Origin of the sequence: Vibrio sp. EJY3, assembly GCF_000241385.1 — a bacterium.
Taxonomy (GTDB): domain Bacteria; phylum Pseudomonadota; class Gammaproteobacteria; order Enterobacterales; family Vibrionaceae; genus Vibrio; species Vibrio natriegens.
This window is the reverse complement of the sequence record NC_016613.1, coordinates 461,372-576,714: the sequence shown is the minus strand read 5'-3', so window position 1 is coordinate 576,714 and position 115,343 is coordinate 461,372. Positions and strand designations below refer to the sequence as shown.

The following is a 115,343-nucleotide window of genomic DNA, read 5'->3' as shown; positions in this document are numbered from 1 at the left end:
TAGCCGGTGCTTCTTCTGTCGCTAACGTCAAATCTATACGCTATTAACGCATAAACCTTCCTCACGACTGAAAGTGCTTTACAACCCGAAGGCCTTCTTCACACACGCGGCATGGCTGCATCAGGCTTGCGCCCATTGTGCAATATTCCCCACTGCTGCCTCCCGTAGGAGTCTGGACCGTGTCTCAGTTCCAGTGTGGCTGATCATCCTCTCAGACCAGCTAGGGATCGTCGCCTTGGTGAGCCCTTACCTCACCAACTAGCTAATCCCACCTAGGCATATCCTGACGCGAGAGGCCCGAAGGTCCCCCTCTTTGGCCCGTAGGCATCATGCGGTATTAGCCATCGTTTCCAATGGTTATCCCCCACATCAGGGCAATTTCCTAGGCATTACTCACCCGTCCGCCGCTCGACGCCGTTAACGTTCCCCGAAGGTTCAGTTAACTCGTTTCCGCTCGACTTGCATGTGTTAGGCCTGCCGCCAGCGTTCAATCTGAGCCATGATCAAACTCTTCAATTTAAGATTTTGTTCGGCTCAATGAATACTGAACATTACATAAAGTAATGTTTGAATTGACTGTGCTGAATCCGAAGATTCAATGGTCACTTCGTATCATTGAAACCTAATTTGATACCGAGGTATCTAATTGGATTATCATCAACGAGTGCCCACACAGATTGATAGGTTCTTATTTTTAAAGAGCGTTTCGACTGAGGCTTGCTCAAATCGGACGGCCATTTTAGCGAGATAACTTTTGGTGTCAAACACTTTTTTCAGTTATTTCTCTGTGAGTTATTTTTTAACTCAACCGTCTTGTTATCTCGCATTGCTTTGCTAGACAACGGAGGCGAATTATAGGGAGAAAATTTAACTTGGCAAGGGGAATTCAGCCTAAAAAAGACATTTTTAGACTGAACGTTTAAATAAGCATCAATTTGAGGATTGTATAGCCGATTAATGGGCTTATGACTCTAATTTCGCCACTCGTTGATTGAGTTCAGCGATCGAATTTCTTACTTCTTCGACTAAATAGCCGTACTGCGCATCTTGCTCTTGCTGATAGACAATGCGCCCATTGACAAAGCTCACTTTAACCGACGCAGGTTCACCACACATAATTGGAGCCATTAGTGAAGAGTGACAGCCTGACAAACGAGGCTGATTGAGATCATAAAGGACGAGGTCTGCCGCGTAACCTTCTTTTATTTCCCCCACATTGGTAAGACCTAAGATATCAGCTCCTCCTTTACTGCCCCATTCCAGGACTTGTTCCAATGTTGTCGCATCAGGCCCATTTTGTGCTCTGTGTATTAACCAAGTCAGGTTGAGCTCTTGCAGCATCGATCCTGATTCAGCAGACGCGGAGCCATCGACTCCCAGTGAAATAGGCATGCCCGCTTTGGCCATATCAATGACTGGTGCGATGCCACTCCCCAGACGGCAGTTAGATGTTGGGCAATGAGCGATTCCCGTTTTCGTCTCCGCTAACCGCTGAATATCAGCCTCACTCGCTTGGACCAAATGAGCAAACCATACATCATCACCCAGCCAGTCACAGCTCTGTGCAAACTCAACCGCACTCATTCCGTACTTAGCGAATGCTTGCTCATTATCAAAGTCCACTTCTAGAAGATGGGAGTGCATTCTCAATTTTTGACTTCTGGCATACTCAGCCATTAATTTGAGATCGCTAGGCGTTGCAGAATGAGCGATTGTGGTTGGTGCAACGACCAGCTTACGCATCGCAGATCCACCTTCTTGATGGTAACGACTACGAGTATGCTCTAAACGTGAAATCATTTGCTCTGCAGATTCTGGAACAACACCAGCTTTCGCTAACCCTTTGTGCGTGCCTTTAACTGTTGCCCCTCCCCGACATAAGACCAAGCGTATTCCCATTTCGTCAGCAGCCTGCCAAAGAACATCTTCTAACTCTTGGCTGGAGCTCGCATGATAAAGATAGTGGTGGTCAGCACAGGTCGTCGCACCAGAGCGAAGTAACTCATAGAAACCCAACTTAGCAGCGGAATACATGATCTCCGGTGTAATTTGAGGCCAATAGCGATATGGAACGCTCGCTAGCCAATCACCTAAGCCATGATTCATGCCTGCCGGGATCCCTTTTAATATGGATTGAGCGATATGGTGATGCGTATTAACCATTCCCGGGTAAACAACACAATTTGTCGCATCGACCAATTTTTCGCTTTCATTAGGAAGTAAGTTCTGTCCCAGCTCAGTAATGACACCATTCTGAATTCGAATGTCTTTTACACTTTGTTGAGGAGAAAACACACTATTGGCATTTTTAATTAAGTAGTTCATATAAAGATCCTTTTTAATGAACAATCGGTATCTAAGTTCAAACAACTAGAATGGATTAACCTTTGAGCAATGTCCCAGAGATTCAACTCTTAACCGCTTCTACTCAACTAATAATGAGGGTATGAGAACTCACTCCCCCCACTCTGTATACAATGCAATAACTGAACCATATTCAGAATATGTAATCCTCAATGTTTAGCACCGTTCAAATGCACCAAAATATTTTTTTTGAGGCCAAAATGCACATCTTTAGTGCAACATAGTCCATATCATCCCCTCAAATTAGCATTTATTGTATACAACACTGATTTTGTAATTTCTCCCTCAAACTCAAGGTTAATCATTCGTTACTTACAGGTTACATCATATGAGACTACAGGTTATCAATGAATGGCACAGTGTTTGCTAAATGTTAATTGAAAGCGTGAGTAGAAGCGGTTAGATACCTAAACATAAGGTGTCGGGACATTGCTCATAGTTAACCTAAAGCTGTGTAACCAACAATACGGTCGCATCTTTAGGGAAGTGAAAAGGAAGACACGGAGTAACTATGAAAACTATTTCAAAATTCAACAAACTTGCCCTTTCGTTATCTTTGCTATGCGCTTCAGGAAGTAGCCTTGCAGCAGATAAAGTAACTTTCCAGCTCGACTGGTTACCTGGGGGAGACAAAGCACCAGTATTCGTTGGGGTTGAACAAGGATTTTTTGCAGCAGAGGATCTGGATGTCACCATTCTTGGTGGTAAAGGTTCTACAGATGCAATCACCAAAGTAGCGACGGGTACCGCCGACATTGGCTCGGCTGATATTGTTGCTCTGATGGTTGCAAAAGCGAATGATAATGTGCCGGTAAAAGCCATTTACTCAATTTTCAATAAAGCACCTTATGCTTTCTACGCACTGGATGATTCTGGTGTTGAGTCGGTTAAAGATGTCGCAGGCAAAACCATCGTCACCTCTCCCTTCACTTCTGCGAACGTTTTCCTGCCAATCATGCTTAAGAAAAATGGCATCGATGAAAACAGTGTAAAAGTCCTCAAAGCAGATCCAGGCGCACTCAATCCAATGCTGATTACGGGGCAGTCTGATGTGATGATTTCCTGGATGACAGATCGAGTGAAAAATACGGAGCAGGCAGAACAAGCGGGTAAAAAGCTGAATGTACTGCCTTGGTATGACGCCGGTCTTGAGTTCTATTCATCATCTATTATCGCCAGCGATAAGTTCATGTCTCAAAGTCCTGACGTAGTGAAGCGATTCGTAAAAGCTTACGCGAAAGCCGTTGAATACACCTGGGCAAATCCAGAGCAAAGTGGCGCTGCCGTCAACAAAATCGTTCCAGATGTCGATGCTGCCCAAGCGACCGATACGATTAAATCCATTCGTGGTTTAGTGATGAACGAAGTTTCGGAAAAAGATGGCGTGGGTGTATTTACTCCAGCTCGCCTGAGTGAAACATGGGCGTGGACAGCGGAAGCTCAAGGCCTTGATATTGGTAAGTTAGACCCTGAAAGCACCGTTGCTCGTCAATTTTTCCAAGAGGTGAACTAATGCAGCCATTTGTTTCGTTCAAGAACATAGGGCATACCTATCACTCTGACAAACATTCGGTTACGGTTCTCAACGATGTCAACTTCAATGTTAATAAGCATGAATTTGTTGCCATCGTTGGTCCTTCAGGTTGCGGCAAGTCTACCTTGCTGCGCCTGCTGTCAGGCCTGATATTGCCAACCCAAGGTGAGATTTCCGTTTTTGGTCAGCCAGTGACTGAGCCAAGAGAAGATATCGGTATCGTATTTCAAAAACCAACGCTATTGCCTTGGAAAAACATTCTCGACAATGTGTTATTTCCGCTCAAGCACAAGTTCAACTTTGTCAGTCAAAAAGAAAAGCAGCATGCCGAAGTTCTTTTAGACACGGTTGGTCTGGCTGGCTTTGAAAACAGCATGCCAAACCAGCTTTCAGGGGGGATGCAACAACGAGTCGGGATTGCCAGAGCTTTGCTACTTAATCCGGATATTTTGATCATGGATGAGCCGTTCTCCGCCCTTGATGCATTGACTCGTGAAGAGATGGGCTTTGAGTTGCAAAAAATTTGGATGGAGAAACCGAAAACCGTCTTATTCATTACTCACTCGATCTCCGAAGCGGTGCTACTCGCCGATAAAGTATTAGTCATGGGCCCACGACCAAGTACGGTGTTAGAGGAAATCAACATTGACTTGCCTCGCCCACGTGACATTCACACACTGCAAGATCCAACGTTTGGCTCTTATACCAACAAAATTCGCGAATACTTTTATCGTTCAGAGAAAAAGAATGAGGCGGATAGCAAGGATACAGACAACGTTGAACCAATACGCAGAACGGTTGCGTAATCGAATTTATCTAAAGGAATAGATATGAAACAGTATTTGTCACAATGGTCACAAAACTGGCTTCCACTCGTCGCAATACTAGCACTCATTCCTATGTGGGAAGCGACGTGCCGGATCTTCTCGGTACCAACATTTATACTCCCCGCGCCATCAGATATTGCACTGGCTTTCAGCCAAGTTCCGATGGAAAGGTGGTTAGACAATTTATGGGCAACACTACGCATCGCCCTGCTTGGTTTTGGAATTTCATTTTTAGTGAGTATTCCTTTGGCCATCATGATGGTGAACTCTAAATTTCTCACTAAAGCGCTGTTTCCAATACTAGTTGTTATCCAGTCAACACCCGTAGTGGCGATTGCTCCACTGTTGATTGTTATTTTGGGGACCGGTGATGCGCCGCGTCTCACCATTACCTGCCTGATCACCTTCTTCCCGCTTGTGGTATCCGCGACAACCGGAATGCTGGCAACCCCACCAGAGCTGATTGAGCTATCTCGCTCGTTAAGCGTAAAAAACAGTAAAACAATTTGGCAAATTCGCCTTCCTTACGCCATTCCACATATCTTCAGTGGTGTAAAGGTCGCGATTACTTTAGCCGTGATTGGTTCTGTGATTGCTGAATTCGTCGCTGCGGAAAAAGGATTAGGCTATCTGGTTCAATTCTCTACGTCGTATTTCAAGATCCCTCAAGCTTTTGCTGCACTGGTGTTCTTGTCTTTGGTGAGTATGTTGCTGTTTAAAGCCGTTAGCTGGGTGCAACGAGCTTGCTTCTCATGGAGCCTGACCGAAGAAGAAAAGCAAAGATAGAAACCGTAAATAACAACGTAATGGCTTTCACAATCACCGGGCGAGGAAACAAGACGGCGTTTAATAAGAAATTTAACAAGGTGAACTCACTCCTGCTTAGGGGTTGAGTTCATCGAGATTAACATGACTAGGAGTAGAAGCGGTCTGTAATAGCGAGCCATTGAGAGTCTCAAGCTATTGCTGGACATTGCTCCAATAACAAGCACGTATTTAATTGTTAATTGGAGAAAAACAATGACTCAATCATACCTTTTAGATGAACTTAACTTTGAAACAACCATTGGTGGACAAGGTTTAGAATCAAACGATACCGCGATCCCTTTGATCAACTTACACGATTTTGAAAACCGTCGCGAAGAGATCACAGAACAACTCTGGGAGGCAGCCACTCAAGTCGGTTTTTTCCAGCTGGCTGATCACGGGATCAGCTTAGCGGACATTGAAAAGTCCTTTAAGCTCAGTGAGCAATTCTTTGCCCTGCCAATGGAAACAAAGCAAAACTTTTCGTTGAAAGAAGGCTTAAACGCTGGCTGGGAGTTTAAACAACAAGTTCGTCCATCCACCGGCACTGCGGATCAAAAAGAGTCGTATCAAATTACTCTTCCTCATATGGATGACTTATGGCCGAGCAATGCTCAAGTGGAAGAGTTTGAATCGCATCTGTTGTCATTCGAGCATCAGGCGTGGCAGCTCGGGATGAAAATTCTTTCCTGCTTTGCCGATAAGTTGGGGTTTGAACGTGACTTTTTTACTAAAGCACACCAAAGAGAGTCAGAAAACTATTTGAGCACCTTACGTATGTTGCATTACTTGCCGATGAAAGAAGTACCAGAAACAGGTACATTCTGGCGCGCTGGTGCACATACAGATTTCGATTGCTTGACGATGGTATTCCAGCAGGAGAATCAGGGAGGCTTGCAAGCTGCTGCCGGGAAAGACGCCAAAGACAATTTGGTGTGGAGCACGGTTGAACCAAAAGCAGGTGTCATCACTTGCAACATTGGCGACATGCTGATGCGTTGGAGTGATGACTTGTTGAAATCAACCCTGCACCGCGTGCGTATGCCAACAGCAGAAGAGAACCAAGACTCTCGTTATAGCATGGCGTTTTTCTGCCAAGCAAACCGAGACCAAATCATTCAGGGTCCAATGAAGGTTTAGGAGCCGATGACGGCTGAAGACTACTTGAAGATGCGCATTAACGCGAACTTCTCTTAAAGAGTTCGGCAATTGGAATGACAGTTCAAGCCCTGTTATTCCAATACTCCGAAGACGAAAAAGCCATGCAGGTGCATGGCTTTTATTTCGTTCTATTGGTGAAAAACTATTGGTTGGCGATGATATTGCCGTCTTTGACACCCAGCACAATCGGTTTTCCTGGCAAGAACTGCCCAGAGAGAATCGATTTCGCTAGTGGGTTTTCAACATTTTGTTGAATTGCACGTTTCAAAGGACGTGCGCCATACACCGGGTCAAAGCCGACTTGTGCGATCAACTCTAACGCCTCGTCACCGACTTCCAGATCGTAGTCTTTCTCAGCCAGACGTTTATGCAGACGTTCCAACTGAATGGAAGCAATCGACTTAATGTGCTCTTTACCAAGTGGATGGAATACCACGGTTTCATCAACACGGTTCAAGAACTCAGGGCGGAAGTGTTTGCTGACCACTTCCATAACTTCATTCTTAATGCCTTGATAATCCAGTATTGCGAAGTTTTCCTGAATTCTCGAAGAGCCTAAGTTTGAAGTCATGATCACCACAGTGTTACGGAAATCAACCGTACGACCTTGGCCATCAGTCAGACGCCCGTCATCCAGCACTTGAAGCAGAATGTTGAACACATCTGGGTGCGCTTTTTCTACCTCATCCAATAGAATGACCGAATAAGGTTTGCGACGAACCGCTTCTGTCAGATAACCGCCCTCTTCATAGCCAACGTAACCCGGAGGCGCACCAACCAGTCTCGCTACAGAGTGTTTCTCCATAAACTCAGACATATCAATACGCACCATTGCGTCTTCACTATCAAACATGAAGTTTGCCAGTGTTTTACACAACTCGGTTTTACCCACACCCGTTGGACCTAAGAACAAGAAAGAGCCAATTGGTCGGTTTGGATCCGACAACCCGGCACGGCTACGGCGAATCGCATTCGCAACCACTTCAACCGCTTCCACCTGGCCAATAACACGTTGATGCAATACATCTTCCATGCGAAGCAGTTTTTCTTTCTCTGCTTCGAGCATCTTCGAGACCGGAATGCCCGTTTGTTTGGACAGCACTTCCGCGATTTCGTTATCGGTAACTTTGTTACGCAACAACGTCATCTCTTGCATTTCGGCTTGTGCAGCCAAGTCCAACTGTTTTTCCAGCTCAGGAATACGACCGTATTGCAACTCAGACATACGGTTTAGATCACCAGCACGGCGAGCAAACTCCATATCCATCCGTGCTTGCTCAAGCTCGGATTTAATGTGTTGCGTACCCGATAGTGCTGCTTTTTCTGTATTCCATACCTCTTCTAACTCAGCATATTCGCGCTCTTTTTCAGTCAACTCTTCATTTAAAGTCGTCAGGCGCTTTTCACTCGCTTCATCATGCTCGTTACTTAACGCTTGCTGCTCAATTTTTAACTGAATGATTTTACGCTCAAGCTTATCCAAAGACTCTGGTTTCGAATCGATTTGCAGACGAATGCTTGATGCCGCCTCATCGATTAAGTCGATCGCCTTATCAGGTAATTGACGATCAGAAACGTATCGATGTGACAAACTTGCTGCCGCAACGATAGCCGGGTCGGTAATTTCTACATGGTGATGCAGCTCATAACGCTCTTTCAAACCACGTAAAATGGCGACCGTATCTTCAACGGTTGGCTCATCCACCAGCACTTTTTGGAAACGACGCTCTAATGCCGCGTCTTTCTCAATGTACTTACGGTATTCGTCCAATGTTGTCGCACCAACACAGTGAAGTTCACCGCGAGCCAATGCTGGTTTCAGCATGTTACCCGCATCCATAGACCCTTCACCTTTACCAGCGCCCACCATGGTATGCAGCTCATCAATAAACAGAATGATGTTGCCTTCTTCTTTGGCTAACTCATTCAATACTGATTTCAAGCGCTCTTCGAACTCACCTCGGTATTTTGCACCGGCAACCAGTGCGCCCATATCTAACGCGAGCACTCGACGACCACGTAAACCTTCTGGCACTTCATTGTTAATAATGCGCTGTGCCAGACCTTCAACGATCGCTGTTTTACCCACACCAGGTTCACCAATGATAACCGGGTTATTCTTGGTGCGACGTTGCAGAACTTGGATCGTACGACGGATTTCATCATCACGGCCAATCACCGGATCCAACTTACCCTGCTCTGCTCTTTCGGTAAGGTCTATGGTGAACTTTTCCAAAGCCTGACGAAGCTCTTCCGCATTCGGATCATCGACCTTTTGACCACCTCTGATCTTTTCGATCGCCTGGCTTACTTTCTGCTCGGTTAAACCGACTTCTTTCAATAATTGACCAAGCGGACCTTTATCTTCAATGGCGGCTAGGAGGAAGATTTCAGACGAAATATACGAGTCCTGGCGTTTTTGAGCGACTTTGTCACAAAGATTGAACAAAGTCCCCATTGCACCCGAAAGCTGCACATCACCACCAATGCCGCTGACTTTTGGTAATCGATCAAGGATTTCGCTCAACTTAGAGCGTAAATGTGTCACGTCCACATCCAACATTGTCAGCAATGGACGAATTGGACTGCCATTTTGATCAAGCAAAGCCACCATCAGGTGAACTGGCTCTATATATTGATGATCGCGCCCCAACGCTAATGATTGAGCATCAGAGATAGCGATTTGAAACTTACTTGTGAATCTATCAAGACGCATATCGACCTTCCTAACCTCATATAAGAGAATACTAATAACAGTAGAAAGATGGATACTCAGTAGGGGAATTTCAAGGGAGGATGTAAATAAATATAAACAGTGATGCAAACTCAGGGAATGCATCACCCATTTCAATTACTGGTTAAAACCTAATCTTCCAGCCAGATAAAGGTCGCTTGGCGCCCGGTCACTCCGTCACGACGATAAGAGTAAAAATCATCACCGTTTTGGTATGTACACAAACCCGAGTCAAACACTTGGGAGACTCCAGCTTTGTTTAGACGCTGCGTTGCGAGCTTGGACATATCAGCAAACCACTTGCCTTGAATGTCTCGCGGAATAAACGCTTGCTCAGCCTTAGGATCAAAATCAACAAACGCTTGCAGAACATCTTCACCGACTTCAAATGCTTCTGGACCGATAGCAGGTCCAAGCCATGCCATCACTTCTCCAGAAAACATCTCTAAAGCATTTTCGACAATGCCATTAGCTAAACCTCGCCAGCCAGCATGGACTGCCGCAACTTGTGTGCCTTGGCTATTGGTTAAAATCACCGGCAGACAATCTGCGGTCATCGCAGAACATACAACGTAGCCAGAATTGGTGAACACGCCATCGGCATCGAGCACTTTAGACGTTGGCTCTGAAACCTGAGTGACAACGGTAGAGTGAGTCTGATTCAACCAAACCGGCGCACTTGGCATTTCGGCCTGCTTCATCAACCAGTCACGGTTTTGTTCTACTAATGACAAATCGTCCCCAACGTGAGCGCCAAGATTAAGCCCTTGATAGGCTCCCGTCGAAACGCCTCCCACTCGCGTGGAAGCAAACGCTTTTACATTTTTAGGCGCTGGCCAGTTAGGAACAATTATCTTCATATTAGAATTCGTCCGGTAAACCGTGTTCTTCAGTATCTTTACGCAGTGCTTCGGTCATTGCCACCATGTCATCTGGCACTGGAGCATGAAACTCCAACTCTTCACCAGTGATAGGGTGCTCGAAACGCAACATCACAGCGTGAAGCGCTTGACGATCAAAGCTACGAATCATATCTGTCAGCTCTTGCGATGCTCCAGTAGGAATACGTGCGCGACCACCGTAAGCCGTATCGCCCAACAATGGGTGCTGCAGGTAAGACATATGAACACGAATCTGGTGAGTACGACCCGTCTCAAGACGCAGGCGAATGCGCGTGTGCTCACGGAAGTGTTCTGCAACACGGTAGTGAGTAACCGCTGGTTTACCCATTGGAGCCACAGCCATTAATGTACGCTTCGTTGAGTGACGGCCAATCGGCTGATCGACTTTACCACCCGCAGTCATACGGCCAATAGCAATCGCCTCGTATTCACGAGTGATATTACGCTTTTGCAGTGCACGAACTAAACGCGTTTGCGCTGGTACCGTTTTCGCTACCACCATCAAACCGGTCGTGTCTTTATCAAGACGGTGAACAATACCTGCACGCGGTACTTCAGCAATATCCGGGTAATGATGTAGTAATGCATTTAGCACCGTACCATCAGGCGTACCTGCACCTGGGTGTACAACAAAATCACGAGGCTTATTGATTACGATGATGTCATCATCTTCGTAGACGATATCTAGCGGGATATCTTGCGCTTCCCAGCGTTCTTCATCTTCCAGCTCGGCTTGCAATGTAATTTCCTCGCCGCCCATGACTTTGGTGCGAGGTTTGGTGACAACTTCACCATTCACTTGAACTTTCCCCTCAAGAAGCCATTCTTTCAGGCGAGAGCGAGAGAAGTCCGCGAATAATTCTGCGATAGCTTGGTCTAAACGCTGACCTAATTGACTATCTTTTACGGTATTTGTTAATACTATCTGCTGAGCCATATCGAACTTTTTTAAAAACTGTGAGACTAATGCTCACGACTGTGGAAAAATAGACTATTACGTCATTGTATCTGTTACTGGAAAGAAAGTAACGGCAGCTTAAGAAATATTTAGATTCAAGGAACAGACTCCTGATATGAAACGTCAGACTTTAACAGGCCTTTTAGCGGTATCCCTTCTGTTTGGATGTGCAAGCAAAGAAGAAATCGTTCCTGATGTGCCACCTTCGGAACTGTATGCAGACGCACAAACCTCGCTTCAAACCGGCAATTGGCTTACTGCGATTGAAAAACTGGAAGCATTAGACTCACGCTACCCATTTGGTGCGTACTCCGAGCAGGTACAACTTGATCTCATTTACGCGTACTACAAAAACGACGACCTAGCACTTGGTTTGGCAACCATCTCACGCTTTATGCGCCTAAACCCAACTCACGAAAAAATGGACTGGGTGTTGTATATGCGCGGCCTAACTCATATGGCGCAAGATCGTAACTTTATGCACGATCTATTTAATGTTGATCGTAGCGACCGAGATCCAGAGCCAGTTAAACAAGCCTTTGATGATTTCAAAAAGCTGCTGCAACGTTATCCAAACAGCCATTATGCGGAAGATTCGCAAAAACGCATGATCGCCTTGAAAAACCGTTTGGCCAATTATGATCTGGCAACGGCAGATTTCTACCTACGCCGTGAAGCGTGGATTGCCGCGATCAACCGCAGCCAAGAACTGCAAAAGACCTTCCCTGATACAGAAGCGGCGCGTAAGTCGCTTGATATACAGCTAGAAGCTTACAAGCAGCTTGGTCTGGAAGACTCTATCGCCAGAACGGAAGAGTTGATTAAGCTTAATCCAGTCGATTAAACCAAACTGCCGCAAAACTCCTCGCCACAGTCTCAACAACTGTGGCGTTTTTCTATCAAAGCATCTTCCCCGCGCCTAACTTGATGGTTTTTTGAGCACAATATATGCTTAAAGCTCTCCCACCATTAACCTGGACGTGAACGTGAGATTATCTAAGCTATGGGCAATATTACTGATCCTGCTGTCAGCATCTGTTTGCGCATTACAAATTTCACCGTTGAAACAGCCACCGTATACCGGTGATTTAGACGTCATAAAAGAGAAGAACTTGCTACGCGTGCTTGTCTCTGCTGACCTGGGTTTTTACTACATTGAAGGCGGAACTCCTAAAGGAATTGGTGCAGAGCTTCTGGCTCATTTCGAGAAAGATTTACGTAAAATCAAACCGAAACTAAACGTACAAATTATCCCTCTTGCTCGTGACCAGTTGATTCCCGCTTTAAACAAAGGCTCTGGCGACTTAATTGTCGCAAACCTGACGATTACTGATAGCCGTAAAGAAAAAGTCGATTTTAGCTCCCCAATAATTTCGGGAATTCAAGAGTGGATCGTTACCAACAAAAAAACACCCGCCATCACAAAGCTAGAGCAACTGAGTGGAAAAGAGATATGGGTCCGAGCTAGCTCCAGTTATTTTGAAAGCATTCAATCTCTTAATAAAACTTTAAACAAGAAAGGATTACCACCTGTCATTGTCCACTTCGTTGAAGAAACCCTCCAAGACTACGAACTGGTTGGCATGCTGAATAATGGCTACGTCAAAGCCATCGTGTTAGATAGCCACAAAGCAAGCCTTTGGCTCAAAGTAATGGATGACATTCGAGTACACAAAAAGGTTCCACTGCGTAAAAGTGGCAAAATCGGCTGGGCAATGCGTAAAGACAGTCCGCAGTTGAAAGCTGTGGTCAATAAGTTCATCAAGAAATCACGCTCCGGTACCCTGCTCGGAAACGTCATCTACGGCAAGTACATCGACAATACCAACTGGCTCAACAAAGCGCTCAATCCGAAAAAAATTGCTCAGTTAGAAAAACTGTCCGCGTTGTTTTCACGCTATGGCGAGAAGTATAACTTTGATTATCTGCTGATAGCGGCCGTCGCTTATAAAGAATCGGGCTTTAATAATAACCTGGTCGGCAGTCGAGGCGCGGTGGGCATTATGCAAATCCTACCCAGTACCGCACAAGATCCGAATATCAACATCAAAAATGTTCGACAATTGGAAAACAACGTTCATGCAGGCGTGAAGTACATGGCGTTTTTGCGTCGGCAATACTTCAACGACAAAGCCATATCCGCCGAAAACAAAATCTACTTCACTTTGGCCGCCTATAACGCTGGGCCGGGCAATGTTGAGAGAATGCGTAAGCTCGCCGCCAGACAGGGATATAACCCAAATGTGTGGTTCAATAATGTTGAAGTCGTGATGAGAAAGAATATCAGCGCAACCGTCGGTTATGTCACCACCATCAACCGTTACTACGTCATATACAAACAATTAGAGAGTTTGGACCACGCTAAATCGTTAAAGAATGTTTTGTTGGCTCCGGACGATCCGGTTTTCATGACCCCATTACTCAAGGTGAGTCAAACACCAGAAAGCAAAAAGCCGCTTGTTAACTAAGCGGCTTTTCAAAACTCTCTTTGATTACATACTCTAGCGTGATTTCAATCACGTATTTTGTTCAGTTAATTTTTGACCAAACTAAATTATGGGCTGTACAACGCCCCTAAAAACGAGGTGGTTTTCAGCTGAGTACTCTATCCAATCTAATGATTTGCTAACCGATAACAAGCTATTTAACGATAAATCTCGATACTTCTTGAGTGAGATCACATTCATTTTTCCTTTTAAAAACCTCGAACCAAATGGTGATATAGATCACATTTATTTATCCATAAAGCAGTAATCTGAACTTAACCCATGAGGGATGCAACAGAGGAAAAACACTTATGACAATGAATATCACTGGCAAAAACATCGAAATCACCTCTGCAATCCGAGCTCATATTGAGAGCAAATTTAAAAAACTGGAGAAATGGCAAGTCGACCTAATTGGATGCCAAGCAACTTTCAGTGAGGAACCAAATAAACAGAAAAAATTCGAAGCGGTTATCAAGGTTCCAAAAGGCCAACTTATCGCCTCAGCAACTCACGAAGATCTTTACGCAGCTATCAATGAAGTGGAGCAAAAACTAGAACGACAATTGAATAAGCTGACCCACAAGCCTGAAGCTCGCAGAGCTAACAAGCCAGAGCTTGAAGTAGAAGAAGAGTAAATAGACCAGATTGAGGAAATAGCGCCGTAAGGCGCTATTTTTTTGCTTGACGCTCTACGCCTGCTTGCTTATTGTGTTTAAACACTCATAAATTGCGCACTAATTATGCATTTAACCCCTCTGTTTATTTTTGACTTCTTTTTCCTCCCATAGATGGAGGGGCGAACTCGTTTGTGAAAGAAAAGTCAAAAACAAACAGAAAGCCTCCCAAACCGGGAGGCTTTTTTATAAGGAAAGAATTGATGACTGACCAACCCATTTCTCTGGAAGATATTCGTGTACGTTTAAACGAACTTGATGACGAGCTACTTAGCTTGTTGTCTGAACGCCGCAGACTCAGCATTGAAGTTGCCAAGAGCAAAGTACAAACCTCAAAGCCTGTTCGCGATGCTGTCCGTGAACAACAGTTGTTGGTGAAGCTCATTTCTAATGGCCGCGAAAAATATGATTTAGACGCTCAGTACATCACCAAACTTTTCCACACAATTATTGAAGACTCCGTTCTTCTGCAGCAAAGTTATCTCCAGAATCTAGTTAATCCACAACAAAGCCGTAAACCTCTCGCACGTGTTGCTTTCCTTGGTGCGAAAGGCTCATATTCACATCTGGCAAGCCGCGAATATTTTAGCCGTAAAAATACTGAACTGATTGAACTGAACTGTGAACACTTCAGGGAAGTAACTCAGACGGTAGAATCAGGTCACGCCGACTACGGTGTCCTACCGATTGAAAACACGAGCTCAGGCTCTATTAACGAAGTGTATGACTTGCTGCAACACACCACGTTGTACATCGTTGGTGAGCTGACACAACCGATTGAGCATTGTCTGGTAGCGACAAAAGACATTCGTCTTGAAAACATTAAAACGCTTTACTCTCACCCTCAGCCTCATCAGCAATGCAGTGAGTTCCTAAGCCGCATGAAAGGCGTAAAACTGGAATCTTGCGCCAGCACTGCCGACGCTATGCAAAAAGTCCAAGAACTGAATCGTGATGATGTAGCGGCTATCGGTAATGCATCAAGCGGTAAGTTGTACGGCCTACAAGCGATTCAAGGCAATATCGCTAATCAAACAGAAAACCATACTCGCTTTATCGTAGTAGCTCGTAAACCAGTTGAGGTTTCTACGCAAATACCAGCCAAGACGACGCTGATTATGTCCACGTCTCAACAAGCGGGTTCACTGGTTGAAACACTACTGGTACTGCAACGCTATGGCATCAATATGACCAAGCTTGAGTCGCGTCCTATTATGGGCAATCCATGGGAAGAAATGTTCTACGTTGACCTAGAATCTCATTTGGATTCGCAAGAGATGCAACAAGCGTTACAAGAGCTCACTAAGATCACTAAGCACCTGAAAGTACTGGGTTGTTACCCTAGCGAAAATGTAAAACCAACCCAAGTTAAATTGAGTTAATAGACACCTGTGAGCAAAAAGATCATGGCAACCCAAAAAGTCGTTATTGCCTCTTTAAATCCGGCAAAAATCAATGCGGTTAAGAGTGCGTTTCAAAGTGCATTTCCAAATCAGGCTTTTGAGTTTGAGGGAGTGAGTGTACCCAGCGAAGTTGCGGATCAGCCGATGAGCAACGAAGAAACGTATACAGGCGCATTGAATAGAGTAAAAAATGCCAAAGTCGAAGCTCTAGGCGGGGATTTTTATGTTGGACTAGAAGCTGGTATCGAAGGCAATGTTACCTTCGCCTGGATGGTGATCGAGTCGCAGACTCATCGTGGCGAATCCCGCTCTGCAAGTTTGATGTTACCGCCAGAAGTGTTGGCGCAACTTGAACATGCCAATGAACTTGGCGATGTCATGGACAGCGTGTTTGGCACAGAAAATATTAAACAGAAGGGTGGCGCAATCAGTCTATTGACCCAAAACCAATTGACGCGCAGCTCGGTATATCATCAAGCCTTAATTCTGGCTTTGATTCCTTTTACCAACACAGAGCACTTTCCAGCGAATCTTTAAAGCTCACGTTCCTATTCTAGTGGTATTAAAAAGGGCGGAATCTCCGCCCTTTTGTTTTACTCTGTTGGCTCTAATAATGCTTTGAGCTGTTCTTTCTCTTCATCCGATTTGGATTTCAACTCATTTGAGCCACGTGTGATGGTTGCAATGCCCACGCCTAGCATCTGGCTGATCTGACGTTGAGATAACTCGCCTTTGAGCAGTTCATTAAGAATGTTCACTCGGGCAATTAATGAATCTCGTTCATCAGGCGTCATCAGCATCGTTAAAAACATTTCATGCTGCTGACTATCGACACTTGTTCGAATTAGCTCAAGAATCTGCTGCCAGTCTGTGTACTCGGGTTCGTGTGACATCAAGTTACCTCACTCAATACTTGGTATTGATCTCATGTTGATTCAAGAACGCGCCATCGATACCCAAAAGATCACGGTAGTAAGTTTCAAACATTAAGATGTTCTGAACATAACCACGTGTTTCTTTAAATGGAATCGCCTCAATAAAGGCATAAGCATCCACTTTTCCCTGGGTTCGCTCTCGCCACGTTTTCACTCTGTTAGGGCCAGCATTATAAGCCGCTAGAGCAAAAATACGATTATTATCGTAATCCTCCAATAAACCTTGCAGGTAATGGCTGCCAATTTCGATATTTTTACCGACGTTATACAACTCTTCAGTACCTTGATACTTTAACTTGTACTTGCGTGCGGTGTATTTTGCAGTTTCAGGCATTATCTGCATGATACCGCGAGCACCAACGGGTGAACGAGCCTCTACATCCAACGCACTTTCTTGCCTTGCCAAAGACATCATGGTAACCGGGTCGATATCATGCTTCTTCGCATAGAAATTAAACCACCATTGATGCGCAACAGGGAACCGTAATTCAATATTGTCCCACATCTGAGCTTGAATACTTGCGGTAACAGTCAGATGATGCCAATGCTTCGAAGAGGCATAAGCCGCTAGCATGGCTTTGTCGTCTTTATTCACTCGACGGAGCAAATGCGCCCACTCGCTCTTTGCTGCAGAAATCTTGTCTGTCGCAATCATCTCCGAAATACGCGCCAAAGCATCGTGATAAGGCTGAACGGCCTTACTGTCTAATTTGATTCGGTGACTTGGATATTTGATCGACTGCCCTATCGCGTTTGCGGCTGCGACACTATAAAAGTTACGCTCTCCAACCAATGTTGCTAAACGCTTCTTACCCGCAATGTCATCTCCCAGTGCAATCTCACTTCGGCCCAACCAATATTGCCATCGCAGCGTCGCCTGCTCTTCTTTGTTAAGAACCGCTATCCACTCCTGAACCCCTTTCCAGTCTGCATTTTGCACCGCGAGGCGAATACGAGTCTCGATGAGTGGCAAGTCCTGACTGGTTTTTGTCTTGTCATCTCGCCATTTAGCCAGACTGGCCGACTCTGTACGCGTCAGCCTAAAGGCAATGTAATCTGCCAAAGACTGTGCTTTTTCAGGAGAAAATTTCTGCCCTTTTACCACCGAGTCATACGCTTGTTGTGCCTGCTCGATATTCATACGAGCTAACTTTTCTAACGCATATTGACTCTGAGCACGATTAAAATCGTTCGCGGGCTTTTTCTTGGCAAATTCAGCGACCGAGGCAGGCTTATCAAACAACGCCTTCATATCTTGGGCTTGTTGTTTCGCTTTGGCCGACTTTGGTAGCTTTTGCAGATAACTCATCAGACTGCCGTTACGTGCATCAAACGCCAGTAACATTCGCTGTAATATCAAATCGTCAGTTCTTCCGCCCGCTTTATCCCAGGCAGAAAATAGTGGGTCACACTCAGAAGCGATACTTGAACCGCTTAACCACATATCTTCCGCGCCTTTAAACGCCGCAACTTGTTTACCCTGCTTCAAATTCGCCTGGTAAAAAATGCACTGGTAGCGCTCGCCACTGGGTATCACTTTTTGAAACTCAGTAATGGCCTTCCAATCTTTCTCTTTGTAGAGATGATTCAGATAAGGAGCGCTAACACGGCGAGAAAAAGGAAAAGTCTCGTACTCGGCGATAAAGTCATTAACTTGTTTTGGGGACTTACTCGGTAACTGTCGAATGAAAGTACGGTAGTCCACATAAGGTGTTAGTGGATAGTCCGCAATTTTGGGACGGATCACTAAGTACCCGTTGATGTCATTTTTATCTAATAGATTTTGAGCCTGCTCATACACTTCGCGCTGTTTTTCTAAGCTAAGCGCGGCGTTCGCTGTCAGACTAACCGCACATAAAGCAGCAGCACAGCATACACTTTTAGCCAATTCCGTAACGTTGAATCTCATTTGTATATTTTTCCCCAGACATTTATTGCCTCAAAGCCTAGTTTTCTTAGAGTTTATGTTTCAAAGGCACTTTAAGTATATGCATACATTTACACAGAAATATGCAACCAATGTAAAGTGAATTGATGTATTAAAATTTATACTCGTTAACTTTTGCAGCAATGAGGACGAGAAGTTCATAATGTGCAAAGAAATCCATTCTTCACTTCAAGCGAATAACAAAAGTGTATACCGTAACCATGTAAGTTTCCGGTCAGCAGAGGATAAGAAATCGTATAACAGGTAAAATTCTTGCAGCGCGGTAACAAATAGCCCCAGGTAAACTATTTATGCCGGTCAGTGACAAGGCTCTGAATTGGGTATCCTGAAGTCATTTGGGTATATCAGGCAGTTGGTATAAAATAGTGGGTTTGAATAACAGTTAATTTAGGAACGATCGGCAATGGCTGAATACGTATATACCATGTCGCGGGTGAGCAAAATTGTGCCACCTAAGCGTCAAATTCTTAAAGACATCTCTCTGAGCTTCTTCCCTGGTGCGAAAATCGGTGTTTTAGGTCTGAACGGTGCAGGTAAATCGACTCTGCTACGTATCATGGCGGGGATCGACACGGATATCGACGGTGAAGCACGTCCACAACCTGGGCTAAACGTTGGCTACCTTCCACAGGAGCCGGTACTTGATGAATCAAAAACCGTTCGTGAGATCGTAGAAGAAGCGGTATCAGACGTTGCAGGCGCGCTTCAACGTTTGGACGCGGTATATGCAGCATACGCTGAACCAGATGCGGATTTCGATGCTCTGGCAAAAGAACAAGGCGAGCTGGAAGCTCTGATTCAAGCGAAAGATGGCCATAATCTTGATAATGCTCTGGAACGCGCAGCGGATGCTTTGCGTCTTCCTGAGTGGGATCAAAAGATTGCCCATCTGTCAGGTGGTGAGCGTCGTCGTGTCGCTATTTGTCGTCTTCTACTAGAAAAGCCAGACATGCTTCTTCTCGACGAACCAACCAACCACTTGGATGCCGAGTCTGTTGCTTGGCTAGAACGCTTCCTGGTTGATTACACAGGTACTGTTGTAGCGATTACCCACGACCGTTACTTCCTTGATAACGCTGCTGGCTGGATTCTTGAACTTGACCGTGGTGAAGGTATTCCATGGGAAGGTAACTACACCTCTTGGCTAGAGCAAAAAGATGCACGTCTACAACAAGAAGCATCACAAGAAAGCGCTCGTCAAAAGACCATCGAGAAAGAACTTGAGTGGGTACGCAAAAACCCTAAAGGTCGTCAGGCGAAATCGAAAGCGCGTATGGCTCGTTTTGAAGAGCTTCAAAACACTGACCATCAAAAACGTAACGAGACCAACGAACTATTTATCCCGCCAGGTGAGCGCCTAGGTGACAAGGTTATCGAAGTGAATAACCTGACGAAATCGTTCGACGGCCGTGTACTGATTGATGACTTGTCATTCAGCATCCCTAAAGGTGCGATCGTCGGTATTATCGGTGCCAACGGTGCAGGTAAGTCAACGCTATTCAAAATGCTAAGCGGCACAGAGCAACCAGATTCAGGCACTATCGAACTGGGTGATACTGTGAAACTGGCATCGGTTGAGCAGTTCCGTGACTCAATGAACGACAAGAACACTGTATTCCAAGAGATTTCTGAAGGCGCTGATATCATTAAGATCAACAACTTCGAAATCCCTGCACGTGCATACTGTTCACGTTTCAACTTCAAAGGCTCTGATCAACAGAAAATAATCGGTGAGCTATCTGGTGGTGAGCGTAACCGTGTACACCTAGCGAAACTACTGAAAGCGGGCGGCAACGTACTGTTACTCGATGAACCAACCAACGACCTTGACGTTGAAACGCTACGTGCACTAGAAGAAGCGCTACTTGAATTCCCAGGCTGTGCAATGGTTATCTCGCACGACCGTTGGTTCCTTGACCGTATCGCAACACACATCATCGACTACCGTGACGAAGGTCAGGTTAACTTCTACGAAGGAAACTACACCGAGTACATGGACTGGTTGAAGAAGACGCTTGGTCCTGAAGCTGCAGAACCTCATCGCATCAAATACAAACGTATCGCGAAGTAATCTCTACAGATTCATGGTCGCTACCTGACACAGTCAGGAAAGTCCGATTGTAATTTGAACAAAGGCCGCTATCATAGCGGCCTTTCGTTTTCTGAAGGCTGAACCAACATCACTTTTTAGCCATCCCGACACTTTCAGATAATATTCGCACACTTTTTGTGCTTTTTGATATATGATTCAGTCCGTTCGAGTCATTGGTAATAAAAATAATAAAGTGGAGAGACGACTTTTTTCATCAATTGTCGACCAAACTCCTCTGCCCATCGAACCAACTAATTAGGCTGATGCTCATTGAAAGTACAGCCAACAAAAGTAATTTTCAGAATTGAATGTAGGCAATAACGAACTTCCATACGAAAGTTAACGCTGCTTTCGCTTTAGGAAATAAATAATCAAATGCCTACTTAAGTAACTATCACTATGTCTAAAAAAATCATCATTCAGATCCCGACAAAAAACGGCGATCAGCAATTTTACTTTGGCCGCATTTCGGTCGTCACAGTGCTGGCTTCGGTCATCGCGTTACCTGCCGTTATTGGTGGTGCATGGTATATGAACCAGCAACAGCGCTATGATCAGGATGTACTGGTTCAAGCCGTCGCTAAACTGGAGAGTGAGAAAAACGAAATCACCGCACTTTACGAAGAACAGCTTGATACCAACCACTCGTTATCTCAATCTTTGACTGACAGAAATAACCAAATTCAGCTGCTGGGTAAACGTGTATTCGATGTCGAGTCGGTACTTGGATTAGCCGACGAAGAGCTGATGCTTGATGAAAACAATTTGGCACTGGAAGAGAGAATTGACGCAGCGGCAATAGATTCTGCTGTACGTGCAACCATGTTCCGCCTTATTCCTAACGACAGCCCAATCACTTATCAGCGCATCTCGTCCTCTTATGGCACTCGAATCAACCCGATTTCAGGGAAGAAACACGTTCATACTGGTATCGACCTAACCTGTAAGCGTGGTGAAGAGGTGCTGGCTCCTGCCGATGGGGTTGTAGAGACGGTTCGTCCGGGTAATCGAGGCTATGGCAACTACCTGACTTTACGCCATTCGTTTGGTTTTATGAGTTCTTATGCGCACCTGCAAAAATTCAAAGTGAAAAGCGGGGAATTTGTCAGTAAAGGGGATGTTATTGCTCAATGTGGTAACTCTGGTAATTCGACCGGACCTCACCTGCATTATGAAGTGCGCTTCCTCGGGCGAGCATTGAATCCTCAATACTTGATGGACTGGACACCAGAGAATTTCAACTACGTGTTTGAAAAAGAGAATAAAGTTAAATGGGGTCCATTAGTTCAGTTGATTGACAACGTTGTTCGTCTGCAAATCAACTTAACTAATTCGCCTTACCGAGACACCAGCATCAACACCGTGTCCAGTGAAGAAGGTAACGAGACAGCCGTTAACTGATTTTCTTCAAATAAAAAAAGAGCAGCCAAAGCTGCTCTTTTTTTATATCAGGCTGTTAGCCACGATGAATATTATCATTGGCTTGCTTGAGCAGATTCTGGCTCTCATTCATAAATTGTTGAGAGTAAGTACCAAACCAATCGCTCACCTGTTTGAAACTTTCGATGAATCGCGCTTTGTCTTTGCTATCCAGGATCGCCACCGCATCACCCAAACGCTGATGGAATCGCTTGATCATGTCGATATTCTCTTGAGAAGAGAAAATGATATCACCGTACAAATTCGGGTCCTGACCAAACAGTCGCCCAACCATCGCCAATTCAAGGCGGTAGATAGGCGAGCTTAGTTTGAGCAACTGATCGATATTCGGGTTCTCTTTACTTAAGTGCATGCCGTAAGCAAACGACGTAAAGTGGCGCAGTGCCTGAATCAGCGTCATGCCATGATCGTGCTCTTCTGCGTCAATCTGACACAAACTTGCGCCCCAAATACCAAATTGTTGGAGCAGCCATTGGTAATGCTCGTTCCCACGGCCATCACAGTACACAATAACCTGCTTCGCAAGGCTAGGAACATCAGGGCCAAACATCGGGTGAAGACCAACAACCGGGCCAGCGTGCACCTTGAGCATCGCTTGCAGTGGCTTCGACTTAATCGAGGTTAAATCACACAAAATGCAATCTTCTGGTAAGTTACCCAGCTTCTCGATAACCCCTTCCGTCAGATGAATCGGTACCGTGACCACGACTAAACCCGCGTTGTCCAGGATTTCATCCGCACGATCCCAATCTTTACTGCCCAGAACTTTGACCTGGTAGCCCGACAATTTGAACATGCGGCCAAACAGGCCGCCCAGTTGACCATTACCACCGATAATCACAACTGAGCGTAATTCTGGGTTCAAACACTTAAATCCGGAATCTTTCTCACTGGCATAAGACTCACGCATAGTACGACGAAGAATGTCTTCGATTAGCTGTGGGGGTACCCCAATTTTTTCAGCTTCAGCTCGACGAGACGCTAACATCGCGGCCTCTCGGTCGGGGGCATAAATTGGCAAACCGTGTTCGCTTTTTACTTCACCCACTTTTTCTACCAGCGATAAACGCTGGGCTAGAAGCTCAAGCATTTGCTTGTCGACTGCATCAATCTGATCGCGTAATGCGTTAAGTTCAACTGCCATTGATGTTCCTTTAAATAAGTTCCGTTTTTTAGCCTTTTAGGCGATTCTCTAAGAAAGGCACCAGCTCTTCGTGTGCATGACGTAATAGTGCCTCAGTTGACTCCCAATTGATACATGCATCGGTGATAGATACACCGTATTCCATCTCTTCAAGTTTCAGGTCAGAAGACTGGTTGCCTTCGTTGATGTGACTTTCAATCATCAGTCCGATAATAGACTTGTTGCCTTCACGAATTTGATGGATCACGTCTTCAGCGACCAGTGGCTGACGGCGGTAGTCTTTACGTGAGTTAGCGTGGCTACAGTCCACCATCAGTGATGCATCAAGACCTGACTTCGCCATTTCTTGTTCACACTCAGTCACGGATACTGAATCGTAGTTCGTCTGCTTACCGCCACGAAGAATCACGTGACCATTCGCGTTGCCCTGAGTCGTGAGCAGTGCAACTTGTCCTTCACGGTTAATACCCATGAAACGGTGGCTAGATGATGCTGCTTGCATCGCATTGATTGCTGTCGCCAAGCTACCATCAGTACCGTTTTTAAAACCAATTGGCATAGACAGGCCACTCGCCATTTCACGGTGAGTTTGCGATTCGGTAGTACGCGCACCAATTGCTGCCCAGCTAAAGGTATCTGCGATGTACTGTGGGCTGATTGGGTCAAGAGCTTCTGTCGCTAGCGGAATTTCCATCTCTGCCAGGTCAACCAGCAGTTCACGGCCAACATGCAGACCATGTTCGATATCAAAACTGCCATCCAGATGCGGGTCGTTAACTAAACCTTTCCAGCCAACGGTAGTACGAGGCTTTTCAAAGTAAACACGCATTACAATATACAGTTGGTCACTTAGTTGTTCTGAAAGCGCTTTAAGACGTTTTGCGTAGTCTTTCGCCGCATCAATATCGTGGATAGAACAAGGTCCACACACAACAAGCAAACGGTGATCTTTCTTATGAATGATGTCAGCAATAGTTTGACGAGATTCTTGGATAAAGCGGCGTGCATTGTCACTCAGAGGCAATTTCGCTTTTAACTCATCTGGAGTGATAAGAACCTGTTCTTCGACGATGTTAATGTCGCTCAATTCACTTTTTTTCATAATCTTGACCTGTATATTATTTTTTACACCCAACCAAATCCTTGGTGAGACAACTAATCTTTAACGACAAGATAACAGGCTAAACGATAAAAACAAGTGTACATTTTAAAAAACATTTACTGTAAATTTATTTTTACACAAAATAAAAGCCAAACTTAACTTAAGTTTGGCTTGAGTTCGGTGTTTTTAGCAGTTTACGTGCTTACAAGTATTGAAGTTTATGGAGTTAAACGCTTCATCGCTTCGCTGGCTTGTTTCCACTCTTGTGACAACTTGAGCTCACTCAGAGAAAAGCTCTGTTTTTTCAGTAACGCGCTGGCTTGCGGCACACTCGTGATAGGTAAGTTGTCCAGAGCTGCGACCTGAGCCTCTCTTTTATTGCACATCAACAGCATATCGCACCCTGCATTCAAAGCCTGAATGGAGCGTTCTGCAGGACCGCCCATGATAACCGCGCCTTCCATGGTCAAGTCATCAGAGAAGATCAAACCTTTGAAACCAAGTTGCTGACGCAGAATTGTTTTCAGCCAATATTCGGAACCGCTGGCAGGTTGAGAGTCGTAGTTCGGAAAAATGACGTGAGCTGGCATCATGGCATCCAAAATACCCGCCTCGATCTGAGCTTTGAAAATCGCCATGTCTTGCTCAAAAATGTCACTGCGCTCGTCATAGGGCGTTTCCAGATGAGAGTCAGCAATCACGCCACCATGTCCGGGAAAGTGTTTGCCTGTTGTCGCCATACCGATGCTTTTCATCCCTTGCATGTAAGCAGTGCTATGACGAAGGATAGTATCTGCATCTTCGCCAAAAGCCCGACTTCCAATCGCTTTACACTGATGGCCTTTATCCAATACAGGGGCGAAGCTCAAATCAATGTCATGAGCAATCAGCTCCGCTGCCATAAGCCAGCCGCCCATTCGAGCAAGCTCTTCACTATTTTGATGTTTTGCATATTCATCAGCAGCAGGGATAAGAGAAAAGCCCTCACGAAATCGCTGTACGCGCCCTCCTTCCTGATCGACACCAATCAGTAGCGGACGTTTCGCCGCTTTGCGGATAGACTGGGTAAGCGCCTGAAGTTGCTCGCTATCATGATAATTCCGTGTAAACAGAATCAAGCCACCAACCGTTGGATGCTCCAAAATTTCTTTGTCTTCAGCAGTCAGCTCATAGCCTGCAACGTCAACCCATAACGGACCCATGTTTTCTCCTCAAATATCTGGTACCAAATGAGGTTATTCGCTTCAGATTTGCTTTACAATAAGCGAATGAAGAATTGACGAGATCGGCTGTGAATTTTAACGAACTTTACATTGGCGTGATGTCTGGCACGAGTATGGATGGTGTCGATACGGCTTTGGTTGAGATTAAAGGAAACCACGTTCAGCTTATTGCCCACGATGATTATCCAATGCCTGCCCATCTGAAACAGGCTTTATTGTCCGTATGCACTGGTCAGGAGACGAACCTGAAAACCATTGGTGAACTCGACCACCAGCTTGGTCACCTCTTTGCCGATGCCGTCCTCCAGTTGTTGGATAAATCAGGCTATTCCGCTGAGCAAGTCCGGGCTATTGGCAACCATGGTCAAACCGTTTTCCACCAGCCAACTGGCGAGTATCCATTTACCACTCAATTGGGTGATGCCAATATTATCGCGGTGAAAACCGGTATCGACACCGTGGCGGATTTTCGTCGTAAGGACATGGCACTCGGCGGGCAAGGCGCTCCTCTTGTACCAGCTTTCCACAAAAGTATCTTCGCGATGCAAGACTCGACAACCGTAGTTTTAAACATCGGTGGAATTGCCAATGTTTCCGTTTTGCACCCACAGCAACCGGTGATTGGTTACGATACTGGGCCTGGTAATTTGTTGATGGATGCCTGGTGTGAGAAGCATACGACGCAAGGGTTCGATAAAGACGCACAATTTGCACTGCAAGGTACAGTCAATCCGGTACTGCTCAATCAATTACTTCAAGAGCCTTATTTAACACGCGCAGCACCCAAAAGTACCGGCCGCGAACTATTCAATATCAACTGGTTACAATCCCAACTGACTGGGCATTCACTCTCTGCAGAAGATGTTCAGCGCACATTATGTGAATACTCCGCCGTCACCATCGCCAGTGAAGTAGAGAAATTTACTTACGGCACATCTCCGCTACTGCTGGTTTGTGGTGGCGGAGCGAGAAACCCACTGTTGATGCAACGCTTAAGCGAATTAATGCCTCAATGGCAAGTGACCACAACCAACGAAAAAGGCGTTGATGGCGACTATATGGAAGCAATGGCGTTTGCCTGGTTAGCTCAGCGCCATATTCACGGTTTGCCGAGCAATTTACCGGAAGTCACCGGAGCAAGCCGACTGGCTTCACTCGGTGTACTGTATTCAAAAAATTAATAATGAAGGCTTAATTATGACAAACGACGCACTTATTGCAGCTTTATCCCAGCTCGTTTCTGAAGGTCGTAACCCAGAAACAATGGATATCGACTTACTGCCTTCACTGGATATTGTTCAGCGCATTAATCAGCAAGACAAACTGGTTCCTCTTGCTGTAGAAAAGGTCCTTCCTGAGATAGCATTGGCGGTCGATAAGATCACTGCAGCATTTAAAGCGGGCGGCAGGCTGGTTTATATGGGTGCTGGTACCAGTGGTCGTTTAGGCGTTTTGGATGCATCAGAGTGCCCGCCAACGTTTGGGGTATCCGACAAAATGGTCATTGGCTTAATAGCTGGCGGACCAGAAGCTATCCTCAAAGCGAAAGAAGGTGCTGAAGATTCTCCTTTACTCGGCGAGCAAGATTTAAAGAAACTCAACTTCAATAAAAGCGATGTGGTTGTCGGCATCGCAGCAAGTGGCAGAACGCCTTATGTGATTGGTGGATTAGAGTATGCCAATGAGATTGGCGCAACAACAGTAGCGCTGTCTTGTAACCCTGACTCTCCTATTGCCGACATCGCTGATATCGCGATCAGCCCGGTTGTCGGTCCGGAAGCATTAACAGGCTCTACCCGTCTTAAGTCAGGAACGGCACAGAAACTGGTGCTGAACATGCTGACAACAGCAAGCATGATCCGCATTGGTAAGAGCTACCAAAACTTAATGGTGGATGTTAAAGCCACCAATGACAAACTGGTTGCACGCGCCGCTCGTATCGTGATGCAAGCGACGGACTGCAGTAAAGATCAGGCAACAGCCGTGCTCAAACAAACAGACTATGAGGTAAAACTAGCGATCTTAATGATCCTCACAGATCTGGATATCGACTCCGCTCGCCAGCAACTGGCGCATCAGGATGGCTTCCTGCGTAAAGCGGTAGAAAACCACCAGCCGAAATAATCACAAACAGGTAAGCATAAAAAAAGTGACTTCGTGTCACCTTTACTCGTCTATTTAACGTTGATTAATCTTCATAGAGCCATTCATCAAACTGGCGATTGAGCTCATTATTCGCTTTACGTTTAATATGTTCGGGGTCGGTGGCGTTTTTGACGTTTTCCACTTTATTGGTGTACTTGCTCGTCGCTTTCTTGGCCTCACGTTTGGCCTGATTCTGTACGTAGGTGCCACTGGTGATCTCTTCGATATCACGCTTAGTGTTATCAAGCGTATTAGTAATATGGCTTTTGCTATGCTCGTATTTACGTTTAGCTTTAATGGTATCCTTTAGCGCATTAGATGCACTAGCGGTCAGCGGCAATAAAACTAAGGTGAGCAGGAGGTACTTTTTCATCGTCGGAATCACTCTGAATTAAAATTCAATGGCAAAAGTAGACCAAACAAACCCTCCCCATTTGTCAGAAGATTAACAAGTCAGACAGTCGTCTTGATTATGAAACTACGTTAGTTACTGTATTCGTTCCAGCCACGCTGCCATTCCATTCGGAATTTTTGGGCCTGTTTCGTCCCCTCGCACACCCCTTCGTAATACTGACCAGATAGTCCAATCTGATAAGCAAAATCAGGGTTACAGTATTCAGACAAACCTTCGAGATAACCTTGGTCGTAATCTCCTTGTTTTACATTGCCCATTGCGCTTAGCTCTTTCACTGTGCGTGATGTATGACCCGCGATGCCATCCTGATAACCGATTTGATACCAGTCGCCTGACTGAGCGAGATCTTCTGTAGTAGCGGAACACCCTGCCAGTAAAGCCAGCGCTAACCCTAACGTTGCCTTTTTCATATTTCCCCTTAACTCTTTGTTTTAAAAATTTGTTTTCAAAATAAGCTTACCACTAAATCCTCACTTTGACCGTTTATCTGCGTATTTAACCCCTGACAGTGGTAAGCAACCGCTAAACGTGAAATCAGAACCACTCATTCCAGCCAAATACCATTCACGGCTCAGAGCAACCACTGAGCGGTGCCCAAAACCACTCAAAGGCTATATCGACCACTCGTAGTCCTATTCGACCACTTACCGACTAAGCGAATGCAATTAACAAAAGCAGCCCTTAACATGCATCCTGAAATTAAAACAATTACCCTATCCTACTAACCAAGGACAATAGTTATGATGTGGTTTCTAACCTGTGTCGCAGCCCTAATCGGCGGATACTTCATCTACGGCGCTTTCGTCGAGAAAATTTTCGGCATCAATGAAAAACGCCAAACGCCTGCTCACACTAAAGCAGATGGTGTTGACTATGTTCCAATGTCAACCAAGAAAGTTTACCTTGTTCAGCTACTTAACATCGCTGGCGTAGGTCCTATCTTTGGCCCAATCATGGGTGCGCTATACGGCCCAGCGGCAATGTTATGGATTGTTATCGGCTGGATTTTTGCTGGCGCGGTACACGATTACTTCTCAGGTATGCTATCTGTTCGTAACGGCGGTGCTTCTGTACCAACCATTACTGGACGTTACCTAGGTAATGGCGCAAAACACTTTATGAACATTTTTGCCATTGTCTTACTGCTTCTTGTTGGTGTGGTATTCGTATCAGCACCGGCTGGCATGATCACAAACCTAATCAACGATCAAACAAGCCTAAACGTAAGCATGACAACAATGGTTATCGCAATCTTTGCGTACTACATCATTGCGACTATCGTTCCTGTTGATAAGATCATCGGCCGTTTCTACCCACTATTTGGCGCACTACTGATTTTCATGTCTGTTGGCCTGATGACTGCTGTCGCATTCTCTAGCGAGCACACAGTAATGGGTGACTTCCAAGTATCGGACATGTTCAGCAACCTAAACCCGAATGACATGCCTCTTTGGCCAGCACTGTTCATCACTATCGCATGTGGTGCAATCTCTGGCTTCCACGCGACTCAGTCTCCACTGATGGCACGTTGTATGGAAAACGAGAAAAACGGTCGCTTCGTATTCTACGGTGCAATGATCGGTGAAGGTGTTATCGCGCTAATCTGGTGTGCTATCGCACTGTCTTTCTTCGGCTCTCTAGACGCACTGTCAGAAGCAGTGAAGAACGGCGGCCCGGGTAACGTAGTTTACAGCGCATCATTTGGTCTACTAGGTGTGTTCGGCGGTATCATCGCGTTCCTAGGTGTGGTTATCCTACCTATTACTTCAGGTGACACAGCGTTCCGTTCAAGCCGCTTGATCCTTGCTGAATACTTCAACATGGAACAGAAAACACTGCGCAACCGTCTACTAATGGCGCTTCCACTGTTCGTTATCGGTGGTATCCTGACTCAAGTTGACTTCGGTATCATCTGGCGTTACTTCGGTTTCGCAAACCAAACTACAGCAGTAATGATGCTTTGGACTGCGTCGGCTTACCTACTACGTCACAACAAACTGCACTGGATTACAACAATCCCTGCAATGTTCATGACAACGGTGTGTGTAACGTTCATTCTGAACAACAGCTCACTAGGTTTCGGTCTGCCAATGCAAGTGTCGACTATCGCGGGTATCATCTTCTCACTAGTTGTTACGGGTTACGTTATCAAAACCTCTAAAGGTAAAGGCGAAACTGAACTGGCTGACGAAGAGAAACCACAAGCGGTATCTGAAACTGCTTAATATCAGCGCATTTTCATCGACTGATTAAGATAGAGAGCCTGCCCAATGCAGGCTCTTTTTGTTTTATACCCAAGTGACTTCAACATACTGGCTTAGAGCATTGTCGCTGAACCAAGCATCTTGAGGGTACTTAGGTATACAATAACAACATTGATTTCAGGTTAGGTTCGCTATGGAACTGGTTATTTCTCTATTACAGCAAATGTGTGTTTACTTAGTACTGGCGTACATGCTGAGTAAAACACCCATTATATTGCCTCTGTTGAGCATCTCTTCTCGCTTAAGCCACCGTTTAATTTGCTACGTACTCTTCTCGGGCTTCTGTATTCTCGGCACCTATTTTGGTCTGCATATTAACGATGCAATTGCCAATACTCGCGCTATCGGTGCAGTCATGGGCGGGCTATTTGGTGGCCCCGTGGTTGGTTTCGCGGTAGGGCTTACTGGTGGTATTCACCGCTACACACTTGGTGGTTTTACCGATCTGGCTTGTGCAATCTCAACCACGGCTGAAGGGGTTATCGGTGGCCTGCTTCACGTATACCTAATCAAGCGCAACAAAGGTGCCCTGCTATTTAACCCAAGCGTCGTGTTCAGCGTAACTTTTGTGGCTGAAGTTGTACAAATGATCTTGCTGCTCGCGGTCGCAAAACCGTTCGACCAGGCTTATGAACTGGTATCAGCGATTGCTGCTCCGATGATCATTGCCAACTCGTTTGGTGCTGCTCTGTTCATGAGCATTCTTCAAGACCGAAAAACCATTTTCGAAAAGTACTCGGCGACCTTTTCACGCCGAGCGTTAACTATTGCCGACCGCTCAGTGGGCATTTTAAGTAACGGTTTTAACACTGAAAACGCAGAAAAAATCGCCCGTATTATTTATGAAGAGACAAAAGTAGGCGCGGTCGCGATTACCGATCAGGAAAAAATCCTCGCCTTTGTTGGTATCGGTGATGATCACCACAAACCAAATACCCCGATTTCATCGCAAAGTACCTTAGACTCGATGGAAAAGAACGACATTATTTATCTCGATGGCTCTGAGCGCCCTTATCAGTGCTCCATTGCGAAAGACTGTAAACTGGGTTCAGCGCTTATTATTCCTCTAAGAGCGGGTAAAGAAGTAATAGGTACTATCAAACTCTACGAGCCAAAGCGAAAACTGTTTTCCACGGCAAACATGTCGATGGCAGAAGGGATTGCACAACTGTTATCCAGTCAGATTTTATATGGCGATTATCAGCAACAACAAACCTTATTAGCTCAGGCAGAAATCAAATTGCTACACGCACAGGTTAATCCACATTTCTTGTTTAATGCGCTCAATACCATCAGTGCGATTACGCGACGTGACCCGGATAAAGCTCGTGAGCTGATCCAAAACTTATCGCACTTCTTCCGCAGTAACTTAAAACAAAACATCAACACGGTAACGCTAAAAGAAGAGCTTGCTCATGTGAATTCTTACCTGAGTATTGAAAAGGCTCGTTTTACTGACCGACTCGAAGTCGAAATCGATATTGAACCAGAATTACTGGACATCAAGTTACCAAGCTTTACACTCCAGCCTTTGGTAGAAAATGCCATTAAACACGGCGTCTCTAATATGCTGGAAGGCGGCAAAGTGAGAATATACAGCCAAGCGCATCCACAAGGTCATCTGATTACCGTGGAAGACAATGCAGGCAGTTTTGAGCCACCTAAAGACAACCACTCTGGTTTAGGTATGGAAATTGTCGACAAACGTCTCACAAATCAGTTTGGGCGTGATTCAGCGCTAAAAATTGCGTGCGAGAAGCATCAATTTACTAAAATGAGTTTTATTATTCCCACAACTTCGTAAAGGTCAGTCGCAATACTACAAGGTAAGAATGGATGTTAACCGCACTCGTCATTGATGATGAACAATTTGCTCGTGAAGAATTAGCCGAATTGTTGTCCGAAACAGGCCAGGTAGAGGTGATAGGTGATGCCTCCAACGCCATTCTTGGTCTGAAGAAAATCAATGAGCTTAAACCAGATGTGGTGTTCTTGGATATTCAAATGCCACAAGTCACGGGCATTGAGCTGCTTGGTATGCTTGATCCGGAAACCATGCCCTACGTGGTCTTTGTGACCGCTTATGACCAGTATGCGATTCAGGCTTTTGAAGACAACGCGTTCGACTATTTGCTGAAACCCGTCGATCCGGAGCGACTCAACAAGACAGTGAAGCGTCTGCATAAGACCATTAGCCAGTCGACACTGACTCAACAGCTCTCCGCGATAACGCCTGATACGTTAGACCAAATACCTTGTATTGGTCACAACCGCATTGTGATCATGGCAACTGACACAGTGGAATGCGCCTATAGTGATATCAGCGGTGTACACGTTCGCTCAATTAACCAAACTGCCAGTACGCAGTTAACACTGAAAACAATTGAAGAAAAAACGCCACTGGTGCGATGTCACCGTCAGTACCTGGTCAGTATCAAAGCGATTAGCGAAATAAAATTATTAGAAAATGGCTTAGCGGAAATCATCACTAAAACTGGCTTTGAGATCCCAGTGAGTCGTCGCTATCTAAAAGTACTCAAAGAGATGCTCGGTATCAGCCATTAAGCACCAAGCTATTTAATCAAAAAAGGCGCCCCTGAGGTCGCCTTTTGCCTATTCGAAAACTGGATATCAGTCTACTTGCTTGATTTGCAGCTCTTTTGGTACTTCAAAGAACATATTCTCTTCGCGGCCTAAAACCTCGTCCACAGCGCGCGCACCGACCATCTCTTTAATGCGCTCAAGGATTTGGTTAACCAGTTCCTCAGGCGCTGAAGCACCAGCAGTAACACCGACTTTCGTTTTGCCATCAAACCATTCAGGTTTAATGTCTTCAGGACAATCCGTCAAATAGCCCGGTGTACCCAGTTTCTCTGCTAGCTCTTTTAGACGGGTCGAATTTGATGAGTTCTTGGAACCCACGACGACCATCACATCCACTTCACTTGCCATTTCTCGAACGGCATCCTGACGGTTCTGAGTCGCGTAGCAGATGTCGTCTTTTCGCGGCCCCTGAATATCAGGAAATACGCGGCGCAGCTCTTCAATCACGTCTGCCGTCTCATCAACGGAAAGCGTGGTTTGGCTTACGTAATGCAGATCGGAAGGATCTTTAACGATCGCTTTTAGCTTCTCTACATCAGCAGGTGTTTCCACTAAGTACATACCGCCAGTTTCACTCGCGTACTGGCCCATCGTGCCTTCCACTTCAGGGTGACCGGCGTGGCCGATCAGTACCACTTCCATATTACGACGGCTGGCGCGAGCCACTTCCATATGAACTTTAGTCACCAACGGACACGTTGCATCAAACACAGTAAGGTCACGTTGTTTGGCTTCTTGGCGAACCGCTTGCGATACACCATGAGCAGAAAAAATCACAATGTTGTTATCAGGCACTTCATGCAACTCTTCTACGAAGATCGCACCACGTTGTTTTAGCCCTTCAACGACAAAACGGTTGTGCACCACTTCATGACGGACATAAATCGGTGGCTGATACATTTCAAGCGCACGCTCTACGATGCTAATCGCACGGTCAACGCCAGCACAAAAACCGCGTGGGTTAGCTAATAGGATTTTCATTTCATTGCTCATGGAAGTTATCTTTACTTGGGTTCGCTATTCTACTGACAAAATCTCAACTTCGAAAGTCACGTCTTGCCCTGCCAGAGGGTGGTTGAAGTCAACCGTTACTGAATCACCAGCAATTTCAGTGATGATGCCTGGGATTTCCATACCATCAGGGCCACTAAATGCCATGATGGTACCCACTTCCACTTCTGCGTCACCGACAAATTTGGTGCGATCCATGTGGTGGATATGATCTGGGTTTGGCATACCAAACGCATCTTCCGCTTTTAGTTCAATCGCTTTTTGCTCACCAGACTGCAGGCCAACCAGACATTGTTCAAAGTTTTCGCTCAGGCTACCATCACCCATTACAAATTTAGCGGGCTTACCCATATTATGGGTGCTGTCTGCAACTGAACCATCTTTCATTTTAATGGTGAAGTGCAAAGTTACTACAGATTCTTTAGTAATTGTTGTCACGTTACTGCTTCCTTTTTCTTGGATAATACCAATCCACGGTAAACAACTGGTCACTTATTTACTGTGATCGGTTTAAGCGCTTTTCACTTTATTTATTAAGGTGCGCCAGTTTGCGCTCCAACATAATAAAAAGCGCCGCTCGAATCAACGGGCGACGCTTAGGGTTATTTTAATATTGTCGGCAAGCGTTACTTCTCAGCATCTTTTTTACGAAAACCATCAAGAATGATCATCGCAGCCCCCATACAGATCGCCATGTCTGCAAGGTTGAATGCTGGCCAATGGTAATTACCCCAGTAGAAATCTAGATAATCAACCACAAAGCCATGAATCACTCGGTCGAAGACATTGCCTACCGCGCCACCAATAATCATGGCATACGCAATATTATTCCACTTTTCATTCGCTGGTAACTTGCTCATCCAGTAGGTCAACAGACCTGACACTATGAAGGCAATGCCAGTGAAGAACCAACGTTGCCAGCCAGCTTGATCACTCAAGAAGCTAAATGCTGCACCATAGTTATGGACATATAGAAGGTTAAAGAAAGGCAAAATTTCAATGCGGTTTGCCCAACCGAACCCCATGTTGTTCATCACAACGTACTTTATGCCAATATCAGCTAAAAAAATCACAATCGCCAGCCATAGCCAACGTACACCAGATTGCTTTAATGGAATATGACTCATTTCTATCCCTATCTCAATCAACTAACCCATTGCACTCAGACCATCCCCTAAAATAGAGAACGAGTACGATAAGGAACCTAATCCGTCATTAATACCAAAGAGTTTTAATTCGCTGGTTATCCTCTTGCAAGGATAATGCGAAATTGGGCAATAAAAATAACCCCAGTAGATACTGGGGCTATAAAATTGTGAAAAAGTTCAGTCGTTACTTTGCTAATTATGCAAACTTACGTACTTCGCCTTCACCTTCAACGTTCGATACACAACGGCCACAGATTTTCTCGTGACCAGCGATTGTGCCTACGTCTGGAGTGTGGTGCCAACAACGGTCACATTTCTCAGACTCTGTTGCTTTCACTTCAACGAACAGGCCTTCGATATCCGTCGCTTGTGCTGCGTCTGACTTCTCGCTTAGTGGTTTCACTGTTGCTGCAGAAGTTAGTAGTACGAAACGTAGTTCATCGTCCAGCTTATTGATTTTCGCTTCTAGCGCGTCATCAGCAAACAGCGTCAACTCAGCTTGCAGTGCACCACCGATGGTTTTCTCTGCACGTGCTGCTTCTAGAAGTTTGTTTACCGCACCACGAACTTTCTGGATTTCAGTCCAGAAGTCGTTGTTTAGCTCTTCACCTTCATTCAGACCAAACAAGCCTTCGTACCATTCATCGCAAAGTACAAACTTCTCACGCTTACCTGGCATTTCGTTCCAGATTTCGTCAGCAGTAAACGACATGATAGGCGCCATCCAGCGAACCAAAGCTTCTACGATGTAGTAAAGCGCAGTCTGACAGCTACGTTGAGCGTGACCGCCACGTTTTGCTGTGTACTGACGGTCTTTAATAACGTCTAGGTAGAAAGAACCCATTTCGATTGAACAGAAGTGCATTAGACGCTGCATTACCGCATGCGTGTTGTACTCGCCGTACGCTTTTACGATCTCTTCTTGAGCAGCAAGTGCACGACCTACAGCCCAACGATCCAACGCAACCATTTCTTCTGCAGGAACGATGTCTGTTTCTGGGTTAAAGCCGTTTAGGTTAGCAAGAAAGAAACGTGACGTATTACGGATACGACGGTACGCATCTGCACTACGTTTTAGGATTTCATCAGAAACCGCAACTTCACCAGTGTAGTCTGTAGAAGCAACCCATAGACGCAGGATATCTGCACCTAGCTTGTTAGTTACGTCTTTTGGCGCAACAACGTTACCGATAGATTTCGACATCTTGCGGCCGTGGCCATCAACAACGAAACCGTGAGTCAGTACTTGTTTGTACGGCGCTTCGTCTTTCATCGCGATAGATGAAATCAGAGAAGACTGGAACCAACCACGGTGTTGGTCAGAACCTTCTAGGTATAGGTCAGCACTGTGGCCGTTGTACTCTTCACGAGCATCAACAACTGAGAAGTGCGTAACACCAGAGTCAAACCAAACGTCTAGCGTATCCAGTACTTTTTCGTACTGCTCTGCTTCGTCGCCTAATAGTTCTGCTGCGTCTACATCCCACCATGCCTGGATGCCTTTTTCTTCAACCAGCTTCGCTACTTTTTCGATCAGTTCAAGAGTGTTTGGATGAAGTTCTGCTGTCTCTTTATGTACAAACAGAGCGATTGGCACACCCCAGGTACGTTGACGAGAGATACACCACTCAGGGCGACCTTCGATCATACCTTCAATACGGCTTTGACCCCATTCAGGCATCCATTGCACGCCTTTGATTGCTTCTAGTGCTTTTGCACGTAGACCAGCCTGGTCCATAGAAACGAACCATTGAGGTGTTGCACGGAAAATGATTGGAGTCTTATGACGCCAGCAGTGTGGGTAGCTGTGCTCGTAAGCGTGGTGATGCAGTAAAGCGCCTTTTTCTTTTAGCGTTTCAACCACAGCATCGTTCGCTTTAAATACGTGCTGGCCAGCAAATAGCTCAGTGTCTGGCAGGTAAACACCGTTTGAGCCCACTGGGTTTGCTACTTCTAGGTCGTATTTTTGACCAACTGCGAAGTCTTCCTGACCGTGGCCAGGTGCTGTGTGAACAACACCCGTACCTGAGTCAGTTGTAACGTGATCGCCAAGGATCGCCGGTACAGTGAAATCGTAGAATGGGTGTTGGAACTGAGAAAGCTCTAGATCCGCACCTTTAGCAAAGCCAAGGTTGTGGAAATGCTCGATACCAGCGCGATCCATGACATCTTTCGCAAGTTCAGCGGCAACGATGATACGCTCAGGGTTGTCACCTTCAACTTGGATTAACACGTACTCAAGATCATCACGTAGACATACAGCGCGGTTTGCTGGCAGAGTCCAAGGTGTTGTTGTCCAGATAACAATAGAGATGTCACCTTTACCTTCATGACCTTCAGTCAGCTCAAACTTAGATAAAAGTGCCGCTTCGTCCGCAGTTTTAAAACGTACGTCGATAGACGGAGAAACTTTATCTTTGTATTCCACTTCTGCTTCAGCAAGAGCAGAACCACAATCTGTACACCAGTGAACCGGTTTGAAACCTTTTAGCAGGTGACCTTTGCTCGCGATTTTACCAAGCGCACGAATGATGTTCGCTTCAGTATCAAAATCCATAGTGCGGTATGGTTTATCCCACTCACCCAAGATACCAAGACGCTTGAAGCTCTCTTTTTGACCTTCAACCTGGCCTGCTGCGTATTCACGACATTTTTCGCGGAATTCAGCTGCAGTCACTTTTTGGCCTGGTTTGCCCACTTTCTTCTCTACCATCAATTCGATAGGTAGACCGTGGCAGTCCCAGCCTGGGATGTAAGGTGCGTCAAAACCTGAAAGTGTTTTGGATTTAATAATAATGTCTTTAAGAATCTTGTTTAGTGCGTGACCAATGTGAATGTCACCATTTGCGTAAGGAGGGCCATCGTGCAGTACGAATGACTTTTTGCCTTTCTTAGCTTTACGGATTTCACCGTAAAGATCTTCTTTGTACCAACGCTTAAGCATTTCTGGCTCACGATTGGCCAGGTTGCCGCGCATTGGAAACCCTGTTTCAGGTAAGTTCAGGGTATCTTTATACTCACTCATCGATTCTTAATTCCGTTATATTGGGCGAAAATTAGACATTATGTTGAACGGTGGAATAAACCGCTCAACTCTTAAGCTGACGCAGCCACACCCTTGCTGCTTCAGCATCCAATTCGATTTGTTGTTTAAGTGCTTCAAACGACTCAAACTTTTGCTCATCTCGAAGTTTGTGCAAAAGTTCCACTTCTAATTGCTTGCCATACAAATTGGCATGAAAGTCAAATAAGTGTACTTCTAACTGTTGGCGAACGCCATTTACCGTTGGTCTTTGGCCAATGTTAGCCACGCCACCAATTGGCTTATCACCAATGCCTAGCGCTTGAACAACATAGACTCCGGATACCGGAGATACACAGCGTTTCAAAGGAATATTCGCAGTAGGAAAACCAATGGTTCTGCCTAGCTTTCTTCCATGAGAAACACGACCGCTGATGCTGTAATTTCTTCCCAGCATCTCATGTGCGGAATGCAAATCATCACGAGCCAGGGCTTCCCGAATAGCGGTACTGCTCACTCGTAATCGTTGTAAACAAAAGCTTTGGGTACTGACGACTTCAAAGCCGTACTTTTCCCCTGCTTCCTGCAACATGGCAAAGCTCCCGCTGCGGCCTTTACCAAAGCAGAAGTCATCACCAACGACAAGAAACTTAACACCCAATCGCTCTACCAACAAGTCACGGATAAACTCTTCCGCCGTCAAGTTGGCAAAATGTCGATTAAAATTGACACACAGCAATCGATCAATGTCTAGTTTACTTAACTGGACAAACTTATCGCGCAGTCGAGTCAACCTTGCTGGTGCCTTGCCTTTAGCAAACAGCTCCATTGGTTGAGGTTCAAAGGTCATCACAACCGAAGGTAACGAAAGTTCCTTTGCCTGTTCAGACACTTGTTGCAACACTTGCTGATGTCCTCTGTGGACACCATCGAAATTGCCAATAGTCAGAACACACCCATAGTGACGCGATGTGATATTGTGAATGCCTCTGATCAGTTCCATTGGATACTGCTTTTTGCCTCTGTTTTTACTTTGCACTGTGTGAAACTGACGGATTATATACTAATCACCCTTACTCTGTCCCAGCTTTTAGGTCTTTTAAGCGCACACCTGTTAAAAATAGAACGACAAGGTAAACCGCCGCTCCCAACGCGATCAACATTCCTAATACACCGCTACGGTATGCAAAACTCCACTCGAGCCAGACAGACATATCTTCCAATTGCCACAAAATCGCTGCAACCATCGCAGCCCCGGCAATCACCAAGCGTAGAATAAAGAAGATAGTGCGCTTAGTTATCTGATAAACCTCAGCTAAGTGCAAACCTCGGTATAGCAGCACCATATTGACGAGAGCAGATAACGCGGTTGCGATAGCCAAACCCACATAGCCATAGAAATAAGCGAAAATGGCATTAAATACCATATTCGTCACCATAGCTATGATGCCGTATTTCACCGGCGTTTTAGTATCCTGACGCGAGTAGTAACCCGGTGCGAGTACCTTGATCAACATAAAGTTCAGTAAGCCAGATGCGTAGGCTAACAGAGAAAGTGAAGCTTGGTGTACGTCCTGCGGCGAAAACTCACCACGCATAAATAGCACCATCAGCATTGGTTTCGCCAACACCATCAACCCCAACATGGCTGGAATACCGAGTAGCGTAACCATGCGTACACCCCAGTCCATAGTATGAGCAAATCCTTCGCTGTGGGCATCAACGTGCTTACGAGAAAGTGCTGGTAGAATCACGGTTGCAATAGCAATACCAAAGAGCCCAAGAGGAAACTCCAGCAAGCGGTCTGAGTAATACAGCCAGCTGATTGACCCTGTCTGTAGAAAACTGGCAATAAAGGTATCAAACAATAAGTTGATCTGGCTGACTGAAACACCAAACAAAGCCGGGATCATCAAGGTACGTATCTTTACTACCCCCGGATCGCGCCAACCCCATTTAGGTTTGACCATCACGCCTGCTTTAATAAGGAAAGGAATTTGAAACAGGAACTGAACTAAGCCACCTAAGAAAACACCAATCGCAAGGCCAATCTCAGGCTGTGACATCTGCGGCGAAATAAACCAAGCCGACAGTATGATCATGACGTTCAAAAATACGGGGGTAAATGACGAAACGGCAAACTTACCGAGTGTATTGAGGATCGCGCCAGACAGTGCAACGAAAGTAATGAACCATAAATAGGGGAACGTAATTTTGAGCATCATACTAGCGAGCTCAAACTTTTCGGCAGATGGCCCGCCGTTCATCCAATCTAAAAACCAGCCGAAGCCGAATAGTGCGGTGACAACGCCAGAGCCAAGTACGCCAAACAGGGTCACTACCGAAACGATGACCCCTAGAGTCCCCGCGGCTCGGGCGATGAGCTCCCGTGTTTTGTCCATATCGCCTTGAGCATGGCTTTCGGTTAGTACTGGTACAAATGCTTGAGAAAATGCACCTTCTGCAAACAAACGACGTAAGAAGTTTGGAATCTTATTAGCAAAGAAAAAGACGTCTGCGCTTGCTCCTGCCCCCATTAAATTCGCCACTACCACATCACGGACTAAGCCTAAAACGCGCGAAATAAGAGTCATAGCACTGACGATCATGCCTGACTTGAGTAGTCGTTTACTCACTGTAACCTCGGAATATCACTATAAGACAGCCAACCCTATACCGTTAAGCTTGTGGAGGCTCTAAATAGACGTCAAAAATTTATCCACCTATTGTTAGTTCTGAGTGGATAATTATTAGCATTGGTATAAAAATGCTGTTAGAATCCCCGCCATCTTAACCGCGATGACCTCTCTTACCAAAACTTGTTTTGGTTTAGAACGGTTTTTGCACAAATCATTTGACATTTAAGCGCAAATGAGGGATATTCCTCGCCCTTAAATTGTCACAGAACTAAGTTTTTGGGAGTTAGACCCTTGGCAAATAGTAAATCTGCTAAGAAGCGCGCTATCCAAGCTGAGAAACGTCGTCAGCACAATGCTAGCCGTCGCTCAATGATGCGTACTTACATGAAGAAAACTGTTGCTGCTATCGAAGCAGGCGACAAAGAAGCTGCAACTGCTGCATTCGCTGTAGTTACACCTATCCTAGACCGCATGGCAACTAAAGGCCTTATTCACAAGAATAAAGCTGCTCGCCATAAGTCTCGTTTCACTGCACAAATCAAAGCTCTTTAATAGAGTCCTGATTTTAAAGTGAAGAAAAAACCGACTTTATGTCGGTTTTTTTATATCTGAAATTCGTCAAAATCGATATCAAGATAAAAAAAGCTGGCACTGCCAGCTTTTCTTGTTTCTGATAACTAAGCTAACCGTTGCCAGCCTGAAATCACCATGTCACATTCTTTAGTCAAAATGATTAATTGGCACAGTATAGGCCGTGAAGCGTTTTGATCAGTGTTTTGACCTCGTCACTCTTCAAGGTGTAGTACACCGTTTGCGCTTCTTTTCTTGTTGCCACTAGCTCATCACGTCGCAGCCAAGCAAGGTGCTGTGACAACGCCGACTGGCTTAGCTCCAATTTTGCACACAGCTCTCCAACAGAAAGCTCTTGGTTATGCAGCATACAAAGAATTTGTAAGCGTCTTTCGTTCGCCATCGCTTTAAGCAATACGACAGCTTTAGCGGAGTTTTTCTCCATGTCTTGTAAATTCATGTGTTGGACCTCTAGCTACAACTTACTCATTCCAACTCGGGCTAGCTAGTTGTGATACAAAAATTTTCTCGTGACATCCAGATAAATAATCAGAGTCTCAATATTGATAACTTTAACCTAGGTTCTCGATTACAGGTAAAGCTAGTAAGTCTTAACCACCAGCGTTAATTCACCCTATCTCGATACCCCATTTGCACGTTCAAAAAACCAGTCGAAGTTATTTAAGTCTCATTTAGATTTAGGTTTATATTTTTGTCGATAGTAATCTATTTATTTGCGCAACGATACGTGTTTATTCAAACATTTGGCTAAAATCAGCGTCACAAACATTCTTTACTGCGGGATGCTGGATCATCCGCTCCGCAAAAATAACATAATACTCTTCTTTTAAATCATCCACATGACCGATTAGTTGTAACTTTCGGTCGTCTTCAATTTCGGACATGTACATGGTCGGAGCCAGAAATATCACATCATCATGGTATCGTGCGAAGGCCTTCATCAAGGCAACATCGTCAAACTCACCTAAAATATCAGGCTGTAAACCTTGTCGGTCAAACCACTGAATGACTTTGCGCCCCATTGCTGTGCGACTAGCTGGTATCAACAGTTTTTTCTGTTCCAATATTTCGGGGAAATTTACCTCTCCAATTTCAAATGAGGCAAAGAAACTCATACGGCTTTCCCCGAGTTTCTTACTATAGAGGCCTGGGCTTTGAGTTGAATCGACCGGGCAGTCAGATAAGATCATATCCAGTTTGTGTTGAGATAATCTTTCTAATAAGAGTTCATGGGTCGATTCATAACAGCGCAAATGGATACTGTTATCTTCAGGAACGGTTGTCATGAGTACTTTACTAACCAGACGCTTTGACAATGCATCAGCCACACCGACCTCAAACAAAATATTGGAGTGCTGGCTATAATTCACGATATCTAGCATCTCATAGCTCAACCCGAACATTCGGTCGGCGTATTTAAACACCAGCTGTCCTAATTCTGTGGGCTCAACGGTTCGCCCATTGCGCTTTGTCAGCTTCCCTTTCATTCGCTCTTCGAACGCTTTAATTTGTCCGGTCACCGTTTGCGGTGTGAGGAAGAGCGCATCTGCTGCTTTAGTAACAGAGCCTTGTTTACAGACCATCCAGAAGTAGTAAAGATGATTATAATTTAGATGTGACATACCCATTTCCCGAAATGATGGTGATGTTTTTATATCAAATGTGACAGGGATAGACAATTAACTCGGCAAAACCGACAAAATAATCATTTAAACTCAGGTTTTACCGAATATGTAATATTCACATTGTCATAAAACTTGCGATAAAACCCATTTTTACGAAATTAGCCCCGCATAACGTCACCAGAAATTAAAAATAAAAACCATTTAAAAACAGCAACTTAAAACAACAAAAACAACCACAAACTTGCAACTGTCAAAAATGACAATAAAAAATCCAAACCGCCATCAATCTGTAATATTACTGAAATATTTCTTCTCTAACATCGCCCTCAGTTTCAACTAAAGACCAAGAAAGAACTGAAAGGTCACGGAGAAAATTATGATGAACCAAGCTACTTCAACAGCGGCGCCGATCTCGAGTACGACTCGCTGGTTACGCTGGGCTAACTTGGCATTCATGCTATACCTGCTTCTTCTAGCAGTATCTATGGTTGGTAGCGGCTTTAAATGGGCCACTGGCGATCAAGCAAAAGTACTGTTTGAATTTGCATCGCACCCTGTAGCTGGTCTTATGATCGGTCTGGTAGCGACAGCCCTAATCCAATCTTCTAGTACTGTAACTTCTATTATTGTGGGCTTAGTTGCGGGCGGTTTGCCTGTAGAGACGGCGATTCCTATGGTAATGGGTGCCAACATTGGTACAACGGTTACTAATACACTTGTTTCTCTAGGTCACGTACGTTGTAAAGAAGAGTTCAAGCGTGCATTTGCTAGTGCAACCATCCATGACTTCTTCAACTTACTTGCTGTGGCGATTTTCCTTCCTTTGGAAATGATGTTCGGTATCTTAGAGAAGATTTCTCATTGGCTTGTTTCACCGTTACTTGCAACTGGCGACATGAGCATTAAAGGCTTTAACTTCATTAAACCAATGACGAAACCTGTTGTGAGTGCAATCAAAGAGCCTCTTTCAACATTCGGTGATACAGTTGGTGGCGTGATGCTTATCATCCTTGGTATTGCAACTATCTTCGTTGCTATCACTGTGATGGGTAAACTGATGAAGAGCCTGATGGTTGGCCGAGCTCGTGACATTCTTAAGAACGCAATTGGTCGTGGTCCAATCCACGGTATCCTTTCTGGTTCTATCGTTACTGTTCTTGTGCAATCATCTTCAACAACCACGAGCTTGATGGTTCCACTAGTCGGTACTGGCGTGCTAAAAGTACGTGATATCTACCCATTTACACTAGGTGCTAACATTGGTACATGTATCACAGCTCTACTGGCAGCAACGGCTGTATCTGGTGAGTTCGCAGTATTTGCACTACAAATCGCTCTGGTACACCTAGTATTCAATATTGCAGCAACGCTACTTATCTTCGGTATTCCGTTCCTACGTGAACTACCACTGAAAGGTGCTGAAATGATTTCAGAGATGGCAATTAAGAACAAAGCCGTTGTTGGTGGCTACTTGATGTCTGTATTCATTATTTTGCCAGGTGCGATTCTTGCTCTGACAGCATAATAATACCGAATTACCATCGCTTTACTTTAGGCTCCACATCGTGGAGCCTTTTTTGTATCCGCCATTTTCACAAGTATTGTTCAACGTTAAAGAGGATGAACAACAAATATTTGTTGTTCAAGTCACGTGCCTGGTGATAATTTGAGCCTTACCACTCGAATCAATCACGATGACGGTTGGTGTTGCCTTTACACGGAGTTAAACAGTATGGCTCAAGCTCACGAACCGATTTCCAGCCAGCTATTAGCAATAGACGAACAACTAACCCAATTGGTTAGTGATATTGATATCCTCAGTAGCGTAAACCCTCTCAATTACGCATTAGAAAGAGAAAGCTTCATCAACAACAAGTATTCTCAAGAGCCTAACTTTGAATACCAAAAGACGCCTCTTATCACCCACCAATCCAAACGTCTTTTGTATGAGTTACCATTAGAAAATATCAAGGATACACAACTGCAAAAACTTTATGCGGATGTGATTCAATCCTATGCCGATAAGCTTGATCAAGTAGATACCATTGGTACCCAAGATTTTCTGTATAACTCGTTGCGTTACTACGGTGAGCCGAGTGCAAAGGATATCGCCAATGCACACTTCATCTTGCACTTACCAACGGAAGAAGAAAGCCAGCCAGAGCATGACAGCCATTCCATCGCTCAGTTCATGGGGAGCTTTGCAGATAGACATGGCTATGACTGTGAAATACAGGTGCTTGATGGCATGCTAGCAAATGCCCTTGTTTCTGGCTTACGCGTAAAAATAAACAGTGCTGCGTACATCACGACTGATGAGCTAGAAGCATTGGCACATCACGAGATGGGGGTCCATTTACTGACAACCATTAACGGTCGTAGACAACCTCTTAACGTCTTAAGTTTAGGTTGCCCTGCCAATACCAATACGCAGGAAGGTTTAGCGATTTTATGTGAGTACCTTTCCGGACACTTTAGCATCAAGCGATTACGTACACTGGCTCTGCGTGTGTTAGCGGTTGAATCAATGATCAAAGAACGTGATTTCCGCCAAACCTTCAGGCTGCTTAAAGAGCAATATCATACTTCAGATACACAAGCCTTCACGATTACCGCTCGTGTTTACCGCGGTGGTGGCCTGACGAAAGATTACTTATACCTACGCGGGTTTCGAGAAGTGCTCAACGCTTACGATAATCTGGGGAACGATTTCTCATTACTCTTGTGTGGTAAAACAGAGCTGAAATACTTCGATATGATTCGCTCACTGGTTAACAAAGGCATCTTTGCCCAACCAGAATTCATCAGCCCTGCACTGTCTCATCCTCAGCAAACTGACCCAATACACCGGTATATAGTCAGCGCGCTAAAATAATTGCCGTAAACGAAAAAAGCTCCATTCGGAGCTTTTTCATCTTATGACCAACAGAGCAGACTACACAGAGAATGGGTAGCGAATTGCGTCATGATATTCGTAGCCTTCGACCCAGAAGTCATCCAGCGTGACCCAAGTTTCCAAATCTTCCAGAGATTTGATTTCAGGGTTGATGTGGAAAGTTGGTGCTTTAAGTGGTTCACGTTTTAGTTGCACATCACGCATCAACTCCAGCTGATCTTCATAAATATGTGCATTCACAATCTTATGATACGCCTGACCCGGCTTCTTACCGGTAATTTGCGCCATGATAGCCAGGAAAACATAAACCTGAACCATGTTGAAGTTCAGCCCCAACGGCACATCACATGAGCGTTGTGTGCTGTTGAGGTACAACGTGTCACCGAGAAGTGAAAAGTGATGGCTGTACATACATGGACGTAAACAACCCATGTGAAATTCACCTGGGTTGTAAAAGTTAAGGATCTCACCACGGTCGTCTATGCCGCGCGTTAAATCATCAACAATCTTACGCAGTTGGTCAATGTGGCCGCCATCAGGCTTAGCCCATGCACGACCTTGAACGCCGTATACACGGCCCATGTCGTCTTCACCTTTACGGTAAGGGTTATTCAGCCATGCGTCATTCTGGTTAGCATTTGCATCCCAGGTTTTGGTGCCTAATTTGCGAAAGTCTTCTGCGTTGTCATAACCACGGATGTAACCCAGTAGCTCAGCAACAGCCGCTTTCCAGAAGCTTTTACGTGTCGTCACTAAAGGAAATTGGTTGTTCGCAACATCGTAGGTCAAATCCGCGTTGATCACCGTCAGACAACGCTTGCCTGTACGCTCATTTTCAACCCAAACACCTTGGTCAACGATACGCTGACACAAATCTAAATACTGTTTCACACCAATACCTTACTTCGTTTTAACTGGAGCTTTATCTTGGTAAAGACCACGTTTGTACGCCCAAACCATCATCAGGATTCCAAGCACGATCATCGGCGTAGACAGGATTTGTCCCATCGAAATAAAGTCACCAAACAGACCAAGCTGAGCATCCGGTTCACGTACAAACTCTACTAGGAAGCGGAATGTACCATATCCAGCTAAAAATAGCCCTGATACTGAACCGAGAGGACGCGGCTTTTTGATAAACCAGTTCAAAATGAAGAAGAGAACCACGCCTTCCAGCGCCATTTCATACAACTGGGAAGGGTGACGAGGCAGAGGACCACCGTTCGGGAAAATAATCGCCCAAGGTACATCGGTGACACGCCCCCACAGCTCACTGTTCATGAAGTTACCCAGACGCCCCATTCCTAAACCAAACGGCACAAGTGGAGCAATAAAATCGGCCACACCAAAGAAAGTACGGCCGTTTTTGCGTGCGTACCAGAACATTGCGGTAATTACGCCGAGTAAGCCGCCATGGAATGACATGCCACCCGTCCAGACTTTAAACAGGTATAAAGGATCTGCCAAGAACAACTCAAAATTGTAGAAAATCACGTAACCTACTCGGCCACCAATCACTACGCCGAGAAAGCCCGCAAACAATAGATCGGACACCTGCTCTCTCGTCCAACCACTGTTCGGTTTATCAGCACGGCGGTTCGCCAGCCATAGGGCAAAGATAAAGCCAACCAGATACATTAAGCCGTACCAGCGGATTGAGACAGGACCAATAGAGATTAAAACCGGATCAATATTGGGAAATTCGATGAATCCCTGAGACATAAATCATTCTCTTCTTAATACAAATAAAACGGATAAAATTTACAGTAACATGGTCGCCGCAATGATAATCAAAAATACGGCAAAAACTCTTTTTAATACTGCTGTAGGAAGACGGGTCGCCAGCTTCGCGCCAACTTTGGTGGTGAGCATAGAGGTCATGGCAATCGCTAATAAAGCCGGAAGATAAACATACCCAATACTGTACGCAGGTAAATTCTCAGCTTTGTAGCCGTGCAAGATAAAACCGATCATACCTGAAATAGCGATTACGCAGCCGCACACCGAAGACGAGCCCACCGCTTTTCGCATTTCAACACCATGTTTGTTGAGGAAAGGAACGGACAGTGAACCGCCACCAATCCCAGCCAAACTGGACACGACACCAATGCCAGCGCCATACATTACGGTAACCGGGCTGCTCGGCATGGGTTTAGATTTCAGTACTTTTATTGAGCGGAACATTTGTACTGCAAGAAGCAGCACAATCACACCAAAGAGCTTTGGCAAATAATGCGTGGGAATTAATTCAGCTAAACTGGCACCGACAAAACCACCAATTACCACTCCCGGCATCAACCACTTGACCACAAACATATCGACATTACCGAGTTTGAGATGATGCATGGCCGATGAGCCAGAGGTAATAATAATGCTCGCCAGTGAGGTTGCCAGCGCAATATGCATACTCAGCTCAGGCGAAATACCTGCAAAAGGAAGAAGATACAGCAAGGCAGGTACCACAATTAACCCGCCGCCGATACCTAACAGACCCGCCATGACACCGACAAACGCGCCCAATGCCAGCAATAACAAAAATAAAGAGACAGTCACGATTACCTACTACTTTTTGCCTGCCCTAATAAAGCCAGCGAATCCTTGTTGGATAAAGAAATCATGCATCATTTGATGAATTTCTTCTCCATATGAAAGTGTCATAGCTTGTTCCGCTAATTTTTTAAGTTCTTCTTGTTGGCTGTGACGAATCAAATACTTAACCTTAGCGACGTTAGACGTGTTCATGCTCAGACATGTATAGCCCAAGCCCAATAACAAGAGCGAACCAAACGGATCACCAGCTAACTCACCACAGATGCAAACCGGTACGTGATATTGCTGACAAACGTCATGAATCTGCTTTAGCGCCAGCAACACGGCTGGGTGCATGGATTCATAGACATCAGAAACACGGGAATTGTTCCGGTCCACGGCTAATAAATACTGGGTTAAGTCGTTGGTACCCACTGAAACAAAATCAACGCGATGCGCGATGGTCGGTAACAAATACACCATCGATGGCACTTCGATCATAACCCCGACTTTCGGTGCCTGAATACGATCATCAATCAACACGGCTTCAGTATATGCCTGATTAATTAAAGTAATCGCATCATCCAACTCTTTCACACCAGAGACCATTGGCAACAAAATACTTAAGTTACCGCTATCAGCGCTTGCTCTTAACATCGCGCGTAACTGGATAAGAAAAATATCCGGGTGATCTAAGGTAAAGCGAATACCGCGCCAACCTAAAAATGGGTTATCTTCATCGATAGGTAAATACGGCAGTGGTTTATCCCCACCGATATCTAATGTACGCATTACCACACGCTGATGTGCGTAACTGTTTAGTATCGCTTTGTATTGATGATACTGCTCATCTTCAGATGGAAAGTGATGCTGAAGTAAAAATGCAATTTCAGTTCGATATAACCCTACCCCATCCACACCTGTGTTGATCGCAATATTGCTGTCCGCGCTGAGACCCGCATTGAGCATCACTTCAATCTGGTGGTTATCTTGCGTAATCGCAGGTAGTGCGAGATCTTTGTTCACCATTGCGGCGAGCTCAGTCTCTTCGCTGACTAAACTGCGGTATTCACGTAATAACTGACGGTTTGGCTCGAGGAAAATCTCTCCGGTATAACCATCAACAATGCCCAACTTACCATTGACCACTTCTGTGTTGATGTTTGCGCCCATAACAGCAGGCACACCTAGTGCGCGAGATAGAATCGCCGCGTGAGAGTTTGCCCCCCCTTCTAGCGAAACCACCGCCAATAAGTGTTCTTTAGGAACCGACGCAAGTAAGGTTGCAGTAAGCTCATTCGCCACCATAATGACTGGTCGGTCAATTGCAGAATTCTCTTGCTCACTATTGTGCAAGAAGTAAAGCAATCTTTGGCCCAACTCTCTGATGTCCTGCGCTCGCTCGCGCATGTACACATCAGACATTCGGGCAAATCGATTTGAATACGACTCCACCACTTGGCGCAATGCCCAATCAGCTCTGTCGCCTTTCTCAATTTGTTTCTTGAGATCACCGCGCAACATCGGATCGTTCAACAAGTGAGTAAACAAATCGAAGATAGCTAACGCGTCTTTATTGATTTCACTATCCAGCTTCTTACGCATTCGGCGAAAATCATTTAAGGCGCGTTCAATCGCCACCAGCAAGAGTTCATATTCTCGCTCTTTGTCTAACGTAGAGGCAGGAAAGACATCGGACAAGCTAGGTTGAGTATTATCAAACCAGAACTCGCCAATTGCCACGCCAGTAGACGCAGGTACGCCTTTAAGAACAGTAGGTTTAGAAGCTAACTGCCAATGGCCAAGACTTTGCGCATGGGCAATCAATACCGCTAGCTGAGCGGAGAGCGTCACGAGGAATGACTCTTCCATCTCGCTGAACAAACGCGGCGTTTTCTGCTGGATAACTAAAACACCCAGAACTTGTTTGCGATGGATAATAGGAGTGGCTAGGAAGGAATGGAAAATTTGTTCTCCGAGCTGAGGGAAAAATTTAAACTCGGGATGTTTAGACGCTTCAGCAAGGTTGAGCGGCTCAGCGCTACGTTTTACTAACCCGACCAAGCCTTCATTGAAGTTGATATGGATGCTATCACCTTCAAAAGTCAGGCCTTGAGTTGCCATTAACTCAAGGCGCTGCATCTCTTCATTAGCAAGATAAATAGTACAACACTCTGTGCGAAGGGCAGCACAAGTCTCTTTTACCAATATATCGAGAGCCAGATGGACATCGTCGACTCTGGAGACTTTTTCAACTATTTCCCTTAGCTGGCTGAGCATGACTATCCTCTACGTTGCTTTTTTCTTTTCCCTTTCGCTTTTCTTTCTCGAAAAGGCATGGCTAAAGAAGCAAACTCTTTCATTGCTCGACGGTAAACGTCTCGCTTGAAAGAAACAACTTGCCTAACCGGGTACCAATAACTTACCCACCGCCAACCATCAAATTCAGGGGATTTCCCACGTTGCATATTAATGCGAGATTCATCGCATTCCAATCGCAACAGAAACCATTTCTGTTTTTGGCCGATACAAACAGGCTTGGAGTCCCAACGCACCAGTCGCTTTGGTAGCTTATATCTTAACCAATGACGACTTGTTGCAATGATTTTAACGTCTTTTTTCGTTAAACCGACTTCTTCATATAACTCCCTGAACATTGCTTGCTCAGGTGTTTCACCTTCGTCAATTCCACCTTGTGGAAATTGCCATGAGTGTTGCCCGTATCGTTTAGCCCAGAAGACCTGACCATGGTTATTACATATCACAATACCAACATTCAGTCGGTAACCATCGCCATCTATCACTGGCTAACCTCTATGAATAATTTTTTATTACCGTGATTTTTCCACATATCCCCATGACTAGCAAACTTACTGATGTGATATGAGCAAGATTTATTACTTTTCCACCATCATTGGATATCTTTTAGCCATAAAATACTTTATCAACACAAGAGTGAGACATTGCCCACATTTATTCACCTTTTCTGTGAATAACTTTGTGAAGAATTCGATAGAAAAAAGTATTTCTGTTCAAAACATTCGCAAACCACTTGGTTGATATTAATGACAACTAAAAATAAATACATGATTAATATCACTTTAAACCCAAACCTGATGATTAAATGATCAAAAATCAACTGATGATCTTTTCATCAAAAATAGATCGGTTAAAGATCCACCAACCTGCAATTTATCCACACTTATCCAGCGTAGCTTCACGACATCCTAATAAAATCAAGCCTAAAAACCGTTTAAAACCCCTGTTAATTCATCCAGCACCGGCTTAGATCCAATCACCACCCCACCTACCTGTGGATAAGTTATGAATTGATCATTCTTAATCCACCTCGATGAAATCTTAAACAGTGCTTTTTTGCGGAATTTGTTAGACTGTATGTTTTGAGATAACCCCCATTCATTATGAAACCAGAACCACAAACAGAATCAGAGCTTATGGAGCGTGCTCACGATATCGCCGGTCTCAGCTTTGCGGAACTTGCAGCAGAAGCCGATATGATCGTTCCTGAGAATTTAAAGAGGGACAAAGGCTGGGTGGGTCAGTTACTTGAATGGCATTTAGGCGCACCAGCGGGCAGTAAACCCCAACAAGACTTTTCCAAACTGGGGATCGAACTCAAAAGCATTCCAATTGGTTATTCAGGCAGACCGTTAGAAACTACGTTCGTCTGTGTCGCCCCCCTAACTGGCGTGCAAGGCCTGACATGGGAAACAAGCCACGTACGAAACAAGCTCTCTCGTGTACTTTGGGTGCCCGTTGAAGGAGAGCGAGAAATTCCTCTTGCTGAACGTCGTGTCGGCAGCCCTCTGATTTGGTCGCCCGATGAAGAAGAAGAGCGTATTTTACGTTGCGACTGGGAAGAATTGATGGAAATGATCGTACTGGGCAAATTTGATCAAATATCCGCCAGACACGGAGAGGCACTGCATCTGAGGCCAAAAGCCGCCAATGCCAAAGCACAAACAGAAGCTTACAGCTCAAATGGCAAGCCGATAAAAACTCTGCCCCGAGGTTTCTACCTCAGAACACAATTTACCGAGCAGATTTTGTTGAAGCACTACATCAACGCCCAATCGGAGTAAAACAGCTTACCGACATTTAGTGTGTGATGAGTGACAATTCAATATCACAATATGAAGCAACCTCATCACTGCCGCACTCGTCGTACGCATTGTGCAACCTCAAATATGCTTTGTCGAACCCCAACCTGAGCAGTTCTTCTTTCACCAATTCTAACGATCCGAAATGAATAGGTTCTTCGCCATCTTTGATCGGTTCCAGTTGGTGTTTGTATTCCACTGCTAGCAAATAGTCAGAGACATCAGAGCAACCTATCACAAAGACCTTAGGCATTTTATAGCTGTCTTTGTGCTGACCATGTAACCACATGTCCAATTGATGCTTCTGCATGATTCACCTCCTTTACCACTTGCTCTAAGTGTAGTTACGGTATGAATAGCTTTCGAGTCATCGATATGGTTAAACGTAAATCATTTGCGAGAGCGCCTAAAAATCCCCTATATTGGAAGAACTTATTAAGTCGGTAACTCAAGGAAGTGAAATGCAATACACCAAACTACCGCACTCATCGCTCGAGATAAGTAAGATTTGTCTTGGGACCATGACGTTCGGAGAACAAAATACAGAAAAAGAAGCGTTTGAGCAGCTCGACTTTGCCCTGGATCATGGGGTGAACTTCATCGATACCGCTGAGATGTACCCTGTGCCACCACAAGCATCGACACAAGGACTGACCGAACAATACATTGGAAATTGGCTAGCAAAATCAGGCAAACGAGAAAAAGTCGTACTGGCAACAAAAGTCGCCGGACCGAGAAGCGTTCCCTATATTCGCGACAACATGAGCCTGAATCGTCGCAATATTCACGATGCCATTGATACAAGCCTGGAACGACTACAAACGGATTACGTTGATCTATACCAATTGCACTGGCCACAACGTCAAACTAACTGCTTCGGACAACTCAATTACCCTTACCCAGACAAACAAGAAGAAGTGACCTTAATCGAAACACTAGAAGCATTAACCGAGCTGGTCAACGCGGGTAAGGTTCGCTATATCGGCGTATCAAATGAAACACCTTGGGGCGTAATGTCGTTGCTACGCTTAGCAGAAAAGCACGACTTGCCACGTATAGTATCCATTCAAAACCCGTATAACTTACTCAACCGCAGCTTTGAAGTGGGCTTATCCGAAATTAGCCACTACGAAGGCGTCCAACTACTGGCCTATTCCCCTCTCGCATTTGGTTGCCTGAGCGGTAAATATCTCAACGGAGCGAAACCAGAAGGTGCCCGCTGTACTAAATGGGAGCGCTTTGCTCGTTACTTTACGCCTCAGGGCGTCAAAGCAACCGAAGCGTATGTGAGTCTGGCGAGAGAGCACGGTTTAGATCCGGCTCAAATGGCATTAGCATTCGTGAATCAGCGTCCGTTTGTCGCTTCAAATATTATTGGTGCCACTAACCTAGATCAGCTAAAAGCCAACATTGATAGTATTGATCTCCAACTCAGTGAAGAGCTGCTAACTGAGATTCAAACCATAGGCACCACTTATTCCAACCCTTGTCCATAAATGCAAACAGGCTGACCATAAAGGTCAGCCTGTTTCGTTCTATTTGGATTAACTCTTTCAAAGTTCTGTATTTATAGCGTGCCGAACTTACGTCTCATAGATAGCAACAGACAAAGCCCAACACGCTATAAATTACGTCGGTATTCGCGCAGTTAAAACACGACGAAGATGACGAACTCGACGCTCAACCATAACAGTGTCAGGAACACTTACGCGTGTAGAGCGACCTTCAGGATCCAGACCAATATCCTTCAATAAGTGCAAATTAGTCCACGGAATATCATGAGCAGAGCGGCGAACTTTGCGTTGCCATTCCTTTTCTTCACGTCTTAAGTCTGCTTTCAAAAGTAGAGTGGCAAGTTTCAAGTAAATAGAGTGACGCATAATATTTTCTCCAAGTATCGATAGAGGTCGACTGGGAAAAATAGTGCGCAGAGAAACAGATTGAACTGTGGTACTAAGCCGCCATTTTTCCGCAGCCTAGTAAAAAATAATATAGGTTACGGGTTAATTTTTATCTCGTGAGCCAGTGGTAGTATTGGTATCTGCCGATTTTAGAGGTGTCGGTGCGATAGAAATACAATCAGCGCAAGTCATGGTGTTATCAACGTAATGTTTCATCTTGCGCCTCCTAGCTAAAAAATTAATCCGTTTATGAAGTGATATAACTCTTTGAGTTACGGTTAAATTGTAAGCTCTGGTGTTTATTTATCAAACAATTTTTGCCGTCTCGATAAAAAACAAACCAATAACCTGAAATCAAGTTGCATATGTTTTTTTGAATAACATATTCATCTAGGGAATATATAAATCATCGAATTTTATAAATCATAAATATAGAAAAACAAAAGCGACCATTGGCCGCTCTTGTTATTTCAATCTATTCCGAATCAATGAAGACATATGGCTTAGATAGTTTGGTCTGAAATTAAATTATGCTTGTTGAGAAGGCGGTACATGGTTGCACGTGAAACGCCCAGCTCTTTAGCAGCATTCGACACTTGGCCTGAGTGCGACTCCAAAACCACAAGCAATGCATCACGTTCGCTCTTTTCGCGAATCGATTTCAGGCTTCGTTTGGAGTCATTGCGTTGAGGCAGATCTAAATGATGCTCATCTATCACAACGCTGTCAGACATTAATACTGCACGTTTGACTTGATTCATTAGCTCGCGCACATTGCCAGGCCAGTAGTAACGCGTCAGAGCTTTTAGGGCATCTTCTGAGAAGCTTTTCGCTTGAGAGTTGTACTCTTTTGAAAACTCTTGCAAGTAGAAACGCGCCAATAACGCAATGTCGCTGGCACGCTCTTTAAGGCTAGGAACACTAATTCGCAACACGTTAATGTAGTGATAAAGCTCTTCGTTGAAGTCACCGTTAATCAGCGCTTTCTCTACATCAGATGAGTTCGCCGCAAGAATACGAACGTTAACACTTTTCACACCGTCAGCGGTTTCGACAGTGCCTTCTTGCAAAAACCTCAACAAATTCATTTGTTGTTGCTTAGAGATGGTAAGCACGTCATTAAAAAGAACGGTACCACCATCAGCCTGTTCCAGTAAGCTTGGACCTATTGAACTGTTCGCTGCCATACCAAACACTTCCGCTTGGAATCTTTGCTCGTTCAAAGCTCTGCAATTAATCGACATAAACGGTTTGTGAGAACGGGAAGAGACCTTATGAATCGCTCGGGCGACCGCTTCTTTTCCGGTACCGCTTTCTCCAGAAATAAGGATACTGACGTCTGTTGGACCGATACGCTTCACCTGATCTCTCAATCGTTTCATTGGGATTGATTCTCCCAACAGGCCCATATCAAGACTGTTACCAAAACTTGGCCACACTTTCTTTTCTAATTTCAGCATACCAAGCTGGTGACCGATGGTGCTTAGTAGTTGCGCGTCAGGAATTGGAGCAGTGAAGAAGTCGATACAAAAGTTGACGATAAACTGGCAGATCGTATCAGCACCCAGCTGCGACTCTCTGATGAATGCCAGCCAACGCACGTGCTTATGAGAGCTCACCAAATTAGCCAAACCGTTTAAGCTGAACTCATCATGGCTAAGGTCTACGATACCAATACAGGGACCAATATCTTCCAACAACGCATTAGCTTTACGTAAATCACCTACCTGGTGACACTTCCAGCCAACTTGCTCTAATACTGATAACCAAGGCTCATACGTGCCGCCGACGACGACAAGCGACCCCGGAATGGAATCCATCTTAAACTGCCCAGCCATTCTCTAACCCTTATTATTTATTGTTGATAAAATATTTGTGAAAAGCCCATCTGTGCGAACGGGTAACATTATCGAGACTCCGATCGCTCAAGTCTGTCTCAATATTAAGACTATGCAATAGATTGAGTTTTGGCGAATGTTTATTTGCATATCCTGTAAAGAATTTAATGCAATTGTCTGAATTTGTTTAAATTAAAGGCAAAAAAAAACCACCCTAAGGTGGTTTTTATTTTATTTCTCAATCAATTACGCTTGTGGGCGCATCGCTGGGAATAAAATCACGTCACGAATGGTGTGCGTGTTAGTAAATAGCATTGCCAGACGGTCAATACCGATACCTTGACCAGCTGTTGGCGGAAGGCCGTGCTCTAGTGCAGTGATGTAGTCTGCATCGTAGAACATCGCTTCGTCATCGCCCGCGTCTTTCGCGTCAACCTGTGCTTTAAAGCGCGCGTCTTGGTCTTCAGCATCGTTAAGCTCAGAGAAACCGTTCGCCACTTCACGACCACCGATAAAGAACTCGAAACGGTCAGTGAAGAATGGGTTGTCATCGCTACGACGTGCCAGTGGAGAAATATCCGCTGGGTAGCCAGTGATGAAAGTCGGTTGAATCAGTTGAGGCTCAGCCGTTTCACCAAAGATCTCTTCAAGTAGCTGACCACATGTCCAGAATGTTTCCACTTCAACGTGTACTGATTTCGCGATCGCAACCATCTTCTCACGGTCTTGTAGATCCGCTTCTGTTAGTGCTTGGATTTCTGCATGCTCAGGGTTGTAGTGTTTGATTGCTTCAAACATGCTCATGCGCGCGTAAGTACCGCCAAATTCAACAGTCTCTTCGCCGTAAGGCATTGATGTAGAACCCAGAACTTCCATCGCCACTGTGCTTAGCATTTCTTCAGTCAGATCCATCAGATCTTTGTAGTCAGCGTAAGCTTGGTAGAATTCCATCATTGTGAATTCTGGGTTGTGACGAGGAGAAAGACCTTCGTTACGGAAGTTACGGTTGATTTCGAATACACGATCAAAACCACCAACAACCAGACGCTTCAGGTACAGCTCAGGAGCAACACGTAGGAACATGTCGATGTCCAGAGCATTGTGGTGAGTAATGAATGGACGTGCAGTCGCACCACCAGGGATCACGTGCATCATCGGCGTTTCCACTTCTAGGTAGCCTTTTGAGCTCATGAAGTTACGAATCGCAGACACTAGCTTAGAGCGAATGATGAACGCTTTACGTGAATCTTCGTTCACGATTAGGTCTACGTAACGCTGACGGTAACGCATTTCCTGGTCAGTCAGACCGTGGAATTTTTCTGGTAGAGGACGCAGCGCTTTAGTTAGCAGTTCGTACTCTTCCATGTTTACGTATAGGTCGCCTTTACCAGACTTGTGAAGCGCACCTTTCACACCGATGATGTCACCGATGTCTAGACCTTGGTATTTAGCTTTAAGCTCTTTCTGTACGTCTTTTGCAGCGTACGCTTGAATACGGCCAGAAGTCTCTTGAATTACTAGGAAAGGACCACGCTTAGCCATGATACGGCCAGCGATTGCAACAACGTGGTTAAGCTCTTCTAGCTCTTCCTTAGTCTTCTCACCGAACTCTTTTTGAAGGTCGCCCGCTAGTGCGTCACGACGGAAGTCGTTTGGGTGGCCGTTTGCTTTGCAGCTCTTACGAATCTCGTCCAGTTTCGCGCGGCGTTCAGCAATCAGCTTGTTTTCTTCTTGTACGTTGTCGTTTTGAACAGCATCAGTCATTTTTCGATGTATCCTGTTTCGATTTGAGTGTCGGTGAAAAGCTTAAAGACCTGACTTCAGGCTAGCTTCAATAAATTTGTCTAGGTCGCCGTCAAGAACCGCCTGAGTGTTACGGTTTTCAACGCCTGTGCGTAAATCTTTGATACGCGAGTCATCCAGTACGTAAGAACGGATCTGGCTGCCCCAACCGATGTCAGATTTCGCATCTTCATTTGCTTGCTTCTCGGCATTCTGTTTTTGAAGTTCAAGTTCAAACAGTTTTGCACGAAGCTGCTTCATTGCTTGATCTTTGTTCTTATGCTGAGAACGGTCATTCTGACACTGAACCACAGTGTTGGTTGGAACGTGCGTAATACGTACCGCAGATTCTGTGGTGTTAACGTGCTGACCACCCGCACCAGACGCTCGGTAAACGTCGATACGTAGATCGGACGGGTTAATGTCGATATCAATGTTGTCATTAATCTCTGGGTAAACAAACGCAGAAGCAAATGATGTATGACGACGGCCGCCTGAATCAAATGGCGATTTACGAACCAAACGGTGAACGCCCGTTTCTGTGCGTAACCAACCGTAAGCGTACTCACCAGAGATACGAACCGTTGCTGACTTCAGACCCGCAACTTCACCTTCAGATACTTCGATCACTTCCGCTTTAAAGCCTTTTGCTTCAGCCCAGCGTAAGTACATACGTAGCATCATGTTGGTCCAGTCTTGAGCTTCTGTACCGCCCGAGCCAGCTTGCAAGTCGATGTAACAATCAGAGCTGTCGTGATCGCCTGCGAACATACGACGGAACTCAAGCTGCTCTAGCTTCTCTTCTAGCTCAGCAAGTTCTGGTTCGATTTCGTCAAACGTTTCTTGATCTTCTTCTTCAACCGCAAGCTCCAGAAGACCTTCAACATCTTCCACACCTTGCTCAAGTTGATCAATGGTTTCAACAACCGCTTCTAGCGATGCACGCTCTTTACCTAGTGCTTGCGCACGTTCAGGCTCGTTCCATACATCTGGTTGTTCTAGTTCTGCGTTTACTTCTTCTAGACGCTCTTTCTTAGCGTCATAGTCAAAGATACCCCCTCAGGACATTTGTGCGCTCAGACACGTCCTGTAGACGGTTTTTAATTGGATTGATTTCAAACATGTTTACTCAACATTTTAGAATAGAATTTAACCGAGGAATTCTACTGAAAAATGTGACGGAGATACAGGAAAATTTCGAATGGAAAGGCAGATTAAATCAAGAAAAAGTACGGTCCCGCGCGTAAAGGAGACCGTACTCGATATCTGAGAAGAACTTAGTTCTTACTTAGCTTCAATGTGATCAATCATAAGTTGCAGAGATTGATTTCCACGGAATTCGTTCACATCCAATTTGTATGCTAAACGCACCGTTTTTACCGACGCATCCGGCCAGCGACGCAAATCGACATTGAACGCGATTCCATCAATCATCACGTTGGTTGGATGACCTTTATGCAGTGGCTCTAACATTAATTTCAGGTGTTTTTCTCCCACCAGCTTTTGATGTAATACCTTAAACTCACCATCAAAAACCGGTTCAGGGAACGCCTGTCCAAACGGGCCACCAGCGCGCAGAAGCTCAGCAACATGCATCGAAAATTCTTCCGGCTTAAGTTCGCCGTCAGAAAGGATCACGCCTTTTAACGCGGCGTCATCAAGCTCTTTCTTAACCACTTCATCGAATAAACGGCTAAAGCGCTCAAAGTCCTGCTCTTTAATGGTTAATCCAGCCGCCATCGCGTGGCCACCGAACTTGATGATCAACCCCGGGTTCTGTGTATCGATAAAATCGAGCGCATCACGCATGTGCAGACCAGGGATCGAACGGCAAGAACCTTTGATCGTCCCTTCGCCTCCGTCGGCAAAGGCAATCACTGGGCGATGGAATTTTTCTTTAATACGCGATGCAAGAATACCAATCACACCCTGATGCCAGTCGCGCTGAAACAGAGCCAAGCCATAAGGTAACTCACTGTTTTCACCAAACTGCAGGCGCTCACAAAAGGCCATGGCCTCCTGCTTCATTCCTTCTTCGATCTCTTTACGGGTTTGGTTGAGGCCATCAAGTTCACTGGCCATTCGGCGTGCGGCATGGATGTTGTTACACATCAGCAGCTCGACCCCGAAAGACATGTCGTCCAAACGACCAGCCGCGTTAATCCGCGGGCCAAGAGCAAATCCAAAATCCGACGCAACCAGACGACGGGCGTCGCGTTTAGCCACTTCAATCAGCGCTTGAATTCCCGGACGAGCTTTACCAGCACGAATGCGTTGCAGACCTTGATGAACCAGAATACGGTTATTCTCATCAAGCGGCACAACATCCGCCACAGTGCCTAATGCAACAAGATCTATCAGTTCCATCAGTTTAGGCTCTTGCATCCCTTGCTCGGCAAACCAGTTCAGTTTGCGCATGTGAACGCACAGCGCCATCATCAGATAGAACGCAACCCCAACTCCTGCCAACGCTTTAGACGGGAACGCGCAGCTTTCCAAGTTTGGGTTTACCATAGCATCCACGTCAGGGAGTACTTGTCCTGGTAAGTGGTGGTCAGTGACGAGTACCGTGATGCCATTTTCTTTGGCATAGCGAACCCCTTCAATCGAAGAGACGCCATTGTCCACGGTCATGATCATCTCAGCGCCAAGTTCTAAAGCCTGATCAACCACTTCCGGACTAAGGCCGTAACCGTCTTCAAAACGGTTTGGCACCAAGTAATCCACATTGGCACTACCCAGCATTCGTAACGCCATCACTGACAATGCGGAACTGGTCGCGCCATCGGCATCAAAGTCCCCTACGACGATAATGCGCTTTTGTTCTTTAATAGCCTGGAACAAAAGTGCAACCGCCTGATCAATACCACCCAGTTTTTGATACGAGTGTAAACCACGTGCTGAGGTTTCCAGCTGTGCCATATCCGTGATGCCACGATTGATATAGATGCGCTTCAAAATCGGGGGGATGGAATCCGGTAGAAGGGAAAGATCCGGTTCCGGACGTCGTTGAATTTCTATCATGCTTGAAAAGAGCCAGCGGTGCGGCTGGCTCTGCTCCTAAAGGATTATTGTTGCTCTAAACGGTTTAGTAGATCTGCTGGAGGCAGATAGCCGCCTACCATTTCACCGCCAGGTAGGAAGATTGCTGGCGTACCAGAAATACCAAGCTGTCGACCTACATTGTAATGTGCCTGAACCGTTTCTTTACACTGATTCAAGTCCTTCGCAGGGTTGTCGAAAGTACGATTTACTTTCGCATTGTGGATAGCGGCTTTCGGATCATCTGCACACCAAATTGTTGCCATTTGATCAGCAACAGGCCCCGTTGCGCCTTGGCGTGGGTAAGCCATGTAGCGGACGGTAATACCTAAATCATTGTAGCCCTGCATTTGGTTATGCAGACGCACGCAGTAACCACATGTAATGTCGGTAAATACCGTCACTGCATACTTTTCATTATCAGCCTTGAACTCAATCATGCTGTCAGAAAATTCCGCAATCTTCGCAGCATTGAGTGGTGCCTGACGCTCGGCCAGCACATCTTTATAACCACCATTTTCATCAATCGCATACAAGGTACCAGCGATAAAGTGATTGCCATCATTAGACGCGAATAAAATGCCACCATTGGTTTGGATTTCTAACAAACCTGTGACGTCTGATGGTTTGATATCCACAATGGATAAGCCAAGTTTTGAAAACTTTGCTTTTAATGCTGCTTCATCAAAGTGTTGTTGCGCCGTTGGAGCAACTTGTTGTGCAGGAGTTTCCGTTTTAGCCTGACTTTCTTCCGCCCCACAAGCGGTAACAAAAAATGGTAAAGTCAGCAGAGTTAGTCGGCGTAATACGCTCATTAAAATCACCTTAAAAATACGTTCTTTCGTCCAATGAGAAGGGATGAATAAACCATCACTATGCTCTTGGGTGGTGTTGACTGTGGATCTGCTTCAGTCGTTCAGTCGCCACGTGAGTATAAATTTGCGTGGTCGATAAGTCACTATGCCCTAGTAGCATCTGTACGACCCTGAGATCTGCGCCATAGTTCAGTAAATGTGTTGCAAACGCGTGACGTAACACATGCGGCGATAATTGATCGGTATCGATTCCCGCTATCACAGCATAGTATTTAATACGATGCCAGAACGTCTGACGAGTCATTTGCCGTGCGCGTTTACTTGGGAAAACCACATCCGAAGAGGTCTCTCCCAGCAATGCTGGCCGACCTTGCTGAATAAAAGTTTCAATCCAGTCCACGGCGTTCTCACCCATCGGCACCAAGCGCTCTTTGCCACCCTTACCCGTCACTCGGACCACGCCCTGACGCAAACTGACGTTTTCCATCGTCAGGCTTACCAGTTCAGTAACACGAAGCCCTGTCGCGTAAAGTAACTCTAACATCGCTTTATCGCGCAATTCTACCGGGTCATTAGGGTCAGGCGCATCCAGTAAAGCATCGACTTGCTCTTCGCTGATGTCTTTCGGTAAACGCTGCGGTAGTTTAGGGCTGACTAACAATGCGCTAGGGTCATCGGCGCGTACTTTTTCGCGATGAAGATACTGAAACAGACGGCGAATCGCCGATAACATTCGTGCACGGGAAGTCTGTTTGTAATCTAAATCGACCAAGTAGCTTTGATACTCTTGAAGGCCAGCTAAGCTTATAAAATCGAGACGGTAACGCTGTTGCTCCATCCAGGTAAGAAGTTTAATTAGATCATTTCGGTATGAAGCTAGCGTGTTCTCAGACAGTCCTCGCTCCATCCACATCGCGTCTAAGAATTGCTCCACAAAAGCAAAATCTTGTTGATTGACAGGCAGCTGTGCTGTCATTCGCGCTTCCTTTTTTGTTTTTTTAATTAACCTCTGAGGGTAAGACAGCCCCTGTTTGAATGCCATAAAAAAATAGCTTAGTGCGTTAATCTAACGATATTCGCTGCATTCGCAGGCAGTTTAAGGTTAAAATCCTCTACAACAGCAACATAAAATACGACGAATATAATGAAAATCGGACTCTTTTACGGCTCTACGACCTGCTATACCGAAATGGCAGCAGAGAAAATTCGTTCCATCATTGGAGAAGATCTTGTCGACATTCACAATGTGAAAGAGACACCGCTAGCTTTGATGGCTGACTACGATTTATTGCTCATTGGTATTTCTACCTGGGACTTTGGTGAAATCCAAGAGGACTGGAGTGCTATTTGGCAAGACATCGCAACGACGCCATTAAAAGGAAAAGTGGTCGCATTATTTGGTTTGGGCGATCAAGAAGGCTACGGTGAATGGTATCTGGATGCTATGGGTCTGCTCCATGATGAGCTGAAAGAAACTGGCGCACAATTTATTGGTTACTGGCCTAATGAAGGCTATGAATTCGAAGCCTCTAAAGCACTCACTGAAGATGGCAGCCAATTTGTAGGTCTGGCATTAGATGAAGATTCTCAGTACGACTTGAGTGACGAACGCATTGAGAAGTGGTGTGAACAAGTGCTGGTCGAATTCCACGATACGCTTTAATCGCTATTCGGTTTCCACGCCAAAAATAAAAAGCCCGATGAATCACTTCATCGGGCTTTTTGTTATTCGTCGTTATGTAAACTTACGCCGTTTCTTCTACCAGCTCATTCTGAGGCTTAGAAATGAAGAACATACAAATGATCGCAGCCAGCGTTGGCAGAACCCAACCCATACCGATTTCAAATAGAGGTAGCATGTTGAAAGCCGAAACATCCATACCTGCTACTTTTGCTGCATCTAGTAACGCAAACAACAAAGAAACAAGCAGTACTGCACGGTAAGCAAAGCGAGTGTTAGGCAGTTTGCTACGCACAAACGTTAACGCTACCAGTGCAATTGCTACAGGGTAGAGTGCGAACAACACTGGAACAGACAGAGAAATCAACTGCGCAAGACCAACGTTAGCAACCAACGCACACACAGAACCGTTAATCAGAACCCAGTGTTTGTAAGACAGCGACGTTTTAGAACTGAAGAAATCAGAACACGCAGAGATAAGACCGATCGCTGTGGTCAAACATGCCAGTAATACGATCACTGAAAGTACGATTTGACCGTAAGGACCAAACAGTGCCTGAACGTATTGGCTCAGAACCAAACCGCCATTATCAGCACCCGCTGCTACTGTTGCACTTGTTGCGCCTAAGTAGAACAGCGAAATGTATACGAACGCCAGACCCGCTGCTGCAATACAGCCAGCAAAAATCAGGTATTTTGTCGTTGCCGCGCGCTCAGTAATACCTTTACCACGAAGCGCATCCACCATCAGCATACCGAACATCAGTGACGCGAAGGTATCCATGGTGTTGTAACCTTCTAGGAAGCCTTTCGTTAGCGGTTGAGTTAAGTACTCGCCTGTTGCACCGATCATTTCACCTTGAGGATCAATAAATACTGCAAGAGCAAGAACAATCAAACCAAGGAACAGGACAGGAGTCAGCACCTTACCAATCAGGTCGATCAAACGTCCCTGGAACCATGAGAATAGCATCGCGACAACAAAGAACAGCACTGAGAATGCCGTCAGGTTTGTTTGAGACGCTTCAATAAAAAATGGTTTAACAGCCATTTCGTATGCCACAAGGCCTGTACGAGGAGCCGCAAATGCAGGGCCAATAATAATGAAGATCAACGCTGCCATCACAACCGCTGCTTTTTTCGGTAGGTCTTGCGTTAGATGATCCCAAGTTCCGCCAGCTACAGCGATAGCAACGATAGTAATAAGAGGTAGACCTACCGCTGTTAGCAAGAAACCGAACATCGCTGGCATTAGGTTTTCACCAGCCAATTGGCCAGCCAACGGTGGAAAGATGATGTTGCCAGCACCTAAAAAGAACGCAAACAGCATAAAGCCTACTGCGATAATATCTGTTAGTTTTAATGTCTGTTTCACAGATAACCCTTGTCTAAAAAATGTGTGAATGTTGTGTTATGCATCGACCACTTTTGGAGTCTTTGTTATTAACAAGTACTCGTGGTTCAATCTATAAAATAGCGCCGCATAATGACGAAAGAATCATCATTTGGCAACCTATGAGAAAAAAACACCATATTAATTTATATATAGAATTAAAAACCAGTTAATCTAACCAATATAAAACAAAAATCTAGAAATTTATCTCGATCAAACAACGATACAATTTACTAACCTACAACACAACAAACCACACAATTAATAAACATTAGATGAAAGAACTGAAATATAGAGCATATATAAAATAAACATGAATAACGAAAAACATAAAACTAAGAGCTTCAAGTTTAAGCAGTTTTTCATCGAAGGTGGTGAAAGTGGCATGCCGGTCAGTACAGATGGCGTGATGCTAGGAGCCTGGGTTGAAAGCCCTGAAGAGGCTGAGATACTCGATATAGGCACAGGCACAGGTTTGTTGGCATTAATGTGTGCTCAACGCTTTAGCCGAGCGAAGATAACGGCAGTCGATATTGAAGCCACAGCAATCGATGCCGCTCAGAAAAACTTTACCCACTCTTCATGGCAAGAGAGGTTATCTGTTTTTCATGCCGATGTGCTGACCTTCACACCATCTCAGTTATTCCAGCGAATCATTTGTAACCCGCCCTATTTCAATAGTGGCGAGCAATCCAAAAAGAGTCAGCGAGCGACGGCAAGACACACAGACTCTCTGCGCCATGACGCCCTGCTGTATCGTTGTTACCAACTGTTAGAAGAGGATGGAAAAGCCAGCTTTGTGTTGCCTGTCACCGAAGGTGAGCAGTTTATCGAGTTAGCATTACAACAGGGCTGGTATTTATCTCGTCTTTGCCGTGTGCAGCCATCAGAGAGAAAGCCAGTTCATCGTGTGCTGTTTGAGTTAGCGAAGCAGCCTTGTGACACTCAAATATCTCACTTGATCATTCACTCATCAGACGGGTACAGCGACGATTTTGTCCAGCTAACCCGTGAGTTTTATCTTAAGATGTGAAATAACATGTGATCCTTATCACCAATCACTTTATAATGTGCGACCTTTTCGTATTTTAAGCTGTTGCGGCGAACCATTAACCAAGCCTTGCTTGTGGAGAACTCATTGTGATCAGAACCTTTGCTGAACTTGATCTAGACTCAAACTTACTTGATGCCATTGAAGAAATGGGCTTCGAACGCCCAACAAAAGTCCAGGCAGAAGCAATCCCACAAGCGTTGGATGGTCGTGACATTCTAGCGTCAGCACCGACTGGCACAGGTAAAACAGCAGCATTCGTATTGCCTGCTCTACAATACCTACAGGATTTTCCACGTCGTAAACCTGGACCTGCGCGTATCCTTATCCTAACCCCAACGCGTGAGTTGGCGATGCAGGTTGCGGATCAAGCCCGTGCACTGGCGAAAAATACTAAGCTCAATATTTTTACCATCACCGGTGGCGTTCAGTACCAAGAGCACGCTGACATTCTTGCTACCACGCAAGACATCGTTGTTGCGACACCAGGTCGTCTGCGCGAATACATTGAAGCTGAACGCTTTGATTGTCGTGCGATTGAATGGTTAATCCTAGACGAAGCCGACCGCATGCTAGACATGGGCTTTGCGCCAACAGTCGATCGTCTATCGAACGAGTGTCGCTGGCGTAAGCAAACCCTTCTGTTTTCTGCAACATTAGAAGGCAGAGGCGTTGAAGGCTTTACTGCGGACCTGCTGAATGAACCTGCAGAGATCGATGCGAAGTCACCGCTACGCGAACGCAAGAAGATCGCACAGTGGTATCACCGAGCGGACGACGCAGAGCATAAACTCGCGCTACTCAAGCACATCATCACGGAGCAAGCAGAACGTACTATCGTGTTCCTGAAAACGCGTGAACGTCTGGCTGAACTGCGTAGCCAGCTTGAAAGCGCACAGATTCCATGTTCATGGATTCAAGGTGAAATGCCACAAGATCGCCGTAATAACGCGATTGCACGTTTCCGTGATGGTACGGTTAACGTTCTACTCGCAACAGACGTTGCGGCTCGTGGTATCGACCTTCCTGATGTGTCACACGTGATCAACTACGACTTGCCACGTACAGCAGATGTTTACCTGCACCGAATTGGCCGTACCGCTCGTGCTGGTAAAAAAGGTAACGCTATCTCAATTGTAGAAGCGCACGACCAGCCAATGATGGATCGCGTTGCTCGTTACGTGAAAGAAGACATCAAAGAGCGTTTCATCAAAGAGATGCGTCCAAAACACAAAAAACCTGTGTTTAAGAAGAAAAAGAAAAAAGACGATAAGAAGAAAACTGCGAAAAAGAAAGTCGCTAAAAAGAAGTAAGCTTGTAAGTCTAAAATAGCGAAAGGGTTGGCAATGCCAACCCTTTTTTGTGTCCGGAGTTTGAGCTTATTAGTTCTGCTCTTCTCGTTTAAAGACCAGCTCAGTTGGCGTCGACTCTTCTTCAACAAAGTAGTAACCCGCCGTATCAAACTTGGTCAGGTCAGCCACACTCTCAATACGATTTTCGATAATGTAACGCGCCATCATTCCACGCGCTTTTTTCGCGTAGAAGCTGATCACTTTGTATTGGCCATTCTTACAATCTTTAAAAATTGGCGTAATAACCTGAGCGTCAAGGTTCTTAGGTTTCACCGCTTTAAAGTATTCATTTGATGCAAGGTTAATAAGCACATTGTCACCTTGCGCTGAAATCGCCTCATTAAGCTTGTCAGTGATGATATTGCCCCAGAACTGATACAAGTTAGTGCCCTTGTCGTTCGCAAGCTTAGTACCCATTTCCAGACGGTATGGCTGCATCAAATCCAATGGCTTCAACAAACCGTAAAGGCCAGATAGCATACGCAGATGATCCTGAGCGTAATCAAAGTCAGCTTCAGACAAGGTTTCCGCTTCAAGACCCGTATAAACATCCCCTTTAAACGCGAGGATCGCCTGACGTGAGTTTTCAGTCGTGAAGGTTTCACTCCACTCTTGGAATCGCCCTACGTTCAGATCTGCGATTTTGTCGCTCACCTTCATTAACGACGCAACATCAGCAGGCGTCAATTTACGACAAACTTCGATCAGCTCTTTGGAGAATTCAATTAACTCAGGTTGAGTAAACTTTTCCGTTGCTAACGGAGACTCATAATCCAGTGTCTTAGCAGGAGAAACTACGATAAGCATGACTTTGACTCTATCCTTTTAATTTTATATACCGTTAAGGGTACAAAAAAAGCCATGCATTGTCTGCATGGCTTTATAAATCGTGCTAATAGCTTTTAACTATGACACTCAGTCTTTTTTGTCGTTGTACCAGATGCCTTCTTCCAGCTGAGATTTCAGCTCTGGGAAATCGTTAGCATCAAATGTTGGTACCTTACCAGCGTCTAGCTGACGGTTGTAGTCTTTAGCCAGCTTGATAACGATGCCCGATAGCAGAATAATCGCCACCAAGTTCACAATCGCCATTAGACCCATTGACACATCAGCCAACGACCAGACCATTGGTAACGAAGCTACCGCGCCAAACATCACCATCCCCAGGAAGATGATTCGGAAAATACCGATACCCGCTTTATGGTTATGCTCAAGGAACACTAAGTTAGTCTCAGCGTATGAGTAGTTTGCAATGATCGAAGTAAACGCGAAGAAGAAGATTGCGACAGCAACAAAAATGCCACCCCAGTCGCCCACTTGTGAGCTCAATGCGCGCTGTGTCAGTTCGATACCGGTAACCTCTGTCGCCTGACCTACGTATTCACCAGACATCAGGATGATCGCTACCGTAGAAGAACAGATCACGATTGTATCCATAAACACACCCAGCATCTGAACGTAACCCTGAGACGCAGGATGCGGCGGGTACGGCGTTGCTGATGCCGCTGCGTTAGGCGCAGAACCCATACCAGCTTCGTTCGAGAACAGGCCGCGTTTTACACCGTTAATCATCGCTTGTGCGATAGCGTAACCTAAACCACCAGCCGCTGCTTCTTGCAGACCAAAGGCACTCTTAACAATCAGAGCAAGTACCGCTGGAAGCTTCTCGATGTTGGCAAACACAACCACTAGCGCGAGCGCAAGGTAAAGCAGTGCCATAAGTGGAACAATCATTTCCGCGACTTTAGCGATACGCTTGATACCACCAAAGATAACCGCAGCAGACAAGGCAACAACACCAATACCAACGTATAGAGAGTTCCAGCCAAATGCCGTACTCATCGCATTAGCAATAGAGTTAGCTTGAACGGCATTGAATACCAAACCAAAAGCGATGATTAGGAAAACCGAGAACAAGACGCCCATCCAGCGCATGCCCAAACCTTTTTCCATGTAGTAAGCAGGACCACCACGGTAGTTGCCATCATCATCTTTGGTTTTGTATAGCTGTGCCAGAGTACTCTCTGCAAACGATGTTGCCATACCCAGCATCGCGATCAGCCACATCCAGAAGATAGCGCCTGGTCCGCCCGCTGTTAGTGCAACTGCCACACCGGCCATATTACCGGTACCAACACGTGCTGCGAGACTGGTACAAAGTGCTTGGAAAGAAGAAATACCAGCTTTGTCTGCTTTGCGACTGTTCTTTAGAACCGAAAACATGTGCCCGAAGTGGCGGAACTGGATGAATCCCAATCGAAAGGTGAAGTAAATACCTACACCAACAAGAAGATAAACCAGAATCGAACCCCAAAGGAGATCGTTCATCAAATTGATTAAGTCTGTCATGCGTACCTCAAAGTGAGTTGCGCCGGTCTATGCATCCTAGCCATCCACCAGATTGCCTGCTAAGTGTCAAAGTGTGCTTAGCTAATTAAGTAGTGTTTGTTTTTAAGGGCAATCTAGAATCGTAAATGTCGCTTCATGCATCCATTTTACGTACCAGCGTATTTTTTGACGGGCGGATAATGCAACCTAGAGACACAAAAATCAATATGAAATACATTGCTTAATATTGTTATATTTCACTATAAAGTCACCAAAAAATAACATAAATAGAAGACTCAACCATCACATAACGCAACATATCTCTTACCTAAAGATAACAATGATATTCAATTTATAACCAATAGAGTTTCAGTCCATGTTTTCGGTTTAAGGCTAGTATTCATAAGGTGTAACAGAAAGTTACCTCCTTAATAAAATCGTTAGTCGACCACTATTTCACCAAAGTGGTTTTATGCAACTTTTACCTTGGCTTTATGCTCTAATTCCAGCCTTCTCGTTAACACAGAAAATCTCTTCATTTAATCGTTTTCACTGGCTCGTTTGGGCATTTTTTATGCAAGAAAGACAAACTAAAGTGTGATTGTGGAAGTGTTTTTGCACGAAAATGTCATGATACAGACACAAATTCGAAATATGTCATGGCTATTCTCACAATTATTGTGGTAATTAAAAATCTCCACAAGGACTGGTTACAACAGTTTAGATAAACAAGGTAAGGTGGCTTATGGACGGCTTTCAACTAGATGACATTTTTAATCTGGATACTACCTCAACAACCAAATCTCGTGCCAAACCAATGAAACGTAAATGGCGAGAAATTGAAGAGATGAACGACAGACGCAATTTATTAAAAGAGCTGCGTGAACTTGATGTCTGTAACGATTACAACCTAGACGACATCAAACTCTAATTCGAACAAAAGGCACCTTACGGGTGCCTTTTGTTATTTCGAAAAGAGCGATTCATCAAGGGGGCTAAGAGCACTTAGAACGCACTTGGCCTTCGTTCTCATCTATTGAGAATTTTGAGCACGTTAAACCCATATTCAGGCTTAACTTTATTTCTCGTTAATTCTTATTAAATAAGAAAAGTGGTGAGAAAACCCGAGCAGATTCCACATTTGCCCGGGCGAATGTTACTTTAGATGTATTCCATATCGCTCTGACGCACACGCTCCGCCAACTGTTTATAGCGGTCAGCAATGGTATCGCCAAATACCGGATCATCCTCATTTTCACTCCAGAGACTTTCTACGTACTGCCAGTCTTCAGTCGTAAACAGCTCTTCTATTAACGGCAGGATCTTCCGCTCTTCAAGTTCGAGGTGGCGTTTCTGTGAATCAATGAAATCTTCAAGATGTCTTACAAACACATCTTGAGGTACCACAGCATCTTGCAGAATCATCTCGATCACCGTTGAGAATTCTTTGGTCTTTTCGGCGAGATCTTTATGTTCCTGCTCTAGGTTCTCCATGGTTCGTTGCTTACCATAATGTTCTAGAAAATGATGGTAGAGGATGTCCTCTTTTGGATGGTGAACTTGTTCTGAATGAGTAGAGAGGTAGTCAACAATCTCCCCCACTAACGCATAGTTAATGGCACGTTCTTGTTTTATTTCATTAAGTTTGTGGCGCAATATAGCCAACAGGCGAACCATGTAGCCGTGTTCGCGTCGAATTCTTTCGATCATCATAGCGTCTCTCCTTAACACCTGCTTCTAATAAGTGTACATGAGAAATGCATTACCAGCTTGAGCCTGCTCAAAAAAACAGCGATAAGAAAACCTTAATCGCTGTTGTTAGCTTTACACCGTCATCGGCAAATGCCAATTGATCGGCTCTTTACCTTGGGCTATAAGTAGTTGGTTTGCTTGAGAGAAGTGCTTACACCCCAGAAAGCCTCGATGGGCAGAGAGCGGAGAAGGATGAGGAGCAGTAAGGACATGATGCTTGGAACGATCAATAAATCTTCCCTTTTTCTGCGCGTGCGCGCCCCATAACAGGAATACAACCCCCTGCTGATGCATGTTTATCGCTTCAATCACTTTATCAGTGAACGCTTCCCATCCCGTTTTCGAATGTGAATGTGCTTTGCCCTGCTCAACCGTCAGCACGGTATTAAGCAGTAATACACCTTGCTCGGCCCAGCTTTGCAAGAATCCATGTTGAGGGATTTCAAAACCGTCGATATCCTGAGCGAGCTCTTTGTATATGTTCACCAATGAGGGCGGGGTTCTCACACCAGGTAAAACCGAAAAACACAATCCGTGCGCCTGATTCGGACCGTGATAAGGATCCTGACCTAAAATCACCACCTTTACATCGTTAAACTCGGTATAGCGAAACGCATTAAACACATCTTTGCTTGGCGGATAGATCGTTTTCCCCGCCGAACGTTCCGATTCAACAAAGTTTAAGGTGTCGACAAAGTAGCTGAGTTTTTTTTCTTCGCCGATCACATCGTGCCATGTCGGTGACTGATTCATAGAAAGTTCCTGTCCGAAAGTGTTGCTCTATTCTAACCAGCAACACTTAAACAGACAAAAACTTCCCCCAACTTGAGAGCGGTAATTCGAATTTAGTGTTTCTGCGGCGTTCGGAAGTGACCTTGGCCCGTGATATGACGGTTAGGTGCAGGTAAACGAACCGAACGTCTGGTATGAGAAAAAGGAGTAAAAGTGTTTGGTCGAGACATAATGCAATCCTTCTTTGTATGGCCCCAGTAACCACTAAGAAAGAAAAGTGCCAACTATGACAACGGCATTAATTTTTGTTGAATTCTTCCAAATGGTAACCACGAAGAGTATCAATTTCTCGATGCCAAATATCAGGGTCAATTGTCTCTAAAATCAGAGGGATACCATCAAAACGAGAGTCTCTGGCAATATACTCAAAGCAGTCCCAACCGATTTCACCTTTCCCTAGAGAATGATGACGATCAACCCTGCTAGCAAATTCGACTTTTGAATCATTTAAATGCATCGCCCTTAAATAGTGCATACCAACGATACGGTCGAATTCCGCAAACGTGTGTTGGCAATCTTCTTTCGTTCTTAAATCGTAGCCTGCGGTAAAAGTATGACAAGTATCGATGCACACACCCACGCGCTCTTTATCATCCACTTGCTCAATGATTTCAGCGAGATGCTCAAACTTCCAGCCTAGGTTGGTACCCTGACCCGCCGTGTTCTCAATAACAGCAATAACATCTGGTACTGCTTTATGCGCAAGATTAATTGATTCTGCAATCGTCGCTAAACACTCTTGTTCAGATACTTTCTTTAAGTGACTTCCTGGGTGAAAGTTCAAAAGTGTCAGACCAAGCTGATTACAACGCTCCATTTCATCGATGAATGCCGCTCGAGATTTATCAAGCTTCTCTTCTTCTGGTGCGCCTAAGTTAATCAGGTAGGAGTCATGAGGCAAAATGCTTTCAGTACCAAACCCGAGCATTTTGCAATTGGCTTTAAATGCACTGATGGTTTTAGCTTCAAGAGGTTTTGCCACCCACTGACGCTGGTTTTTGGTAAATAAAGCAAAAGCATTAGCGCCAATCTCACGCGCACGTAACGGGGCCTGATCGACACCACCAGCCGCAGAGACGTGAGCGCCGATCATCTTGTTCCCAAACTTGTTTTTCATGTTTGTCATTTAATCACTTCAGACTTTCAGTGTGCGTACCTAAATACAATTAGTTACACATCACAGGTTAAATTCAAATCAACAATATGTAGTAAATTAACAACATAATTGCATTTAAAATATTTTTTATCTTATCAAAAATAGTGTAATCAGTATGTTTTTAAACACTTTATTGATTTACCTCAACAAAACAACCTTAATAAAATTAATGTTTTTGGTTGTTTTTTGACTTAAATCAATATTAAAATAGTGGTTATTAGCTATATAATACTCAGCTCAATAAAAGTTTGAAAACTAACACCAATAAACACCACGTAAGTGGACTAGGAGACAGTGATGATCCAAGGTATCCAAATTACTAAAGCAGCGAATGACGAACTACTAAACTCTATCTGGCTACTAGATGGTGAAAAAAACGAAGCTCGTTGTATTGCAGCATCAGCAGGCTATGAAGCTGACCAAGTTATTGCAATCAGCGACCTAGGTGAATACGAAAGCCGTGAAGTAGCAATCGAAACGGCACCTAAAATTGAAGGTGGTCAGCACTTAAACGTGAACGTGCTTAAGCGTGAAACACTAGAAGATGCAGTCGCTAACCCTGAAAAATACCCTCAGCTAACCATTCGTGTTTCTGGCTACGCAGTGCGTTTCAACTCACTAACTCCAGAACAGCAACGTGATGTAATCGCACGTACGTTTACTGAGTCTCTATAATAAAGAGACACCCCGGTAAGTTTTGAATGCGGCGCTCACTGAGCGTCGTTTTTTATTGCCTCTATAAAATAAAAAAGGTGGAGACTAAGCTCCACCTTCTCATTTAGCTTGTATTTGGCTTATTGGACGCGACGCAGTACTGTTTTTAGTGCATCAAAATCCGCATCTAAATCTTCAGACAATAGGTCCATCACAGCATGCTTAGCCAGTGGTGCTGGTAGGTCGATATCAGATTCTAAGATATCATCCACCACTTCTTTGAACTTCGCAGGGTGAGCAGTACATAGGAACAAACCAGTCTCACCGGCTTGAAGTTGCTCGTCCAGTACGCGATAAGCGATTGCACCATGCGGCTCGCATAAGTAACCCAGTGAGTTCAGCTCTTTTACTGACTCGGCACTTTGCTCATCAGAAACTGCACCTTTGCCCAGCGTTTCCAAGCCCCACTCTTTTACGCGGCAAAGCTCTTCGATACGTGGCCAGTTGTTTGGTTGGCTTACGTCCATCGCGTTAGATGTCGTTGCAACCGTTGGTTTTGGATCCCACTGTCCTGTTTCTAGGTAGCGAGGTACTGTATCGTTCGCATTTGTTGCAGCGATAAAACGTTTAATTGGTAAACCAAGCGCTTTTGCCAGCAAACCAGCGGTTAGGTTACCGAAGTTACCACTTGGTACAGAGATAACCAGGTTCTCACGCTCTTGTTTACTCATTTGCGCTGCTGCTTCAAAGTAGTAGCAGATTTGCGCCATCAAACGGCTGATGTTGATTGAGTTTGCTGAGTTTAGTCCGATTTCTTCACGCAGAGCGGCATCATCAAATGCCTGCTTAACAAGTGCCTGACAAGCATCGAAGTCACCGTTAATTGCTACTGTATGGATGTTCTTACCTAGCGTACAGAACAGCTTTTCTTGTAGTGGGCTGATTTTGCCTTTAGGGTAAAGAATCACAACGTTGATGTCTTCCATACCGTAGAAAGCATGTGCAACCGCAGCACCTGTATCACCGGATGTTGCTGTAAGAATCGTGATCTTACCGCCAGTAGATACCGCAGCCAGTGATTGCGCCATAAAACGACCACCGAAGTCTTTAAACGCCAGTGTCGGACCATGGAAAAGCTCTAACGCATAAACGCCATCTTTTACTTGTTTGATAGGTGCTGGGAATTGGAAAGCCGCATCAACCATAGAGTTCACTTGGTCTTCTGTCAGCTCATCACCAATCAATGCAGAAAGAATTTTTGTACTACGCGAGACAAAGTCTTCTTCTAGCAGCGCATCAATATCATCAAATTTTGGTAATTCCGATGGAAAAAACAGGCCTTGGTTACGACCTAATCCTTGGCGAACGGCTTGGCCAAAGGAAACTTGTTCATCATTTTCTTTTATATTGTAAAGCTTCATAGCTCACTTCCTGTTACTTTCGAACCCTGTTTATCCAGACGACAAACGTGGACGAATCCTTCTTCGTTTTGTACGTAGTTTTGTTCTAACCAGCGAGCAACTCGCTCAGCGACATCTTTCTCTTTGCAAATACTGAACAGTGTTGGGCCACTGCCAGAAATACCGGTTGCTAACGCGCCTGCAGATGCTGCGTATTGGCGAGCGTTTGCAAAACCTGGTAGCAGTTTCTCACGATACGGTTCTGCGATCACGTCTTTGATCATTTTCGCCGCAAGTTCCGGTTGACCAGAATGACACGCGTGAATAAAGCCTGCAAGGTGTCGACCGTGAGCTATGATATCTTGTCGACGGTACTGAGATGGTAGGATCTCTCGAGCTTCAGCAGTAGACACTTTGATTCCCGGATAAGCCATTACCCAGTACCAATCATCAAAACATGGCACTTCCTGGCTAATGATACCAAGCTCTTCAAGCATCAACTGCACGCCACCTAAGTAACAAGGTGCAACGTTGTCATAATGGATACCACCAGAAATTTTACCTTCCATCTCGCCCATTAGCGCTAACAGCTCAGTTTCATTAAGCGGTTGTCCGTGAAAACGGTTCAAAGCATCTAATGCAGCAACAATAGAACAAGCACTGGAACCAAGACCAGAACCGATAGGCATGTTCTTCTCGAGTGTCATTTCCAGTGGTTTCAGCTCTACGCCCTTTCTATCTAGCTCGCGAGCAAATACAACCCAACAGTCGTAAACGATGTTTTCTTTTGGTTCTGTAGGTAACTTCGAGACGAAGTTACCTGCGGTTTTCAAGCTGAATGGCTCAGAACCAGATTTCACTAGGACTCGATCACCCAATAAGGTGCCATCGATAGGAGAGACAGCCGCTCCCAAAACATCAAAACCTACGCTTACATTACCAATTGATGCTGGGGCATAAACCACTACATCCATATCACTTGAACTCATTACTGTTATACCCCTAGTTTCCAACCTAAAGTACGCATCACATCTGAAAATACGCCTGCTGCGGTAACTTCCGTACCTGCACCGTAACCACGAAGTACCAATGGGATTGGTTGGTAGTAACGGCTGTAAAACGCCAGAGCGTTCTCACCATCTTTAATTTTGAACATTGGATCATTTTCATCAACGATAGCAATGCTGACTTTGCACTTACCATCATTGATTTCACCAACATAGCGTAAAACTTTACCCTCTTCAGCGGCTTTTTCGACAAGATCTTTAAAGTACGCATCAGCTTCAGGAAGTCTCGCCATAAACTCATCAACACTGCCTGAATCATCAAAGCCCGGTGGCAGCGCTTGATCAACCACAACGTCTTCCAACTCAAGCGACATTCCCGCTTCACGCGCCAGAATAAGAAGCTTACGAGCCACATCCATACCCGATAGATCATCACGAGGATCCGGTTCGGTGAAGCCGTTTTCTTTCGCTATGTTTGTCGCTTCGCTCAAGCTCATGCCTTCGTCTAGCTTACCGAAGATGTAAGATAGTGAACCAGACAAAATACCGGTGAATCGTTCAAGCTCATCACCCGCTGAAATAAGATTCTGCAGGTTTTCGATGACCGGCAAACCCGCACCAACCGTTGTCTCGTACATCAATTTACGACGAGAGCTGCGTGCTACATCACGAAGCTGGTGGTAGTAAGCCATACTTGCGGTATTAGCTTTCTTATTTGGAGTAACAACGTGGAAACCTGCCGCCAAGAAATCAGCGTACTGGTTAGCAATGGCTTCACTCGAAGTACAATCAACCAAAACAGGGTTAATGATGTGGTTACGTTGCACAAGTGCAATCAGGCGCGCTAGGCTGAACTCTTCAGTAGCTGAAGACATGCGGTCGCGCCAATGTTCCAGTGGCAGCCCTTCACTATCCAGAAGCAGACCCTTACTGTTTGCCAGACCACATACGCGAATGATGATGCCTTTCTCTGCCAGTTTGGCTTGTTGGCGTTCAATCTGATCCACCAGCTCACCACCAACACCACCGATACCAACAACGAAAACATCAAGGAAGTGTTTAGAATTGAACAGGTTCATATGACAGGCTTTGATTGCTTCAGAGATCTTATCTTCTGGGATAACCGCTGAGATAGCGCGCTCAGAAGAACCCTGTGCGATCGCAACAATGTTGACGTTTACTTCAGCAAGAGATGAGAAGAAACGTGACGCAACGCCGCGTGACGTACGCATGCCGTCACCAACAAGGGTCACGATAGCAACATCATCGATAAACTCTACTGGTTCAAGCAGACCGTCTTTCAGTTCAAGCTCAAATGCTTCTGCCAGAGTCTGTTGCGCTTTTGCTTTGTCTTCTGCTTCGATACAGAAGCTGATGCTGTATTCTGATGATGACTGAGTGATCAGTACGATTGAAACACCCGCTGAAGACATAGCACCAAATACGCGGCTTGCCATGCCAACCATGCCTTTCATACCTGGGCCAGAGACGTTCACCATGGTCAGGTCATTCAGTGTAGTAATACCCTTGATAGCGAGGTTATCTTCACCGGTATCTTGGCCAATCAGCGTACCTGCACCTTGCGGGTTAAAACTGTTCTTGATTAAGCATGGAATGTGGAATTGAGCAATTGGAGCGATGGTTTTAGGGTGCAGAACGGACGCACCAAAGTAAGACAACTCCATCGCTTCCTGATAGCTCAGTGATTTTAATAGTCGTGCATCTTCTACCAAGCGAGGATCACAGTTGTATACGCCATCAACGTCAGTCCAGATTTCACAACAGTCGGCACGAAGACAAGCAGCCAAAACCGCAGCCGAATAGTCAGAACCGTTACGACCTAGAGTAACCAGTTCTCCTTTCTCGTTGCCGGCAGTAAAACCAGGCATGATGTTGACATGACCTTGAGGAAGAGGCTTTTGGCGGAAGTTTTGTGTAGAAATATCAACATCAACCATCGCTTCAAGATGATCGCCTTGAGCATAAAGGTATTCAACCGGATCAATTAGGCTGGCTTTTTGACCTTTTGCTTCAAGTACCGCTTTCATTAGTTGAATAGAAACACGTTCACCTTTACTGATGATGCGCGCATTCACATTGTTTGGACACATGCCTAACAGGCTGATGCCATGGACAAATTGACGTAATTGAGAGAGCGAGGTTTTAACTTGATTGTCGTAGCCAGTCCCATCCAGATTAGGAACCAAGGCTTGGATATCGGCAAAAAGCGTTTTAAACGATTCTTCTAACTCGTTAATTTGTAATTCTGCTTCACCATTTCGTAAAGCGCCTTCAATCACAGCAACCAGTTTATTAGTTGTTTTACCCGGTGCAGAAAGCACGACTGCGACTTCTTCCTGTTGAGCATTATTCGCAATGATATCTGCTGCTCTTAAAAAGCGATCTGCATCAGCCAATGATGAACCGCCAAACTTCAATACTCGCATCCCTTCCTCCAGTGTATCTTCTTAAACTTGTCTAAATTTTGTATTAAGAAAGCATAAAAAAAGGCCTGTATCTTGTTGGATACAGGCCTTTTTTGTGAATTTCTTTCGCTCAGCAGCCTGCCCCAACAATTGTAATGTCGGTAATAATAATGGTGGTGGTCATTACAACGAGGCTGTTAACTGGCATAAATTAATATTCTACGAATTGTGTGTTTGCTTAACCCTACGTTTACCGAGTTTCTGTAACAGAGTCAACAAAAAAATTGTTTATTTTCCAGTCTTACAGAGATAAATTCTGCCATATATCGCTGAAAATAAAGAAATAAATTAAAATTCAATTTTTTAATAAATTTATCTTAGTATTTCATTCCCGAAATAGCTTTGCATAGAAAAAGTTACATTCCACCCACATTCATGGCGATCTTGGCTAAAACGGCAAAGATCAAAGAAAATGCAGAGCAACCACTCTTGCACAACAATTTAAGTGTGATCACACTCCACGAGAGTTAATTATTTGGGAAATAAATGAGCTGCATTTCATATTATATGCTTTAATATTGGGAAGCGTTGAGCACATACCAATAAAAAGTTTTGAAACACAAGGAGTGGTGAGCATGAAAAAATGGCTTTTTCTGTTACTTTTTGCCATGCCTGGTGTTTCTTTAGCGACTGAGCTACCTACCCTTCCTGGGGCAGCAATGACTTCCCCACACAAGTTATTTATCTCAAGTGACAGTTATCAAACGGATAGCTTCGATGTATGGAACATCGACGGCGGTTACTCGTACGAGTTATTTGATTCGGTTGATCTTTATGTTGGTGCACGCGTCAACAACTCCCCAGTCCAAAATCAAAGCGGCTTTTTAAGTGGCGTTAGCTACCACTTTAATGATCGTGTCACTGTTAAGAGTACGCTGCGTTCTTTCAAAGCTGACACCAACGAGCGTGTCGATGAAGAAGATACGGGCCTTGCTGCCGAGGTGTCTAGTCGTGTGAAAATTACTGACAAGTTAGATATTCACGCAACTCTAGATTATCAAGATTGGCAACAAGGCTTTGAGGTTGGATTAGGGTTTCGCTTCTAAAAATCCAGTTTTTCTTTTGAGATCAACACACCATTCCAGTCTGCATAAACATAATGCTTCGGCTGCACTAACTGATTTTGCATCGTTACTGTCACATTAACCTCGCCCAATCCTCGCTTTTCTGTTTTAAACGGACATGTGCCAAGCGCTTGAATGCCAATATCCATTTGTGACATTTGCGCCACATCACGCACCGCACCATAGACAATAATGCCTTCCCACCCATTCTCAATACCAAGGATGGCCAATTGATCACCGAGCAACGCTTTTTGGCATGAACCGTGACCATCGACAATCAACACTTTGCCTGTGCCGTCCTGCCCAAGCACTTCTCGAACCTTGGAGTTATCGTGATAACAACGCACTGTGACAATTTCGCCAAAAAACGCGGTGCGTTGTCCAAAGTTCTGTAGTGGCAGATTCAGCAACGTTACTAGGTCTTCAAATTGGTCACAAATATCTGGTGTTATATCGTTCATATTTCCTCCGTGAATTTTCTCGTCCGAGTACGCTCCAACGAGTAGTATCCTGTTTTCGTTATACGAGTCGCTCACTCATCTTAGCTACCTTGTGTCGATTGATCGGATCACCGCAGGCAATAAGGTAGATGTCGTCATGAGAAACAAAATAAATCGCGTTCTGCTGAAACTCGTTTGCCAATGTTATCGCGTCGTCTATTGAGATCTCCGCCGCAAAACTCTCTTCGTACCATTCAAAGGTACGGTCACCTACAGTAACTGGCACATAGTTAACGTGTTTTAGACGCTTTTCTAGCTTTTGATTAATTATGCAGTTATCTTCTTTTGACCGCAAATTACTGTATGGGTTCCAAGCAGTTATCACAACATAGCTCAAAACATTCCATTTCGTTTCAAAGCGAAAAAAAGAATTTGCATAAGCATTCCATAACGATGCGTCGATGTTCGTATTATTTTTTTCTATCATAACTCTTAAATGATTAATAACAGTTAAATTTCATCAATTGATGTAAATCAACAAACTGCATGGAATTAACATTTGAGCATTGTTAGCATGCTGTTAACAATATAAAATTCGCCCCATATCTAGGGTGTTTACGTTTCCTCCCCCAATAAGAAACTGGAAATGAAAGGTAAATATCCCATTAGAATAAAAGTCGCCACGGGATGTAGGTGAGCTGGTAAATCTCCATGGAAGGCGGATAACTGAAAGAAGTGTAATTTTGATTAACTTGATTTATTATCAAAATTTCATTACCTGTATGTTATATTTTTGCCTAGAATTTATTCTATTAGCACAATTTTGTCACAAATTTAGGTACCGCCAATGCAAACCCCGCAGATTCTGATCGTTGAAGATGAGCAAGTAACTCGTAACACTCTTAAGAGTATTTTTGAAGCAGAGGGATACGCTGTTTTTGAAGCCAGTGACGGTGAAGAGATGCACCAAGTATTATCAGACAACTCTGTCAACTTGGTCATTATGGACATTAACCTTCCAGGCAAGAATGGTCTTCTACTTGCACGTGAATTGCGCGAACAAGCAAACATCGCACTGATGTTTTTGACTGGCCGTGACAATGAAGTGGACAAGATTCTAGGCCTTGAGATTGGTGCTGATGATTACATCACTAAACCATTCAACCCACGTGAGTTGACTATCCGTGCGCGCAACTTGTTGAGTCGCTCAATGAGCGCAAGTGCTGTTCAAGAAGAAAAACGCTCGGTAGAAAAATACGAGTTCAACGGTTGGGTGCTAGATATCAATAGCCGTTCACTGGTGAGCCCGTCAGGTGATAACTACAAACTGCCTCGTTCTGAATTCCGTGCGCTACTGCACTTCTGTGAGAACCCAGGCAAAATCCAAACACGTGCCGATCTTCTGAAGAAGATGACAGGCCGTGAACTTAAACCACACGACCGTACTGTTGACGTAACCATTCGTCGTATTCGTAAACACTTCGAATCTGTATCAGGTACACCAGAAATCATCGCAACGATTCATGGTGAAGGTTACCGCTTCTGTGGTGATTTAGAAGACTAATTCTTCATTCCACGAGAAACATGAAGGGCTTGCTCATTGGAGCAAGCCCTTTTTCTATACCGCTTTTTTAAGCAGAATAGGTGCTAATAGACCTTGTTTACCTTTACATACTTTTCTACCAGCCAGCGTTTTTTACCGGCATCATCCAGCAGTATTGCCAGCTCAACCCACTTTTCAGTATTAAGTTGATTTTGCCAGGTAAACGCGACTTCCCACTGGTTTTCGCTATGCGTCCGAGTTTCTAAAGCGTCTTCGTCCAGCATCCATTGCTCGTCACCTTGTTTAATTATCAAAGCTTCTACTGTCAGATTGGCCGGTAACTCCGTATCACTTTCCAAAGAGAGAGAGCCGTGAAGGTTGGGTTCCTGAGACTCACCTATTGTCGGCATCAGATTTACCCAGAGGTTACTCTTGAGTTCAATATTGACTTGATTAATTGTTATCTGGCTGTCTTGTTTCCAATTCACTTCAGGAACAGCACTACAACCCGACAGCAGTGCAGTAGCAATGGCCACTGATGCAAGTTTCTTCATGTTATTTCCTTTGTTCTAACCAACTTTTTAGTACTTGGATATCGTTGAGGTATTCATTTTTTATTTCTTCAACCCAATCTGAAATATTCTCCCACCAGGCAGGCATATCTGGAGACTGGGCTTTTTGCGCGACACTTTGGATACGTTTCAAACCGATGGAACCTGCTGCACCTTTGATCTTGTGCGCTTCAGAGACGATGCCATCTTTATCTTTCGCGATCATATTGGAGTCCAGTACTTCAATATAATCTGGCATCATATCTTCAAACATTTTGATGCTGTCATAAACGGGCTTCGCCCCCACAATATCAACGTAAGACTCCAGCATATCGAGGTCAAGCAGATGCGTCTCAATCACAGGTGATGGCGCAGGTTCTTCCTTAACTTCAAGAACTTCAACCGGCTGTGGTTTTTCCACTCTGTGCACAAAAAACTTATCAATCACAGACTGAATAGCATGCACAGCCAACGGCTTACTGATTGCATCATCCATGCCGTTTTGCAGATATTCTCTACGATCTTTCAGTACGTTTGCCGTCAACGCGACTAACGGTGGCAAGTTGTCGTAGTGCTCTCGGTAGTATTTCGCCACATCGAAGCCAGTCATATCAGGCAACTGAATATCCAGTAAAACCAAGTCATACTGATCCGGAACGAAATTGACTAACGCCTCTTGTCCCGTCATGGCAACTGTGACTGAATGGCCTAAGCTTTCCAATAGCGATTTCGCCACGGTCACGTTCAGTTCGATATCTTCAACCATAAAGATATTTAAGTGAACATTATCGCGTTGCGCGTCGATAATAGGTTCTTCTAGAGCCACGACTGGAACATGAATAGAAACGGTAAATGTACTGCCGTAGCCCTCTTCACTCGCTACAGAAATATCACCATCCATCATATTAATCAGCTGTTTAGATACAGCCAGTCCAATGCCAGTACCAACTGCGTGTAAGTTATCTTTGCCTGACTTCACTTGGTAATACATGGCAAAAATCTTATTCAGCTCTTCTTCAGGAATACCGATACCAGTATCTTCCACTTCGATAATAATCGTCGCGAAATCATCTTCGACATCCGCACTCACCGTCATTACCACACCGCCTTCTTTGGTGAACTTCATGGCGTTGTTGACCAGGTTCCAGATAACCTGACGTAAACGGGTGGCATCAACTTCAATCGCTTTCGGTAAATCGCTCAAACGTTCTAAGTCGAAGCGCAAACCTTTCTGTTCAGCCATCAACGCGGAGATACTCTCTATTTCTGCGACAAAGTCTTCGAAATTAAGTGGCTCAGGTAATAATTCTAGTTTGCGACGGTCAAACTTATCCATGTCGATAATATCGTTGAAAATATTTCCAAGCGTAATCGCACTGACATTGATGGTTTGCATGTACTTACGCTGCTCTTCGGTCAGTTGAGTATCAAGCAGCATTCGGCTCAAGCCGACGATACCGTTGAGTGGAGTACGAAGTTCATGACTGATAGTAGAAATGAAAGTGGTTTTGTCTCGGCTGGCTTTTTCCAGAGACTCCTCATGACGTTTACGTTCGGTGATATCACGACCAAAACCAACTAGGCCCAGGTGACGGCCGTCCTTACTGTAAAAAGGAACCTTACGCAGTTCGAAGTAGTGTTTACGACCATCCGGGTATTCCAGCCATTGCTCATAGGTAATGGCTTGATTATCAGTGAAAACCTTCTGGTCCGTATCAACTATTGGCTGTGCGATTTCTTTGCTGTAGACATCCCAAGGGCTCAAGCCCACCAACTGATGCTCTTTCTTACCCGTCAGCTCTTCCATTGCTCGGTTACAACCGGAGAACACACCATCCGCATTTCGGTAGTAAATCAGATCCGGAGACGCATCAATGAAGGAGCGCAATAAGGCGGTTCGCTCCGCGAGCTCTAACTGTGTGCGTTCACGCTGAAAGACCTCATTTTCCAGATCCTTCATCGCTTCTTCGCGAGCTTCTTCGGCTTTAATACGCTCTTCAATCTCTTGATTGAGCTTTTCAATATTCTGTTGCAACTGGAAGTTCAGTTCTTGGTCGCGCGAGCGCATGTCTTTCAGCTTGGAAACCAGCTTAGTTAACCTTTGGCGAGACTCTTCCAACTGATCAACCACCACCGACAGAAAATACACCGCCCAAGGAGTAATCAGCAGACCAAAGAACACAGAGCGTACGATATCAATATCGTCAACTCGCCCCTTAAGTGCCAAGGTAATACCAACTTGTACCACGACAGCTAACGCCACCAGCGCAAGTGCTAGCAAAATTGAAAAACGGACAATCCCCAGTTTCACCAGAAGGTCGACATAATACTGGGCAAGATTTTTCATCGGTTTCATTCACGACTCCACGGCGTAAAGCTAGATATCATCCCTGAACATTAGACATGAACCTTGGTATACAACGTCAGGGTAATAATGGAAAAACACCAAGTACCAGCAGTTTAACGTGTTTGATACGGTGATTTAAACTTCTCACTATCAACTTAGAGCAAGAGGTCACAAAGCGTTGGCAATAACTTCTCTTTCAACGTTCGTATGTTTAATAATGAACGATGAAACAGACATTGGAAAAGACTTAAAAAGCGATGAGAAGCGCTAAGGGTAGAATGGTAAACCACAGACCCAAGTAGGAATAAAATACTTGGGTCTGTAGAACTTTACGCTAGCAGTAAGAAATCAGAGATGAGTAGATGCTTTAAGTTTAAGCTCAGGCTTTTTATAGATAAACGGCTTACCGGTTAAACTCCCCTGAGCACCTTCTATGTCCAATGCGCGACCAATCTCTGTCATCGCCAACCAGCGATTTTCACACCAGAGTGGAGACAACAGCGTCGGGCGACGTGCCGCAGAAGAAACCCTGTGATAAACAATCTCCGCCGGCGTCATGCGGATTAATTCACTGGCAATGGCGACATACTCTTCTAGCTCAGGTGCTTCCAGCTTCCCGGCTCGCCACGCTTTAGCCATAGTGCTGCCTTCAACAATGTGCAAACCATGCAATTTGATGCCATCCGTCCCCACTTCAAGAACTTTATTCATGGTTTCCACGTTATGTTGGCGCGTTTCTTTGGGTAAACCAACGATCAAATGCGTGCACACCTTAATGCCTAAAGCACGCGCTCGCTTGGTGATCTCCGCATAACATTCGAAATTATGGCCGCGGTTAATTCGCTTCAGCGTGTCGTCATGAGCCGTTTGTAAACCGAGTTCTAACCAGATTTCGTAACCTTGCTTGACGTAATCAGAGAGTAAGTCCAGCACGGCATCAGGAACGCAGTCAGGTCGGGTACCGACACATAAACCTACGATATCCGCCGCTTTAAGCGCCTCTTCATACATATTCTTGAGAACTTGAACTTCGGCATAAGTACTGGTGTACGCCTGAAAATAGGCTAAATACTTTTTCGCGCGTTGGATCTCCCCGGCACGATCATTAAGTTGCTCATGAATGCTTTTAACCTGTACTTCCTCGTCAGAAAAAGACGCAACATTACAGAATGTGCACCCTCCTCGTCCGATAGTACCGTCTCTGTTTGGGCAGCTAAATCCACCATGCAATGTTAATTTATGAACTTTTTCACCATATCGGCGCTGAAGATCCTGGCCTAATGTGTTGACCAACTCATGTAACTGCATAAAATTCCACCAAACCAAAATCGCAATCAATATCACTACGATTAGTGTAAATAAATTACATCCCTGCAAGAAAAATCACAGAATATTACTCAATCCAAACGAGTCACAGACTAGTCAAAATCAATAAACCTGCATAAATACATACAAAAACTGGCAATGTTACGTAATTGTTAAACAAAATATGCATAATTAAACAAAAAAAATGGGTCACAACGTCGACTTTTCGTTGCATTCCGAAGTAACAAAATTGTAGGATACTTACGTATCCACGTAGTTTTTGTCATTTTGATTACAACACGGACTGCGGGGATTATCGGTGTTATCCCACTCCTACCTATATAAGTCACCAATAAGTGGCAAATAATAAAGAGATAACACCAAGGAATGTTTTTCTCGCAACACTTTTCCTGCGAGATACGGAAAGGAATCAAGACTGGTCAACCTCGACCGGTGGCGAATCATAAATATAAAGGACAAGACGCAAATTAAATTTCGCTAGACAGGCTTAGTCTGTCTGGGGTTTTCGCGTCTACATTGAACTGGAAGGATGTATCTATGGTAGATAGAGAGCACAATTCACAGGGTCTGTACACTCCAGAGCTGGAGCATGACGCTTGTGGTATCGGTTTTGTTGCTCACCTTAAAAACCGTAAATCTCATGAAGTAGTAACGCAAGCATTGGATATGCTGGCGCGTATGGAACACCGTGGTGGTCAAGGTTGTGACCCATGTAGCGGTGACGGCGCTGGTATCTTGCTGCAGAAACCTCATGAATTTCTATTGGAAGAAGCCGTTAAACAGGGCATTAAACTGCCTTCGTTCGAAAAATATGGTGTTGGTGTCGTTCTTTTCCCGAAAGACGAATACAAACGTGAACAGTGCCGTGACATTCTAGAGCGCAATGCCAAGCGCCTGGATCTTGAAGTTATTGGCTACCGCGTACTTCCAGTAGATAACTCTATGCTTGGTGCCGACCCGCTTAGCACGGAGCCGCAATTCGAACACGTATTTATCTCTGGTGGCCCGGGTGTTACACCTGAGGAACTGGAACGTAAACTGTACGTTCTGCGTAACTACACTGTACGTGTCTGCCTGGAAAGCGTATCGAATATCAAAGACGAGTTTTATATCAACTCTATGTCGTACAAGACTCTGGTATATAAAGGCCAGCTGACGACAGAACAGGTACCACAGTACTTCCTTGACCTGCAGAACCCAACCATGGTGACTGCACTGGCACTGGTACACTCTCGTTTCTCTACCAATACATTCCCAAGATGGCGTCTGGCTCAGCCTTTCCGCTACATTGCTCACAACGGTGAAATCAATACAGTTCGCGGTAACCTGAACTGGATGAAAGCCCGTGAAGCGATTATTGAATCAGACCTGTTCACGCAGGCTGAGATCGATATGCTGCTGCCTATCTGTCAAGAAGGCATGTCTGACTCAGCAAACTTTGATATGGCTCTGGAACTGCTGGTTCTTTCTGGTCGTACCCTGCCTCACGCGCTGATGATGATGATTCCTGAAGCATGGCAAGAAAACAAAAACATGGATCCTAAGCGTCGTGCGTTCTATCAGTACCACGCAAACATTATGGAACCATGGGATGGCCCTGCCTCTGTATGTTTTACTGATGGTGTTCAAGTAGGTGCAACGCTTGACCGTAACGGTCTGCGCCCTTCTCGCTATACAGTAACGAAAGACAACTTCCTGGTTATGGCATCAGAGTCTGGTGTAGTCGACATTGCACCAGAAAACGTTGAGTTCCGTGGTCGTCTTCAGCCTGGTCGTATCTTTGTTGCTGACCTTGAGCAAGGTCGTATCATTTCTGATGAAGAAGTGAAAGATACCATTGCTACGTCTCAGCCATACGAAAAATGGGTTGAAGATAACCTTCTCAGTCTGAAAAACTTGCCAGATGCAAGTAACCAGTTTAGCCAACCTTCTCCAGAGCGTTTGTTACACCGCCAACAAGCATTTGGCGTAAGCTCAGAAGAAGTGAACGAAATCATCGTTCCAATGGCAAACGATGGCAAAGAGCCACTATCTGCAATGGGTGCTGACTGGCCGCTAGCCGTTCTGTCTCACCAATCACAGCATTTATCAAACTACTTCAAGCAGCTGTTTGCTCAGGTAACTAACCCGCCGATCGACCCGATCCGTGAGCGTATGGTTATGTCCCTGAACACCTACTTGGGTAAAGACCAAAACCTACTGACAGAAACACCACTTCACTGTCAAAAGGTAGAACTGGAATCTCCAGTACTGGCTAACTCTGAGCTTGAGAAGCTACGTGCTATCGATAACGAGCACTTACAAGCTAAGACACTGGACATCGTATTCCAGGCAAGCGAAGAAAAAGGAAAACTTGAGCGCGCACTTAAACGTATCTGCCAATACGCAGAAGATGCAGTGATCGACGGCTACTCAATCATCCTACTGACAGACCGTGCAGTAAACTCAAACCACGCGGCTATCCCAGCAATGCTGGCGGTTGGCGCAGTTCACCACCACCTGATCCGTAAAGGTCTGCGTGCTAAGTGTGACATCGTGGTAGAGACGGGTGACGCGCGTGAAACTCACCACTTCGCGACTCTACTTGGCTATGGTGCAAACGCGGTTAACCCTTACTTGGTAATCGAAAGCATCATCGAACTACAGCGTACGAAAAAGCTCGATCCTGAAGCAAATCCAAGCGATTTGTTCAACAACTACCGTAAAGCCGTTAACGGTGGTCTGCTGAAGATCTTCTCTAAGATGGGGATCTCAACGCTGCAGTCTTACCACGGCGCACAGATCTTCGAAGCGCTTGGTATTCACAAATCCGTTGTAGACAAATACTTTACTGGTACGGTTTCTCGTATTCAGGGTCTGACTCTGGATGACATCGCAAAAGAAGTCGTGGTTCGTCACCGTATTGGCTACCCACAACGTGAAATCCCAATTCAAATGCTTGATGTTGGCGGTGTTTACCAATGGAAACAACGTGGTGAGAAACACCTGTTCAACCCAGAAACGATTTCTCTGCTACAGCAATCGACTCGTAACAAAGACTACTCTCAGTTCAAGCAGTACGCGAGCGCAGTAGATAAGCAAGGCGACAATGCTGTTACGCTTCGTAGCCAACTTGAGTTCATTAAGAACCCAGCAGGTTCTATTTCTATCGACGAAGTTGAACCAATTGAGAGCATCGTAAAACGCTTTGCAACGGGTGCAATGTCATTTGGCTCGATCTCTCACGAAGCACACTCAACACTGGCTGTTGCGATGAACCGCTTAGGCGCAAAATCCAACTCAGGTGAAGGTGGTGAAGACCCAATTCGCTTCGAGCGTAAAGAAAACGGCGACTGGGAACGCTCTGCAATCAAACAGGTTGCATCAGGTCGTTTCGGTGTGACGTCTTACTACCTGACTAACGCAGAAGAGCTTCAAATCAAGATGGCTCAAGGTGCGAAACCAGGTGAAGGTGGTCAGCTACCTGGCGATAAAGTCGATGACTGGATCGGTGCGACTCGTCACTCAACTCCGGGCGTCGGTTTGATTTCTCCACCGCCACACCACGATATCTACTCAATCGAAGATTTGGCTCAGCTTATCTACGACTTGAAAAACGCGAACCGTGCGGGTCGTGTAAACGTGAAACTGGTATCTGAAGCAGGCGTTGGTACCATCGCATCAGGTGTAGCGAAAGCAAAAGCAGACGTTGTACTGATCGCTGGTTTCGATGGCGGTACAGGTGCATCGCCAATTTCTTCGATTCGTCACACTGGTCTTCCTTGGGAACTAGGTTTGGCAGAAACACACCAAACACTTCTGAAGAATGGTCTGCGTAACCGTATCGTTGTTCAGGCTGACGGCCAGATGAAAACACCTCGTGACCTTGCAATCGCAACTTTACTAGGTGCGGAAGAATGGGGCGTGGCAACAGCAGCATTGGTTGTTGAAGGCTGTATCATGATGCGTAAGTGTCATAAGAACACCTGTCCTGTTGGTATCGCAACTCAGAACAAAACTCTGCGTGAGCGCTTTGATGGCCGCGTAGAAGACGTAGTGACTTTCTTCCAGTACATGGCTCAGGGTCTGCGCGAAATCATGGCGGAACTTGGTTTCCGTACTATCGATGAAATGGTTGGCCAAGGCCAGAAACTGCGTGTTCGCCAAGACATTTCTCACTGGAAATACAAGAACCTGGATCTGTCTCCTGTTCTACACATCGAGCAACCACGTGAAGCCGATGGTGTATACAACCAAACAGTGCAGAACCACAACCTTGAATCAGTACTAGACCGCAAACTTATCCAAGCTGCTATTCCGGCGCTTGAGAAAGGTGAAGCAGTGAACGCTGAGTTCCCTATCGTCAACACAGACCGCTCTGCGGGTACTATGCTGTCGAACGAGATCTCGAAAGTGTACAAAGACCAAGGTCTGCCACAGCCAATGAACGTGAAGTTCAAAGGCTCTGCTGGTCAGTCTTTCGGCGCATTCCTTGCGAAAGGTGTGAAGTTCGAAGTTGAAGGTGACGCGAACGATTACTGGGGTAAAGGCTTGTCTGGCGGTACCTTAGTACTGTACCCAGATGCGAACTCTAGCATTGTTGCTGAAGACAACATCATCGTAGGTAACGTATGTTTCTATGGTGCAACGTCTGGTGAATCTTTCATCCGCGGTATGGCTGGTGAGCGTTTCTGTGTTCGTAACTCTGGCGCGAAAGTTGTGGTTGAAGGCGTGGGTGACCACGGCTGTGAATACATGACTGGTGGTGCAGCTATCATCCTAGGTTCAACAGGTCGCAACTTTGCTGCTGGTATGAGCGGTGGTGTAGCGTACGTATGGGATAAATCAGGTGACTTCGAGTCCAAACTGAACCCAGAACTCGTTGACTTGGATCCTATCGAACAAGAAGACAAAGATCTGTTACTAGACATGTTAACTAAGCATGTTCAATTCACAGGAAGTGAAGTTGCTCAGTCTTTCCTAGACAACTTTGAAGCTAGCCTAGCCTCTATGGTTAAGGTCATGCCGCGCGATTACAAAGCGGTACTTCAAAAGCGTAAAGCTGAGGCACAACAAACTGAAGCGGAGGCAGTGTAATGGGTAAGCCTACTGGATTTTTAGAGCATGGTCGTGAACTTCCACAGAAGATCGATCCCGCTGAACGTATCAAGAACAACAAAGAGTTCGTTCTGAACGAGGAGTTTGGTAGCAAGATCAATACTCAGGCTTCTCGCTGTATGGACTGTGGCGTGCCGTTTTGTCATAACGGCTGCCCGATTGGTAACATCATTCCAGAATTTAACGATGCGGTTTACCGCGATAGCTGGGAAGAAGCATGGAACATTCTGAGCTCGACCAACAACTTCCCTGAATTTACGGGTCGTGTATGTCCTGCACCTTGTGAAAGTTCTTGTGTACTTGGTATTAACCAAGACCCAATCACCATCTGTAACATTGAGAAAACCATCGTGGAAACAGCGTATCGTGAAGGATACGCCAAGCCAAAAACGCCACGCTCTCGTACAGGTAAAACCGTTGCAATCATCGGTTCAGGCCCTGCGGGTCTGGCTGCAGCTGAACAGCTGAACAGCGCGGGTCACTCAGTGACGGTATTTGAACGAGACGAAAAAGTCGGCGGTCTGCTACGTTTTGGTATCCCTGACTTTAAGCTCAGCATGGAAGTGATTGATCGTAAGATCAACCTGATGGCTGAAGCGGGTGTGGAATTCAAAGTGAACCAACACGTTGGTGTTGACGTGAACGCTCAGCAGTTACGTCAAGAATACGATGTGGTACTACTGACTGGCGGCTCTACGGTTCCTCGTGACCTTCCGGTACCAGGACGTGAACTAAACGGCGTTTACTTCGCAATGCAGTTCCTTGGTCAAAACAACCGCCGTGCAAACAACATGGACCTGAAAACTGAAGAAATTCACGCAGCAGGCAAGCATGTGGTAGTTATCGGTGGTGGTGATACAGGTTCTGACTGTGTTGGTACCTCAAACCGTCACGGTGCAGCGAGTGTGACTCAAGTTGAGATCATGCCAATTCCACCAGAAAAACGCCCTGCGAATATGCCGTGGCCTCAGTACCCAATGATCCTTCGTACTTCAACTTCTCACGAAGAAGGAGTAGATCGTCACTGGAACATCCTTACTAAAGAGTTCATTGGTAACGATAAAGGTGAAGTAACGGGTCTGCGTATTGCTGACATCGTATGGGAAGATGCAAAACCTGGCGAGCGCCCAAGCTTCAAAGAAGTCGAAGGCAGTGAGCGAGTAATTCCATGTGACATGGCTTTCCTAGCAATGGGCTTCTTACACCCTGAACCAACAGGTGTGCTGGCTCAGCTAGACATCGCTCTTGATGATCGTGGCAATGTAGCAACTCAGGGCTTTGCGACTAACCAAGAAGGTGTTTTCGCTGCAGGCGATATGCGTACAGGTCAATCACTTGTCGTTCGTTGTATCAACGAAGGCCGTGAGTGTGCTCGCTCTATCGATGAATACCTGATGGGCGGTACACACCTAGAAGCAAAAGCAAACTCGCTGATGCTTTCAGCATAATAGGAGGAGATGCACTCCTCCCTCTTTCTGAGTGCGAGCAGCCAATAATTATATTGTTGGCTGTTCAACAAGAAAGAAAACAATTCCTTCCAGTCTTTTTATTTTGACCAGCATTTTATGCTGGTCTTTTTTATTCCAGCCAGTAGTAAATGTTACTTTATTGTAACAATCAAATTCATATCTAATTGAAATCATTGAATAATTCCAGCCAATTAAATGGTAAATCCCTGATTAGCGTGATTATCCACTAATAACTTGACCTTTTTTACAATAACCTATAGCTTGTGAAGTTGATGAAAATAAAACAGTCAAAAATTGTTAAATATTTCACGCCTTTTATTGAATAAATATACATAAAAACAAAAAAATGACGCATAGTTAGTCATCACTATCAACATAAGCAGTGTTGATGTATCTGTCGGGATGACAGATAAGCAAAGGGAGAATTGCAATGGCTCTTTATGATCCAAGTCTTGAGAAAGACAACTGTGGATTTGGCTTGATCGCTCATATGGAAGGCGAGCAAAGTCACAAGCTGGTTCGTACAGCAATTTCTGCGCTTGACCGTATGACCCACCGTGGTGGTATTGCCGCCGATGGTAAAACTGGTGATGGTTGTGGTCTTCTACTACAAAAGCCCGATTCCTACTTACGCCTAGTCGCCGAAGAAAATGGTTTTAACCTTGGTAAGCAATATGCCGTGGGGATGATTTTCTTTAGCCAAGATCCTATCAAAGCTCAGCAAGCGAGAGAAATCGTTAACAAAGAACTCGCTCAAGAAACTCTGACTGTTGCGGGTTGGCGAGAAGTACCAACAAATTCCGAAGTGCTGGGCCCGATTGCCCTTCACTCTGTGCCTAATATCCAACAGGTATTTATCTCCGCACCAGCGGGATGGCGCGAGCGAGATATTGAACGCCGTCTATATATAGCTCGACGTCGCATTGAAAAGCAGATCACGGAAGATCCAGATTTTTATATCTGTAGCTTATCAACCCAAGTGTTGGTCTATAAAGGACTTTGCATGCCGGCGGATCTACCGCGCTTCTATCTGGATCTTGCTGATCTTCGTATGGAATCTGCGATTTGTCTGTTCCACCAGCGTTTTTCTACTAACACGCAACCTCGTTGGCCATTAGCCCAACCGTTCCGCTATCTGGCACATAACGGTGAGATCAATACCATTGAAGGTAACCGTCAGTGGGCGAGAGCTCGTGCTTACAAATTCTCATCTCCGCTGTTACCCGATCTGCAAACTGCTGCACCATTTGTTAATGAAACAGGCTCAGATTCTTCCAGCTTAGATAACATGCTGGACCTATTCCTGGCAGGTGGTATGGACATCTTCCGTGCGATGCGCATGCTTGTGCCGCCTGCATGGCAGAATCACCCAGATATGGATCAGGATCTGCGTGCTTTCTACGATTTCAACTCCAAACACATGGAACCATGGGACGGCCCTGCGGGCATTGTATTATCTGATGGCCGTTACGCTGCATGTAACTTAGATAGAAACGGCTTGCGTCCGGCTCGTTATGTGATCACCAAAGACAAGCTGATCACACTTGCCTCAGAGGTTGGTATTTGGAATTACGCGCCAGATGAAGTGGCGCAAAAAGGTCGTGTAGGTCCGGGTGAGCTGCTGGTTGTCGATACCCGAAAAGGTAAATTGTGGCAATCAAGCGAGATCGACAACGATCTGAAAAGTCGCCACCCATATCGTGAATGGATGGCGAACAACGTCCGCAAACTAACGCCGTTTTCAGAACTGTCTGAAGATCAGGTTGGTGAACGTAATTTTGATGAAGACTTGCTTAAGACTTATCAAAAGCAATTCGCCATGACCAACGAAGAAGTCGACCAAGTACTGCGTGTTCTTGGTGAAATGGGACAAGAAGCGGTTGGCTCGATGGGTGATGACACTCCGATGGCCGTGCTGTCGTCAAAAGAGCGTCTAGTGACCGATTACTTCCGTCAGAAATTTGCTCAGGTCACCAACCCACCAATCGATCCTCTACGCGAGCAACACGTCATGTCGCTGGCAACCAGCATCGGTCAGGAGATGAACGTCTTCTGTGAAACCGACGGGCACGCACATCGTGTGACGTTCGATTCACCCGTTCTGCTCTATTCGGATATGCAGCAACTGCTGGGATTGAGTGACGATCACTATCGCAATACGATTCTCGATATCAATTACGATCCGGAAGAAAGAGACCTCGAACAAGCCATCAACTTCCTGTGTGATCAAGCGGAGCAAGTGGTTCGTGAAGGTACCGTTCTGGTCGTCCTATCTGATCGCGCCTTAGTAAAAGGCAGACTACCAATTCCTGCGGCAATGGCGGTAGGGGCAGTACAAACTCGCCTCGCTAAAGCCAATTTGCGTTGTGATGCTAACATTGTCGTCGAAACAGCAACGGCGCGAGATCCACATCAATTTGCAGTACTGCTTGGCTTCGGTGCCACGGCGGTTTATCCATACTTAGCTTATGAAGCGCTAGGTAAGCTGGTTGATGATGGCGTACTAAACAAAGACTACCGCGACGTGATGCAGAACTACCAGTACGGCATCAATAAAGGTCTGTACAAAATCATGTCGAAAATGGGCATCTCGACCATCGCCTCATACCGTTGCTCGCAGCTTTTTGAAGCTGTAGGTTTGAGCCAGCAAGTCGTAGACCTGTGCTTTAAAGGTGTGACCACTCGAATTGCCGGGGCGAACTTTGAAGACTTCCAGCAAGATCTGACTAACCTTTCCCGTAAAGCTTGGACGAAACGTAAATCACTCGAACAAGGTGGCTTGCTGAAATACGTACACGATGGTGAATACCATGCCTACAACCCAGATGTTGTCGGTACGCTGCAAACTGCAGTGAAATCAGGCGATATCAATGACTATCATAGTTACGCGAAGCAGGTAAACCAACGTCCGGTAGCGATGCTGCGTGACTTAATGACACTAAAGAAAACCGATTCCCCGTTATCACTGGATAAAGTGGAACCGAAAAACGACCTGTTCAAACGTTTCGACTCCGCTGCGATGTCTATCGGCGCATTGAGTCCAGAAGCACACGAAGCACTTGCAACCGCGATGAACCGACTCGGTGGTTACTCGAACTCTGGTGAAGGTGGTGAAGATCCTCGCCGTTTTGGTACCGAGCGTAACTCGCGTATTAAACAGATTGCCTCGGGTCGCTTTGGTGTAACGCCACATTACTTAACTAACGCGGATGTGCTGCAAATCAAAGTAGCTCAAGGCGCAAAACCGGGTGAAGGTGGCCAGCTTCCTGGACATAAAGTCACGGCAGAAATCGCTAAGTTGCGTTATTCCGTGCAAGGCGTGACGCTGATCTCCCCTCCTCCTCACCACGATATTTATTCGATTGAGGACTTGGCGCAGCTGATCTTCGACCTGAAGCAAGTTAACCCGAAAGCATTGGTTTCGGTGAAGCTTGTATCTGAACCAGGCGTTGGCACTATCGCTACGGGTGTGGCAAAAGCCTATGCTGACCTTATCACTATCTCTGGTTATGACGGTGGTACAGCGGCAAGCCCACTAACCTCGGTGAAATACGCTGGTAGCCCTTGGGAGCTAGGCCTAGCTGAAACTCAACAAGCTCTGGTTGCCAACGGTCTGCGTCATAAAATTCGCTTGCAGGTTGACGGTGGTCTGAAAACCGGTTTAGACGTGGTTAAAGCCGCTATTTTAGGTGCTGAGAGCTTTGGTTTTGGTACCGCGCCAATGGTAGCAATGGGCTGTAAATTCTTGCGTATCTGTCACCTAAATAACTGTGCGACAGGTGTTGCGACTCAGGATGAAACCCTGCGTAAAGAGTACTTCAAAGGCTTACCTGAAATGGTAATAAATTACTTCACCGGTTTGGCTGAAGAAGTACGTGGTCTGCTTGCAGAGCTTGGCGTCGAGAAACTGACTGACTTGATAGGTCGCACTGACCTACTTGAAGCTGTTGAAGGATTCACCGCAAAACAAACCAAACTGGATCTGTCCAATATTCTGGAAGCACCAGTTTCTCCAGAAGGACATCCGCTGTTCTGGACCGAGCCAAATGCACCATTTGACAGAGCAGAGCTGAACCAACGCATCGTTGATGACGCTATTAATGCTGTCGAAGAAGGCCGTTCAGCCAGCTTCTACTACAATGTGATCAACACCGACCGCTCAGTGGGCGCGCGCCTGTCAGGTGAAATTGCAAAACGCTACGGTAACCAAGGGCTGGCGGCCTCACCGATTAAACTGCATCTCGATGGCACTGCAGGTCAGTCATTTGGTGTATGGAACGCTGGTGGTGTAGAACTTTACCTTACTGGTGATGCCAACGACTACGTAGGTAAAGGTATGGCGGGGGGCAAGATTGCTATCAAGCCACACTTAGGTACTGCGTTCAAATGTAATGAAGCGACCATCATCGGTAACACCTGTTTGTATGGCGCAACGGGCGGAAAACTGTTTGCGGCGGGTAAAGCGGGTGAACGCTTTGGTGTGCGTAACTCTGGCACCATCGCGGTCATTGAAGGTGCGGGTGATAACGCATGTGAATACATGACAGGTGGTATTGTCGCGATTCTTGGTGCGACAGGCGTGAACTTTGGTGCGGGTATGACAGGCGGCTTTGCCTATGTGCTGGATGAAAACCAAAGCTTCCAAGGCCGTGTAAACAACGAGTCGGTTGAAGCCATTTCGCTGTCTGACTTGTATATACATCAAGAACATCTTCGCGGTCTGATTGCAGAGCATTTAGAAGAAACCGGCTCTAGCCACGCAGAGCATATTTTGGCGAACTTTGACGAATGGATTCCGAAGTTCTACTTGGTGAAACCTCAAGCGGCAGATTTGAATACTCTGCTTGGTCACCAAAGTCGTAGCGCTGCTGAACTGCGCGTTCAAGCCCAATAAATCATGGAGGATGTTTGAATCATGAGCCAGAACGTTTATCAATTTATCGATGTTCAACGCGTAGATCCGGCAAAAAAGCCAATTAAAATTCGTAAGATTGAGTTTGTCGAAATCTACGAACCGTTTACTAAACAACAGGCAACGGCACAGGCTGACCGTTGTCTGGACTGTGGTAACCCATACTGTGAATGGAAATGTCCGGTACACAACTACATTCCTCAATGGCTAAAACTGGCCAATGAAGGACGTATTCTGGAAGCGGCAGAGCTATCACATCAAACCAATAGTTTGCCAGAAGTGTGTGGGCGTGTTTGTCCACAAGACCGTTTGTGTGAAGGGTCCTGTACACTGAATGATGACTTTGGTGCAGTCACCATCGGTAACATCGAAAAGTACATCACCGACAAAGCCTTTGAAATGGGCTGGAAACCGGATATGTCTAAAGTCGAATGGACCGACAAAAAAGTCGCCATCATCGGTGCTGGACCAGCGGGTTTGGCGGCTGCCGATATTTTAGTCCGTAACGGTGTCAAACCTGTGGTGTTTGACCGTTATCCAGAGATTGGCGGTCTGCTGACCTTCGGTATCCCTTCTTTCAAGCTCGAAAAAGGGGTGATGGAAAATCGCCGCCGCGTTTTCACTGAGATGGGTGTCGAGTTCCGCATGAACGTAGAAGTCGGTAAAGACGTGCAGATGCAAGAGCTTATCGATGATTACGATGCCGTTTTCCTTGGTGTGGGTACCTACAAAAACATGCGTGCGGGTTTGGAAAATGAAGATGCACCGGGTGTTTATGACGCTCTGCCATTTTTGATTTCCAACACCTATAAAGTGATGAACCTGAAAAATAGCCAGCCTTATATCGATATGGCTGGGAAAAAAGTCGTGGTACTCGGTGGTGGTGATACCGCAATGGACTGTGTACGTACTTCTATCCGTCAGGGTGCATCCAACGTAATCTGTGCGTATCGTCGTGACGAAGCCAACATGCCGGGCTCACGCCGAGAAGTCAAAAATGCCAAAGAAGAAGGCGTGAAATTCATGTTCAACCTTCAACCTTTGGGATTAGAAGTCAACGCATCGGGTAATGTAACTGGCGTGAAAGTGGTGAAAACAGCACTTGGTGAACCAGATGAAGCAGGCCGACGTCGTCCTGAGCCTGTTGAAGGTAGTGAGCATGTTTTAGCTGCTGACGCTGTGATCATGGCATTTGGTTTCCAACCGCATCAAATGGATTGGTTAACACCTTTCAATGTTGATCTTGACCAGTGGGGCCGAATTAAAGCGCCTCTAAAACAAGAGTTTCAATACCAAACCAGTAACGAAAAAATCTTTGCTGGTGGCGATGCGGTACGCGGTTCAGACTTAGTAGTAACCGCGATCGACGAAGGTCGAAAAGCAGCCGAAGGTATCCTCGACTACCTGGACGTCTAACGTTCAACACGTTAAATCTCTCAAAAGGACCCGATTATTGGGTCCTTTTTTCTTTTATTACATATAATTACATAACAAAAAATTTGCACGACTAAATTCCTACCACAAGGAATCAATACCATGAAAAAATTCGCTCTCCTTTCTATCGTTCTTTTCAGCTTAACCGCGTGCAGCCAAGGAGTACCAACCATGACCGATCGCTCTCAAACACCATGTGGTGATAAGCCAAATTGCGTATCCACCCAAGATTCTCGTGAAGAGCACTACCTTGAACCTTTCCTGCTGACAGAGTCCGCCACACTCGATGCGATTGAGCAAGCGGCTCTCAAACTACCGGGGGCAAAAACGGCAGTCAAAGAAGGTGATTACCTACGAATTGAATGTACTTCCAAAATCATGCGCTTTGTTGATGATCTTGAGCTAAAAATCAGTGACGATAAGCTCATCGTTCGCTCTGAATCGCGTATTGGCTACTCCGATTTTGGCGTCAACAGAAAGCGAGCAAAACAATTACGCACTGAACTCTCTGACGCAGGGCTCATCAAATAGAAAACTGACTCTGGTGAGTGTTATACTCTCGCCCGAATGAATATTTTATTACCCAAAGAGAGTGTTATGAAAGTTGGTATCATCGGCGCGATGGAACAAGAAGTGACCATCCTGAAAGAAGCAATGACAAACTGCCAGACGGTTAACAAAGCAGGCTGTACGTATTTCTCTGGTCAAATTAACGGTGTAGATGTAGTACTTCTGCAATCGGGCATCGGTAAAGTCGCCGCTGCTGTGGGTACGACTATCTTACTTGATGAATACCAACCTGACGTTGTAATCAACACGGGCTCTGCTGGTGGTTTCGACTCCAGCCTGAATCTGGGTGATGTGGTCATCTCAACTGAAGTTCGTCACCACGATGCAGACGTAACAGCATTCGGCTACGAAATAGGCCAAATGGCTGGCCAACCTGCGGCATTCAAAGCGGACGAAAAGCTGATGGAGCTGGCAGAAAAAGCATTAGCTAAGATGGAAAACAAACACGCGGTACGCGGCCTTATTTGTACTGGTGATGCTTTCGTTTGCACCGCTGAGCGTCAAGCATTTATCCGCGAGCACTTCCCATCAGTGATCGCAGTAGAGATGGAAGCATCAGCAATTGCTCAAACTTGCCACCAGTTCAATACGCCATTTGTGGTGGTACGTGCCATTTCAGACGTAGCAGACAAAGAATCACCAATGAGCTTCGAAGAGTTTTTACCGTTAGCGGCGAAAAGCTCCTCAGAAATGGTGTTCAAAATGCTAGAGCTAGTAAAGTAAGTCGAGTCGGTTAAATAAATCGAACCATTCATGGAAGAAACTTTTCAGCAACTTTACGCCAATGGTGCGCTCCTTGTAATGTGGGGCGCACTGTTGTTTCACCTCGTTTTACCTATCCCTCACTCCGCTCATCCTTTCACTTTATGGCGAAAAATAGCAGAGCAGCTGACCATAAAGGTGAACCGACACCATAGCTATTCGCAAAGCATACTGGCAGGCAGCCTTTCCATTCTCATCATGATATTGCCTTGTTTGGTGCTATTGATTGCCTTAAAGCCTCTGGTATGGAAAGCGCCACTATACGAGTTAGCATTATTGCTGCTCGCGTTAGATTGGCGAAGCAGCGAGAGGTTAACCAAACAGCTCGTTAGCGCTATGTCCAATGAGGACAAACCTTTATGTCGCCAACGATTAAAACCGTACCTCAACCGTGATACAAACAGCCTTTCTCTGTTAGAGATAGGAAAAGCGGGAGCGGAAACGATCATTATGGGCTACGGCCGAAATGTTGTCTGTGTTCTGTTCTGGTACGCACTTGCCGGTGGTATTGGTGCTTTCCTTTACCGACTTATCGCAGAACTTGCACGTACCTGGTCACCAAGCCGAAAACAATACTCACCATTTGGCAAACCCGCCATTCAACTTCTCGCTGTACTTGAAATCATCCCGTTGCGCTTGTTCGCTCTGTTTATCGCATCTGGGAAGAGTTTGTCTGCTGTGATTAGCGGAATAAGCCAACAAGCACAATCCTGGCCGTTACCCGGACCAGCGTGGTTACTGTGTAGCGTCGGGAACAAGTTACAGCTCTCTTTGGGTGGCCCAGCTCTTTACCAGGGAACACGAGCAGAGCGAGCTAAAATAGGTGGGCGTATTGCGCCGTCTGCTATACATCTGGCGCAGATCCAAGATCTCTTGGTTTGGCGTATTTTTGCTTGGATTGTTATCCAAAGCCTTCTTCTAGGACTGATTTATCAAGGATTATGATGTCTAAAATTGCTTTATCAATTTCAATTTTGTTTTCATCAATCGTACTGGCTAACGAGCCAGCGCAACGTGTAATTAGCTTAGCTCCACACGCCACCGAGATTGCCTATGCCGCAGGGCTTGGGGACAAATTAATCGCAGTGAGCGAAATGAGTGATTATCCTGAACAAGCGAATAAGCTGGAGAAAGTCTCTAATTACCAAGGAATAAAGCTCGAACGTATCATTGCGCTTCGTCCGGATTTGGTCATTGCCTGGCCTTCAGGTAATCCAGCCAAAGAATTGGAAAAGCTCGCTCAGTTTGATGTACCCATTTATTACTCTACTTCCAGCTCACTGATGGACATCACCAACAACATCGAACAATTGAGTCAGTACAGCGAAAATCCACAAATAGGCCAGAAAGCCGCTGATGACTTTCGAACCCAGTTAAAAGTGTTGAAAGACAAATACAACACCGAAGACAAGGTCCGTTATTTTTACCAGCTCAGTGAAAAACCAATCATCACGGTCGCAGGAAAAAACTGGCCGAGTGAAGTGTTTAGCTTTTGTGGCGGCGAAAATATATTTTCCAGTGCGGGCTCTCCCTACCCTCAGGTCAGCATTGAGCAAATCATCACTCGCCAACCAGACGTCATTTTTACTTCGCGTCATGCAATGAGTAGTGACGGGATGTGGTCTGAATGGAAGAATGAAGTGCCTGCTTTAAAAGATGGGCATATTTGGTCATTGAATGCTGACTGGATTAACCGCCCGACACCGAGAACACTTAACGCCATCACAGAAGTGTGTGATTACTTTGAAAGCGTACGCCAAAAACGCTAACGTTTTCGTGGCAAATACCGTACAATTTGCGCCCATTTTTTATCACTTTGCTTAAAGGTACCAAGTAACATGGACTCCATGCTGCTTTACATGATCGACTTATTCGGCACTGCTATATTCGCCATTTCAGGTGTATTACTGGCTGGCCGGTTAAAGATGGATCCATTCGGCGTGATTGTGCTCGGTAGCGTCACCGCTATTGGTGGTGGAACAATCCGAGATATGGCACTGGGTGCCACACCTGTATTTTGGGTCACTGACCCGACCTACCTCTGGGTTATCTTTATCACCTGTCTATTAACCATGTTGATAGTCCGCCGTCCCAAGCGCCTTCCTTGGTGGGTTTTGCCCGTTTGCGATGCTATTGGTCTTGCTGTCTTCGTCGGTATCGGAGTAGAAAAAGCCCTGGCTTACAATGCTTCAGGAATGGTCGCTGTGATTATGGGCGTGATAACTGGATGTGGTGGTGGCATCATACGTGATGTACTGGCGCGAGAGGTGCCGATGGTACTGAGGAGTGAAGTGTATGCAACAGCCTGTATTATTGGAGGGATATTCCATACAACCGCGATTGCAATGGGCTATGACCACTCAACAGCGCTGATCGCTTGTGTAAGCTCAACATTGATAATCCGTCTTGGTGCGATCCGCTGGCACTTGTCTTTGCCTACGTTCGCCATCAATCGTTAACTCCCCTTCTCCAAGAACACTTTTAAGAGCCGGTCATAACATCGGCTCTTTTTATTTGTCCTGTTATGCTCGCTTACTGTTCTATATTTGGTTAAATTAGCTCTACTATTCCTCATTTTCATCAATTGGTATGTTACTAGAAGGCATTGAGACGTTACTTGTTCTGAGTAGAGAAAAAACCATGAGCCGAACTGGCAGTCAGTTGTACATTAGCCAGTCTGCGGTGAGTAAACGTATTGCCAACCTGGAAAAGAAAATCGGGAAAAAGCTTATTGAGCCAAGCGGCAGGCACATCAAACTGACCTCAGATGCACTTGCACTCATTGCTACCATTGAACCAACCTTCAACGAGTTAATCGGTCAAATCCACGATCAACAAGTGCTCGAAGATACGTCGCTGATTAAGCTAGATTGCTCTGAAACATTAGTTGCGGGCTATCTGAGTTTGATCATGGAAGAGCGATTTTCAGACGATCCCTATCTGCGCATCTCCACCAACCATACGCCAAGAATCATAGAAAATGTAAAGTCAGGCAAAGCAACGCTTGGGTTCTGTGCCGGCTATTTACCCCCTCATCACGGCCTGATGAGCTTTCACCTCGCCGATGAGCCTTTCTCGATCATTAGTAAACATCCACTGACTACGTTACCAACAGCAGTGCTGACTAATGATTTGAGTAATCCGGCCAATACTTATCAGCAAGCCATCCTGTCTAAGTACAATATTGAACCCATCATGGAAATGGACTCCTATACCGCGGCGGCACAATTAGCATTAGCGGGTATGGCACCAGCTTTGATTCCAAAATCCATCATCAACACACTCAAAATCGACGAAAAATACCGCTTTGAGTTCGAACAGCTAGCGCATCTTATCCGCCCAATTCACGTTTGCCTGCGCCATAACACCTATCGTAATCAACGGGTTAAAACACTGATAGAATCCATTGCTGATGTTGTTGCCAAAGAAGTTTTAGTGCCATCAACATCGACATGGTGATCACTAGGGGACGAATCCACTTTTGTCCCTTCGTCACCACCACTTTTGCCCCAAGTTGAGCACCAATAAAACCACCAACAGCCATGGTTAAGCCTATCTCCCATACGGGCAGACCAGCTAGTACAAAAAACAACAGCGCTGCAATATTAGAAGTGAAGTTGAGGATCTTGGTCCGTGCGGTAGCATCAACTAAAGAGAAATGGCCGAGAACAACAAAACAAACCGTAAAGATAGACCCGGTTCCAGGGCCAAAGAATCCGTCATAAAAACCTACGCCACCACCGATACAAAGCGCAAACATTGCCTCTGAAATCCTTGGTTCGCCGCCTGTTTTTTTCGTTGTTGGCGCAAGTAAAAAATAGAGTGAAATAGCAATGAGAAGAACTGGAATTAAGCTGGTCAGCACGCCGGCATCGACAAATTGCACCGCCTCAGCGCCAATTGCAGAACCAACAAAAGTACACAAGATAGCGATGCGCATCTCTTTTAGGCTGACGATGCCATTGCGCACAAAGTACCAACTCGCGGAAAAACTACCGAATGAGCTTTGCAGTTTGTTCGTTGCCAACGCCTGAGTCGGGCTAAGCCCCGCAGCCAGTAACGCAGGAAGTGTCAACAAACCGCCTCCCCCCGCCATAGCATCAATAAAGCCTGCTGCAGATGCTACAACAAACAGTGCGACTAAAACCTCAAACGTGATTTCCACTTATGCTTCCTTGTCAATGAGATACCAAAAGGAAGGCAACGGTAGCATTAATCAGACTAAGCGCAAAAGGAAAGGCAAGACACCAACCTATTCCAGATTTTCATCAATTGTAATTGCGTACGTCAAAAATAAAAAAGCCCGCTCTAATGAGCGGGCAATGAGGTTGTCATATAAGCTCTCATTAACGAGCTTACTGATTTTTTATCTATTACGCTTCTAGACTCGCTTTCACTTTAGCGTGTAGCTCTTGAACAGAAGTCACAGACGCTTTTGCATCAGCTGTGTGAGACATACACGTAGCGAACGCTGCGTTCAGAGTCGTTGTGTAGTTCACTTTCTCAGCTAGGGCACCGCGACGCAGAACTTTCGAATCTTCAATCGCTTGACGACCTGCCGCCGTGTTCACGATGTAGGTGTATTCGTTGTTCTTAATACGGTCCAGAATGTGAGGACGACCTTCATGTACTTTGTTTACTAGACGAGGGTTGATACCCGCTTCGCCTAGAATCACAGCTGTACCGTGTGTCGCATCCAACTGGTAGCCTAGTTTCACTAGCTTAGAAGCCAGGTCAACCACACGCTCTTTATCGCCTTCACGTACTGATAGTAGCGCACGGCCACCTTCAGGGTAAACGCTGCCACAGCCTAGTTCTGCTTTTGCATAAGCTTCTGCAAACGTTGCACCAACACCCATTACTTCACCTGTTGAGCGCATTTCTGGGCCCAATAGTGGGTCAACACCAGGGAATTTGTTGAACGGTAGAACCACTTCTTTCACTGAGTAGTAAGGAGGAATAATCTCTTTAGTAAAGCCTTGCGACTCTAGAGATTGACCCGCCATTACACGTGCAGCGATTTTCGCTAGTGGTGCGCCTGTTGCTTTCGAAACGAATGGTACCGTACGCGCAGCACGAGGGTTAACTTCGATTAGGTAAACGTCGTTGCCTTTCACTGCAAACTGCGTGTTCATCAGACCGCGTACACCTAGTTCAAATGCTAACTTCTCAACTTGCTCACGCATCTTATCCTGGATTTCCTGGCTTAGCGTGTAAGCTGGAAGTGAACATGCTGAGTCACCTGAGTGAACACCTGCTTGCTCGATGTGCTCCATGATACCGCCGATAACAACACGCTCACCATCACAGATAGCGTCGATATCAACTTCAGTTGCATCATCTAGGAAACGGTCTAGTAGAACTGGAGACTCGTTCGATACGCTTACCGCTTCGTTGAAGTAGCGACGTAAGTCTTGCTCGTCGTATACGATTTCCATCGCACGGCCACCTAGTACGTAAGATGGACGAACAACCAATGGGAAGCCGATTTCTTTAGACTTCTCAACCGCTTGCTCCATTGTTGTAACGGTAGCGTTTTGTGGTTGAAGAAGGCCTAGACGCTCAACAGCAGCTTGGAAACGCTCACGGTCTTCTGCGCGGTCGATTGCATCAGGGCTAGTACCAATGATTGGCACGCCTGCAGCTTCTAGTGCGCGAGCCAGTTTAAGTGGCGTTTGACCACCGTACTGAACAATCACACCTTTTGGCTTTTCAACGCGAGCGATAGACAGTACGTCTTCCAGCGTTACTGGTTCGAAGTACAAACGGTCAGACGTATCGTAGTCAGTAGATACCGTTTCTGGGTTACAGTTAACCATAATGGTTTCGTAACCGTCTTCGCGCAGTGCTAGCGATGCGTGTACACAACAGTAATCGAATTCGATACCTTGGCCGATACGGTTTGGACCGCCACCAAGAACCATGATCTTGTCTTTGTCTGTTGGGTTTGCTTCACACTCTTCATCGTAAGATGAGTACATGTAAGCCGTGTCAGAAGAGAATTCTGCTGCACACGTATCCACACGTTTGTAAACCGGGTGAATATCGAATTGTTCACGAGCGCGACGAATTTCGCTTTCAGCAACACCAAGTAATTTAGACAGGCGAGCATCAGAGAAGCCTTTGCGCTTAAGTTGACGAAGAACGTCTTTGGTCAAGCCAGCGTAACCGCCTGCTTTCACTTCTTCTTCTAGTTTCACTAGTTCTTCAATTTGAACCAGGAACCAGCGGTCGATGTTAGTCAGGTTGAAAACACCATCAACAGACATGCCCGCACGGAATGCGTCAGCAATGTACCAGATACGCTCAGCACCAGCTTCTTTCAGCTCGTGACGAATCTTAGTCAATGCATCTGGCGCTTCTAGGTCAACCATCTCGTCAAAGCCAGTCGCGCCAACTTCTAGGCCACGTAGAGCTTTGTGAAGAGATTCTTGTTGGTTACGACCAATCGCCATCACCTCACCAACTGACTTCATCTGTGTTGTCAGACGGTCGTTAGCACCTGCAAATTTCTCGAAGTTAAAGCGAGGAATCTTAGTTACTACGTAGTCGATAGTTGGTTCGAATGATGCTGGAGTTGCACCACCAGTGATGTCGTTTTGTAGCTCGTCCAGAGTAAAGCCAACAGCCAGTTTCGCTGCAATCTTAGCGATTGGGAAACCCGTTGCTTTTGACGCTAGAGCAGAAGAACGAGATACACGTGGGTTCATCTCGATGATAACCATACGGCCATCTTTCGGGTTGATACCAAACTGTACGTTTGAACCACCTGTTTCCACACCGATTTCACGCAGAACTGCTAGCGATGCGTTACGCATTAGCTGGTATTCTTTGTCAGTCAGTGTTTGTGCTGGCGCTACTGTGATTGAGTCACCAGTGTGGATGCCCATTGGGTCGAAGTTTTCGATTGAACATACGATGATACAGTTGTCCGCTTTGTCGCGAACTACTTCCATTTCGTACTCTTTCCAACCGATTAGAGATTCATCGATAAGCAGTTCGTTAGTCGGAGAAAGATCCAGACCACGACGACAGATTTCTTCGAATTCTTCTTTGTTGTAAGCGATACCGCCACCAGTACCACCCATCGTAAATGATGGACGGATGATACAAGGGAAGCCAACCATGTCTAAAACTTTGTAAGCTTCTTCCATGCTCTTCGCAGTATCTGCGCGAGGACACTCAAGGCCGATAGACTTCATTGCTTTATCGAAACGAGAACGGTCTTCCGCTTTATCAATCGCGTCAGCGGTTGCACCAATCATTTCTACGCCGAACTCTTCAAGAACGCCGTGCTTCTCTAGATCTAGAGCACAGTTAAGCGCAGTCTGACCACCCATTGTCGGTAGAACCGCATCTGGACGCTCTTTTTCGATGATCTTGCGTACCACTTCCCATTGGATTGGCTCGATGTAAGTCGCATCAGCCATCTCTGGGTCAGTCATGATTGTCGCAGGGTTCGAGTTAACCAGAATAACTCGGTAGCCTTCTTCACGAAGTGCTTTACACGCTTGTGCGCCAGAGTAGTCAAACTCACATGCCTGACCGATAACAATCGGACCAGCACCAAGAATTAGAATACTTTGAATGTCAGTACGTTTTGGCATTATCTACTACTCCGAATTAAGCGCTGTGTTGTTTGATTAGTTCGATAAAGTGGTCAAAAAGCGGTGCTGCGTCATGTGGACCTGGGCTCGCTTCTGGGTGACCTTGGAAGCTAAATGCTGGCTTATCTGTACGGTGGATACCTTGCAGAGAGCCATCAAATAGAGATACGTGAGTTGCACGTAGGTTTTCCGGTAGCGTTGCTTCGTCCGCTGCAAAACCGTGGTTTTGAGAGGTAATCATTACAACGTTACGATCTAAATCTTTAACTGGGTGGTTCGCACCGTGGTGACCAAACTTCATTTTCACAGTTTGTGCACCAGACGCTAGCGCCAGGATTTGGTGACCCAGACAGATACCAAAGATAGGTAAACCTTTTTCTAGGAACACTTTTGTTGCTTCAATCGCGTAAGTACATGGTTCTGGGTCACCAGGGCCGTTTGATAGGAAAACGCCATCTGGATTAAGAGCCAGTACTTCTTCTGCTGAAGTTTCAGCAGGTACAACCGTCAAGCGGCAACCACGGTCAACCAACATGCGTAGGATGTTTCGCTTTGCGCCAAAGTCGTATGCTACAACGTGGTACGGCAACTCGCTGTCATCTTTCGCTTCAGGCAGTCCACCTTCAAGCGTCCACGAGCCTTGCTTCCACTGGTACGCTTCTTTTGTTGTCACAACTTTCGCAAGATCCATTCCTTTCAGACCCGGGAATTCTTTTGCTTTCGCCAGTGCCAAAGCTTCATCTAAGCTGTCACCTGCAACAATACAACCATTCTGTGCACCTTTCTCACGCAAGATACGAGTCAGTTTGCGCGTATCAATGTCAGCGATGCCAACAATATTTTGTGATTTAAGGTAGTCAGAAAGAGATTGTTCATTACGGAAGTTAGAAGCGATAAGAGGAAGATCGCGAATCACAAGGCCTTGTGCATGAATAGAAGAGGATTCTTCATCTTCGGAAGTGGTTCCGGTATTGCCAATGTGAGGATAAGTAAGAGTAACGATTTGCTGAGAATAGGAAGGATCAGTGAGGATTTCTTGATACCCCGTCATCGAGGTATTGAAAACGACTTCACCGACGGATACGCCATCTGCCCCAATGGACACTCCGCGGAACACTGTCCCATCTTCTAGGACTAACAGTGCTAATTTACCCAAGACAACCTCCAGAATAAAAATGCAAAAAAAATAAATCAAAGTGCAAACATGCCTTCCTTTACCTATAAAATCTACATAAATAGGTACTTCAGACAAATTGGCGGTATTCTAAAGACGGACAGGAAACCTGTCAACAAGCAATTAAAAATAAATTATGCTTTTCTAGCAAGTAAGGACGTTTAGGTAGAATAACCCCCAAAATAACAAGTTTTAGACATCTCTATATCGGAAGGGATGACTTTTTTGTGAATTTTACAAATTTGAACTTTATACAGATCACAAAATCAGATGAGATTTTTACGCAAACGTTAACCAACCAAAAATAACTATACTTTTTAAGCCATATAGACAGCATAGACAACAAAAGCGCTAAAAACACCACTAAACTAACGTGAGAATGGTAGCGTTATTAAATCATTTATTTTACATCTATACCTAGAGATATAAAAAAGCCGGCTTACGCCGGCGAATAATTATGTAATTAGAGTTCGTTCAAACCCAGTACATCGGTCATGGTATAAAAACCTGCAGGTTTAGCACTCAACCAAACCGCAGCCTTCACCGCACCGTTAGCAAAGGTCATGCGATCCGTTGCTTTGTGTGTAATTTCAACGCGCTCGCCAATATCAGCAAACATCGCCGTGTGTTCACCAACAATGTCACCAGCACGAATAGTGGCAAAACCAATCTCATCTTTAGTACGTTCACCCGTAATGCCTTCACGAGCATAAACCGCTACATCATTAAGATTGTTACCCATCGCTCCTGCAATCGCTTCTCCCATACCAATGGCAGTACCTGATGGTGCATCCACTTTATGGCGATGATGTGCTTCAACAATCTCGATATCGCAGTAGTCACCCATGACTTTGGCTGCTTTCTCAAGTAGCTTGAAGACTAGGTTAACACCAACAGAGTAGTTAGGAGCCATTACCACAGGGACTTGCTTTGCCGCTTCATCAATAAGCGCACGTTCTTCATCACTAAAACCAGTGGTGCCAATCACCATGCTTTTGCCATACTGTTTGCAAAGCTCAAGGTTAGCCAAAGTGCTTACCGGTGCAGTAAAGTCGATAATGACATCAAAGTTATCCACGTCTTTAGCAAGATCATCCGTGAGAACGACATCAAATTTGCCTTCACCACATAGTTCACCGATATCGACACCGACGAGTGATGATTCCGGACGCTCAGATCCCGCTGTTACTGACGCTTCTTGATGATGGTGTGAAGCCTTAACCAAGTTGCGACCCATGCGGCCAGCTGCTCCTGCGATTGCAATACGAACCATTGCGTTTTATCTCCTTCTCTGGATAACGAGACCTATACTCGTTTCTCTCGTTTCGCTCAATCTTTTTAAACTAACAACATACCTTGCGAACCACAAGATGATTAATGTCGAAACTATGAAGAAAACTCTTGTACAACACGCTCAAGGATTGGCACATTGGCTTCCGGAAATGCATATTCAGGCAAGCTCTTGATATCAACCCAGCGCCCTTCCTGACCTTCTTTACCGTATGGTTCATTTTCAAAAGAAGTGACGGAGATAAAATCGAACTTCAGAGATTTGTCTGGATAGTCGTACTCAAGGTGCTCAAACAAAGATTGTTCTGTCACGTTGATCCCGACTTCTTCTTCCAGCTCACGAATCATCGCCTGCTCCACAGACTCTTCCGGCTCTACTTTTCCACCAGGAAACTCCCAAAATCCGCCTTTATGTTTATCGTCAGGACGTTTAGTAATGAAGATCTGCGATTTATCTTGGTTAAAAATGATCGCCGCAACGATGTGAATTCTTTTCATGGAGAACGTTTCCTAAAAATGAACTGCTTCCCGCACTGCATTAAGATGGCACTATGGGGAGCAATAAAATTTACTTAAAAAAAGAGCCGCCTAAGCGACTCTTTATCAATATGTGACTAAACTCTGTTAGTCAATTTTTCCGTGGCACTGTTTGTACTTTTTACCGCTGCCACATGGACAAGGCTCATTACGACCTACTTTGCGCTCATCACGAACGACAGGTTGGTGTGCGCCTTCAGATTCTTCACCATCAGCAAGCTGGTTTTCTGCAGCTGCATGTTGAGCTTGTGCACGGCGTGCCGCTTCTTCTGCTTGCGCACGACGTTGCTCTTCCATACGCTCAACTTCTTCTTGTTGTTGAACACGTACACGAGATAGAACAGTGATAACATCAGATTTCAACGCATCTAGCAAACCTTCGAACAGCTCAAACGATTCACGCTTGTACTCTTGTTTCGGGTTCTTCTGTGCGTAGCCACGTAAGTGGATACCTTGACGCAAGTGATCCATTGCTGCCAAGTGTTCTTTCCAAAGCGTATCCAGAGTCTGTAGCATGACAGATTTCTCGAAGTTACGCAGTACTTGCTCACCAACGACTTCTTCTTTCGCTTTGTAGACTTCAACAGCCAGTGAAATGATCTTTTCACGAAGAGCTTCTTCGTAAAGTTTGTCATCTTCTTCTAGCCATTGCTTAATTGGTGCGTCCAGATCGAAGTCCGCTTTCAGGCGTTCTTGCAGACCTTCAACATCCCACATATCTTCCAGAGATTGTGGTGGAATGTATTCATCAATGATCGCCGTCATCACGTCTTCGCGGTTCTGCTCGATCATGTCGCTGATATCGTCAACGCTCATCAACTCATCACGTAGCTCGTAAACGACTTTACGCTGATCGTTCGCAACGTCATCGTATTCAAGTAGCTGTTTACGGATATCGAAGTTACGACCTTCCACTTTACGCTGCGCTTTTTCAATCGAGCGAGAAAGCATTTTAGATTCGATCGCTTCGCCTTCTTCCATACCACTTTGGATCAAACTTGCCATGCGGTCTGAAGTGAAGATGCGCAGCAATGAATCTTCCATTGATAGGTAGAAACGTGAAGAACCTGCATCACCCTGACGACCAGAACGACCACGTAGCTGGTTATCGATACGACGAGATTCGTGGCGCTCTGTACCGATGATGTGCAGACCACCCGCTTCCAGCACTTTATCGTGTACGACTTTCCAATCCGCTTTAATCGCGTCGATTTGCTCTTGAGTCGGATTTTCTAACGTTTCAACTTTAGATTGCCAGCTACCACCAAGCACGATATCGGTACCACGACCCGCCATGTTTGTAGCGATAGTCACAGCGCCCGGCATACCTGCTTCAGCAACGATCTCAGCTTCTTTCTCGTGGAATTTAGCGTTCAGTACGTTGTGTTTAATCTTAGCTTTCTTAAGTGCATTAGATAACAGTTCAGATTTCTCGATTGATACTGTACCTACTAGTGTTGGCTGGCCTTTTGCTACGCGATCTTTGATATCTTCAATGATTGCGGCAAACTTTTCAGCTTCTGTACGGTACACCACATCCGGCATATCATTACGAATCATTGGTTTGTTGGTTGGAATAACAACCGTTTCCAAACCATAGATAGACTGGAACTCAAACGCTTCAGTGTCGGCAGTACCTGTCATACCTGACAATTTCTCGTATAGACGGAAATAGTTCTGGAATGTAATAGATGCCAGCGTTTGGTTTTCGTTCTGAATCTTAACGCCTTCTTTCGCTTCTACAGCTTGGTGCAAACCTTCAGACCAACGACGGCCTGGCATAGTACGACCAGTGTGCTCATCAACGATGACAACTTCACCGTCTTCAGTAACGATGTAATCAACATTGCGTTCAAATAGTACATGAGCTCGCAGCGCTGCGTTCACGTGGTGAAGTAGGCTGATATTGGTTGGAGAGTAAAGCGTATCGCCCTCTTCCATCAAACCGTTCTTAACCAGAAGCTCTTCGACAAACTCTTGACCCGTTTCAGTCAGGTAAACTTGTTTCGATTTTTCGTCTAACGTGTAGTGGCCATCACCACGGTATTCTTCTGAATCTTCTTGATCTTGTCTCTCAAGATGTGGAATCAGCAAGTTGATTCGAGTGTATAGCTCAGAGCTGTCTTCAGCAGGACCAGAAATGATAAGAGGCGTACGAGCTTCATCGATAAGGATTGAGTCAACCTCATCGACTACGGCAAAGAAGCGCTCGCGCTGCACGCGGTCTTCATTGCGGAAAGCCATGTTGTCACGAAGGTAATCAAAACCAAACTCGTTGTTGGTTCCGTAAAGGATATCAGCTTGATACGCTTCTTTTTTCTCTTGAGGTGGCATGTTTGGCACGTTGATGCCAACGCTCATACCTAAGAATTCAAATAACGGACGGTTTGTCTCTGCGTCACGTTTAGCCAAGTAATCGTTCACGGTTACAACATGAACGCCTTTGCCCGCTAGTGCGTTTAGGTAAGCTGGAAGAGTTGCAGTTAAAGTTTTACCTTCACCTGTACGCATTTCCGCGATTTGACCTGCATTCAGGACCATACCACCAATAAGCTGTACATCGAAGTGACGCATGCCGTAAACACGCTTAGACGCTTCACGAACAGTAGCAAACGCTTCTGGAAGGAGTTGATCGAGAGTTTCACCTTTGTCCAGACGCTCGCGGAATTCAACAGTCTTTGCTTTTAGTTCTTCATCAGATAGAGCTTCAAATGTCGGCTCGTAGTTATTAATTTCTTTTACAATTTTTCTAAGGCGGCGCAGTGTTCGATCGTTGCGACTGCCAATAACTTTTGTCAGTAGCTTAGTTATCATTTTTCGTGAATCTCTCTTTCATCAGACCGTTCCCGATCTACTCGTAATGCCTTCAGTCTCTGCCAGTTTGGTACTAAGAATACTGATATAAATCATTTAACAAATGATATTGAGTCCAAACATCCATATTTCAAGGCTAAATTTAGAAACATTGGGGCTTAGTGTAAGGATTTTTAATCGATACAACCATAAATAGACCTATTTGTTTGAAGCACTCTGTAAATTTTATTGAAAGTGGTGATAGATTAGCCAAATTTTTAATTGTAACTCTCCAAATCTATCAATTTGCTTTCATTATGCGGCGTCCAAACCAATTGTAATAAAGACGCTAATGTAAACTATACCTAGATAGAAAGCTGCTCTAGAATAGCGGTATATCCACAAAATTAGATTTTACCTATGCGTGATCATCGACCAACCTCAACAGAGGATGTTATTGCTGAATCTCAGTTTAAGAAGATTCAAGAGCATGCTGGAGAAATCTTGCAGCTCAACAAAGCCTTACAGGATATCTTGCCTAAAGGCACGGCTGATCATTGCCGAGTTGCTAATGTCCGTAACGGTCATCTATTGATCGATGTGTCTAGCGCTGCCATCAAAATGAAGATCGACTACGATCGCCTAATGATCCTCAATAAACTCCGAACTCAAGGCTATGCAAAGTTGATCAGCGTGGATGTCCGAATTAATCCATCTCTTTATCGCAACCGGTACGAGCAAGACGATAGACCCAAGCGACCGCCGTTAACTGAGTCAGCGGCCAAATCATTAATGATTATTGCGGATATGGCGCCACCTAAAATTCAAGAGCGCCTGAAAAGGCTGGCTGACATGGCTGATAAGTCAAAGTAATAATACGCTGAAAAGATTGAATTTTGGATAGAAAAAAACCAGGTCGAGACCTGGTTTTTTTAAATTCAGTTTAAGCTTATGCTAGTACCATATTTGGCTCTGCAAATGCGACTGGAGAACCCGCTTCTTCTTCGAATGTTGTCCATTCCCATGCTTCCTGATCAGCCAGAACAGCACGTAGAAGTTGGTTGTTTAGACCGTGACCTGATTTGAATGCACGGAACTCACCAATAATTGGGTGTCCACACATGTAAAGGTCACCAATTGCGTCCAATACTTTATGAGTAACGAACTCATTGTCAAAACGCAGACCTTCTTCATTAAGAATTCGGTAATCATCCAGTACGATAGCGTTATCAAAGCTACCACCCAAAACT

92 protein-coding genes, 1 rRNA gene and 2 other annotated features (2 of these 95 running past the window's edge) are annotated in these 115,343 nt (G+C 45.3%); of the genes, 39 read left to right on the top strand and 54 right to left on the bottom strand.

The window, feature by feature from the left end:
- Positions 1–519: ribosomal RNA gene (locus VEJY3_RS02600) — 16S ribosomal RNA — on the bottom strand; it reaches 1,034 nt to the left of the window's first position.
- 444 nt (positions 520–963) lie between these two features.
- Positions 964–2,325 carry an amidohydrolase family protein gene (locus VEJY3_RS02595; protein ID WP_014230897.1) on the bottom strand — a complete coding sequence of 454 codons (1,362 nt, stop codon included), beginning with the start codon at positions 2,323–2,325 and terminating at the stop codon, positions 964–966.
- A 550-nt stretch (positions 2,326–2,875) separates the two neighbouring features.
- Between VEJY3_RS02595 and VEJY3_RS02590 the strand changes: the two genes are divergently transcribed.
- The 4 genes from VEJY3_RS02590 (at position 2,876) to VEJY3_RS02575 (ending at position 6,672) form a co-directional block, all read left to right on the top strand.
- On the top strand, positions 2,876–3,877 hold the full coding sequence (locus VEJY3_RS02590) for an ABC transporter substrate-binding protein (protein WP_014230896.1): 1,002 nt from the start codon (positions 2,876–2,878) through the stop codon (positions 3,875–3,877).
- Entirely contained in the window at positions 3,877–4,704 is an 828-nt protein-coding gene (locus VEJY3_RS02585) for an ABC transporter ATP-binding protein (protein ID WP_014230895.1), read from the top strand. Before VEJY3_RS02590 ends, VEJY3_RS02585 begins: the two co-directional genes overlap by 1 nt.
- Positions 4,705–4,728: 24 nt before the next feature.
- The gene (locus VEJY3_RS02580; RefSeq protein ID WP_014230894.1) at positions 4,729–5,511 is read left to right on the top strand and encodes an ABC transporter permease; all 783 of its coding nucleotides are present in this window, start codon (positions 4,729–4,731) and stop codon (positions 5,509–5,511) included.
- Between the two features lie 234 nt (positions 5,512–5,745).
- Positions 5,746–6,672 (top strand): isopenicillin N synthase family oxygenase, encoded by a 927-nt coding sequence (locus tag VEJY3_RS02575; RefSeq protein WP_014230893.1) that lies wholly within the window; start codon positions 5,746–5,748, stop codon positions 6,670–6,672.
- A gap of 163 nt (positions 6,673–6,835) precedes the next feature.
- Here VEJY3_RS02575 and clpB read toward each other — a convergent pair whose 3' ends face one another.
- From clpB to rluD, 3 genes are all read right to left on the bottom strand, one after another.
- The gene (gene clpB, locus VEJY3_RS02570) at positions 6,836–9,409 is read right to left on the bottom strand and encodes an ATP-dependent chaperone ClpB (protein ID WP_014230892.1); all 2,574 of its coding nucleotides are present in this window, start codon (positions 9,407–9,409) and stop codon (positions 6,836–6,838) included.
- 149 nt (positions 9,410–9,558) lie between these two features.
- A complete protein-coding gene (pgeF, locus tag VEJY3_RS02565; RefSeq protein ID WP_014230891.1) occupies positions 9,559–10,287 on the bottom strand; it encodes a peptidoglycan editing factor PgeF in 729 nt (242 codons plus the stop codon).
- A gap of 1 nt (position 10,288) precedes the next feature.
- Positions 10,289–11,266, bottom strand: a complete 978-nt coding sequence (rluD, locus tag VEJY3_RS02560; RefSeq protein ID WP_014230890.1) for a 23S rRNA pseudouridine(1911/1915/1917) synthase RluD — start codon at positions 11,264–11,266, stop codon at positions 10,289–10,291.
- 136 nt (positions 11,267–11,402) lie between these two features.
- Between rluD and VEJY3_RS02555 the strand changes: the two genes are divergently transcribed.
- The 5 genes from VEJY3_RS02555 (at position 11,403) to yjjX (ending at position 16,390) form a co-directional block, all read left to right on the top strand.
- Positions 11,403–12,131, top strand: coding sequence for an outer membrane protein assembly factor BamD (locus VEJY3_RS02555; RefSeq protein WP_014230889.1), 729 nt, complete (start codon positions 11,403–11,405; stop codon positions 12,129–12,131).
- A 142-nt stretch (positions 12,132–12,273) separates the two neighbouring features.
- Positions 12,274–13,755, top strand: a complete 1,482-nt coding sequence (locus VEJY3_RS02550) for a lytic transglycosylase F (protein WP_014230888.1) — start codon at positions 12,274–12,276, stop codon at positions 13,753–13,755.
- Between the two features lie 329 nt (positions 13,756–14,084).
- On the top strand, positions 14,085–14,411 hold the full coding sequence (gene hpf, locus VEJY3_RS02545; RefSeq protein WP_014230887.1) for a ribosome hibernation-promoting factor, HPF/YfiA family: 327 nt from the start codon (positions 14,085–14,087) through the stop codon (positions 14,409–14,411).
- 108 nt (positions 14,412–14,519) lie between these two features.
- Positions 14,520–14,641, top strand: a sequence feature (Phe leader region).
- Positions 14,642–14,653: 12 nt separating this feature from the next.
- Positions 14,654–15,832 (top strand): prephenate dehydratase, encoded by a 1,179-nt coding sequence (gene pheA, locus VEJY3_RS02540; RefSeq protein WP_014230886.1) that lies wholly within the window; start codon positions 14,654–14,656, stop codon positions 15,830–15,832.
- 24 nt (positions 15,833–15,856) lie between these two features.
- Complete coding sequence (gene yjjX, locus VEJY3_RS02535) at positions 15,857–16,390, top strand: inosine/xanthosine triphosphatase (RefSeq protein ID WP_014230885.1); 534 nt, start codon at positions 15,857–15,859, stop codon at positions 16,388–16,390.
- A gap of 56 nt (positions 16,391–16,446) precedes the next feature.
- Here the strand turns inward: yjjX and trpR are convergent, their stop codons facing one another.
- Both trpR and sltY read right to left on the bottom strand, forming a co-directional pair.
- Complete coding sequence (trpR, locus tag VEJY3_RS02530; protein ID WP_014230884.1) at positions 16,447–16,746, bottom strand: trp operon repressor; 300 nt, start codon at positions 16,744–16,746, stop codon at positions 16,447–16,449.
- 13 nt (positions 16,747–16,759) lie between these two features.
- Complete coding sequence (gene sltY / locus VEJY3_RS02525; protein WP_014230883.1) at positions 16,760–18,697, bottom strand: murein transglycosylase; 1,938 nt, start codon at positions 18,695–18,697, stop codon at positions 16,760–16,762.
- Positions 18,698–19,139: 442 nt separating this feature from the next.
- On the opposite strand from sltY, the gene ettA reads away from it, so the two are divergent.
- Both ettA and VEJY3_RS02515 read left to right on the top strand, forming a co-directional pair.
- Entirely contained in the window at positions 19,140–20,807 is a 1,668-nt protein-coding gene (gene ettA / locus VEJY3_RS02520) for an energy-dependent translational throttle protein EttA (RefSeq protein WP_014230882.1), read from the top strand.
- Positions 20,808–21,227: 420 nt separating this feature from the next.
- Complete coding sequence (locus VEJY3_RS02515; RefSeq protein ID WP_014230881.1) at positions 21,228–22,229, top strand: M23 family metallopeptidase; 1,002 nt, start codon at positions 21,228–21,230, stop codon at positions 22,227–22,229.
- A gap of 55 nt (positions 22,230–22,284) precedes the next feature.
- Here the strand turns inward: VEJY3_RS02515 and tyrA are convergent, their stop codons facing one another.
- From tyrA to nagZ, 3 genes are all read right to left on the bottom strand, one after another.
- A complete protein-coding gene (gene tyrA, locus VEJY3_RS02510) occupies positions 22,285–23,412 on the bottom strand; it encodes a bifunctional chorismate mutase/prephenate dehydrogenase (protein WP_014230880.1) in 1,128 nt (375 codons plus the stop codon).
- 28 nt (positions 23,413–23,440) lie between these two features.
- Positions 23,441–24,514 (bottom strand): 3-deoxy-7-phosphoheptulonate synthase, encoded by a 1,074-nt coding sequence (locus VEJY3_RS02505; protein ID WP_014230879.1) that lies wholly within the window; start codon positions 24,512–24,514, stop codon positions 23,441–23,443.
- A 218-nt stretch (positions 24,515–24,732) separates the two neighbouring features.
- Positions 24,733–25,716, bottom strand: a complete 984-nt coding sequence (gene nagZ, locus VEJY3_RS02500) for a beta-N-acetylhexosaminidase (protein WP_014230878.1) — start codon at positions 25,714–25,716, stop codon at positions 24,733–24,735.
- Between the two features lie 89 nt (positions 25,717–25,805).
- Between nagZ and VEJY3_RS02495 the strand changes: the two genes are divergently transcribed.
- Together VEJY3_RS02495 and murQ are read left to right on the top strand one after the other, a co-directional pair.
- Positions 25,806–26,918, top strand: coding sequence for an anhydro-N-acetylmuramic acid kinase (locus tag VEJY3_RS02495; RefSeq protein ID WP_014230877.1), 1,113 nt, complete (start codon positions 25,806–25,808; stop codon positions 26,916–26,918).
- A 16-nt stretch (positions 26,919–26,934) separates the two neighbouring features.
- The gene (murQ, locus tag VEJY3_RS02490; protein WP_014230876.1) at positions 26,935–27,861 is read left to right on the top strand and encodes an N-acetylmuramic acid 6-phosphate etherase; all 927 of its coding nucleotides are present in this window, start codon (positions 26,935–26,937) and stop codon (positions 27,859–27,861) included.
- 64 nt (positions 27,862–27,925) lie between these two features.
- Here the strand turns inward: murQ and VEJY3_RS02485 are convergent, their stop codons facing one another.
- Positions 27,926–28,255, bottom strand: a complete 330-nt coding sequence (locus VEJY3_RS02485) for a hypothetical protein (RefSeq protein WP_014230875.1) — start codon at positions 28,253–28,255, stop codon at positions 27,926–27,928.
- 110 nt (positions 28,256–28,365) lie between these two features.
- Positions 28,366–28,707: a DUF2799 domain-containing protein gene (locus tag VEJY3_RS02480; RefSeq protein ID WP_014230874.1), complete on the bottom strand. Its 342-nt coding sequence runs from the start codon at positions 28,705–28,707 to the stop codon at positions 28,366–28,368.
- Positions 28,708–29,037: 330 nt separating this feature from the next.
- On the opposite strand from VEJY3_RS02480, the gene VEJY3_RS02475 reads away from it, so the two are divergent.
- The 3 genes from VEJY3_RS02475 (at position 29,038) to btsR (ending at position 33,126) form a co-directional block, all read left to right on the top strand.
- Positions 29,038–30,522, top strand: a complete 1,485-nt coding sequence (locus VEJY3_RS02475) for a carbon starvation protein A (RefSeq protein ID WP_014230873.1) — start codon at positions 29,038–29,040, stop codon at positions 30,520–30,522.
- Positions 30,523–30,694: 172 nt separating this feature from the next.
- Positions 30,695–32,365, top strand: a complete 1,671-nt coding sequence (locus VEJY3_RS02470) for a sensor histidine kinase (protein ID WP_014230872.1) — start codon at positions 30,695–30,697, stop codon at positions 32,363–32,365.
- Positions 32,366–32,397: 32 nt separating this feature from the next.
- The gene (gene btsR, locus VEJY3_RS02465; protein WP_014230871.1) at positions 32,398–33,126 is read left to right on the top strand and encodes a two-component system response regulator BtsR; all 729 of its coding nucleotides are present in this window, start codon (positions 32,398–32,400) and stop codon (positions 33,124–33,126) included.
- Positions 33,127–33,192: 66 nt separating this feature from the next.
- On the opposite strand, the gene ispH is transcribed toward btsR, so the two are convergent.
- The 6 genes from ispH to murJ all read right to left on the bottom strand — a co-directional run bounded on the left by ispH (position 33,193) and on the right by murJ (position 40,982).
- On the bottom strand, positions 33,193–34,158 hold the full coding sequence (gene ispH / locus VEJY3_RS02460) for a 4-hydroxy-3-methylbut-2-enyl diphosphate reductase (RefSeq protein WP_020335931.1): 966 nt from the start codon (positions 34,156–34,158) through the stop codon (positions 33,193–33,195).
- A gap of 24 nt (positions 34,159–34,182) precedes the next feature.
- Positions 34,183–34,614 (bottom strand): FKBP-type peptidyl-prolyl cis-trans isomerase, encoded by a 432-nt coding sequence (fkpB, locus tag VEJY3_RS02455; RefSeq protein WP_014230869.1) that lies wholly within the window; start codon positions 34,612–34,614, stop codon positions 34,183–34,185.
- A 188-nt stretch (positions 34,615–34,802) separates the two neighbouring features.
- The gene (lspA, locus tag VEJY3_RS02450) at positions 34,803–35,303 is read right to left on the bottom strand and encodes a signal peptidase II (protein WP_014230868.1); all 501 of its coding nucleotides are present in this window, start codon (positions 35,301–35,303) and stop codon (positions 34,803–34,805) included.
- 217 nt (positions 35,304–35,520) lie between these two features.
- The gene (ileS, locus tag VEJY3_RS02445) at positions 35,521–38,349 is read right to left on the bottom strand and encodes an isoleucine--tRNA ligase (protein WP_014230867.1); all 2,829 of its coding nucleotides are present in this window, start codon (positions 38,347–38,349) and stop codon (positions 35,521–35,523) included.
- Between the two features lie 64 nt (positions 38,350–38,413).
- Positions 38,414–39,349: a bifunctional riboflavin kinase/FAD synthetase gene (gene ribF / locus VEJY3_RS02440; protein ID WP_014230866.1), complete on the bottom strand. Its 936-nt coding sequence runs from the start codon at positions 39,347–39,349 to the stop codon at positions 38,414–38,416.
- 70 nt (positions 39,350–39,419) lie between these two features.
- Entirely contained in the window at positions 39,420–40,982 is a 1,563-nt protein-coding gene (murJ, locus tag VEJY3_RS02435) for a murein biosynthesis integral membrane protein MurJ (protein ID WP_014230865.1), read from the bottom strand.
- A gap of 294 nt (positions 40,983–41,276) precedes the next feature.
- Between murJ and rpsT the strand changes: the two genes are divergently transcribed.
- Positions 41,277–41,537, top strand: coding sequence for a 30S ribosomal protein S20 (gene rpsT / locus VEJY3_RS02430; protein ID WP_014230864.1), 261 nt, complete (start codon positions 41,277–41,279; stop codon positions 41,535–41,537).
- A 181-nt stretch (positions 41,538–41,718) separates the two neighbouring features.
- Here the strand turns inward: rpsT and VEJY3_RS02425 are convergent, their stop codons facing one another.
- The gene (locus VEJY3_RS02425) at positions 41,719–42,015 is read right to left on the bottom strand and encodes a metalloregulator ArsR/SmtB family transcription factor (protein WP_014230863.1); all 297 of its coding nucleotides are present in this window, start codon (positions 42,013–42,015) and stop codon (positions 41,719–41,721) included.
- A gap of 292 nt (positions 42,016–42,307) precedes the next feature.
- Positions 42,308–43,198 carry a transcriptional activator NhaR gene (nhaR, locus tag VEJY3_RS02420; protein WP_014230862.1) on the bottom strand — a complete coding sequence of 297 codons (891 nt, stop codon included), beginning with the start codon at positions 43,196–43,198 and terminating at the stop codon, positions 42,308–42,310.
- 382 nt (positions 43,199–43,580) lie between these two features.
- Here nhaR and VEJY3_RS02415 point away from each other — a divergent pair, with 382 nt between their 5' ends.
- Both VEJY3_RS02415 and VEJY3_RS02410 read left to right on the top strand, forming a co-directional pair.
- Entirely contained in the window at positions 43,581–44,726 is a 1,146-nt protein-coding gene (locus tag VEJY3_RS02415; RefSeq protein ID WP_024372782.1) for a Na/Pi symporter, read from the top strand.
- Between the two features lie 207 nt (positions 44,727–44,933).
- Positions 44,934–46,076 (top strand): flavohemoglobin expression-modulating QEGLA motif protein, encoded by a 1,143-nt coding sequence (locus VEJY3_RS02410; RefSeq protein WP_014230860.1) that lies wholly within the window; start codon positions 44,934–44,936, stop codon positions 46,074–46,076.
- Positions 46,077–46,136: 60 nt separating this feature from the next.
- Here VEJY3_RS02410 and VEJY3_RS02405 read toward each other — a convergent pair whose 3' ends face one another.
- The 5 genes from VEJY3_RS02405 to rppH are packed head-to-tail and all read right to left on the bottom strand — an operon-like array spanning position 46,137 to position 51,430.
- Positions 46,137–46,988 carry a thymidylate synthase gene (locus tag VEJY3_RS02405; RefSeq protein WP_014230859.1) on the bottom strand — a complete coding sequence of 284 codons (852 nt, stop codon included), beginning with the start codon at positions 46,986–46,988 and terminating at the stop codon, positions 46,137–46,139.
- Between the two features lie 9 nt (positions 46,989–46,997).
- Positions 46,998–47,819, bottom strand: coding sequence for a prolipoprotein diacylglyceryl transferase (lgt, locus tag VEJY3_RS02400; protein ID WP_014230858.1), 822 nt, complete (start codon positions 47,817–47,819; stop codon positions 46,998–47,000).
- A 39-nt stretch (positions 47,820–47,858) separates the two neighbouring features.
- Positions 47,859–48,650, bottom strand: a complete 792-nt coding sequence (locus tag VEJY3_RS02395) for a sulfite exporter TauE/SafE family protein (protein WP_014230857.1) — start codon at positions 48,648–48,650, stop codon at positions 47,859–47,861.
- A 9-nt stretch (positions 48,651–48,659) separates the two neighbouring features.
- Positions 48,660–50,906 (bottom strand): phosphoenolpyruvate--protein phosphotransferase, encoded by a 2,247-nt coding sequence (ptsP, locus tag VEJY3_RS02390; RefSeq protein WP_014230856.1) that lies wholly within the window; start codon positions 50,904–50,906, stop codon positions 48,660–48,662.
- A gap of 2 nt (positions 50,907–50,908) precedes the next feature.
- Entirely contained in the window at positions 50,909–51,430 is a 522-nt protein-coding gene (rppH, locus tag VEJY3_RS02385) for an RNA pyrophosphohydrolase (RefSeq protein WP_005381953.1), read from the bottom strand.
- Between the two features lie 618 nt (positions 51,431–52,048).
- On the opposite strand from rppH, the gene mutH reads away from it, so the two are divergent.
- The gene (gene mutH / locus VEJY3_RS02380; RefSeq protein WP_014230855.1) at positions 52,049–52,729 is read left to right on the top strand and encodes a DNA mismatch repair endonuclease MutH; all 681 of its coding nucleotides are present in this window, start codon (positions 52,049–52,051) and stop codon (positions 52,727–52,729) included.
- Positions 52,730–52,745: 16 nt separating this feature from the next.
- Here mutH and VEJY3_RS02375 read toward each other — a convergent pair whose 3' ends face one another.
- Complete coding sequence (locus VEJY3_RS02375; protein ID WP_014230854.1) at positions 52,746–53,057, bottom strand: DUF6482 family protein; 312 nt, start codon at positions 53,055–53,057, stop codon at positions 52,746–52,748.
- A gap of 151 nt (positions 53,058–53,208) precedes the next feature.
- Here VEJY3_RS02375 and VEJY3_RS02370 point away from each other — a divergent pair, with 151 nt between their 5' ends.
- Positions 53,209–54,243 carry an NADP(H)-dependent aldo-keto reductase gene (locus VEJY3_RS02370; RefSeq protein ID WP_014230853.1) on the top strand — a complete coding sequence of 345 codons (1,035 nt, stop codon included), beginning with the start codon at positions 53,209–53,211 and terminating at the stop codon, positions 54,241–54,243.
- Between the two features lie 132 nt (positions 54,244–54,375).
- Here VEJY3_RS02370 and VEJY3_RS02365 read toward each other — a convergent pair whose 3' ends face one another.
- The 7 genes from VEJY3_RS02365 to xerD all read right to left on the bottom strand — a co-directional run bounded on the left by VEJY3_RS02365 (position 54,376) and on the right by xerD (position 63,101).
- Positions 54,376–54,627 (bottom strand): hypothetical protein, encoded by a 252-nt coding sequence (locus VEJY3_RS02365; protein WP_014230852.1) that lies wholly within the window; start codon positions 54,625–54,627, stop codon positions 54,376–54,378.
- Between the two features lie 524 nt (positions 54,628–55,151).
- Positions 55,152–56,486: a cyclic-di-GMP-binding transcriptional regulator VpsR gene (vpsR, locus tag VEJY3_RS02360; protein WP_014230851.1), complete on the bottom strand. Its 1,335-nt coding sequence runs from the start codon at positions 56,484–56,486 to the stop codon at positions 55,152–55,154.
- Between the two features lie 246 nt (positions 56,487–56,732).
- Positions 56,733–58,250, bottom strand: a complete 1,518-nt coding sequence (gene lysS / locus VEJY3_RS02355; protein ID WP_014230850.1) for a lysine--tRNA ligase — start codon at positions 58,248–58,250, stop codon at positions 56,733–56,735.
- Between the two features lie 42 nt (positions 58,251–58,292).
- Positions 58,293–59,391 (bottom strand): peptide chain release factor 2 gene (prfB, locus tag VEJY3_RS02350; protein ID WP_148263116.1). Its coding sequence is split into 2 segments (ribosomal slippage): positions 58,293–59,315 and positions 59,317–59,391, totalling 1,098 coding nucleotides; the frame shifts between segments, so codons are not numbered across the junction.
- Between the two features lie 161 nt (positions 59,392–59,552).
- Positions 59,553–61,292 (bottom strand): single-stranded-DNA-specific exonuclease RecJ, encoded by a 1,740-nt coding sequence (gene recJ / locus VEJY3_RS02345; RefSeq protein WP_014230848.1) that lies wholly within the window; start codon positions 61,290–61,292, stop codon positions 59,553–59,555.
- Positions 61,293–61,336: 44 nt separating this feature from the next.
- Positions 61,337–62,125, bottom strand: a complete 789-nt coding sequence (gene dsbC, locus VEJY3_RS02340) for a bifunctional protein-disulfide isomerase/oxidoreductase DsbC (RefSeq protein ID WP_014230847.1) — start codon at positions 62,123–62,125, stop codon at positions 61,337–61,339.
- A 58-nt stretch (positions 62,126–62,183) separates the two neighbouring features.
- Positions 62,184–63,101 carry a site-specific tyrosine recombinase XerD gene (gene xerD / locus VEJY3_RS02335; RefSeq protein ID WP_014230846.1) on the bottom strand — a complete coding sequence of 306 codons (918 nt, stop codon included), beginning with the start codon at positions 63,099–63,101 and terminating at the stop codon, positions 62,184–62,186.
- 168 nt (positions 63,102–63,269) lie between these two features.
- Here xerD and fldB point away from each other — a divergent pair, with 168 nt between their 5' ends.
- Complete coding sequence (gene fldB / locus VEJY3_RS02330) at positions 63,270–63,788, top strand: flavodoxin FldB (RefSeq protein ID WP_014230845.1); 519 nt, start codon at positions 63,270–63,272, stop codon at positions 63,786–63,788.
- Positions 63,789–63,870: 82 nt separating this feature from the next.
- Here the strand turns inward: fldB and brnQ are convergent, their stop codons facing one another.
- Positions 63,871–65,181, bottom strand: coding sequence for a branched-chain amino acid transport system II carrier protein (brnQ, locus tag VEJY3_RS02325; RefSeq protein WP_014230844.1), 1,311 nt, complete (start codon positions 65,179–65,181; stop codon positions 63,871–63,873).
- A gap of 331 nt (positions 65,182–65,512) precedes the next feature.
- On the opposite strand from brnQ, the gene VEJY3_RS02320 reads away from it, so the two are divergent.
- The gene (locus VEJY3_RS02320; RefSeq protein WP_014230843.1) at positions 65,513–66,232 is read left to right on the top strand and encodes a tRNA1(Val) (adenine(37)-N6)-methyltransferase; all 720 of its coding nucleotides are present in this window, start codon (positions 65,513–65,515) and stop codon (positions 66,230–66,232) included.
- A 107-nt stretch (positions 66,233–66,339) separates the two neighbouring features.
- Positions 66,340–67,563: an ATP-dependent RNA helicase SrmB gene (gene srmB / locus VEJY3_RS02315; protein ID WP_014230842.1), complete on the top strand. Its 1,224-nt coding sequence runs from the start codon at positions 66,340–66,342 to the stop codon at positions 67,561–67,563.
- Between the two features lie 69 nt (positions 67,564–67,632).
- Here the strand turns inward: srmB and yaaA are convergent, their stop codons facing one another.
- Positions 67,633–68,409 carry a peroxide stress protein YaaA gene (gene yaaA, locus VEJY3_RS02310; RefSeq protein WP_014230841.1) on the bottom strand — a complete coding sequence of 259 codons (777 nt, stop codon included), beginning with the start codon at positions 68,407–68,409 and terminating at the stop codon, positions 67,633–67,635.
- Positions 68,410–68,517: 108 nt separating this feature from the next.
- On the bottom strand, positions 68,518–69,951 hold the full coding sequence (locus VEJY3_RS02305; RefSeq protein ID WP_014230840.1) for a sodium:alanine symporter family protein: 1,434 nt from the start codon (positions 69,949–69,951) through the stop codon (positions 68,518–68,520).
- Between the two features lie 724 nt (positions 69,952–70,675).
- On the opposite strand from VEJY3_RS02305, the gene VEJY3_RS02300 reads away from it, so the two are divergent.
- Entirely contained in the window at positions 70,676–70,861 is a 186-nt protein-coding gene (locus VEJY3_RS02300; RefSeq protein WP_014230839.1) for a DUF3545 family protein, read from the top strand.
- A 230-nt stretch (positions 70,862–71,091) separates the two neighbouring features.
- On the opposite strand, the gene VEJY3_RS02295 is transcribed toward VEJY3_RS02300, so the two are convergent.
- The 3 genes from VEJY3_RS02295 to nfo form a co-directional block, all read right to left on the bottom strand.
- Entirely contained in the window at positions 71,092–71,643 is a 552-nt protein-coding gene (locus VEJY3_RS02295; RefSeq protein ID WP_014230838.1) for a hemerythrin domain-containing protein, read from the bottom strand.
- A 111-nt stretch (positions 71,644–71,754) separates the two neighbouring features.
- Positions 71,755–72,435 (bottom strand): uracil-DNA glycosylase, encoded by a 681-nt coding sequence (ung, locus tag VEJY3_RS02290; RefSeq protein ID WP_014230837.1) that lies wholly within the window; start codon positions 72,433–72,435, stop codon positions 71,755–71,757.
- Between the two features lie 277 nt (positions 72,436–72,712).
- Entirely contained in the window at positions 72,713–73,600 is an 888-nt protein-coding gene (gene nfo, locus VEJY3_RS02285; RefSeq protein ID WP_014230836.1) for a deoxyribonuclease IV, read from the bottom strand.
- Between the two features lie 327 nt (positions 73,601–73,927).
- On the opposite strand from nfo, the gene grcA reads away from it, so the two are divergent.
- The gene (gene grcA, locus VEJY3_RS02280) at positions 73,928–74,305 is read left to right on the top strand and encodes an autonomous glycyl radical cofactor GrcA (RefSeq protein ID WP_014230835.1); all 378 of its coding nucleotides are present in this window, start codon (positions 73,928–73,930) and stop codon (positions 74,303–74,305) included.
- A 119-nt stretch (positions 74,306–74,424) separates the two neighbouring features.
- Here grcA and thrC read toward each other — a convergent pair whose 3' ends face one another.
- Genes thrC through thrA form a run of 3 tightly spaced genes read right to left on the bottom strand, consistent with a single transcriptional unit; the run spans position 74,425 to position 79,138 of the window.
- The gene (thrC, locus tag VEJY3_RS02275; RefSeq protein WP_014230834.1) at positions 74,425–75,705 is read right to left on the bottom strand and encodes a threonine synthase; all 1,281 of its coding nucleotides are present in this window, start codon (positions 75,703–75,705) and stop codon (positions 74,425–74,427) included.
- Complete coding sequence (thrB, locus tag VEJY3_RS02270; RefSeq protein ID WP_014230833.1) at positions 75,702–76,658, bottom strand: homoserine kinase; 957 nt, start codon at positions 76,656–76,658, stop codon at positions 75,702–75,704. The genes thrC and thrB overlap by 4 nt, the downstream gene beginning before the upstream one ends.
- 20 nt (positions 76,659–76,678) lie before the next feature.
- Entirely contained in the window at positions 76,679–79,138 is a 2,460-nt protein-coding gene (thrA, locus tag VEJY3_RS02265; protein WP_014230832.1) for a bifunctional aspartate kinase/homoserine dehydrogenase I, read from the bottom strand.
- Positions 79,139–79,192: 54 nt separating this feature from the next.
- Positions 79,193–79,312, bottom strand: a sequence feature (Thr leader region).
- A 440-nt stretch (positions 79,313–79,752) separates the two neighbouring features.
- Between thrA and VEJY3_RS02260 the strand changes: the two genes are divergently transcribed.
- Positions 79,753–80,223: a hypothetical protein gene (locus VEJY3_RS02260; RefSeq protein ID WP_014230831.1), complete on the top strand. Its 471-nt coding sequence runs from the start codon at positions 79,753–79,755 to the stop codon at positions 80,221–80,223.
- On the opposite strand, the gene VEJY3_RS02255 is transcribed toward VEJY3_RS02260, so the two are convergent.
- Together VEJY3_RS02255 and VEJY3_RS02250 are read right to left on the bottom strand one after the other, a co-directional pair.
- Positions 80,220–80,702: a putative 4-hydroxy-4-methyl-2-oxoglutarate aldolase gene (locus tag VEJY3_RS02255; RefSeq protein WP_014230830.1), complete on the bottom strand. Its 483-nt coding sequence runs from the start codon at positions 80,700–80,702 to the stop codon at positions 80,220–80,222. The two genes, VEJY3_RS02260 and VEJY3_RS02255, sit on opposite strands and share 4 nt — an antisense overlap.
- Before the next feature lie 58 nt (positions 80,703–80,760).
- Positions 80,761–81,168: a DUF3293 domain-containing protein gene (locus VEJY3_RS02250; RefSeq protein ID WP_014230829.1), complete on the bottom strand. Its 408-nt coding sequence runs from the start codon at positions 81,166–81,168 to the stop codon at positions 80,761–80,763.
- A gap of 360 nt (positions 81,169–81,528) precedes the next feature.
- On the opposite strand from VEJY3_RS02250, the gene arcA reads away from it, so the two are divergent.
- On the top strand, positions 81,529–82,245 hold the full coding sequence (arcA, locus tag VEJY3_RS02245) for a two-component system response regulator ArcA (RefSeq protein ID WP_014230828.1): 717 nt from the start codon (positions 81,529–81,531) through the stop codon (positions 82,243–82,245).
- An 83-nt stretch (positions 82,246–82,328) separates the two neighbouring features.
- Here the strand turns inward: arcA and VEJY3_RS02240 are convergent, their stop codons facing one another.
- The 3 genes from VEJY3_RS02240 to VEJY3_RS02230 form a co-directional block, all read right to left on the bottom strand.
- A complete protein-coding gene (locus VEJY3_RS02240; RefSeq protein ID WP_014230827.1) occupies positions 82,329–82,778 on the bottom strand; it encodes a membrane lipoprotein lipid attachment site-containing protein in 450 nt (149 codons plus the stop codon).
- Position 82,779: 1 nt separating this feature from the next.
- On the bottom strand, positions 82,780–85,131 hold the full coding sequence (gene arcB, locus VEJY3_RS02235; RefSeq protein ID WP_014230826.1) for an aerobic respiration two-component sensor histidine kinase ArcB: 2,352 nt from the start codon (positions 85,129–85,131) through the stop codon (positions 82,780–82,782).
- A gap of 339 nt (positions 85,132–85,470) precedes the next feature.
- Positions 85,471–86,430 carry a TIGR01212 family radical SAM protein gene (locus tag VEJY3_RS02230; protein WP_014230825.1) on the bottom strand — a complete coding sequence of 320 codons (960 nt, stop codon included), beginning with the start codon at positions 86,428–86,430 and terminating at the stop codon, positions 85,471–85,473.
- Between the two features lie 555 nt (positions 86,431–86,985).
- On the opposite strand from VEJY3_RS02230, the gene gltB (VEJY3_RS02225) reads away from it, so the two are divergent.
- From gltB (VEJY3_RS02225) to VEJY3_RS02180, 10 genes are all read left to right on the top strand, one after another.
- Positions 86,986–91,524: a glutamate synthase large subunit gene (gene gltB, locus VEJY3_RS02225; RefSeq protein ID WP_014230824.1), complete on the top strand. Its 4,539-nt coding sequence runs from the start codon at positions 86,986–86,988 to the stop codon at positions 91,522–91,524.
- Positions 91,524–92,993, top strand: a complete 1,470-nt coding sequence (locus tag VEJY3_RS02220) for a glutamate synthase subunit beta (protein WP_014230823.1) — start codon at positions 91,524–91,526, stop codon at positions 92,991–92,993. The genes gltB (VEJY3_RS02225) and VEJY3_RS02220 overlap by 1 nt, the downstream gene beginning before the upstream one ends.
- Positions 92,994–93,444: 451 nt before the next feature.
- The gene (gene gltB, locus VEJY3_RS02215) at positions 93,445–97,908 is read left to right on the top strand and encodes a glutamate synthase large subunit (protein ID WP_014230822.1); all 4,464 of its coding nucleotides are present in this window, start codon (positions 93,445–93,447) and stop codon (positions 97,906–97,908) included.
- 21 nt (positions 97,909–97,929) lie between these two features.
- A complete protein-coding gene (locus tag VEJY3_RS02210) occupies positions 97,930–99,342 on the top strand; it encodes an FAD-dependent oxidoreductase (RefSeq protein ID WP_014230821.1) in 1,413 nt (470 codons plus the stop codon).
- A gap of 120 nt (positions 99,343–99,462) precedes the next feature.
- Positions 99,463–99,891: a DUF1499 domain-containing protein gene (locus tag VEJY3_RS02205; protein ID WP_014230820.1), complete on the top strand. Its 429-nt coding sequence runs from the start codon at positions 99,463–99,465 to the stop codon at positions 99,889–99,891.
- 66 nt (positions 99,892–99,957) lie between these two features.
- Positions 99,958–100,653 carry a 5'-methylthioadenosine/S-adenosylhomocysteine nucleosidase gene (gene mtnN, locus VEJY3_RS02200; protein WP_014230819.1) on the top strand — a complete coding sequence of 232 codons (696 nt, stop codon included), beginning with the start codon at positions 99,958–99,960 and terminating at the stop codon, positions 100,651–100,653.
- Between the two features lie 30 nt (positions 100,654–100,683).
- On the top strand, positions 100,684–101,637 hold the full coding sequence (locus VEJY3_RS02195; RefSeq protein WP_014230818.1) for a cobalamin biosynthesis family protein: 954 nt from the start codon (positions 100,684–100,686) through the stop codon (positions 101,635–101,637).
- Positions 101,637–102,461 (top strand): vitamin B12 ABC transporter substrate-binding protein BtuF, encoded by an 825-nt coding sequence (gene btuF, locus VEJY3_RS02190; protein ID WP_014230817.1) that lies wholly within the window; start codon positions 101,637–101,639, stop codon positions 102,459–102,461. The genes VEJY3_RS02195 and btuF overlap by 1 nt, the downstream gene beginning before the upstream one ends.
- Before the next feature lie 69 nt (positions 102,462–102,530).
- Positions 102,531–103,151: a TRIC cation channel family protein gene (locus VEJY3_RS02185; protein WP_020335897.1), complete on the top strand. Its 621-nt coding sequence runs from the start codon at positions 102,531–102,533 to the stop codon at positions 103,149–103,151.
- Positions 103,152–103,281: 130 nt separating this feature from the next.
- Positions 103,282–104,151, top strand: a complete 870-nt coding sequence (locus VEJY3_RS02180) for a LysR family transcriptional regulator (RefSeq protein ID WP_014230815.1) — start codon at positions 103,282–103,284, stop codon at positions 104,149–104,151.
- Here VEJY3_RS02180 and VEJY3_RS02175 read toward each other — a convergent pair.
- The 6 genes from VEJY3_RS02175 to secA all read right to left on the bottom strand — a co-directional run bounded on the left by VEJY3_RS02175 (position 104,078) and on the right by secA (position 114,114).
- Entirely contained in the window at positions 104,078–104,857 is a 780-nt protein-coding gene (locus tag VEJY3_RS02175) for a TSUP family transporter (RefSeq protein WP_014230814.1), read from the bottom strand. The genes VEJY3_RS02180 and VEJY3_RS02175 overlap by 74 nt on opposite strands.
- A 208-nt stretch (positions 104,858–105,065) precedes the next feature.
- The gene (gene carB, locus VEJY3_RS02170) at positions 105,066–108,299 is read right to left on the bottom strand and encodes a carbamoyl-phosphate synthase large subunit (protein WP_014230813.1); all 3,234 of its coding nucleotides are present in this window, start codon (positions 108,297–108,299) and stop codon (positions 105,066–105,068) included.
- Between the two features lie 16 nt (positions 108,300–108,315).
- Positions 108,316–109,455 carry a glutamine-hydrolyzing carbamoyl-phosphate synthase small subunit gene (carA, locus tag VEJY3_RS02165; protein ID WP_014230812.1) on the bottom strand — a complete coding sequence of 380 codons (1,140 nt, stop codon included), beginning with the start codon at positions 109,453–109,455 and terminating at the stop codon, positions 108,316–108,318.
- A gap of 481 nt (positions 109,456–109,936) precedes the next feature.
- Positions 109,937–110,746 carry a 4-hydroxy-tetrahydrodipicolinate reductase gene (gene dapB, locus VEJY3_RS02160; protein WP_014230811.1) on the bottom strand — a complete coding sequence of 270 codons (810 nt, stop codon included), beginning with the start codon at positions 110,744–110,746 and terminating at the stop codon, positions 109,937–109,939.
- Positions 110,747–110,859: 113 nt separating this feature from the next.
- Entirely contained in the window at positions 110,860–111,261 is a 402-nt protein-coding gene (gene mutT, locus VEJY3_RS02155; RefSeq protein WP_014230810.1) for an 8-oxo-dGTP diphosphatase MutT, read from the bottom strand.
- Positions 111,262–111,387: 126 nt separating this feature from the next.
- Positions 111,388–114,114, bottom strand: coding sequence for a preprotein translocase subunit SecA (gene secA, locus VEJY3_RS02150; RefSeq protein WP_014230809.1), 2,727 nt, complete (start codon positions 114,112–114,114; stop codon positions 111,388–111,390).
- 399 nt (positions 114,115–114,513) lie between these two features.
- Between secA and VEJY3_RS02145 the strand changes: the two genes are divergently transcribed.
- Entirely contained in the window at positions 114,514–114,966 is a 453-nt protein-coding gene (locus tag VEJY3_RS02145; RefSeq protein WP_014230808.1) for a DUF721 domain-containing protein, read from the top strand.
- Positions 114,967–115,042: 76 nt separating this feature from the next.
- On the opposite strand, the gene lpxC is transcribed toward VEJY3_RS02145, so the two are convergent.
- Positions 115,043–115,343, bottom strand: partial view of a UDP-3-O-acyl-N-acetylglucosamine deacetylase gene (gene lpxC, locus VEJY3_RS02140; protein WP_014230807.1) — the end only. Its footprint extends 617 nt past the window's final position; the window shows 301 of its 918 coding nt (coding positions 618–918); the start codon falls outside the window, past its right edge — the gene reads right to left on this strand; the stop codon is at positions 115,043–115,045.

Bases quoted from the DNA above. Each gene is read 5' to 3' on its own strand.
- VEJY3_RS02185 (WP_020335897.1), top strand. From the start codon at position 102,531: ATGGACTCCATGCTGCTTTACATGATCGACTTATTCGGCACTGCTATA.
- VEJY3_RS02375 (WP_014230854.1), bottom strand. From the start codon at position 53,057: ATGCAGAAGCATCAATTGGACATGTGGTTACATGGTCAGCACAAAGAC.
- VEJY3_RS02365 (WP_014230852.1), bottom strand. From the start codon at position 54,627: ATGCGTCACTCTATTTACTTGAAACTTGCCACTCTACTTTTGAAAGCA.
- VEJY3_RS02515 (WP_014230881.1), top strand. From the start codon at position 21,228: ATGTCTAAAAAAATCATCATTCAGATCCCGACAAAAAACGGCGATCAG.
- pheA (WP_014230886.1), top strand. From the start codon at position 14,654: ATGACTGACCAACCCATTTCTCTGGAAGATATTCGTGTACGTTTAAAC.
- yaaA (WP_014230841.1), bottom strand. From the start codon at position 68,409: ATGCTTATCGTAGTTTCTCCTGCTAAGACACTGGATTATGAGTCTCCG.
- carB (WP_014230813.1), bottom strand. From the start codon at position 108,299: ATGCCAAAACGTACTGACATTCAAAGTATTCTAATTCTTGGTGCTGGT.
- VEJY3_RS02575 (WP_014230893.1), top strand. From the start codon at position 5,746: ATGACTCAATCATACCTTTTAGATGAACTTAACTTTGAAACAACCATT.
- VEJY3_RS02210 (WP_014230821.1), top strand. From the start codon at position 97,930: ATGAGCCAGAACGTTTATCAATTTATCGATGTTCAACGCGTAGATCCG.
- gltB (WP_014230822.1), top strand. From the start codon at position 93,445: ATGGCTCTTTATGATCCAAGTCTTGAGAAAGACAACTGTGGATTTGGC.
- VEJY3_RS02320 (WP_014230843.1), top strand. From the start codon at position 65,513: ATGAATAACGAAAAACATAAAACTAAGAGCTTCAAGTTTAAGCAGTTT.
- ettA (WP_014230882.1), top strand. From the start codon at position 19,140: ATGGCTGAATACGTATATACCATGTCGCGGGTGAGCAAAATTGTGCCA.
- sltY (WP_014230883.1), bottom strand. From the start codon at position 18,697: ATGAGATTCAACGTTACGGAATTGGCTAAAAGTGTATGCTGTGCTGCT.
- clpB (WP_014230892.1), bottom strand. From the start codon at position 9,409: ATGCGTCTTGATAGATTCACAAGTAAGTTTCAAATCGCTATCTCTGAT.
- VEJY3_RS02410 (WP_014230860.1), top strand. From the start codon at position 44,934: ATGGCTCAAGCTCACGAACCGATTTCCAGCCAGCTATTAGCAATAGAC.
- ispH (WP_020335931.1), bottom strand. From the start codon at position 34,158: ATGAGCAATGAAATGAAAATCCTATTAGCTAACCCACGCGGTTTTTGT.
- grcA (WP_014230835.1), top strand. From the start codon at position 73,928: ATGATCCAAGGTATCCAAATTACTAAAGCAGCGAATGACGAACTACTA.
- vpsR (WP_014230851.1), bottom strand. From the start codon at position 56,486: ATGGCTGGGCAGTTTAAGATGGATTCCATTCCGGGGTCGCTTGTCGTC.
- thrA (WP_014230832.1), bottom strand. From the start codon at position 79,138: ATGCGAGTATTGAAGTTTGGCGGTTCATCATTGGCTGATGCAGATCGC.
- ptsP (WP_014230856.1), bottom strand. From the start codon at position 50,906: ATGCTCAGCCAGCTAAGGGAAATAGTTGAAAAAGTCTCCAGAGTCGAC.
- thrC (WP_014230834.1), bottom strand. From the start codon at position 75,705: ATGAAGCTTTACAATATAAAAGAAAATGATGAACAAGTTTCCTTTGGC.
- VEJY3_RS02145 (WP_014230808.1), top strand. From the start codon at position 114,514: ATGCGTGATCATCGACCAACCTCAACAGAGGATGTTATTGCTGAATCT.
- mtnN (WP_014230819.1), top strand. From the start codon at position 99,958: ATGAAAGTTGGTATCATCGGCGCGATGGAACAAGAAGTGACCATCCTG.
- tyrA (WP_014230880.1), bottom strand. From the start codon at position 23,412: ATGGCAGTTGAACTTAACGCATTACGCGATCAGATTGATGCAGTCGAC.
- VEJY3_RS02485 (WP_014230875.1), bottom strand. From the start codon at position 28,255: ATGAAAAAGTACCTCCTGCTCACCTTAGTTTTATTGCCGCTGACCGCT.
- nhaR (WP_014230862.1), bottom strand. From the start codon at position 43,198: ATGTCACATCTAAATTATAATCATCTTTACTACTTCTGGATGGTCTGT.
- xerD (WP_014230846.1), bottom strand. From the start codon at position 63,101: ATGACAGCACAGCTGCCTGTCAATCAACAAGATTTTGCTTTTGTGGAG.
- secA (WP_014230809.1), bottom strand. From the start codon at position 114,114: ATGATAACTAAGCTACTGACAAAAGTTATTGGCAGTCGCAACGATCGA.
- hpf (WP_014230887.1), top strand. From the start codon at position 14,085: ATGACAATGAATATCACTGGCAAAAACATCGAAATCACCTCTGCAATC.
- gltB (WP_014230824.1), top strand. From the start codon at position 86,986: ATGGTAGATAGAGAGCACAATTCACAGGGTCTGTACACTCCAGAGCTG.
- VEJY3_RS02220 (WP_014230823.1), top strand. From the start codon at position 91,524: ATGGGTAAGCCTACTGGATTTTTAGAGCATGGTCGTGAACTTCCACAG.
- VEJY3_RS02415 (WP_024372782.1), top strand. From the start codon at position 43,581: ATGAACCAAGCTACTTCAACAGCGGCGCCGATCTCGAGTACGACTCGC.
- VEJY3_RS02580 (WP_014230894.1), top strand. From the start codon at position 4,729: ATGAAACAGTATTTGTCACAATGGTCACAAAACTGGCTTCCACTCGTC.
- rluD (WP_014230890.1), bottom strand. From the start codon at position 11,266: ATGGCTCAGCAGATAGTATTAACAAATACCGTAAAAGATAGTCAATTA.
- arcA (WP_014230828.1), top strand. From the start codon at position 81,529: ATGCAAACCCCGCAGATTCTGATCGTTGAAGATGAGCAAGTAACTCGT.
- btsR (WP_014230871.1), top strand. From the start codon at position 32,398: ATGTTAACCGCACTCGTCATTGATGATGAACAATTTGCTCGTGAAGAA.
- VEJY3_RS02300 (WP_014230839.1), top strand. From the start codon at position 70,676: ATGGACGGCTTTCAACTAGATGACATTTTTAATCTGGATACTACCTCA.
- VEJY3_RS02585 (WP_014230895.1), top strand. From the start codon at position 3,877: ATGCAGCCATTTGTTTCGTTCAAGAACATAGGGCATACCTATCACTCT.
- mutH (WP_014230855.1), top strand. From the start codon at position 52,049: ATGAAACCAGAACCACAAACAGAATCAGAGCTTATGGAGCGTGCTCAC.
- VEJY3_RS02180 (WP_014230815.1), top strand. From the start codon at position 103,282: ATGTTACTAGAAGGCATTGAGACGTTACTTGTTCTGAGTAGAGAAAAA.
- nagZ (WP_014230878.1), bottom strand. From the start codon at position 25,716: ATGGGTCCGTTATGGGTTGACGTTGCAGGCTATGAGCTGACTGCTGAA.
- VEJY3_RS02475 (WP_014230873.1), top strand. From the start codon at position 29,038: ATGATGTGGTTTCTAACCTGTGTCGCAGCCCTAATCGGCGGATACTTC.
- ribF (WP_014230866.1), bottom strand. From the start codon at position 39,349: ATGGAACTGATCAGAGGCATTCACAATATCACATCGCGTCACTATGGG.
- VEJY3_RS02470 (WP_014230872.1), top strand. From the start codon at position 30,695: ATGGAACTGGTTATTTCTCTATTACAGCAAATGTGTGTTTACTTAGTA.
- VEJY3_RS02305 (WP_014230840.1), bottom strand. From the start codon at position 69,951: ATGACAGACTTAATCAATTTGATGAACGATCTCCTTTGGGGTTCGATT.
- ileS (WP_014230867.1), bottom strand. From the start codon at position 38,349: ATGAGTGAGTATAAAGATACCCTGAACTTACCTGAAACAGGGTTTCCA.
- dapB (WP_014230811.1), bottom strand. From the start codon at position 110,746: ATGGTTCGTATTGCAATCGCAGGAGCAGCTGGCCGCATGGGTCGCAAC.
- arcB (WP_014230826.1), bottom strand. From the start codon at position 85,131: ATGAAACCGATGAAAAATCTTGCCCAGTATTATGTCGACCTTCTGGTG.
- VEJY3_RS02255 (WP_014230830.1), bottom strand. From the start codon at position 80,702: ATGAACGATATAACACCAGATATTTGTGACCAATTTGAAGACCTAGTA.
- VEJY3_RS02590 (WP_014230896.1), top strand. From the start codon at position 2,876: ATGAAAACTATTTCAAAATTCAACAAACTTGCCCTTTCGTTATCTTTG.
- fldB (WP_014230845.1), top strand. From the start codon at position 63,270: ATGAAAATCGGACTCTTTTACGGCTCTACGACCTGCTATACCGAAATG.
- dsbC (WP_014230847.1), bottom strand. From the start codon at position 62,125: ATGAGCGTATTACGCCGACTAACTCTGCTGACTTTACCATTTTTTGTT.
- VEJY3_RS02240 (WP_014230827.1), bottom strand. From the start codon at position 82,778: ATGAAGAAACTTGCATCAGTGGCCATTGCTACTGCACTGCTGTCGGGT.
- VEJY3_RS02595 (WP_014230897.1), bottom strand. From the start codon at position 2,325: ATGAACTACTTAATTAAAAATGCCAATAGTGTGTTTTCTCCTCAACAA.
- VEJY3_RS02195 (WP_014230818.1), top strand. From the start codon at position 100,684: ATGGAAGAAACTTTTCAGCAACTTTACGCCAATGGTGCGCTCCTTGTA.
- recJ (WP_014230848.1), bottom strand. From the start codon at position 61,292: ATGATAGAAATTCAACGACGTCCGGAACCGGATCTTTCCCTTCTACCG.
- VEJY3_RS02260 (WP_014230831.1), top strand. From the start codon at position 79,753: ATGAAAAAATGGCTTTTTCTGTTACTTTTTGCCATGCCTGGTGTTTCT.
- VEJY3_RS02480 (WP_014230874.1), bottom strand. From the start codon at position 28,707: ATGAAAAAGGCAACGTTAGGGTTAGCGCTGGCTTTACTGGCAGGGTGT.
- thrB (WP_014230833.1), bottom strand. From the start codon at position 76,658: ATGGATGTAGTGGTTTATGCCCCAGCATCAATTGGTAATGTAAGCGTA.
- nfo (WP_014230836.1), bottom strand. From the start codon at position 73,600: ATGACAAACATGAAAAACAAGTTTGGGAACAAGATGATCGGCGCTCAC.
- VEJY3_RS02295 (WP_014230838.1), bottom strand. From the start codon at position 71,643: ATGATGATCGAAAGAATTCGACGCGAACACGGCTACATGGTTCGCCTG.
- trpR (WP_014230884.1), bottom strand. From the start codon at position 16,746: ATGTCACACGAACCCGAGTACACAGACTGGCAGCAGATTCTTGAGCTA.
- VEJY3_RS02555 (WP_014230889.1), top strand. From the start codon at position 11,403: ATGAAACGTCAGACTTTAACAGGCCTTTTAGCGGTATCCCTTCTGTTT.
- lgt (WP_014230858.1), bottom strand. From the start codon at position 47,819: ATGTCTCAGGGATTCATCGAATTTCCCAATATTGATCCGGTTTTAATC.
- btuF (WP_014230817.1), top strand. From the start codon at position 101,637: ATGTCTAAAATTGCTTTATCAATTTCAATTTTGTTTTCATCAATCGTA.
- VEJY3_RS02505 (WP_014230879.1), bottom strand. From the start codon at position 24,514: ATGAAAAAAAGTGAATTGAGCGACATTAACATCGTCGAAGAACAGGTT.
- VEJY3_RS02250 (WP_014230829.1), bottom strand. From the start codon at position 81,168: ATGATAGAAAAAAATAATACGAACATCGACGCATCGTTATGGAATGCT.
- yjjX (WP_014230885.1), top strand. From the start codon at position 15,857: ATGGCAACCCAAAAAGTCGTTATTGCCTCTTTAAATCCGGCAAAAATC.
- VEJY3_RS02230 (WP_014230825.1), bottom strand. From the start codon at position 86,430: ATGCAGTTACATGAGTTGGTCAACACATTAGGCCAGGATCTTCAGCGC.
- VEJY3_RS02205 (WP_014230820.1), top strand. From the start codon at position 99,463: ATGAAAAAATTCGCTCTCCTTTCTATCGTTCTTTTCAGCTTAACCGCG.
- ung (WP_014230837.1), bottom strand. From the start codon at position 72,435: ATGAATCAGTCACCGACATGGCACGATGTGATCGGCGAAGAAAAAAAA.
- mutT (WP_014230810.1), bottom strand. From the start codon at position 111,261: ATGAAAAGAATTCACATCGTTGCGGCGATCATTTTTAACCAAGATAAA.
- murQ (WP_014230876.1), top strand. From the start codon at position 26,935: ATGACAAACGACGCACTTATTGCAGCTTTATCCCAGCTCGTTTCTGAA.
- VEJY3_RS02425 (WP_014230863.1), bottom strand. From the start codon at position 42,015: ATGAATTTACAAGACATGGAGAAAAACTCCGCTAAAGCTGTCGTATTG.
- lspA (WP_014230868.1), bottom strand. From the start codon at position 35,303: ATGAGTCATATTCCATTAAAGCAATCTGGTGTACGTTGGCTATGGCTG.
- pgeF (WP_014230891.1), bottom strand. From the start codon at position 10,287: ATGAAGATAATTGTTCCTAACTGGCCAGCGCCTAAAAATGTAAAAGCG.
- lysS (WP_014230850.1), bottom strand. From the start codon at position 58,250: ATGACTGATGCTGTTCAAAACGACAACGTACAAGAAGAAAACAAGCTG.
- VEJY3_RS02370 (WP_014230853.1), top strand. From the start codon at position 53,209: ATGCAATACACCAAACTACCGCACTCATCGCTCGAGATAAGTAAGATT.